Origin of the sequence: Kitasatospora sp. NPDC048540 (assembly GCF_040651175.1) — a bacterium.
GTDB lineage: Bacteria > Actinomycetota > Actinomycetes > Streptomycetales > Streptomycetaceae > Kitasatospora.
Genome location: NZ_JBEZIR010000020.1, coordinates 1 through 87,871 on the forward strand (window position 1 = coordinate 1; position 87,871 = coordinate 87,871).

The window sequence follows — 87,871 nt, forward strand, 5'->3', positions numbered from 1 at the left end:
ACCACACCCCTAACCCCACCCCCCGACGCCCACCGGCCCGACCCCCGCCCCCACGCCCTGGAAACCGTCCAGCTCCAACGCACCCCCCTCACCCACGTGCTACGGGCCAAGGCACTGCCCCCGGTCCTCGGCATCCTGCTCGTCCTGGCCGCCTGGCAACTCGCCGTCACCCTGGAACTCACCACCACCGACAAACTCCCCAGCCCCGGCGAGGTCTGGCAGTCACTGACCAAGCTCTGGTACGCGGGCACACTGTTCTCGATCATCTGGACCAGCCTCTGGCGCGGCCTGTCCGGCTTCCTCGCCGCCGTCGCCATCGGCACCCCGATCGGCCTGCTCGTCGCCCGCGTCAAACCGGTCCGCGCCGCACTCGGCCCGGTCCTCTCCGGCCTCCAGTCACTGCCCTCGGTCGCCTGGGTACCCGCCGCCGTCATCTGGCTCGGCATCAACAACTCGGCGATGTACGCCGTCATCCTGCTCGGCGCCGTCCCCTCCATCGCCAACGGCCTGATCTCCGGCATCGACCAGGTCCCACCGATCTACCTGAGGGCCGGCCGCACCCTCGGCGCCACCGGCCTCACCGGCGCCCGCCACATCCTGCTGCCCGCCGCCCTCCCCGGCTACCTCGCCGGCCTCAAACAGGGCTGGGCCTTCTCCTGGCGCTCCCTGATGGCCGCCGAACTCATCGCCGCCTCCCCCGACCTCGGCGTCGGCCTCGGCCGCTACCTGGAGAACCAACGCGAATTCTCCGACATGTCCGGCGTCCTGCTCGGCATCATCCTGATCCTGGTCGTCGGCGTCGCCATCGACCTACTGATCTTCACCCCCATCGAACGCCGCGTCCTGCGCAGCCGCGGCCTGCTCGTCACCACCCGCTGAGGTCCCCCCGATGATCCACGGCCGGCCGACCGCCCTCCCCCTCCCCCGCACCCGCCCCGCCCGCCCGGCGGCGGGCGGTCCCGTCATGGTCCTGATCGCCCACGGCAGCCGGGACCCGCGGCACGCCGCCACCGTCGACGGGCTGGTCGCCCTGGTGCGGGCGGCCCGCCCGTCGCTGGAGGTGGCCACCGCCTACCTGGACCACTGCGCGCCGCGGATCCCGCAGGTGACCGGCCGGCTCGACGGCCGGGCCGCGGTCGCCGTGCCACTGCTGCTCGGCCGGGCCTTCCACGCGAAGAGCGACATCCCGGCCGCGCTGCGGGCCGCCGGCGCGGACCTGCCCGTGGCCGACGTGCTGGGCCCGTCCCCGCTGCTGCTGGACGCCCTCGACCGGCGGCTCGCCGAGGCCGGGCCGGCCGTCGCCTCGGCCGCCGAACGGGCGCGGACCGGGGTGGTCCTGGCCGCGGCGGGCTCCTCGGACCCGGCCGCCAACGCGGCCACCCTCGCCGTCGCCGAGCTGTGGCGCCGCACCCGTGGCTGGGCGGCCGTCCGGACCGCCCACGCCTCGGCCGTGCCGCCGCACGTCCCGGACGCGGTCGCGGCCCTGCGGGCGACCCCCGGCGTCGAACGGGTCGCGGTCGCCCCGTACCTGCTGGCCCCCGGCCTGCTGCCGGACCGGATCACCGCCGCGGCGGCCGCCTGCGGCGCCGACCTCACCGCCGACGTCCTCGGCGCCGCCCCGGAGATCGCCACCCTCCTGCTGCACCGCTACGACCACGCCGCGGCCGCCGCCCGGACGCCGACGGCGCTCAGCGCCTGAGCACCCGGCGCACCCGGCGTACCTGGCACACCTGGCTCAGGACGCCCGGCGGTGCCGGTACTCGGCCACCGCCGCGGTGATCACGCTGAGCGGCACCACCGCCGCCTCGTCCGCGACGGCCGCCTCGATCCACTCCCGCACGGTCGCCGTGGGGCCGACCCCTCGCTCCGAGGCCCGCCGCGGGACCGTGTCCATCACCGGTGGGCCGCGCCGGGACAGAGGCAGACGCATTGCACCCATCCCGTCGAGCCACCGGTCCGGGTGACGGCGCACAGGAGCGGACGCAGGCGTACGGCAGCCGATCCGCGCCGCTCGGTTCAGCCCGTTGCGGCCCGGAAGCGCTGCTCCAGGTCCGCAACCGCGTCGCGCTCCGCGCGGCTGGTGGCGGTGGGGCGGCCCTCAAGGCGGGCCCGCTCGTTCGGGTAGCGCAGGGGCGGCTCGGCCCAGCGCCAGGCGTGCGCCGCGCAGCGCCGCTGGTCCGGGGTCCCCGCCTCGGCGGCGTGCAACAGGCTCTCCAGGACCCGCCGCCGGCCGGCCGCCGCGACCAGGGCGGCGGCGAGCCAACGCGGCGAGCTGGGGTCGTCCTCGAGCAGCAGCACCGCCAGCACCTGGTCGTAGTGGCGCACCGCCGCCGCGCGGTCGCCCTCCAGGGCCCGCCGGACGGTCTGCCGCTTGTGCCCGATCCGGTGGTACTGCGGGTAGTGCGGCTGCCGTTCGGCCAGCCTGGCCACCCGCTCGTCGGCTTCGTCCTGCCAGCTGAGGGCGAGCGCGTCCAGCAGGGTGTCGAGCCCGCGCTCCTGCCGGTCCAGCCGCTCCCCGAGATCCATCCGGCCAGCCTAGTGCCGCCGGGCGTACGGTGGTCGCGGACGGCCGCACCAGGGAGGTCGGGGCCAGGGATGCTGGGGCCAGGGATGTTGGGGGTCGGGGCGATGGGACGGGCGGCGCAGGGGCGCGGACCGGTGGCGGACGGACGGTACCGGCTGCGCAACGTCGGCAGCGGGCTGCTGCTGGAGGTGGCCGGCGGCAGCAACCGGCACGGCGCCAAGGTGCGGCACGCGCCGGACGACGGCACCGACGCCCAGGTGTGGCGGATCTCGGCGGTGCACCCGGGTTCGGGGCTGTGCCACCTGGAGAACGCGGTGAGCGGCAAGCGGCTGGACGTGACGGGGGCCAGGACCGACGACGGGGTGCCGCTGCAGCAGTGGTCGGCCAACGCGTTCGGCGCCCAGGAGTGGCTGTTCGAGCGGCACGTGGACGCCCCCGGCACGTTCACGGTGACCGCCTTCGTCAGCGGCAAGGTGATGGAGGCCGCCGAGGACGGTTCGGTGCGGCAGTGGGAGGACACCGACACGCCCGCCCAGTGGTGGCGCCTGGAGCCGGCCTGACGGCGGGCGGTGGCCGCCGGGCCGCGGGGCGGCTCACACCCGGCGGAGCGTGAACTCGTCGAGCAGGGTGCCCTGAACGGCCAGGTCGACCCGGCCGGAGAGCTGGTAGACCCGGCCGTCGGGTCCCGGGGTCAGCGCGGTGGGCGCGATGTCCGCGGACGGCCGCACGGAGGTCAGTCGCGCGGTGTGCCAGCCGTCGGACGAGCGGAGTTCGACCTCGGCGTCGTGCCCGGTGCCGCCGACGGCGTTGGTGACGCCGAGGACGGCGCCGTCGGGGCGGGCGAGCAGGCCGTCCAGACCGACCAGCCGCCCGTCGGCCCCGGCGACCCGGATCTGCTCGACGGCGGACGGCCGGGACAGCGGGATCCGCCACAGCGTCCCGCCCTGGTAGTGGCCCACCACCAGGGTGTCGCCCTCGCAGACGATGCCGTTCAGCCCGAAGGTCCCGGCGGGGCTCGCCAGCCGGTCGTCGCGGACCAGCACGGAGGCGCTGCCGTCGACGCCGACCCGGTAGACCACCGGCGCCATGGAGTCGGTGACGTACGCGGTGCCGTCGGGGCCGAAGGCGAGGTCGTTGGCGACGTGCGGCCCGCCGTCGGCGGCGACCGCGGCCAGGTCGACGTGGAACAGGCGGCGTCCGGTGGTCAGGTCGTACGCGCCGACCCAGGCCCGCCGGTAGGTGGTGCCGGGGGTGGAGCGCACCGAGCCGCCGGTGTCGGCGTCGGCCAGCAGGACGCGGCCGCGGGCGGCGTCGACGTGCAGGCCGACCACGGTCACCAGGTCGGGGTCGTCGACCAGGGTCCGGGTGGAGCCGTCCGGGGCGACGCTCTGGACGGTGCCGTGGCGCAGCGAGCCGACCAGGAAGCGGCCGTGCAGCGGGTCCCAGGTCGCGCCCTCGGGGACCAGGGTGTCGCCGTGCCCGGTCAGCAGCGCCGGGTAGCAGGGGTGGGCGCCGGCGGCGGCGGCCGGCAGGGCCGCACCGGCGAGCAGGGCGGCGGTGGCCGCGGCGACCAGTGCGGCCCGGATCGGACGGGTGCTCATCTGATGTCCCATCAGTGCGAGGATCTGACGAACCGGCGGTTCGTCCGCACTCAGCTTCCTCGCGGGCCGAGGTGCCCGGCAGTTCGTGGCGATACTGGTAGTCCGGCTACCAGGAACAGGTTGACCAGGGGGATGGTATGACCGGTACGGAGGTGCGCCGGGAGGCGCTGTCGGACTTTCTGCGGACCCGCCGGGCCCGCCTGACCCCGGCGGAGGTCGGGATGGCGCCCGGGGTGCGCCGCCGGACGCCGGGGTTGCGCCGGGAGGAGCTGGCGCTGCTCGCCGGGGTCGGGGTGACCTGGTACACCTGGCTGGAGCAGGGGCGGGACATCAACCCGTCGTCGGAGGTGCTGTCCAGCCTGGCGAGGACGCTGCGGCTGGACCCGGCGGAGACCGCGTACCTGTTCCGGTTGGCGGGCTGTCAGGCGCAGCCCCCGGCGGTGGAGCCGGCCGTGGAGCTGCCCGAGTCGCTGGTGCGGATGGTGCGGGCGCAGTCGCCGTTCCCGGCGTTCCTGGTGGACGCCGACTGGGCGGTGCGGGCCTGGAACCCGGAGGCGGAGGCGCTGTTCGAGTTCTCCCGGTGGTCGGCGGAGGACTGCAACCTGGCCTGGGTGGTGTTCGCCAGCCAGGTGCACCGGCGGCGGGCGGTGGACTGGGAGCGGCACGCCCGTCGGATGCTCGCGCAGTTGCGCACGGTGTACGCGGAGCGCGGCGGCGACGCCTCGCCGGGCGGGCGGCGGATCGCCGCGTTGCTGGAGCGGTTGCGGGCGTGCTTCCCGGAGGCCGGGCGGTGGCTGGACGAGCACCAGGTGGAGGAGCGGGCCGGGGTCGAGAAGGACCTGGAGCACGAGGTGCTCGGTCCGCTCCACTTCGACCAGGTGGTGCTGAGCGCGCCCGGCGAGCTGGAGCTGGTGGTGTTCTCGCCGCGGGAGGCGGGGACGGCGGCCCGGGTGCGGCTGCTGGCCCCGGCCGGGACGGAGCGGGCCGCCGCCCGTTGAGCCCGTGACGCCGCAGGGGCGCCGGACCGTCGGACGGTCGGGCGCCCCTGCGGGGGTGCTGCGGGGTGCTGCGGGTCAGTCCGACTTGCGGCGCTGGCGGCCGGTGCCGTAGTTGGAGCCGGACTTCGTGCCGGAACCGGGCTGGGCCCGGCCGGAGGACTTGCCGATGAAACCGGCGGCCTGGCGGCGGCCGCCCGGGGCCTCGGTGCGGCCCGCGGCGGTGGCGCCGAGGCGCTGCTTGGGGCGGGGGCGGCGCGGGTTGCCGTTCAGGTCGACGTCCTTGGGCAGCCCGGAGCGCTTGGACTGCGGACGGCGGCGGCCCTGGCCCTCCGCCTTGGCCGCCGCGCCGGCGGCGGCCGCGGCCTGGGCCGCCACCTGGGTGGGGGCCAGGATCGGCAGCACCGCGACGCCGCTGGGCGTGCGGGCGCCGGTGATCCGGTGGAGCTCGCCGTCGCCGGGGCGGACCTTGGTGACGGTCGGGCGGATGCCGGCGGTGGTCATCAGCCGGGAGACCTCGCGGCGCTGCTCGGGCAGCACCAGGGTGACCACGGTGCCGGACTCGCCGGCCCGGGCGGTGCGGCCGCCGCGGTGCAGGTAGTCCTTGTGGTCGATCGGCGGGTCGACGTTGACGACCAGGTCGAGGCCGTCGATGTGGATGCCGCGGGCCGCGACGTTGGTCGCGATCAGGGCGCTGACCTGGCCCTCCCGGAACTGGTCCAGGGTGCGGTTGCGCTGCGGCTGGGACTTGCCGCCGTGCAGCGCGGCGGCCTGCACGCCGGCGGCGCGCAGCTGCTTGGCGAGCCGGTCGGCGCCGTGCTTGGTGTGCACGAACATGATCACGCGGCCCTCGCGGGCGGCGATCCGGGCGGTCGCCTCGGCCTTGTCGGCCGGGTCGATCTGGATCACGTGGTGGTCCATGGTGGTGACCGCGCCGGCCGAGGGGTCCACCGAGTGGGTGACCGGGTCGCTCAGGAAGCGGGTCACCAGGCGGTCGACGTTGCGGTCGAGGGTGGCGGAGAAGAGCATCCGCTGCCCGCCGGGGGCGACCTGCTCCAGCAGCTTGGCGACCTGCGGCAGGAAGCCCATGTCGGCCATCTGGTCGGCCTCGTCGAGCACGGTGATCTTCACGTGGTCGAGCCGGACGTCGCCGCGGTTGATCAGGTCGTCCAGCCGGCCGGGGGTGGCGACCAGGACCTCGGTGCCACGGCGCACCTGGTTGGACTGGCGGGTGATCGACATGCCGCCGACCACGGTGGTGATCCGCAGGTTGAGGCCGATCGCGTACGGGCTGAGCGCCTCGGTGACCTGCTGGGCCAGCTCGCGGGTGGGCACCAGGACCAGGGCCAGCGGGTAGCGGGAGTCGGCGCGCTGTCCGGCGGTGCGGGCCAGCAGCGGCAGGCCGAAGGCCAGCGTCTTGCCGGAGCCGGTGCGGCCGCGGCCGAGCACGTCGCGCCCGGCGAGGGCGTCGGGCAGGGTGGCGGCCTGGATCGGGAAGGGTTCGGTGACGCCTTCCCGGCCGAGCGCGGTGAGCAGCGCCTTCGGCATCTCCAGTTCGGCGAAGCTCGCCGCCGGCGGGCGCGCCGGGGTGCCCTGGACGACGGTGAACTCCTCGGACGGGCGCGGGGTGGTGGCGCCGCGGGGCCGGGAGGCGCCGGCCGGGCGGCGCGGCGGGCGGCCGCCGCCGCCGGTACGGGTGCGCTGGGTGCGTGCGGGGTCGGTCATGGTGCTCCAAATCCTGCTCGGCCGACGGCCACGGCGGCTGCCGTGGCGGTAGGGCCCTGGTGGGCACCCCCGGCCGGAGGCTGGGGGAGGGTCGGCCGTCGGAGGAGTGGAGTGCGCCGCCCCGGCCGTTCGGCGGCATGGGCGAGGGCCCGCACCCTGCGGTACGGGCCCTCGCGCAGCACTGGTGAGTCGGCTGGAAGCCGTTCTCAGATGGTGCGGATGTTCTCGGCCTGCGGGCCCTTCTGGCCCTGCGTGACGTCGAACTCGACCTGCTGGCCCTCGATGAGCTCGCGGAAGCCGTTGGACTGGATGTTCGAGTAGTGGGCGAACACGTCAGCGCCGCCGCCGTCCTGCTCGATGAAGCCGTAGCCCTTTTCGCTGTTGAACCACTTCACGGTGCCGGTAGCCATAACCGTCTCCATTTTTCACTGGGGCGTCAGGGGCCCACACCTCGTGGACCCCGAGTAGCCGCGATCCCCATCCGGAGACAAAACACCGGACAAAACAAATGCGCCTGTTGGTTGGTACCAGCAGGCGCACACACACGTTCATGGGAACCAATACTGCAACTGCGTCGACTGTAGCACGCCCGATCCGTATGGTGATCGGAACGTTTCCCTGGTCACACCATGTTTGCCCGCCGCGGCGAGGGGGCACCCGGACGGGTTCCGGGTGCCCCCTGGTGCGGCGGGGTCGGGCTCAGCTCCGGCCGGCCGGCTCCAGTCGCCTGCCCTCGGCCCCGGCGTCCGGCGCCACGGCGGACGGCTCGGTCCGGCCCGGCCACCAGGCGGCGCGGCCCAGCAGCGCGGTGAGCGCCGGGGTGAAGAACATCGCCATCACGAAGGCCGACACCGCGATGCCGAAGGCCACTGAGAAGCCGATCTGGCTGAACAGCGAGTTGCCCGCCAGCAGCATGGTCGCGAAGGTCAGCGCGAGGATGCTGCCCGCCGCCGCGACGGTCGGGCCGCCGTGGCGCAGCGCCAGACCCGCCGCCTTGCGCGGGCTGTGGCCCTCGGCCGCCTCCTCCCGCAGCCGGGCGATCATCAGGATGTTGTAGTCGGTGCCGATCGCCACCACGAACAGGTAGATGAACATCGGCAGCATGAACATCAGGCCGGCCTCGCCCTGCATCTTCTGGAAGACCAGGCTGGTGGCGCCGACGGTGGCGCCGAAGCCGAGGCCGACGGCCGCCATCAGGTACCACGGGGCGACGATGCTGCGCAGCAGCAGCGCCAGGATCAGCATGATCAGCAGTGCGGCGACCGGGAAGACCAGCGAGTAGTCGCGGGCCATCGCGGTGTTGATGTCCTTGTACACCGAGGTGATGCCGCCGACCTTCGCCTCGCTGCCCTGCGGCGCGGAGCCGTGGGCGACCTTGCGCAGCCCGTCGATGGTGTCGATGGCCTGGTTGGTCGCGGGGGCGTCCTTGAGCATGACGGTGATGTCCGCGACGGTGCCGTCCGCGTTCAGGTGCGGCTGGGCGACCACCTGGGCCACCCCGGGCACCTTGCCGAGCTCGCCGATGTAGCCGGTCAGCGCGGCCGGGTCGAGCTTGGCGCCGGTCCTGCTCTCCACGTAGACGTGGCTGGGGTCGGCGGCGCCGGCCGAGAAGGCGGTCATCAGGGTGTCCTGGACGACCATCGACTCCTTGGTCTTCGGCATCGAGCCGGAGGCCAGGTCGAAGGTGCCCTTGTAGCCGAAGGCGGCGAAGGACAGCACCACCAGCATCGCGCCGGAGACCAGGGTGACCAGCAGCGGCTTGCGCTCGACGGTCCGGCCGATGGCGGCGAAGCGGGCGTTGGCGGGCTCCTTCTGCCAGGCCTTGGAGGGCCAGAACAGCACCTTCTCCGGGATCAGCGAGAGGATCGCCGGCACCAGGGTGACCGAGGCCAGGGCGGTGACGAAGACCGCGATGGCCAGCGAGGGGCCGAGTGCCTGGAACATGCCGAGGCTGGAGAGCAGCAGCACGCTGAACGCCACGATGACCGCGCCGGCCGCCGAGGCGATGGCCTCGCCGACCCGGCCGACCGCGTTGACCACGGCCTCCTTGCGGTCGTCACCGGCCCGCAGCCGTTCGCGGTAGCGGAACATCAGGAACAGGAAGTAGTCCGTTCCGACGCCGAACAGCACGATGATCAGGATGGCCGAGACCGAGCTGTCCGCCTTGAGGCCGAAGGCCTTGCTGGCGTCGGCGATCAGGCCGTTGGCGACCATCGAGAAGACGAAGATCGACAGGATCGGCAGCAGCGCGATGATCGGGCTGCGGAAGATGATGCCCAGCGTGAGCAGGATGATCACGATGGTGCCGACGCCGATCAGCATGTTGGCCAGCTTGGAGGAGTCCTGCTGGTCCAGGTTCTGGGCGGACTGGCCGCCCAGCTGCACCTTGAGGTTGCTGCCCTCGGCGAGCTTCTTGGCCCCCTCGCGCAGCTCCTTGGCGGAGTCGGCGGCCTCGGGCTTGTGCGCCGAGTTCTTCTCCATGCCGACCATGGACAGCGCGTAGCGGCCGTCCTTGGAGGTGGACTGGTCGCTGACCGGCAGGATCGTCTCGACCAGCTTGACGTGCTGGTCGGTGAGACCCTGCACGACCTTGGCCATGGCCGCCTTGTCGGCGTCGTCCAGCTTGCCGCCGTCGGTGCGCTCGAAGAGCACCATTGCGGCCGGGGTGAAGTTGGCGGGGAACGCCTTCTCCTGCACCTGCGAGGCCTGGATGGACTCGTAGTGCTTGGGCAGGAACGCGCTCTCGTCGGTCTGCGCGGTCAGTGCGGGGGCGGTGGCGATGATGGCCACGGCGGCGACCAGCCAGCCGATGATCACCCACCAGGCCCGCCTGACGACGAAGCGTCCTATTCGGTGGAACATGCTCGTGTGCCTCCTGGGCATGGTTCACCGCAGCCCTTGGGGGACGGGACACCGGGCGACGGCAGGACCGGGCAGGGAGCGGCAACGGCAGCCCTTAGCCGGTCGGCAGGTAAGTACGGTCAGCATCCTACGGGCATTTACTTGCCGCCCGGCAAGTGAGTTACCGCGGGAGGGGCCGGGGCCGCTCGGCCCCGAAACCACCCCTAGGGGTGGCCCTTGACCATCCTCACCTGCGCACACCGGGCGACACCTCGTGCTCCGGGTGGAGATCCCTCCCCCTCAGGGTGGAGCCGGGTCCGCCCGCGAGGAGGAGATCCCGGGGACGCAGGTAGGGGAAACCCCACCACGGGGGTGGGGGAAGGCCCAGGGACGGCTCCCCCGCAAGCCGGATGTCGCTCGAGGACGCCGGTTCCTAGCCTCGGTGGTGCAGCTTCCACAGCGCGCCGGACCACCGCCGGCGACCGCTCCCGGCGGCACCGCCGCCGCTCTCCCTGGGGGAAACACAGCAGTGAAACTCGGACTCGCCGCGACGATGGGCGCCTGGAGCGCCCGGCACAGAAAGACGGCCGTCTTCGGCTGGCTCTTGTTCGTGGTCCTCGCCGCCTACCTCGGCGGACTGCACGGCAGCACCAAGGTCGAGCAGTCGGAGTCGATGCCCGGCGAGGTGGCCCGCGCCGCCAAGATCCTGGACGACGCCGGGATCAAGCGTCCCGCCGGCGAGACCGTCCTGGTCCAGAGCGCCGCGCTGACCGCCGACGACCCGGCCTTCCGCGCCGTCGTCGACCAGGTCCGCTCCGCGGTCGACGGCACCGGCAGGGCCACCGACCTGCACAGCCCGTACGACAGCGGGGCGATCTCCGCCGACCGCCACTCGGCGCTGCTGCAGTTCACCGTCGCCGGGGACAACGACAAGGCGGTGGAGAACGTGCCCGCCCTGCTCGACGCCGTCGGCAAGGTGCAGGCCGCCCACCGGGACCTCACCGTCGAGGAGTTCGGCGAGGCCAGCTCCGGCAAGTGGTTCCAGGACCAGTTCACCAATGACTTCAGCCGCGCCGAGTGGACCGCCGTACCGCTCGCGCTCGGCATCCTGCTGATCGCCTTCGGCGCGCTGGTCGCCGCCGTGCTGCCGGTCGTCCTCGCGCTCACCGCGTTCATCGCGGCCGGCGGCCTGGTCGCGCTCAGCAGCGGCCTGCTGCACACCAGCGACGACGCCAGCTCGGTGATGCTGCTGGTCGGCCTCGCCGTCGGCGTCGACTACTGCCTGTTCTACCTGCGCCGGGAGCGTGAGGAACGGGCCGCCGGACGGGACGCCGCCACCGCCCTGCAGATCGCCGCCGCCACCTCCGGCCGGGCCGTCCTGGTCTCCGGCGTCACCGTGGTGGTCGCGATGGCCGGCATGTTCCTCACCGGGATCGCCGACTTCCAGGCCATGTCACTGGCCACCATCATCGTGGTGATCACCGCCGTGCTCGGCTCGCTGACCGTGCTGCCCGCCCTGCTCTCGATGCTCGGCGACCGGGTCGACAAGGGCCGGATCCCGCTGCTGCACCGGCTGCGCGGCGCCGACACCGGCAACGGCGGCCGGGTCTGGAACGCCCTGCTCACCCCCGTGCTGCGCCGCCCGCTCGCCGCCACCGTACTGGCCGGCGGCCTGCTGCTGGGCCTGGCCGCGCCGCTGCTCACCATGCACACCGCCAACCTGACCTTCCAGCAGCAACTGCCGAAGGGCAACGCGCTGGTCGCCACCTCCGCCCGGATCGAGGCCGCCTTCCCCGGCAGCCCCTCCCCCGCCACCGTGGTGGTCAAGGCCGGGGACATCGGCTCCCCCGAGATGACCCGGGCCCTCGCCGACTTCCAGAAGGCGGCGCTCGCCACCCCCGGCGTGCACGGCCCGATCCAGCTGACCGTCCACCGGGCGCAGAACGTCGCCACCCTCGACGTCCCGCTGCCCGGCAGCGGCAACGACGCCACCAGCACCGCCGCCCTGCGCGCGCTGCGCACCTCGGTGGTGCCGCAGACCCTGCTCAAGGTGCCGGGCACCGAGGCGCCGGTGACCGGCCAGACCGCGGGCTCGCACGACTTCAACCAGCAGATGTCCGACGCGATGATCCCGGTCTTCGGCTTCGTGGTGGCCTTCGCCTTCCTACTGATGCTCACCTCGTTCCGCTCGCTCGGCATCGCCGTCACCGCCGTGGTGCTCAACCTGCTCTCGGTCGGCGCGGCCTACGGCGTGCTGGCGCTGGTCTTCCAGCACGGCGTCGGCGCCTCGCTGCTGGGCACCGCCGGGGTCGGCGCGGTGGAGTCCTGGGTGCCGCTGTTCCTGTTCGTCATCCTGTTCGGCCTGAGCATGGACTACCACGTGTTCGTGGTCTCCCGGATCAAGGAGGCGCACGACCGCGGCCTGTCCACCGCGGCGGCCGTCTCGTACGGGATCCGGTCCACCGCCGGGGTGGTGACCAGCGCGGCCGTGATCATGGTGGGTGTGTTCGCGGTCTTCGGCACCCTGTCCATGCAGTCGATGAAGCAGATGGGCGTGGGCCTCGCGGTCGCCGTCCTGATCGACGCCACCGTGATCCGGGCCGTGCTGCTGCCCGCCGCGATGAGCCTGCTCGGCGAGCGCAACTGGTACCTGCCGCGCTGGCTGGCCTGGCTGCCCGACCTCTCGCACGGCGAGGGCCTGCCGCCGGCCGTCCCGGCCCCCGCCGGGCCGTCCGGCCGCCACGCCGCCGAACGGCAGCACGCCGGGATCTGACCCGCCCGCACCGGGGAACCGCATCCCGGGGTCCGGCCGGCCGCACCGGGGACGGCCGGCCGGACCCGCACCACCTCGCCGCACCGCACCACCCCCGCACGGGCCCCGCGCGTCGCGCGGGGCCCGGCGCCGTTCGTGCCCGACACGTGCGGCAGGATGGGGCGGCACCCGCCCGGACGGAGCCGCCCGATGACCACCCCCGCCGCCGCCTTCGACGAGGCCCGCGCCCGCACCCTGCTGGCCGCCGCCTGCGCCGAAGCCGACCTGCCCGACCCCTCCGACGCCGTCCTGCTGGCCCTCGGCGAGAACGCCGTCTTCGACCTGGGCAGCCCCGCCGTGGTGGCCAAGGTCGGCCGCGGCCCCGCGCTCGGCGCCCGGGCCGCCCAGGAACTGGCGGTCACCGGCTGGCTGGACGGCCGGGGCATCCCGGTGGTCCGCCCGTACCGGCCGGAGCCGGTGGCCGCGCAGGGCCACCCGGTCACCTTCTGGCACCGGCTGCCGCCCGCCACCGGCCCGGCCCGCCCGGTCGACCTGGCCCCGCTGCTGCTGGCCCTGCACCGGCTGCCCGCACCGCCCTTCGCGCTCCCGCCGCGCGACCTGCTGGCCCCGGTCGACCGCTGGCTGGCCGCCGCCGACGGGCACATCGACCCCGCCGACGCCCGCTTCCTGCGCGAACGCCGCATCCGGGCGGCCGAGGCCGTCGCCGGGCTGACACCCCGGCTGGAACCCGGCTTCATCCACGGCGACGCGCTGCCCCGCAACGTCCACCTCGGCCCCGACGGCCCGGTCCTGCTCGACCTGGAGTACGTCGCCGAGGACCTGCGCGAGCACGACCTGGTGGTGCTGGCGCTCAGCCAGGACCGGTACGGCGTCCCCGCCGAGGAGTACGCCGCGTTCACCGCCGCCTACGGCTGGGACGTCCGGGAGTGGCCCGGTTTCGCGGTCCTGCGCGGCGCCCGGGAGACCGCCAGCGCCGCCTGGGTGGCCCAGCAGGCCGCCGCCTCGCCCGCCGCGCTGGCCGAGTTCCGCCGCCGGGTCGACTCGCTGCGGGCCGGCGACACCACGGTCCGCTGGTACCCGTTCTGAGCGGTCGCCGGCGGCGGAACCGGGGCCGAACGCCGGGCGTCATACGCGGCAGAAACGGGCCGCCCCGAGGCGGCCGGTGAGACCTCAGGAGTCGTCACCTTGCTGCTCCCGCACCAGCTGTCACAGCACCGCCGTGCCGTCGGCGTGGCCGCCGCCGCCCTGCTGCTGCCCGCCCTGCTGGCCGGGTGCGCCGCCGATCCGGCCGCCCGGGCCGCCGGTACGCCCGCCGCCCCGCCCTCGGGCCCGTCCGCCTCACCGTCCGCCCCGCCGTCCGCGCTCCCGGTGCCGGCCCCGACCGGCACCGCCGCCACCCCGGGCACCGCGTCGAGCAGCGCGCCGGCGCCCGCCACCACCCGGCCCGCCACCCCGGCCGGGCCGGGCACCACCCGGCCCGCCGCACCCCGGCCCGGCACCCCGGCACCCGGCACCACCACGCCGTCCGCGGGCAGCCCCACGCCCTCCGCCCCGCAGGCGCCGCCGCCGGCGGGCGCCACCGCGCTGATCCGCTCCACCGCCTCCGGCGGCCGGACGGTGGCCCTCACCTTCGACGACGGCCCGGGGCCCGCCACCGGCCAGATCCTCGACCTGCTGGCCCGCTACCACGCCCACGCGACCTTCTGCCAGATCGGCCCCAACGCCACCGCCTACGCCGCGACGGTGCGCCGGATCCTCGCCGAGGGCCACCGGCTGTGCGACCACACCGTGCACCACCCCCAGCCGATGCACACCCTGGCGCACGACCGGCAGGTGTCCGAGATAACCGCCGCCAAGGACATGATCACCGCGGCCGCGGGGCCGGGCGCCGAGGTCGGCTGGTTCCGGGCCCCGGGCGGCGACTTCACCGCTGAGAACGAGCAGATCGCCGCCGCGGCCGGCATGCGCTCGCTCAGCTGGTCGGTCGACCCGCGCGACTGGGCCCGGCCGGGCGTGGCCGCCATCGTCGCCAACGTCCAGCGCACCCTGCGGCCCGGCGGCGTGGTGCTGCTGCACGACGGCGGCGGCGACCGCAGCCAGACCGTGGCGGCCCTCGCCCAACTACTGCCCTGGCTCACCGCGCAGGGCTACCGCTTCGACTTCCCCGCCTCCTGACACCCTCCGGCCGGCCGGACGTCCGGGGCGCCGCGGACCGCCGGGCCGGCCTCAGCGCAGCGGCCAGCGCTGGTCGACCACCGCCCCCGGCTCCTTGCCCTGCCGCAGCCAGGCCTGCAGCCCCTCGGCCCAGGCCCGGTACCAGTCGATCTGGCGGTCGTGCAGCTGCTCCGGGGTCAGCTCCCCGGCCTGCGCCGGGTACCGCTCGCCGATCGCAACCGCGACCCGGACCGCGGCCAGCGCGTCGCTGCCCGCCTGGTGCGCGTCGGCCAGCTCGACCCCGTACACCTCGCAGACCCGCTGCAGGGTCCGGGAACCCTTGCGGTACTTGTCGACGGTGCGGTCGATCACCAGCGCGTCCAGCACCGGGCCGACCCGGCCGCCGAGGCGCTCGGCCAGGCCCGGGAGGCCGTACCGGCGCAACTCCGCGTCGAGCAGCGAGAGGTCGAACGGGGCGTTGAAGAGCACCACCGGCCGGCCGGCCGACAGCCGCTCGCACAGGGCGCGGGCGATCTCCTCCACCCCTTCGGCGGCCGGGCGGCCCCGGCCGCGCGCGTCGGCGTCGGCGATGCCGTGGACGGCCGTCGCCTCGGCGGGTATCGGCACGCCGGGGTCGAGCAGCCAGCCGGTGGCGGCCTCGGTGCGGCCGCCCAGCGTGTCCACCAGGGCGGCGCTGACGATCCGGGAGTGCTCCGGATCCGTGCCCGTGGTCTCCAGGTCGAAGCCGGTCAGTGGCCCCTTCCACCAGCTCATCTGGCACGTCCTTCCGTCTGTGCTGCCGTGACGGGCTCCATCATGGCCTGCACCTGTGACAGCCCGGCCGCCGGGCCGCCGTTCGCGGACGGACGGCGGCCCGGCGGCCGGGACGGCGGGACGGCGGGACGGCGGCGGTCAGCCGGCCAGCAGGCCGCGCCCGAGCCAGTCCTCCTCGTCCCGGACGCCCGGCAGCGCGAAGAAGTAGCCGCCGCCGGTGGGCACGGTGAAGGCGGCCAGCGGCTCGCCGTCGAGCCGGGTCTGCACGGCTTCGAACTGGCGGGCCACGTCCTGCTGGTAGCAGCAGAACAGCAGCCCGAGGTCGAGTCCGCCGGTGGCGTCGGCGCCGCGGTCGTAGTTGTAGCCGCGGCGCAGGATCCGGCTGTCGGCGCTCTCCCGGTTGCGCGGGTTGGCCAGCCTGATGTGCGCGTCCGGCGGGACCGGCGAGCCCTGCGGGGTGGTGGCGAAGTCCGGCTGGTCGGTCTCGGCGGCGCCGCCGAGCGGGGCGCCGCTGTCCTTGTGACGGCCGATGACGGCCTCCTGGGCGGCGAGCGGTACGGCGTCCCAGGCCTCGGCGCGCATCCGGATCACCCGGATCACCTGGTAGCTGCCGCCGACCGCCCAGGCGGGCTCCCCGCTGCCCGGGCCGACCCAGACCAGCCGGTCCATCTCGCGGTCGGAGCCGGTGTCGGGGTTGGCGATGCCGTCCTTGAAGCCCATCAGGTTGCGCTGGGCGCCGTCCGGGCGGGAGGCGTTCTGGAAGCCGTCGATCCGCCAGCGCAGCTGCAGCCCGCCCGCGCTGTGCAGCAGCAGGTCGCGCAGCGCGTGCAGCACGGTGTCGCGGCTGTCCGCGCAGATCTGCAGCGAGAGGTCGCCGTGGGTGGCGCCGTCCTGCATCCGGTCGCCGGGGAAGGCCCGCATCGCGGTCAGCCGCACCGGCCGGGCGGCGGCCAGGCCGTACCGCTGGTCGAACAGCGAGGCGCCGACGCCGACCGTGACGGTGAGGCCGTCCGCCGGGACGAGTGGTCCGAGCATCCCGCTGTCCCCGGCCGGGTCGGGCGGCGGGCCGCCGGCCGTGAGGTAGCCGATCCGCCGGGTCAGGGTGCGCAGCAGCTGCTCGAGTGCGGCCCGGTCGGCGGCCTGGACGTTGCAGGCGACGAAGGTGGCGAAGGGCTGCGCCGGGGTGGTGACCCCGGCCTGGTGCGGCCCGAGGAAGGGGATCCGCCGGGCGGCCGGGGGCGGCTCGGCCGCGCCGGCGGTGGCCGCCGTGGCGGCGGTGACCGGCAGGGCGAGGGCGCCGGTGGCGAGGGCGGCGGTCCTCAGCAGGCTGCGGCGGTCCGGGCCGGCCTCGGCGGCGGGCTGACTGGTCATCGGGCGGGCTCCCTGGGTCACGGAGGTGCGGGCCGCGGCCGTCCAGGTCGGGGGGACGCGCCGCTCACCTGTTGGTATCCGTGGTGATCACCGGCGGCAACCCGCGCTGGGCCGCCTGGCGCAGGCCCGCAGCCGGGGCCGGTGCCGGTCGGCGCCCGCCCGAGGTCAGGAGACCGCCCTGGAGTCCGCCCAGACGCCCTCGAACTCCTCCCGGTATACCTCCAGCAGGCCCGGCTCGGTGCCGCCCGGCTCCTGCCCGGCCCCGCCGCGCAGCACCAGGGCCGGCGACTCGATGCCGCGGGCCCGGCGCAGGTAGGGCTGGACCACGCCGTAGTCGGTGGAGCGGCGGCGGCCGCCGGGCCCGGCCGTGCGCGGGCCCTCGACCAGGTACGCGGTGAAGCGGGGCATCTCGTCGAAGACCCGGATCTCGAACCCGCCCTGGTCGCGCAGCCGGGCCCGGACCCGGCGCACGTGCATGATGTTCATCTCGATCGAGCGGGACAGCTCGCCCCGGCCGATGCCGAGCTCGCGCTCGCGGCGGCGGACGGCGCTGGAGGCGGGGTTGAGGAACAGCAGCCGGACCCGGCAGCCGTCGGTGGCGAGCCGGACCAGCCGCTTGCCGGTGTAGTTCTGGCAGAGCATGCCGAGCCCGATGCCCACCGCGTCCAGCCGGCGGGCGCCGTCCAGCAGATCCTCGACCGGCAGTTCGCGCTGCAGGCCGACCCGGTCGGCGTGGACCGCGACCACGTCCGCGTAGCGCCCGGCGACCAGCTCCTCGACCACGTCGGCTGGCACCCCGCCGTGGCCGCCGTCGAGCAGCGCGAGCAGCCGGGCGGCGGCGCGCTCGGTCTGGTCGAGCACGGTCTGCGACAGGCTGCGGTTGCGGGAGACCACGTGCCGGGCGACCTCCAGCTCGTCCAGCGCCAGTTCGACCTCGCGGCGGTCCACCAGGTACGGCTCGAAGCAGGGCCAGTGCTGCACCATCAGCTCGCGCAGCTGGGGCAGGGTGAGGAAGACCAGCGGGTCGTCGTCGGCCGGGTCGAGCAGGTAGCCCTTGCGGCGGCTGACCTCGCGGACGGCGGCGGCCCGGTGCACCCACTCCTCGCCGGCCGGTCCGGCCGCGGCGGTGACCCAGTCCTCGCCGTGCGCGGGCGCGTACAGCGGGCGCAGCACCACGTCGACCAGGGCGCGCATCTTCTGCTCGACCAGGTTGAGCCAGACGTAGGCCCGGCCGGCCAGCCGGACCCGGCGGTAGGCGCTCTCCCACTCGCCGGCGGTCCAGGCCATCAGCGGGCCCTCGACCGGGCCGGCCTGGCCCGGGACGGTGGTGCGCGGGCCGCCGGAGGGCCGCATCACCAGGGTGGGCGCCTCGCTGCGCCGGGGGCCCTGCTCGGGCCCGCCCTGGCCGTCGGCGGGGAACCCCATGCGCCACCTCACCTCTCGGCCTTCCGCTCACCGGGGTGACGGGCCGTCCACTGACACGGTCTCAACCGTGGCGGCCCCGGTGGTGTCCTGGGCCGGCACGTGGTCCGGTGGGCGTGCCGGACGATCAAGGGTACTGCCCCGCTCACGCGGGGCGCAGCCCGTTGGCGGCACGACGATCCGATCAACAGACCGGTCACGCGAGTCGAAACACCGTCACTTTCGGCCAGCGGACACCCGTTCGGGCGAACAAGTGGTGAATGGGTTCGGTCTGCGGGCAGCCGTTGGGGAGTATGCGACATGTGCCGTGCGTCACGGTACGGACGGGTGGTACATGCCGCGGGGCTCCGCCGGGAACACCGGCTGTGGGCGCCAATGACCGTCCGCTACACGGAAGTTGAGGGAATATGCAGGTCTGGCCAGGGCAGCCGTACCCGCTCGGCGCCACCTACGACGGAGCCGGCACCAACTTCGCGGTGTTCTCCGAGAGCGCCGACCGGATCGAGCTGTGCCTGATCGCGGAGGACGGCTCGGAGACCGCCATCGAGCTGCGCGAGACGGACGCCTTCGTCCGGCACGCCTACCTGCCCGGCGTCCAGCCGGGCCAGCGGTACGGCTTCCGGGTGCACGGCCCGCACAACCCGGGCCTCGGCCAGCGGCACAACAGCGCCAAGCTGCTGCTGGACCCGTACGCCAAGGCGATGAGCGGGAACATCGACTGGGACGAGTCGGTGTACGGGTACCACTTCGGCGCCCCCGAGCGGCGCAACGACCTGGACTCCGCCCCGCACACCATGCACTCGGTGGTGATCAACCCGTACTTCGACTGGGGCACCGACCGGCCGCCGCGCACCGACTACCACCGCACCGTGCTCTACGAGGCCCACGTCAAGGGCCTGACCAAGCTGCACCCCGGCATCCCCGAGGAGATCCGCGGCAGTTACGCGGCGCTGGCCCACCCGGCGGTGATCGAGCACCTGGCCAAGCTGGGCGTCACCGCGATCGAGCTGATGCCGGTGCACCAGTTCGTCCGCGACCACCGGCTGCGCGACCTCGGCCTGTCCAACTACTGGGGCTACAACACCATCGGCTTCTTCGCCCCGCACTCCTCGTACTCCTCCACCGGGGACCGCGGGCAGCAGGTGCAGGAGTTCAAGTCGATGGTGAAGGCGCTGCACGCGGCCGGCATCGAGGTGATCCTCGACGTGGTCTACAACCACACCGCCGAGGGCAACCACCTGGGCCCGACGCTCTCCTTCCGCGGCCTGGACAACGTCTCGTACTACCGGCTCGCCAAGGACCAGCGGTTCTACGAGGACACCACCGGCACCGGCAACAGCCTGCTGATGCGCAGCCCGCACGTACTCCAGATGATCATGGATTCGCTGCGCTACTGGGTCACCGAGATGCACGTCGACGGCTTCCGCTTCGACCTCGCGGCCACCCTGGCACGGCAGTTCCACGAGGTCGACCGGCTGTCCTCGTTCTTCGACCTGGTCCAGCAGGACCCGGTGGTCTCCCAGGCCAAACTGATCGCCGAACCCTGGGACCTCGGCGAGGGCGGCTACCAGGTCGGCAACTTCCCGCCGCTGTGGACCGAGTGGAACGGCATGTACCGCGACACCGTCCGCGACCTGTGGCGCGGCGAGACCGCGACGCTGGCCGAGTTCGGCTCCCGGCTGACCGGCTCCTCCGACCTGTACCAGGACGACGGCCGCCGCCCGATCGCCTCCATCAACTTCGTCACCTGCCACGACGGCTTCACCCTGCGCGACCTGGTCTCGTACAACGACAAGCACAACGAGGCCAACCACGAGGACAGCCGGGACGGCGAGTCCTTCAACCGCTCCTGGAACTGCGGTGCCGAGGGCGACACCGAGGACCAGGCCGTGCTCGCGCTCAGAGCCCGCCAGCAGCGCAACTTCATCGCCACCCTGATGCTCTCCCAGGGCGTCCCGATGCTCTCGCACGGCGACGAGCTCGGCCGCACCCAGCAGGGCAACAACAACGCCTACTGCCAGGACAACGAGCTCACCTGGGTGCACTGGCCCGAGGGCCGCGGACCGCAGGCCGAGCTGCTGGAGTTCACCCAGGGCATGATCTGGCTGCGCCGCGACCACCCGGTGTTCCGCCGCCGCCGGTTCTTCCACGGCCGCCCGGTCTCCGGCACCCACGACGACCTGACCGACATCGCCTGGTTCACCCCCGCGGGCGAGGAGATGACCAAGCGGGACTGGTCCACCAGCTACGCCAAGTCGCTCACCGTCTTCCTCAACGGCAACGCCATCTCCGAGCCCGACCGGCGCGGCGGGAAGATCGTCGACGACTCCTTCCTGCTGCTCTTCAACGCCAGCTCCGAACAGCTGGAGTTCACCGTCCCGGCCGGCCACGGCGAGGCCTGGGTGGTGGTGGTCGACACCACCCTGCCGGTGCTGCCCGCCCCCGGCACCGGCACCCGGGTGAAAGCCGGCGACACCCTGTGGCTCGCCGACCGCTCCCTGCTGGTCCTCCAGCGGCCCGCCTGAGCCGCCCCACCACCGGCCCCGGCGCCCCCCGCCACCACCGCTGCACTGCGCCATTCGTACCAGGACGGAGGTAACCCGCCCGCCGCACGGGTAGGCATCACCGCATGACCTCAGCCGCCGCCCGACCGCCGACGGCCAGCTACCGGCTCCAGCTCCAGCCCGGCTTCACCCTGCACGACGCCGAGCGCGCGGTGCCCTACCTGGCCGCCCTCGGCGTCTCGCACCTGCACCTGTCGCCGCTGCTGGAAGCCGTCCCCGGCTCCACCCACGGCTACGACACCGTCGACCACACCCGGATCAGCGAGCAGCTCGGCGGCGAGCCGGCGCTGCGCGCGCTGGCCGCCGAGGCCCGCCGGCACGGCCTCGGCCTGATCGCCGACGTGGTCCCCAACCACATGGCGCTGCCCGTCCCCGAGCAGCTCAACCGCCCGCTGTGGGAGGTCCTGCGCGACGGCCCCGACTCGCCGTACGCGCCCTGGTTCGACATCGACTGGACCGCCCAGCCCGGCCCCGAGGACGCGCCCGGACGCGGCCGGCTGCTGCTGCCGCTGCTCGGCGACCGGCTCGGCGCAGTACTCGACCAGCTCACCGTCGACGGCGACGTGCTGCGCTACCACGACCACGCCTTCCCGCTGCGGCCCGGCACCGGGGCACTGCCGCTGGAGCGGCTGCTGGCCCGCCAGTGGTACCGGCTGGCCTGGTGGCGGCTGTCCTCCGAGGAGCTGAACTACCGGCGGTTCTTCACCGTCAACGAGCTGATCGCGGTCCGGGTCGAGGTCCCGGAGGTCTTCGAGGCCACCCACCGCACCCTGCTGCGGCTGCACGCCGAAGGGGTGCTGGACGGCTTCCGGATCGACCACCCCGACGGCCTCGCCGACCCGCGCGGCTACCTGCGGCAGCTCGCCGCGGCCACCGGCGGCGCGTACACCGTGGTGGAGAAGATCCTCACCGGTGAGGAGCGGCTGCCCGCCGACTGGCCGTGCGCCGGCACCACCGGGTACGACGCGCTGCGCCGGATCGACGGCGTGCTGACCGACCACGCGGGCGCCGAGCGGCTGGTCACCGCGTACCAGCGGGACGTCGCCGACCGGACCGGCGCCGCCGAGGCGGGCCGGCTGGCCCGCGCCGAGCTGACCGCCCCCGACGGCGAGCTGGCCGCCGAGGTGGAGCGCGCCGTCCGGCTCGCCGCACGGATCTGCGCCGCCGAACCGGCGCTCGCCGACCACGGCGCGGGCGAGCTGCGGCACGCGCTGCGGGCGCTGCTCACCGAGTACCCGGTGTACCGGCCGTACGTGGTGCCGGGCGAGAGCGCCCCGGCGGAGGCGGTCGCGGAGTTCGACACCGTCTTCGAGGCGCTGCGCGAGGCCGGCGAGGAGCCCGGGCCCACCGTCGCCCTGGTCCGCGACCTGGCGCTCGGGCGGCTCGGGCGCAGCCCCGCGAAGGACGAGTTCTGCGCCCGGTTCGGGCAGACCGCGTCGGCGGTGGCCGCCAAGGGCGTCGAGGACACCGCGTTCTACCGCTGGACCGCGCTGCTCGCCCTGAACGAGGTCGGCGGCGACCCCGGCCGACCGGGGGTGCGCCCGGCCGACTTCCACCGCTGGTGCGCCGAGCTGGAGCAGCACCGGCCGTCCGGCATGACGGCGCTGTCCACCCACGACACCAAGCGCAGCGCGGACGCCCGGGCCCGGCTGGCCGTGCTCACCGAGCTGCCCGAGCTGTGGGCGGCCGAGTGCGCGGCCTGGACCACGGCCGCGGGGCCGTGCCCGGACCGCCCCACGGCCTGGCTGCTCTGGCAGACCCTGGTCGCCGCCTGGCCGATCGGCCCCGAACGGCTGGTCAGCACCCTGCTGAAGTCGGCCCGCGAGGCCAAGGTGCACACCTCCTGGACGGCCCCCGACGAGCGGTTCGAACGGTGGCTGACCGAGTACGCCCGGGGCGTGCTCGGCAACATCGGGCTCTGCCCGCGGATCGACGGCCTGGTCCAGCTGCTGGCGCCGTTCGCCCGCAGCAACAGCCTCTCCGCGGCGCTGCTGCAGCTGGCCGCGCCCGGGGTGCCCGACCTCTACCAGGGCAGCGAGGAGCCGCTGTACACCCTGGTCGACCCGGACAACCGGGCGCCGGTGGACCTCGGCGCGCTCGCCGTCCGGCTGACCGACTCACCGGCCGACCGACCCGGCGACCTCGCCCGGGAGAAGCTGCACCTGACCACCACCGCACTGCACCTGCGCCGTACCCACCCGTTCGGCTCGTACCGCCCACTGGCCGCGACCGGCCCGGCCGCCGAGCACCTGCTCGCCTTCGGCCGCGGCGAGGACGTGCTGGCGCTGGCCACCCGGCTGCCGTACGGGCTGCACCGGCGCGGCGGCTGGGCGGACACCGCGCTGGCCCTGCCGCCGGGATCGTGGACCGACGAGCTGACCGGGCGCCACTTCCCGGGCGGCCCGGCGCGCGTCGCCGATCTGCTGGAACACCTCCCGGTCGCGCTGCTGACGCCGGGGCCGCGGCCGTGACGGGGGTGCGGCGGTACGAGGTGTGGGCGCCGGCCGCCGGCCGGGTCGAGGTGGAGGTGGCGGGTGCGGCGCACCCGCTGCAGCCGGACGGCGGGCGGCCCGGCTGGTGGCACGGCCAGGCGCCGGCCGGGGACTACGGCTTCCGCCTCGACGGCGGTCCGGCGCTGCCCGACCCGCGTTCGCCGCGCCAGCCGTACGGGCCCGACGGCCCCAGCCGGGCCGTCGACCACACCGCCTTCGCCTGGTCGGACACCGCGTGGTCGGGCCGGGCGCTGCCCGGGGCGGTGCTGTACGAGCTGCACGTGGGGACCTTCACCCCGGCGGGGACCTTCGACGCGGCCGCCGAGCGGCTCGGCCACCTGGTCGAGCTGGGGGTGGACCTGGTCGAGCTGATGCCGGTCTGCCCGTTCCCCGGCCGGTACGGGTGGGGCTACGACGGGGTGTCGCTGTGGGCGGTGCACGAGCCGTACGGCGGCCCGGACGGGCTGAAGCGGTTCGTCGACGCAGCGCACCGGCACGGGCTCGGCGTGGTGCTGGACGTGGTCCACAACCACCTCGGGCCGTCCGGCAACTACCTGCCCGCCTTCGGCCCGTACTTCACCGAGCGGCACCACACCCCGTGGGGCGCCGCCGTCAACCTGGACGCGCCGGGCTCCGACGAGGTCCGCGACTACCTGATCGGCAGCGCGCTGGCCTGGCTGCGGGACTACCGGATCGACGGGCTGCGGCTGGACGCCGTGCACGCCCTGGCGGACGACCGGGCGCTGCCGTTCCTGGAGGAACTCGCCGGCGAGGTCGACCGGTTGGCGGCGGCGACCGGCCGCCCGCTGTTCCTGGTCGGCGAGTCCGACCTGAACGACCCGCGGACCACCGGCCCGCGCCAGGCCGGCGGTCTCGGGCTGACCGCGCAGTGGAGCGACGACTTCCACCACGCCCTGCACACCCTGCTGACCGGCGAATCCCAGGGCTACTACGGCGACTTCGCCGAGGACCCGTACGCGGCCGTGGCCAAGACGCTGACCCGTGGGTTCTTCCACGACGGCACCCGGTCGACGTTCCGCGGGCGCCGGCACGGCCGCCCGTTCCCCACCGGGTACGGGCACCGACTGCTCGGCTACCTGCAGACCCACGACCAGGTCGGCAACCGGGCCACCGGGGACCGGCTGTCCGCCTCGCTGCCGCAGGGGCGTCTCGCGGCGGGGGCGGCGCTGGTGCTGACCTCGCCGTTCACGCCGATGCTCTTCATGGGCGAGGAGTGGGGCGCGGCCACCCCCTGGCAGTACTTCACCGACCACACCGACCCGGGGCTCGCCGAGGCCGTCCGGCAGGGCCGGCGGCGGGAGTTCGCGGAACACGGCTGGGCCGCGGAGGACGTCCCCGATCCGCAGGCCCGCTCCACCGTCCTCGGCTCCACCCTGGACTGGTCCGAGCCCGCTCTCCCCCGGCACGCCCGCCTCCTCGACTGGTACCGGCAGCTGATCCGGCTGCGGCGCGCCGCCCCCGAGCTGATGGACCCGGACCTCGCGGCGGTCCGGGTCGACCACGACCGCGCGGAAGGAGTGCTGGTGGTGCGGCGCGGCCCGTACCGCGTCGCCGTGCGGATCGGCGGCACCGGGACCACCGCCGTCCCCCTCGACGCCCCCTACGCACGGACCCTCGCCGCCTTCGGCGAGGCCCGGCCCGGCGGCGATGGAACACTGGTGCTCGGCCCCGACTCGACGGCGGTGATCCACGTCGGCTGAGGTACCCCCTCCCGGCGCGCCCCCACAGGGGCGCGGGGAACTGCGCGGAACGGGAACACCACCCACCTCACGACGGCAACGGCGGGAACGGCCCCGCCCGAAGCCCCGTGCCTCACGCCGTGCGGCCGTGGTCCAGGAAGTCGGTGATCCGCCGCCGCAGGCCCGCCGCGTCGAGGCCGTACGCGGCCAGGTGCTCGGGGATGGTGCCGTAGTGGCGGTGCTCCTCGCGGGGAACGCCGAGGGCGAGGACGCGGTGCGGGAGGTGGGCGAGCGCGTCGTGGGCCGCGTTGGCGGAGGTGCCCGCCAGGTAGGGCTCGACCAGGACCACGTCGGCGACGCCGCCGAGGGCGGCCCGCAGGCCCGCCGCGTCGAACGGCCGCACGGTGGCGGCGTACAGCACCGTGACGTCCAGCCCCTCGGTGGCCATCAGGACCGCGTCCAGCATCGGCCCGACCGCCAGCACGACCGGCCCGTTGCCCTGCCGGACCGTCAGGAAGCGCCCGGGCTCGACCGGCAGGGCGTACGCGTTGCTGTGCACGGACAGCCGCACGTACTGGAGGCTGTCGCCGGCCGCCGCGGCGTGCCGCAGCAGCGCCTCGGCCTCGTCCGGGTGGCCGGGGACGTGGACGTTCCAGCCGGGCAGGGTGTCGAGCAGGGCGACGTCCCCGGGTGCCATGTGGGTGCGCCCGCCGGCCGGCCAGTCGTACGATCCGGAGGCGCTCACCAGGACCGCGCCGACGCCCTGGTGGCCGAGGTCGAGCTTGACCTGTTCGAAGGGGCGCTCGACCAGGAAGCTGGCGAAGGTGTGCGCGACCGGCCGCAGGCCCGCCAGCGCCAGCCCGCCGGCCGCGCCGATCAGCAGCTGCTCGCGGATGCCGACGTTGATCACGCGGTGGGGGTGCCGGACCGCGGCGTCCGCGAAGCCGGCCGCGCTGATGTCCGCGAGCACCACGGCCAGCCGGGGGTCGGTGTCGAGCAGGCCGGCGGTGATGTCGATGAAGCGGTCTCGCATGGTCTCGACGGTGTCCATCTGGGTTCCTCTGCGGTGGTGGAGGGAGCGGTGGGACGGGAGCGGCGGGCGGGGCGGCTGGGCGGGCGGGGCGTTCAGGCGTTCTTGGGCTCGACGCGGGCGATCACCGCGTGCGGGCGGCCCGGGTGCGGGGCGGTGAACGCGCGGTACAGGGCTTCGTGGTCGCGCCCGTCGACGGTCTCGGCCGACCAGCCCTCGGCCTCGAACCGGGCGGCGATGCCGCCGCGCCAGCCGTGCGTGGCGGAGGCGTTGTCGATGACGACGGTGTGCAGCCGCTCCAGCCCGGCCGCACCGGCGTAGGCCACCGCCTCGTGGTTGCTGCCCTCGTCGAACTCGGCGTCGCCGAGCAGCACCCACACCGCCGGGTCGGTCAGCCCCCGGGCCCGCAGCCCGAGCGCGGTGCCGACGGCGAGCGGCAGCCCGTGGCCGAGCGAGCCGGAACCGATCTCGGCGCCCGGGACGAGCAGCCGGTCCGGGTGGTGGCCGAGCGGGGAGTCGTAGGTGCCGAAGCCGGTCAGCAGGTCGGCCGGCAGGAAGCCCTTGGCCGCCAGCACGGCGTAGTAGGCCATCGGGCCGTGGCCCTTGGAGAGCAGGAACCTGTCCCGGTCGGGGGCGTCGACGGTGTCCGGGGAGACCCGCAGGACCCGGTCGTAGAGCACCCACAGGACGTCGAGGGTGGAGGTGGCGGCCGCGCCGTGCTTCTCGGCGCCGGTCATCAGGGAGAGCAGGTCGGGCAGGTCGGCGAACCCGTAGGAGGCCGCGGACTGCCGCTCGGTGGTGGCTGCGGTGGTCATGGCAAGATCCTGCAACTTGAAGTGAGCTTCAGGTCAAGCGGCTATCCTCGGCAGCCATGGGACCCTCCCGGCACGACCTCCTGACCATCGGCCAGCTCGCCGACCGCAGCGGCCTGGCCGCCTCCGCGCTGCGCTACTACGAGCGGATGGGCCTGATCCACTCCGAGCGCACCACCGGCAACCAGCGCCGGTTCGCCCGCGCCACGCTGCGCCGGGTGGCGTTCGTCCGGGCCGCCCAGCAGGTCGGACTGTCACTGGAGGAGGTCAGGACGGCGCTGGACCGGCTGCCGGTCGACCGGGCCCCCAACCACGAGGAGTGGAACGGCGTCGCCCGGACCTGGCAGGGCCGGATCGACCAGCAGATCGCCGAACTGGAGCTGATGAAGCGCAAGCTGACCGGCTGCATCGGCTGCGGCTGCCTGTCACTGACCCGCTGCGCGCTCTACAACGCCCACGACCGGGCCGGCCTGGCCGGCAGCGGCGCGCGCTACCTGCGCACCGGGGACCCGGAGGCCGGCCCCGAGCCGCTGCCGGAGAACGGCTGACCGGCGGCCGGGCGGCGGCTCTCCGCGGATGCCGGCCGGACCCAGTTGCCCGTTGTGCCCCGGCAACCCCGCCGGTCCCGTCTATGCTGCCTGCGACAGCACGAGCGCAACGGGGGAAATCCGATGACCGACCATCAGGACGTCTCGCTGGACTGGATGTCGGGCGAGGACGAGGAGCCGCACGTGCCGGTCGACCTGCGTCCCGACGTGCCGCACCCGGCCCGGATGTACGACTACTACCTGGGCGGCAAGGACAACTTCCCGGCCGACCGGGAGGCCGCCGAGCAGGTCGTCTCGCTGGGCCCGCTGGTCCGGATCAGCGCCCGTGCCAACCGCGCCTTCCTGCAGCGCGCGGTGCGGCACCTCGCCGAGCAGGGCATCACCCAGTTCCTGGACATCGGCACCGGCATACCCACCGCGGGCAACACCCACGAGGTCGCCCAGGAGATCCTGCCGCAGGCCCGGGTCGCGTACGTGGACAACGACCCGATAGTGCTGGTCCACGGCCGGGCCCTGCTGGCCGGCTCGGCGGGCGGCAGCGTCAGCGTGGTCCAGGGCGACCTGCGCGACCCGAAGGCGATCCTGGCCGACCCGGCGGTCCGGGCGGTCATCGACTTCGACCGGCCGGTCGGCCTGCTGCTCTTCGCCGTCCTGCACTTCATCGACGACGCGGACGACCCGTACGGCATCGTGCGCACCCTGCTGGACGCCCTGCCGGCCGGCAGCCACCTCGCGCTCTCGCACGCCACTGGCGACTTCACCACCCCGGAGCAGGCCGCGAAGGGCCCGGCGGTCTACCGGGCCGCCACCGCCCAGCTCAGCATGCGCAGCCGGGAGCAGGTGGCACGGTTCTTCGAGGGACTGGAGCTCGCCGAGCCGGGCCTGGTCACGGCCCCGCAGTGGCGGCCCGACCAGGAGCCCGAGCCGACCGACCACGAGGTGGCGATCTGGGCGGCGGTCGGCCGCAAGGCGTAGTCCGCGGGAGCCGGGCGCGGGCCGGGCGCGGGCCGGGCGCGGGACCGGTGGACGGGGACCTGGGAGAATCGCGGGCATGTCCCACATCTCCCTCACCGCCCTGCTGGTCCGCGACTACGACGAGGCCATCGCGTTCTACGTCGGCTCCCTCGGCTTCGAGCTGCGCGAGGACACCCCGCGCGGCGCAGGCAAGCGCTGGGTGGTGGTCGCCCCGCGCGGCTCGCGCGAGTCCGGCCTGCTCCTCGCCCGGGCCGACGGCCCCGGGCAGGAGGCCCGGATCGGCGACCAGACCGGCGGCCGGGTCGGCCACTTCCTGATCACCGACGACTTCGAGGCCGACCACGGCCGGATGACCGCCGCCGGGGTCCGTTTCCTCGAGGAGCCGCGGTACGAGCCGTACGGCACGGTCGCGGTCTTCGAGGACCTGTACGGCAACCGCTGGGACCTGCTCCAGCCGAAGGACTGAGCCCCGAGGGCGCGCTTGCGAAGTCGCGTCGGACGGACCCGGCGGGACCTTGCAAAGGCGCCCCCGCGCCGCGGGCCGCACCTGCGATCCCCCCGGCCCGGGGGCGTGCCTCGTGCACCAGGTGGCTCCGCGGCCGGCGGAGCCGTCGGAGGCGGCCGGTAGGGTCCTGCGGACACCGCCGCACCCGCCGGAGGACAGCCGTGCCCGCGCTCCACGACTCCGGACCGGTCCCGCACAGTCCTGCACCGGCGCCGACCGTCAGGCGCTACGACCGACGCGGGCCGGCCACGGGCTCGGTCGCCGCGGCGGTGGCGGTGCGGCCGGATCGGCCCCACCGGGTCTCGGGGCGGGCCAGGAGGAGGGCGAAGCCGAGGGCGGCGGCGAGGAGGTGGCCGATGGCGGTGAAGTCCGGAAGCGGCTCGGACCAGTCGACGCCGCCGAGCGGCCAGGCGAGGACGAAGGCCGCCCACGGCAGCCGGGCCCAGCGCGGCAGGCCGGCGGTGCAGGCGGCCAGCACGGTCTGGGCGCCGTAGCTGATGCCGAAGTCGAGGGTGTTCCGGACGCTGTCGTCGTACCAGCCCTGCCGGAGCGCGAGGATGATGACCACGGCGGTGAGCAGCGTCGCGCCGATGTGGCCGGCCAGGAAGACCCCGAACGCGCGGAGCGCTCCCCAGCGCCGTTCCGCGCGGGCGAGGAAGCAGCAGACGCCGAGGCCCAGGGTGATGAAGGTGGCCGGGAACTCCAGCGAGGCGACGTCCGTCAGGGTGCCGTCGAAGAACAGCGTGCTGCCGATCAGGGCCTGGACCGGGTGGTCGGTGAGGTTGGTCAGGTTGGTGCTGATGTGGCGCAGGAGGGACGAGGCGCGGTCGGCCGGCAGCCCGTAGCTGACCCAGGCATGGGTGGCCAGCAGCATGCAGACGTACCCGAAGGTCACCGGTGAGCGCTTCGGGTAGGCCAGGACGGCGTGCAGCGGGCGGCGGGGTGCCACTGGATGGCTCCGATCTGGGCATCGGTCTCCGCGGGGGGAACCCGACTGCCCTTGGTGCGAGGGACGGTGACGGGGCGCCCGGTCCGGGGCCGACCGGCGTGGGGGCCGGGGCCGGGCTCGGGCTGCGGCGATGCCACCGGCCGGGTACCCGGCGTTCTCCCGGGGCCGGGAGTGCTCGCCCGTGATCTGATCATGGCATGTGACGGTCATACCTTGACCAAAACCGGCACCGATGTCACATCATCGTCAGAATTATGATCCTTGCACCCCGTCCGCCCCCGCCGCTCCCGCAGCCCCCGCCTCCGCCCCGGCCGCGTCGAGCAGTTCGGCGAGGCGGGCGGCCGGGCTCCCGGGTGCCAGCACCGGATGGACCAGTTCGGTGCGGTGCACCAGCCGTGGCGAGCGCAGTGGCACCCCCGACACCCCGGGCACGCCCCGCAGGACGGCGGCCGGGAGCAGCGCGAGGCCGTGGCCGGCGGCCACCAGGGCGAGCAGGCCGCGCAGTTCGCCGCCCTCGTACCGGGCGGCCGGGCGGAACCCGTCGGCGCCGACCGCCGTCCGCAGCCGGTCCAGTGGCACGGCGGTCTCCGGCGCGTCCAGCCACCGGGCGTCGGCGAGGCCGGACAGGGCGAGGTGCGTGCGGCCGGCCAGCGGGTGTCCGGCGGGCAGGGCCACGGCCAGCGGTTCCTCGGCGACGGCCCGGGTGAGCAGCGGGCCGACGTCCGGGTGGCCGAGCGGGTCGCTGGGGGCGGCCACGCCGTCCACCAGGCCGAGGTCGGCCGTTCCGGTGGCGACCTCGGCGGGTACGGCCGCGCGCGGCAGCTGGCGCAGGGTCAGGTCGAGCCGCGGGTGGGAGCCGCGGACCTCGGCCAGCGCCCGGGCCAGCCGGTCGGTGACGGCGCACGCCGACGCGGCGACCACCAGCCGGGCGGGCCGGGCCCCGGCCAGCCGCCGGATGTCCGCGCGGGCGGCGTCCAGCCGCAGCAGCAGTGGGGCCGCGTGTTCCAGCAGCCGCTCCCCCGCCTCGGTCGGCCGGACCGGGCGGCGCTCCAGCAGCACCGCTCCGAGGTCCGTCTCCAGGGCCGCCACCTGCTGGGAGACCGCGGACTGGGTGTACCCGAGTTCGCGGGCCGCGGCCGAGAAGGAGGCCAGCCGGACGACGACGGTGAAGGTGCGCAGGAAGACCGGGTCCATGAGCCCCATTGTGCGGGCCCGGACGGCGGCCGCCGGTCGGCATCGTCCATCAGTGGAGCTGATCGGGCGGTCACGGATGATCGTTGGCGCTGATGCCGCCCGGCGCCCCAGGATGGCCGTATGACCGAGCACACCACGACCGACCGCACCACGACCGAACAGGCCACCACCGAACCGGCCATCACCGGCCCCGCCACCGCCTACCGCACCCCGCGGCTCGCCCTGGTCGGCGACCGCTCCGCCGGTGTCCGTTCGCACGCCCGCATCCCCGGCCTGCTGGACGCCCTCGCCCGGCGCGACCAACTGCCGCTCGACGCCTACTGGATCCCCACCGAGGAGGCCGCCGAGCCGGACGCGGTGGCCGGCTTCGACGCCGTCTGGCTGGTGCCGGGCAGCCCGTACCGCAGTGAGGCGGGAGCGGTGGCGGCGGCCCGCACGGCGCGCGAGCGGGCCATCCCGTTCCTCGGCACCTGCGGGGGCTTCCAGCACGCGGTGCTGGAGTTCGCGCGGACGGTCTGCGGCCTGGCCGGGGCGGCGCACGCCGAGAACGATCCGGGCGCGGCGGACCCGCTGATCGAGCCGCTGGCCTGCTCCCTGGTCGGCCACGAGGGTGTGGTCACGCTCGACCCCGGCTCGCTGGCCGCCCGGCTGCTGGGGGCGCAGCGCACGGTCGAGCGCTACCACTGCTCGTACGGGCCGAGCGGCCCGAAGCTGGCGGCGCTCCAGGCGCACGGGATGCGGTTCAGCGGGCGGGACGAGGCGGGCGAGGTGCGGATCGCGGAGCTGCCCGGGCACCCGTTCTACCTGGCCACGCTCTTCCAGCCGGAGCTGGCGGGCGACGGCACGGCCGTGCACCCGCTGATCCGGGGGCTGGCCGCGGCGGCCGGGCGGCGGGCGGCGGCGCCTCAGCCCGCCTGACGCTCCTTCAGCCGCTGCCAGACCTCCTGCACCCGGGGGGCGAGGTCGGCCAGCGGGCCACTGTTGTCGATCACCAGGTCGGCGACGGCGAGCCGGGCCTCCCGGGTCGCCTGGGCGGCCATCCGGGCCCGGGCCTCGTCCTCGGCCATGCCGCGCAGCCGGACCAGCCGGTCCAGCCGGATGTCGTCCGGGACGTCGATCACCACGACCAGGTCGTAGAGCGGGGCGAGGCCGTTCTCGGCGAGCAGCGGCACGTCGTGCACCACCACGTCGCCCGGCCCGGCGGCGGCCTCCAGTTCGGCGGACCGGGCCCGTACCCGGGGGTGGACGATCGCGTTCAGTGCGGCCAGCCGGTCCGGGTCGGCGAACACGATCCGGCCCAGCGCGGGGCGGTCCAGCGAACCGTCGGCCAGCAGCACGCCGGTGCCGAACTCGGCCACCACGGCCCGCAGGCCGTCGGTGCCGGGGGCCACTGCCTCGCGGGCGATCAGGTCCGAGTCGACGATCACCGCGCCGAGCTCGGCGAGCTGTCGCGACACCTCGCTCTTGCCCGCACCGATCCCGCCCGTCAGTCCGATCCTCACCATGCCGACCAGGCTACCGCCGGCCCGCCCGGGGCCCGGCGGCGGCCCGGGCGGCAGCCCCGCCACGGCCCGGCGGCGAAGCCGGGACGAGGCGGCGGCGGTCCGCCGTCCGGCGGGTGCGGGATAACTCCGGCCGAACATCCGGCGGACATCGGGCGAACTCTGCGGCCGTCCACCCCGCAGTCCCGGGCCGGGGGCGTTCCGATGGCCCGTCAGTCCGGTTAGGGTGCCGGGCAGGCCCCCACACCTGTACGGACGGAGCACCTCCCCATGTCCAGCCTCTGGCCCACCGGCCCGCGCCGGGTCCTGGTCGTCGGCATCGACGGCGTCCGCCTCGACCTGCTGCCCGAGCTGCACACCCCGCACCTGGACGCGGTCGCGAAGGCCGGTTTCCTGGCGCCGGTGATGGTCGACGACGCGACCCCGACCATGTCGGGACCCTGCTGGGCGACCATCGTCACCGGGGTCGGCCCGGCCAAGCACGGGGTGCTCGGCAACCACCTCGGCGGGAACCGGCTCGACGTGTTCCCCGACTTCACCACCCGGCTGGCCGCCACCCACCGCCGCCGGACCTTCGCGGCCGGCGGCTGGGAGCCGCTGTTCCTGGCTCGCAGCGGCGGCCCGCTGTTCGCCGCGCCGGGCCGGCTGTCGTACATCGCGCCGCTCGAGGACACCCCAGCGGCCTGGGAGGTCGTCGACGAGCGGGTCACCGCGGAGGCCGAGTACGTGCTCGGGCGCAGTGACGACGACCCGCAGGCGTCCTTCGTCTACCTCGGCGCGGTCGACGAGACCGCGCACTTCACCGGCTGCGGCGCGGAGTACCGCCGCTCGGCCGAGGCCGCCGACCGCCGTCTGGGGCGGCTGCTGGCCGCCGTGGAGAGCCGCCCGGGGTATGCCGCCGAGGAGTGGACGGTCATCGTGGTGACCGACCACGGCCACGTCGACCAGGGCGGCCACGGCGGGCGCAGCGAGGTGGAACGGACCGCCTGGATCGCCGCCAGCGGCCCGGACATCACCCCCGGCGCACCGGTCCTGCCGCTGCACCACACCGATGTCGCGGCGCACGTCTACGCGGCGCTGGAGATCGTCCCGGATCCGCACTGGACGCTGGACGGGCGCCCGTTCACCGCGGCCCCGGAGCCGGTCACGGCCTGAGCCGTCCGCCCACCGTCCGCCGTCCGCCGCGACCGGCGGGCGGCACGCGGCAGGCGGCCGGTGCTCAGCGGTGGACCAGCAGGGCCGTGACGGCGCCCGCCGCGTCGCGGACGGGTGCCAGCCGGAAGCCGTCCAGGTCGACCAGCAGCGCCAGCGCCGGGCCGCCTGACGCCGCATCGGGCAGCAGCAGGTGGCCCTCGGCGAAGTCCCCCGGCTCGCCGTCGACGGGCGGGCGGTCGGCGGACAGGTGTCCGGCGAGGTGGTCGGCGCGGCTCCAGTGCTCGGTCGGGGTCTCGCGGCGCAGCGCGGCGAGCGCCCGGTCGACCAGTGCGGGCACCCCGGCCGGCGGGAGTCCGTGGAGCAGCAGCAGGCCCGAGTCGGTGGACACGGGGTCGCCGGTGTCGTCCACCTCGACGGGTGCGGTGGCTCCGAAGTGCAGCAGGGCGGCGAGCACTTCGGGCCGCTCGACGTCCTCGTCGACCACCAGGTAGACGGGGTGCGGGCCGGGTCCGACCCCGGGGGCGTACGCGCTGCCGCCGAGCGGGTCCTCGATCACGCACTCCCCCGTCGGCGACAGGTCCAGCAGTCCGGCGCGGCGCAGCCGCCACGGCCCGGGCGGTTCGGCGCCCGCGTCCAGGGCGGGCAGCGCGGCGAGGAGTTCCGGCAGGTAGTCCATGCCCTGAGGGACGAAGCCGCCGGTCCGCCCGGTTCCCCCGGCGGGGGTGCCGGGCGGACCGGCCGGCCGGGTCAGCCGGGCAGGTCGACGCCCTCGCCGACGCCGAGCTGGGTGAGCTCCGCGCCGGTGCCCGGGCCGCTCTCGCCGAGCAGCCGGCCGTGGACCATCCGGCCGACGTCGCTGAGGACGGCCTCGTGGATCGCCAGCGCCCGCGACGGCCCCGCCTCCCGGACGTAGTCGATCAGCTCGGAGACCTTGGTCCAGGGACCCGCGATCGGCAGCAGCAGGGTCTCCACGGGGTGCGGCGGCAGGGTGAGCGCGTCACCGGGATGGAAGAGGCTGCCGCCGAGCAGGAAGCCGATGTTGCCGACCCGGGGGATGTCGGGGTGGATCTCCGCGTGCCACTCGCCGTGCACGCTCACCTCCAGCCCGTCGATCTCGAAGGCGTCGCCCTCGCCGACCACCGTGACGTGGGCGCCGATCCCCTCCAGCCGCCCGGCCACCGCCCGGTTGGTGAAGATCCGCAGACCCGGGTCGGCCGCGACGGCGGCCCGCAGCCGGTCCTCCGCGAAGTGGTCGAAGTGCTCGTGGGTGATCAGGACGGCGTCGGCGCCGCGCACCGCGTCGTCCTCGGTGAACATGCCGGGGTCGATCACGACGGTGGAGCCGCCGCGCTCGATCCGGACACAGGCATGGCCAAGCTTCGTCAGTCGCATGAGGAAAACAGTACAGCAAGGCTGTGCAGTTTTGCTGTACGCCGAGGCGCTAGGCTGATCACATGGATGACGTCGACCCCCTGGAACTCGCCGCCGAGCTCCGACTCGCCCTCGGCACCCTGGTCCGCGGCCTGCGGGTCGGCGACGAGCTGCCGCAGAACCAGGCGGCGGTACTCGGCTGGCTGGTCCGCGAAGGCCCCCGCACCACCAGCGAGCTGGCCGACCTGCAGCGGGTGCGCCACCAGTCGATGGCCCGCACCGTCGCCCTGCTGACCGAGGCGGGCCTGGTCGAGCAGCAGCCGCACGCCAGCGACGGCCGCAAGGTGCTGATCGCCGCCACCGCGCGCGGCACCGGCGCCCTGCACGCCCAGCGGGCCCGCCGCGAGGGCGCGATAGCGACCGCCATCGCCGAACGGCTCAGCCCGCCGGAGCAGCAGGTGCTGCGCGAGGCCGTCACGCTGCTGCGCCGGCTGGCCTGACCCGAGCGGGTGCGGGCCGGGACATCCGCTACGCCGAACGGGCGAGTGCCGCATGCCCGGGGCGCGGCTCGGGCGTTGTGCTGGGCAGCAGTCCACCCAGAGAGGCAGTCCCCGCCATGAGCAGCACCGCCATGAGCAGCACCACCCGCTCCGCCCTGATCCTCGCCGCCGCGCTGATCGGCCTGCTGGCCGCCGGCACCGGCTCGGCCTCCGCCTGCGGGGTGCTGGACGCGGCCACCGCGCTGACCCCGAGCTACGGCAACGCCTGCGTCAACCGCTGAGCCCGCGCCCCGACAGCCCCCACCCCCGGCAGCCTCCGCCCCCGGCAGCCTCCGCCCCGGCCCGGGCCCCCGGCCCTCAGTCGGCGGCCGGGGCGAGCGGCCGGACGCCGGGCAGCCGGGGTGCCGGCAGCCGGCCCGGCAGGGCGAGCGGGGGCAGCTTGATGTGCTCGCTGAGTCCGATCACCCGGTGCAGGCTGCGCAGCGGGGCCGGGGCCCACCAGTTGAGCTTGCCGAACAGCGACATGGTGGCCGGGACCAGCAGGCAGCGGACCAGTGTCGCGTCCACCGCGACGGCCACCGCCAGGGCGATGCCCATCTGTTTGACCATGAGCATCTGCCCGGCCGCGAACCCGGCGAAGACGATCACCATCAGCAGCGCCGCGGAGGTGATGATCCGGCCGCTGCGCTGGAGCCCGAGCTGGACGGCCTTGGTGGAGTCGTACCCCTGGTCGTGCAGTTCCTTGATCCGTGCGAGCAGGAAGACCTCGTAGTCCATCGAGAGGCCGAAGGCGAAGGCGAAGACCAGGACCGGGATGAAGGTCTCCAGTCCGCCGGTCGGGGTGAAGCCGAGCAACCCGCTGAAGTAGCCGTGCTGGAAGACGAGGGTGAGCGCGCCGAGCGAGGCGCCCAGCGAGAGCACGTTCATCAGCAGCGCCTTGACCGGCATCACCACCGAGCCGGTCATCATGAACAGCAGGATCAGCGTGCCCGCCGCGACGAGGCCGAGCGCCCACGGGCCGCGGCTGGAGATCTCGTGCTGGAAGTCGACCACCGAGGCGGCGTCACCGGTGACGTAGGTGGTCAGCCCGCCGCGGTTCTCCCGCAGCTCGTCGACCGCCTTCTTCGCCTCGGCGCCCTGCGGATCGCCCTTGACCAGGACGTCCACCGTGCTGAGCCCGTCGCCGACCGGGGCCACGGCCCGGACGCCGCTCACCCCCGGCAACTGGGCGACCACCCGGTCGGCGTACGCCTGGGCCTTGGCCTGGTCCGCCTCGACCACCACGGTGACCGGGGCGGGCGTCTGCTGCGGGAAGCGCTGGTCGACGGTCTGTGCCACCTGCCGGGCGGCGAAGGACTTCGGCAGGACGTCGGCGCCGGAGTTGCGCCACTGCGAGCCGAGGAACGGCGCGCCGGCGGCCAGCAGCAGCGCGACGCAGGCGAGCATCACGGGCACCGGACGCTTCTGCACCACCCGGACCACCCGGGAGAAGAATCCCTCGTCCGGCACCGGGGCGCTCGGAGTCTTGATCCGGCGCCCGACGACGCCGAGGAGCGCGGGGATCAGGGTGAGCGCCGCCGTGACGGCGATCACCACCACCGAGACGCCGGCCGCGGCGACCGCCCGGAAGACCGGGCTGGTGAAGACGAAGAGGCCGGACAGCGCGACGGCCACCGTCAGCCCGGAGAAGGCGACGGTCCGCCCGGCAGTGGCTGAGGTGCGTTCGACGGCCTGGGCGATGGTGGCGCCGTTGCCGCGTTCCTCGCGGAAGCGGTTGACCATCAGCAGGGCGTAGTCGATCGACAGGCCGAGGCCGAGCACGGTGGCGATCGGCAGCACGCTGGTGTCGATGTCCATGATCTGGCTGAAGCCGAACATCGCCAGCAGGGCGCCGCCCACCGAGGCGATGGCGCCGATCCCGGGCAGTCCGGCCGCCGCCAGGCCGCCGAAGACCAGCACCATCACCAGCAGCGTCAACGGAAGCGTGACGATCTCACCGAAACGGGTGTCCTTCTCGGTCTGGTCCTTGACCTCCTGCTGGAGCACCAGGTCGCCGCCGACGGTGACGTGCGCACCCGGGGCCTCGATGCCGGCCAGCCGGTGCGTCACGGCGTCCAGCTGCGCGGACGTGGAGGAGTCGGCCATCCGGACGGAGACCAGACTGGCGTTCCCGTCGGCGGAGGTCAGCGCGGTCCCGGCACCGTAGGTGTCGGCCACCGACGCCACCCCGGGGAGGGCCGAGATCTCGGCCGTGGCCGCCGTCACGGCGCCCCGGACCGCCTGGTCGGTGACGGACGCGCCGTCCACCACGGCCGTGACGGTGCCCTTGACGGGATCGGCCGCCTCGACGACCGCCGTGCCCCGCGCCGACTCGGAGCCGCCGGCCCCGGTCGAGGCGACGGTGCCTTCGAAGACCCGGCCGCCGATCAGCACACCGAGGGCGAGGACCACCACCCAGAATCCGAGGACCCAGCGTCGGTGGCGGTAACAGGCCCGGCCGAGGGCCGCGAGCCGCCCACCGACCTTGACGTCGGCGGGCGCGTGCGGTGCAGCGGTGTGCGAGTGGCGCATGTGCAAGGAGGCCTTTCGGACAGTTGTCCCAAAGGTATGCGCATCGCCCGAGTGGGCCTAGAGCAGGACCATGAGCCTCATATCACACTTTCCTACACATAAAGACCACATAAGCAAAAAAGGAACCCCCGCCCGGTATCCCGGGCGGGGGTTCCTCAGTGGCGGACCGTCAGTGACGGACCGTCAGTGACGGGCCGTCAGCGATCAGCTCTGGCCGCCGGCCAGCTTCTCGCGGAGCGCGGCGAGCGCCTCGTCCGAAGCGAGAGCGCCGGAGCCCTCGTCGCTGCTGGAGGAGTACGAGCCACCACCGGAGACCGGGGCCTCCTCGCCGGCCTCGGCGGCAGCGGCGGCGTCGGCCTCACGGCTCTTGATGACCTGGGCCTGGTGCTGCTCGAAGCGGGCCTGCGCCTCGGCGTACTGGCGCTCCCACTCCTCACGCTGCTTCTCGAAGCCGGCCAGCCAGTCGTTCGCCTCGGGGTCGAAGCCCTCCGGGTAGATGTAGTTGCCCGCGTCGTCGTACGAGGCAGCCATGCCGTACAGGGTCGGGTCGAACTCGACCGACGCCGGGTCGGCACCGAGGGACTCGTTGGCCTGCTTCAGCGAGAGGCTGATGCGGCGGCGCTCGAGGTCGATGTCGATGACCTTGACGAAGATCTCGTCGCCGACCTGGACGACCTGCTCCGGGATCTCCACGTGGCGCTCGGCCAGCTCGGAGATGTGGACCAGACCCTCGATGCCCTCGTCCACGCGGACGAACGCACCGAACGGAACCAGCTTGGTGACCTTACCCGGGACGACCTGGCCGATCTGGTGGGTCCGGGCGAACTGCTGCCACGGGTCCTCCTGGGTCGCCTTCAGCGACAGGGAGACGCGCTCGCGGTCCATGTCCACGTCGAGAACCTCGACGGTGACCTCCTGGCCGACCTCGACAACCTCGGACGGGTGGTCGATGTGCTTCCAGGACAGCTCGGAGACGTGCACCAGGCCGTCGACGCCACCCAGGTCCACGAAGGCACCGAAGTTGACGATCGAGGAGACGACGCCGGAGCGCACCTGGCCCTTCTGCAGGGTGGTGAGGAAGGTCTGGCGGACCTCGCTCTGGGTCTGCTCCAGCCAGGCACGGCGGGACAGGACCACGTTGTTGCGGTTCTTGTCCAGCTCGATGATCTTGGCCTCGAGCTCCTTGCCGACGTACGGCTGGAGGTCGCGGACGCGGCGCATCTCGACCAGCGAGGCCGGGAGGAAGCCACGGAGGCCGATGTCGAGGATGAGACCACCCTTGACGACCTCGATGACGGTACCGGTGACGATGCCGTCCTCTTCCTTGATCTTCTCGATCGTGCCCCAGGCACGCTCGTACTGAGCGCGCTTCTTGGACAGGATCAGACGACCCTCCTTGTCCTCCTTCTGGAGAACCAGGGCCTCGATGTTGTCGCCAACGGAGACAACCTCGTGGGGGTCCACGTCGTGCTTGATCGAGAGCTCGCGAGACGGGATGACACCCTCGGTCTTGTAACCGATGTCGAGGAGCACCTCGTCACGGTCGACCTTCACGATGACGCCCTCAACGATGTCGCCATCGTTGAAGTACTTGATGGTCTCGTCAATGGCGGCGAGGAAGGCCTCGGCGTCGCCGATGTCGTTGACCGCAACCTGCGGGGTGGTGCTGACAGAGGTGTCGGTGGGGCTCGTCATTAGGAAAAGGGCTCCGGTACGGACATGAAGTCGTAGGTAATGCCACGCGGGGGGCCCGTGTCGCTCCCACCGAAAGCCGGACAGCCAAGAACACGGCGCACCGTCCTGGAGAACCAAGGGGTGTCCGTCTTGCGACCGTGGGGTCTTCGACAGATGCGAGCGCGACCTGCTCCGTCCGAGGCGCGCAGGCCCGCAGCGCAACTTGTAGCATACGGGGACAGCCGGGCACGGTCAACGCCGGAGAAGGCGAGACCGGTAGAGGCCGGGATCGATCAGGCCATATCCTCCGAATGCGCAGCTCACACCAGAGGTGTGAGGCAGGCAGCCGAAGGGGCCCACCCCGGATGCCACTGCCCGATGCCGGCCCTTGCGAGGCCGGTCGCGGCAGCAGCGCTTCCGCACCCCATACCCTACGCGACGGGCACTACCACCTTGGCCACCACCCCCGACCTCCAGCCCGACGACCTCGACGACCTGCCGCCCGCGGACCTGGACGACGAGGACGACGGCGACGCCGTCCGCCGCACCGCGGGCCTGGCCGAGAGCAGCCACGCCAGCCGGCACTGGTGGGACCGCAACGCGGACGAGTACCAGGACGAGCACGGGGAGTTCCTCGGCGACGACCGCTTCGTCTGGTGCCCGGAGGGCCTGGACGAGGCCGAGGCCCGGCTGCTCGGCCCGGCCGGCTCGCTGAAGGGCCTGGCCGCCCTGGAGATCGGCGCGGGCGCGGCGCAGTGCTCGCGCTGGCTGGCCGCCCAGGGCGCCCGCCCGGTCGCGCTGGACATCTCCTTCCGGCAGCTGCAGCACGCCCGCCGGATCGACCTCGGCCGCGGCGGCGACCCCGTCCACGTGGTGCAGGCCGACGCGGCGGTGCTGCCGTTCGCCGACGGCTCCTTCGACCTGGCCTGCTCCGCGTACGGGGCGGTGCCGTTCAGCGCCGACACCGCCGCGCTGATGCGCGAGGTCCACCGGGTGCTGCGGCCCGGCGCGCGCTGGGTGTTCTCGGTGACCCACCCGATCCGCTGGGCCTTCCCCGACGAGCCCGGCCCCGAGGGGCTGACGGCCACCGCCTCCTACTTCGACCGCACCCCGTACGTGGAGCAGGACGAGCAGGGCCGGGCGACCTACGTGGAGCACCACCGCACGCTCGGCGACCGGGTGCGCGAGCTGACCGGCGCCGGTTTCCGCCTGCTGGACCTGGTCGAGCCGGAGTGGCCGGACGGGCACGAGCAGGAGTGGGGCGGCTGGAGCCCGCTGCGCGGCCGGCTGATCCCCGGCACCGCGGTCTTCGTGGCCGAACGGGGCTGAGCGGGGGTGCGTCTGCCGGGGGTGGAACTGCCCGTCCGCACCGCCGTACCGGCGCTGCACCGGGCGCTGGCCGAGCGCGGGGTCGCGGTGCTGGCCGCACCGCCGGGCACCGGGAAGACCACGCTGGTGCCGCTGGCGCTGGCGGGACTCGTACCGGGCCTGGACGGGCCGCCGCGCCGGGTGCTGGTCGCCGAGCCGCGGCGGCTGGCGGTCCGGGCCGCGGCCCGGCGGATGGCCTGGCTGCTCGGCTCCGCGGTCGGCGAGGCCGTCGGGCTGACCGTGCGCGGCGAGCGGACGGCCGGGCCGGCCACCGTGGTCGAGGTGGTCACCACCGGGGTGCTGCTCCAACGCCTGCAGCGCGACCCCGAACTGCCCGGCGTCGACGTGGTGGTGCTCGACGAGTGCCACGAGCGGCACCTGGACGCCGACACCGCGCTCGCCTTCCTGCTGGACGTGCGGGCGGCGCTGCGGCCCGAGCTGCAGGTGGTGTGCGCCTCGGCGACCTCCGACACCGCGGCCTGGGCCGACCTGCTCGGCGGCGAGGACGGCCCCGCGCCGGTGGTCGAGGCGCACGGCGTCGCGTACCCGGTCGAGGTGGTGTGGGCGCCGCCGCCGCGGGCCGTACGGCCGCCGCAGGGCACCCGGGTGGACCCGGCGCTGCTGGAGCACGTCGCGGCGACGGTCCGGCGGGCGCTCGCCGAACGCGACGGCGACGTGCTGTGCTTCCTGCCCGGCGTCGGCGAGATCGCCCGGGTCGCCGGGCACCTCGGCGACCTGCCGGTGGAGGTGCTGCAGCTGCACGGGCAGGCCCCGCAGCCGGTGCAGGACGCCGCGCTGACCGCCGGCGGGCGGCGCCGGGTGGTGCTCGCCACCTCGGTCGCCGAGTCCTCGCTGACCGTGCCGGGCGTGCGGGTGGTGGTCGACTCCGGGCTGGCCCGCGAGCCGCGTACCGACCACGCCCGGGGACTGGCCGGCCTGGTCACCGTACGGGCGTCGCTGGCCGCCGGACGGCAGCGGGCCGGGCGGGCCGGGCGGCAGGCCCCGGGGACGGTGTACCGCTGCTGGGCGGAGGCCGCCGACGCGCTCGCGCCGCGTTTCCCCGCGCCCGAGATCGCGCTCGCCGACCTCACCTCCTTCGCCCTGCAGGCCGCCTGCTGGGGCGATCCGGACGCGGCCTCGCTGGCGCTGCCGGACCCGCCGCCCGGCGGCGCGATGGCCGCCGCCCGCCGGACCCTGGCCGCACTGGGCGCGGTCGACGCGGACGGCCGGGCCACCGCGAAAGGACGCCGGATCGCCCGCACCGGGCTGCACCCGCGGCTCGCCCGGGCGCTGCTGGACGGCGCCGCCGCGGTCGGCGCCCGGCGCGCCGCCGAACTGGTCGCACTGCTCTCCGAGGAGCCCCCGAGGGCGCTCGGCGACGACCTGGCGGAGGTCTGGCGCTCGGTGCGCGGCGGCGGTGACGGCTACCCCCGCCGCTGGCGGGAGGAGGTCCGGCGGCTGCAGCGCGCGGTCGACGCGCCGGTGACCGCACTGCCCGACCGGGCGGCGGCCGGGCTGGTGGTCGCACTCGCCCACCCCGAACGGATCGCCCGGGCCCGTGGGACGGACGGCCCGTACCTGATGGCCTCCGGCACCGCGGCCGAACTCCCGCCCGGCGCACGGCTGTCGGGCACGCGGTGGCTGGTGGTGGCGGACGCGGACCGCCCGGCCGGCGCGCCGTCGGCCCGGATCCGGCGGGCCGTGGCGCTCGACGAGGACACCGCCCTGCAGGCCGGCGCGACCCTGCTGAGCCGGCGCCAGGAAGTGGAATGGTCGACCCGGGACGGCGAACTGACGAGCCGCCAGGTGGTGGCGCTGGGTGCGATCGAGCTGGCCGCCGAGCCGCTCAAGTCACCCGATCCGGTGCTGGTGCGGGCCGCCCTGCTGGCGGGCCTGGCCCGGGAGGGGGTGGGGGCGCTGCTCGGCTGGCCGCCGGCCGCGGCCGCGCTGCGCGAGCGGCTGGCCTTCCTGCACCGGGCGCTGGGCGAGCCCTGGCCGGACGTGTCGGACCGGGCGCTGCTGGAGGCGGCCGAGCGGTGGCTGGAGCCCGAACTCTCCCGTGCCCGGCGCCGGTCGGACCTGGCCCGGATCGACACCGCGGCCGCGCTGCAGCGGCTGCTGCCGTGGGCGGGCGGCGAGGCGGGGCGGCTGGACGAGCTGGCACCGGAGCGGATCACGGTACCGACCGGCTCCCGGATCCGGGTCGACTACTCCGGCGACCGGCCGGTGCTGGCGGTCAAGCTGCAGGAGCTGTTCGGCTGGCAGGCCGCCCCGGCGCTGGCCGGCGGGCGGGTACCGCTGACGGTCCACCTGCTCTCCCCCGCCGGGCGCCCGGCGGCCGTCACCGGCGATCTGGCCGGGTTCTGGCGCGAGGGCTACAAGGCGGTCCGGGCCGAACTCCGCGGCCGCTACCCGCGCCATCCGTGGCCCGAGGACCCGGCATCCGCCGAGCCGACCCGGCGGGCCAACCCGCGGAAGTGAGCCCGCCGTTGCCGACGGCCGCCCGGCCCTGCGGTACGGGCGGCCCTACGGTGCGGGCGGGACGGTGTACGGCTTGGGCGAGGCGGCCGGGTCGGGCGGCGGGGTGAGGGTCCGCACCGGGTCGCAGGTCATCACGGTGCCGGCCGCGTCGCGCTGGCAGTTCGGGTCGACCGGCGCCGGGTGGTGGTCGCAGTGGCAGTTGTCGGTACCCGGGGTGATCTCGCTGCGGGGCTTCGTGGTGGCGCGCCGGGTGGGCGCGGCGCTCTTGGCGGCCGTGGTGGCCTGCACGGTGGCCGCCGGGGTGCTGAGGGCCGGGGCGGGGTCGGTGGCCGGCGGTGCGGTGGGCTCGGCGCCGGGCGGGGGTGAGGGAGCGGGTGACGGCGACAGCGACGCGGCCGGCGAGGGTGCGGCGGACAGGTTGGGCACCGCCGCGGGGGTGCGCGCGGGCGCCGGGCCGGACCCGGTGAGCGCCCAGACGGCCAGTCCGGCCGCGCCCACGATCCCGACCGCGGCCAGGGCCGCCGGCCGTACCCGCCCGCGCCGCACCGGCGCCGGCTGCCCGGCGTCGTCCTGGTCCATGGCCGCTCCCCCCTCCGGCCGATATGATCATCGGCCCGCGTTGCGCGGGATCCTAGTCGAGGTCCGGAGGTGCCCGGCGCCGGGGCCGGAGGCGCGGTTCAGCGGCCGGTTCAGCGGGCGGTGAAGGGGAGCGGGTGGTGGCGCAGGAAGCGCGCGCCCTGCCGGAGGTAGCCGCGCGGGTTGGTGTCCAGGTGGGCCGCCCAGCCGGGCCGCGCCTCACCGCGCAGGTGGGCGTAGCAGGCCAGCGCGTAGCCGTACGCCTCCTGGGGCAGGTAGCCGAGCCGGTGGCGGCTGATCCGGTCGCCGTCGACGGTCCGGGTGAAGGCGGCGTTGGCGTTGAAGACCCCGAAGCCGAAGAAGACGGTGAGCAGGTCGGTCAGCGGCTCGCCGTCGGGGCGGTCGGGGTCGGTCCGCCGCTCGGCGATCAGCCGGACGTGCCCCAGCTCGTGGGCGATGGTGGCGACCAGCGAGAGCGGACGCGCGGCCTGCTCCTGGCCGACGGCCACCACCGGGCGCCCGCGCTCGATCCGGAAGTGGCCGGCCGCCCCGCTGGAGCTGACCGTCAGCCCCAGTTCGGCGGCCATCCGGTCGGCCTGCGGGTCGTACTCCTCGATCTCGATCGACAGCCCGTCCGGGTCCACGCCGAAGTCCCCGCACAGCCGGACCACCAGCGCGCGGATCTGCTCCGGTGAGCCGTCGAACGGGCCGGGGAAGTGCTCGGCCGTCGGCAGGACCGGCGGCCGCAGCAGCACCTCGGGCCCGAACTCGGCCAGCAGCCAGGCCAGCGACTCCTCGATCCAGGCCCGCTCCTCGGGCCCGACCGGGCATCTGGTGGCACCGAACATCCGCGACTCCCCCCGTCGGCCGGGCGGCGCCCGCCACCCGGCCCGACGGTAGCGCGGCTCAGTGCGCGGCCGCCTCCCAGTTCGCACCGACGCCGACCGAGACGTCCAGCGGGGCGCGCAGCGGGTACGCGCCGGCCATCTGCTCGCGGACCAGCGCCTCGACCTGCTCGCGCTCGCCGGGGGCCAGTTCCAGCACGATCTCGTCGTGGACCTGAAGCAGCATCCGGGAGGCCAGGCCGGCCCTGGTGAGCTCCTCGTCGACCCGCAGCATGGCGAGCTTGACGATGTCGGCCGCCGAACCCTGGATCGGGGCGTTCAGCGCCATCCGCTCGGCCATCTCGCGGCGCTGGCGGTTGTCGCTGGTGAGGTCCGGCAGGTAGCGGCGGCGGCCGAGCAGGGTCTCGGTGTAGCCGACCGCGCGGGCCTCCTCGACCACCCGGTGCAGGTACTCGCGCACCCCGCCGAAGCGCAGGAAGTAGGTGTCCATCAGGCCCTGGGCCTCGGCCGGCTTGATGCCGAGCTGCTGCGAGAGCCCGTACGCGGACAGGCCGTAAGCGAGGCCGTAGGACATCGCCTTGATCTTGCGGCGCATCTCGGCGTCGACCGCCTCCGGGGCGACCTCGAACACCTGCGAGGCGACCGTGGTGTGCAGGTCCTCGCCGCTCTCGAAGGCCTCGATCAGCGCCGCGTCCTCCGAGAGGTGCGCCATGATCCGCAGCTCGATCTGCGAGTAGTCGGCGGTGAGCAGCGCCTCGTACCCCTCACCGACCACGAAGGCGCGGCGGATGGCCCGGCCCTCCTCGGTGCGGACCGGGATGTTCTGCAGGTTCGGGTCCTGCGAGGAGAGCCGGCCGGTGGCGGCGACCATCTGGTTGAAGGTGGTGTGGATCCGGCCCTGCGGCGAGACGGTCTTGAGCAGGCCCTCGACGGTGGTGCGCAGCTTGGCCTGGTCGCGGTGGCGCAGCAGGATGACCGGCAGTTCGTTGGTGGTCTGGCCGGCCAGCCAGGTCAGTGCGTCGGCGTCGGTGGTGTAACCGGTCTTGATCTTCTTGGTCTTGGGCAGCGCCAGCTCGCCGAACAGGATCTCCTGGAGCTGCTTGGGCGAGCCGAGGTTGAACGGGTGGCCGGCGGCGGCGTGCGCCTCCTCGACGCAGCGCTGGATCTCGGTGGCGAACTGCGCCTCCAGGCCGGTGAGCCACTCCCGGTCGGCGGCGATGCCGTAGCGCTCCATCCGGGCCAGCAGGGCGGCGATCGGCAGCTCCATGTCGTGGAACAGCTCGACCGCGCCGACCTCGGCCAGCCTGGTCTCGAACAGCGCGGCCAGGTCGAGGATCGCCCGGGCCTGCACCATCAGGGCCTGGGCGGCGGCGGTGCCGTCCTCCTCCTCGGCGTCGAAGGAGAGCTGCCCGCTCTCCACGGCCGCGGCGGGGGCCAGCGAGCGGGCCAGGTACTCCTCGGCCAGCACGTCGAGGGTGAAGGTGCGCCGGCCGGGCTTCTCCAGGTACGCGGCGAGGGCGGTGTCGGCGGTGACGCCGGCGACCTGCCAGCCCTGCTCGGCGAAGGCGCGCAGCACGTGCTTGGCGATGTGCAGGGCCTTGGGGCGGGAGGCGTCGGCGAGCCAGGCGGTGAAGGCGCGGTCGTCGGCCTCGCCGAGCTGCGCCGGGTCGAACCAGGCGGCGGTGTCGCCGGCGGCCAGCGCGATCTCCTGGACCTCGCCGGAGCCGAGCGCCCACCGGTAGACGGCGGCGAGGGCGACCAGGCCCTTGCCGTGCTGGTCGAGCCAGCCGGCCAGGGCGCCGGGCTCGGTGAGCAGTTCGCCGTCGACGTCGAGGCCGGGCGGGGCCTCGGCGGCGGCCTCGGGCTCGGCGCCGGCCGGGTCGATGCCCTGGATCCGGTCGCGGAAGTTGGGGTTGCGGAACTCCAGGCTCTCCATGAGCCGTCCGACGGCCTCCTTGTCGAAGGGCTCGCGGCCGAGGTCGGTGACGCCGAGCGGCAGTTCGACGTCGCGGACCAGCTCGGTCAGGACGCGGTTGCGCTTGACCGAGTCGAGGTGCTCGCGGAGCTTCTCGCCGATCTTGCCCTTGACCTCGTCGGCCCGCTCGACCAGCTGCTCGAAGGAGCCGAACTGGTTGACCCACTTCGCGGCGGTCTTCTCGCCGACGCCGGGGATGCCGGGCAGGTTGTCCGACGGGTCGCCGCGCAGCGCGGCGAGGTCCGGGTACTGGGCGGGGGTGACGCCGTACTTCTCGGCGACCTTCTCCGGGGTGTAGCGGGTGAGCTCGGAGACGCCCTTGGTCGGGTAGAGCACGGTGGTGCGGTCGGTGACTAGCTGGAGCGAGTCGCGGTCGCCGGTGACGATCAGGACCTCGAAGCCCTCGGCCTCGGCGGCGGTGACCAGGGTGGCGATCACGTCGTCGGCCTCGAAGCCCTCGACGGACAGCCGCCGGATGCTCATCGCGTCCAGCAGTTCGTGGATCAGGCCGATCTGGCTGCGGAACTCGTCCGGGGTCTTGGCGCGGTTGGCCTTGTAGTCCGGGAACTCCTCGGAGCGGAAGGTCTGCCGGGAGACGTCGAAGGCGACCGCGAGGTGGGTGGGCCGCTCGTCCCGCACGGTGTTGGCGAGCATCGAGGCGAAGCCGTAGACGGCGTTGGTCGGCTGGCCGGTGGTGGTGTTGAAGTTCTCCACCGGCAGGGCGTAGTACGCCCGGTACGCCATCGAATGCCCGTCGAGCAGCATCAGCCGGGGCCGGCCCCCCGCACCCTCGCCCGCGCCCTTGCCTGCACTCTGCGTAGCCACGTCCACGTCCGTCCTGCCGGTTCCACTGCCAGCAACAGATCCTATGGCCCGGCGCCGACATCGGACGTGAGGACGCCGGGCACCGCACCGGGGCCGCCCGCCGGCGCCGGTCGTACGATCACTGACAGCACCACCCCGTGACCCTCATCCAGCGGCAGGAGCGCCATGACCGACGAGGCCCCCGTTCTCAACGTGCCCCAGGACGTGCTCGACCACTTCGCCAAGCTCGGTGTCACCGCGCAGACGTTCTCCGGCGGGCACCTGGGCGACAAGCTCGGCATCAAGGTGGTGGAGGCGTCGCCGGACCGGGTGGTGGGGACCATGCCGGTGGAGGGCAACCAGCAGCCGTACGGGCTGCTGCACGGCGGTGCGTCGGCGGCGCTGGCCGAGACGCTCGGCTCGATCGGGGCGATGCTGCACGCCGGTCCGGGCCGGTACGCGGTGGGCGTCGACCTGAACGCCACCCACCACCGTTCGGCCACCTCGGGCCTGGTGACGGCGGTGGCGACCGCGGTCTTCAAGGGGCGCACCGCCGCCACGTACGAGATCGCGGTCACCGACGACACCGGCCGGCGGATCACCAGTTGCCGTCTGACCTGCATGCTCCGCGATCTCTGAGCGGCCACCGCCGCCCCCTCGTTCGAACGCCGGTTTGGTGCTCGCCCCACCGGGGCAGGCCATGGCCAGACGAGGGGGCGGTGGCATGTCCGGGACACGGCAGGGGCGCGGCGGCGAGCCGCCGGACCGGCACGGTTCCCTCGGCCCGGTCGAGCCCGCCGAGGGCACCCGGGCGCCTGCCGCCCGACCGTCCGACCCGCCCCGCACCCGGCGCCCGACGAAGCGTCAGATCTACGCGGTGGCTGCCCTGTTGCTCGCGGCGGCCACGCTCGTCACGGTCCGGCACGCCGCCGGCCCAAACACCGCCGCCCTGCCCGAGCAGGCGGCCAACTCACCGCCGCCGTACCCCGCGCAGATCGCGCACTTCCACTACGCCGGCGTCCGCTCGGCGGCCACCGGGCCGGGCGCGGAGTTCGTCCTGCTGCTGACCGTCGAGGACGAGGGCCCCGGGCCGGTCGACCTGCTGGCCCTGCGCCAGGGCTACCGGGGCCTGTCCGCCGAGCCGTTGGGCCCCGTGCCGCGGCGGATCGAGGCGGGCGCGGTGGCCCGGCTGGAGGTGCGCTTCCTGGTGACCGACTGTGCCGCGGCCCCGCCGGACGCCGGGATGCCCTTTCTGGATGTAACGCTGCGTAACACGCGTGCAATCCAGACCGCGAGTCAGATCCTCGGGGACGGCTACCCGGGAGATCTCTCGCGAAACCTCCATATCGCCTGTCCGGATTCCGATATCCGGACGCGAGTGCCCGTTCCGCCCTCCCCGAACACTACTGTCCGATAACCGGACATTCCTTGGGTGAGCAGGGAATCCAGCGGTACAGCCTTCCACAGGACGAGACGCGATCCGCTATCCGGAGCCCGGAAAGGGCCATCGGCTCAGCATGTGAGATTTTCGGCAGGGGTACTGATAACAACAGAATCACAGGTTGACCGGACCTCTGCCCGAGCCGCCGAACCCGTTCTAGAGTCACGGCCAGTCACCGCGCCAACCGATTGGGCCTGGCCCAGCGCGCGACGTGGCCGGCCGCCGACTTGGGCGCCGCGCCTTCCTGATCCAGAAGGGAACCCTCGTGCGTAAGAGTTCACTGCTTGTCGTGAGCATTGCCGTCACCGGAGCTCTCACCCTCTCCGCCTGCGGCTCGCGCGGTGAGAAGAAGGCCGGCGACGACGCCGCCGCCGGCACCGTCGTCACCATCGGCGTCGACGCGCCGCTGACCGGCCCGCTCTCCGCCCTCGGCCTCGGCATCCAGCACTCCGTCGAGCTCGCGGCCAAGGTCGCCAACGACAACAAGGAAGTTCCGGGCGTCACCTTCAAGGTCAAGGCCCTCGACGACAAGAAGTCGCCGCAGGAAGGCCAGCAGAACGCCACCGCCCTGGTCGCCGACAAGAGCGTCCTCGGCGTGGTCGGCCCGCTGAACTCCGGCGTCGCCCAGTCCATGCAGCAGGTCTTCGAGGCCGCCAGCCTGGCCGAGGTCTCCCCGGCGAACACCAACCCGGCGCTGACCCAGGGCGAGAAGTTCGACACCGAGAAGAAGCGCCAGTTCAAGAGCTACTTCCGGACCGCCACCACCGACGCGATCCAGGGCCCCTTCGCCGCTCAGTACGCCTACAACGACCTGAGCAAGAAGAAGGCCTACCTGATCGACGACAAGAAGACCTACGGCGTCGGCCTGGTCGCCGCCTTCCAGAAGGAGTTCACCAAGCTCGGCGGTACGGTCGCGGGCAGCGACCACATCGACGAGAACAACCTGGACTTCTCCGCCGTCGTCACCAAGGCCAAGGCCGCCGGCGCCGACATCATCTACTACGGCGGCGAGTACCCGCAGTCCGGCCCGCTCACCGACCAGCTCAAGAAGGCCGGCGTCACCGTCCCGGTCATGGGCGGCGACGGCATGTACGACCCCGAGTACATCAACAAGGCCAACAAGAACGCCGACGGCGACCTCGCCACCTCGGTCGGCGCCCCGGTCGAGTCCCTGGACTCCGCCAAGAAGTTCGTCGCCGACTACGCGGCCGCCAAGTACGCCGACCCGTACGCCGCCTACGGCGGTTACTCCTACGACGCCGCCTGGGCCATCGTCCAGGGCGTCAAGGCCGTGGTCGCCGCCAACAGCGGCAAGGTGCCGGACGGCGCCCGCGCCAAGGTCGTCGACGCGCTCTCCAAGGTCAGCTTCGACGGCGTGACCGGCAAGGTCGCCTTCGACGAGTACGGCGACGCCGTCAACAAGCAGCTGACCGTCTACGTCGTGAAGAACGGCGCCTGGACCGTCGCCAAGTCCGGCACCTACTCCGGCTGATCCACCGCCGCGCCGCCCTGGCGGCGCGGCACCCCGGAGGACCGGCGGCGGACCGGCCCACCGGGCGCACCACGGCACCACCGCGGTAACGGCACCACACCACGAACCACCAGGCGGGGGGCGCTGCGAACCAGCGCCCCCCGCTGTACATCCCATGTACGCCACCCGGTTCGAGCCGACCCCCACACCGAACCCACCCAACCGAATCCCCTCGGAGGCCCAGCGGTGCACCAACTGCCGCAGCAGCTGGCCAACGGCCTGATCCTCGGCGCCCTTTACGGGTTGATCGCGATCGGCTACACAATGGTCTACGGCATTGTCCAGCTCATCAACTTCGCCCACGGCGAGATCTTCATGACAGGTGGGTTCGGAGCCCTCACCACCTACCTCGTCCTCCCGTCCGGCACCAGTCTGTGGCTGGCCCTGCCCCTGATGCTGCTCGGCGGAGTCCTCGTCGCCGTGCTCATCGCCGTCGCCGCCGAACGCTTCGCCTACCGGCCGCTGCGCGGAGCACCCAAGCTGGCCCCCCTGATCACCGCGATCGGCCTGTCCATCGCGCTGCAGCAGGTCGTCGAGCAGTTCTACCCCGGCGCCAAGTCCGGCCGCAGCTTCCCGCAACTCCCCGGCGGCCCGTACGTCTTCGGCCCGGTCACCCTGCAGCCCGCCGACTTCTACCTCTTCATAGCCGCCCCGCTGTGCATGGGTGCCCTCGCCGCCTTCGTCGGCAAGACCCGCACCGGCCGCGGCATGCAGGCCACCGCGCAGGACCCCGACACCGCCAAGCTGATGGGCATCAACACCGACCGCATCATCGTGATCGCGTTCGCCCTCGGCGCCGCGTTCGCCGCCGTCGCCTCCATCGGATGGGGCCTGCGCTACGGCCAGGTCGCCCCCACCATGGGCTTCCTCGCCGGCCTCAAGGCCTTCACCGCGGCCGTCCTCGGCGGCATCGGCAACATCTACGGCGCGATGCTCGGCGGACTCGTCCTCGGCGTCGCCGAGGCCATGGCCACCGCGTACATCCAGGAGATCCCCGGCATGCACCAGCTCGGCGGCGGCTCCTGGGCCAACGTCTGGGCCTTCGTGCTGCTCATCGTCGTCCTCCTCGTGAGACCACAGGGTCTACTCGGGGAACGCGTCGCGGACCGGGCCTGAGGAAGCGGGAGACCACACCATGAGCACCACCACGCGCAGTGCCATCCCGATGCCCCCCGCGGCCGCCAAGGCCCTGGTCGCCGCAGGCGGCCTGGCCACCGCCGCCAGCACCTTCGTCCACTGGACCTGGACCTCCGAGTTCCCCGGCGACCTCACCGTCGACGGGTACCCCGGCGGCCTCCAGATCCTCACCCTGGTCGCAGGCCTGCTCACCGCGCTGTTCGCCCTCCCGCTCTACCACGTCAAGGGCACCCGCTGGCTCAGCCCGGCCGGCCCCGAGGCCGCCGCACTGGTTCTCGCCGCAGGCGCCTTCGCCACCACCTGGTTCACCCTGATCGCCATCAGCTACGAGCTCGGCGGCGTCGCCAACCTCGAACCGGGCGGCTACCTGGCCGGCCTCGCCTCGCTGCTCCCGCTGCTCGGCGCCCTCGGCCTGCCCCGGGAGGCCACCGCCGAGCGCTGGCAGTCGACCGGCAACCCGGCCGCCGCACTGCGCTTCGCGGTCAGCAAGCTGGTGGGCACCCGCCCCGACCAGCGCCCCACCGCCCCGCTCAACCGCTGGGTCGAGGTCCTCATCATCATCGCGGCGGCCGCCATCGGCCTGACCGTCTTCACCTACGGCATCACCACCGAGTACGGCGAGCTGTTCATCGGCTTCCTGATCCTGGCCGCCTTCGGTGCCTGGGCCCTGATGCGCGGCGGCCTGATCGCCCAGCTCACCGCGATCAACGCACGCCACCGCGGCACCACCACGGCCGCCGCGTTCGCCGCCGCCGCCGCGTTCCCCTTCACCCAGAGCGACGACCACTTCGCCAGCGTCGGCGTCAACATCCTGATCTTCGCCACCGTCGCCCTCGGCCTCAACGTCGTCGTCGGCCTGGCCGGTCTGCTCGACCTCGGCTACGTCGCCTTCCTCGGCGTCGGCGCCTACGCCGCCGCCCTGGTCTCCGGCTCCAGCTCCTCCCCGGTCGGCGTCCACTTCCCGTTCTGGGCCGCCGCCCTGACCGGCATGGCCGCCGCCCTGGTCTTCGGCGTCGTCATCGGCGCCCCCACCCTGCGGCTGCGCGGCGACTACCTCGCCATCGTCACCCTCGGCTTCGGAGAGATCTTCCGGATCGCCGTCAACAGCCTCGACGGCATCTCCGGCCCCAAGGTCACCAACGGCCCCAACGGCATCCGCAACATCCCGGACCTCGACATCCTCGGGTTCAACTTCGGGGCGGAGCACAGCTTCGGCTCCTTCACCCTCGGCCGCTTCGCCAACTACTTCCTGCTGATGCTGCTGGTCACCGCGTTCGTCGTGGTCATCTTCAGCCGCGCCAACGACTCCCGGATCGGCCGCGCCTGGGTCGCCATCCGCGAGGACGAGACCGCCGCCCAGGCCATGGGCATCAACGGCTTCAAGCTCAAGCTGCTCGCCTTCGCCCTCGGCGCCGCCCTCGCCGGCCTCGCCGGCACCGTGATGGCCCACGTCAGCTACAGCGTCGTCCCCGACCCCTACCAGTTCGCCGGACCCGTCCCGCCCAACAGCGCCTTCCTGGTCGCCGCCGTCGTCCTCGGCGGCATGGGCACCATCAGCGGACCGCTGCTCGGCGCCACCCTGCTCTACCTGATCCCCGAGAAGCTGGTCTTCCTCAAGAACTACCAGCTGCTCGTCTTCGGCATCGCCCTCGTCCTGCTGATGCGGGTGCGCCCCGAAGGCCTGATCGCCAACCGCCGCGCCCAGCTCGAGTTCCACGAGGACGCCGCCGACGCCGAGCCGCCGGTGACCGACGAACCCGTACTCACCAAGGCAGGGGCGTGACCCGCACCATGACCACCAGCACCGTCCCCGCCCAGCGGCCCGCCGACCAGGCACCCGGCACCCCGATCCTCGAAGCCACCGGCGTCATCATGCGGTTCGGCGGCCTCACCGCCGTCAACAACGTCGACCTCACCGTCAACAGCGGCGAGATCGTCGGCCTGATCGGCCCCAACGGCGCCGGCAAGACCACCTTCTTCAACTGCCTCACCGGCCTGTACGTCCCCACCGAGGGCACCGTCCGGTACAAGGGCACCGTCCTGCCGCCCAAGCCGCACCTGGTCACCCAGGCCGGCATCGCCCGGACCTTCCAGAACATCCGGCTGTTCGCCAACATGACCGTCCTGGAGAACGTCCTGGTCGGCCGGCACACCCGCACCAAGGAAGGCCTCTTCTCCGCCATCCTGCGCGGCCCCGGCTACCGCAGGGCCGAGGCCGAGAGCCGCGAGCGCGCCATGGAACTCCTCGCGTTCTGCGGCCTCGACCACAAGGCCGAGCACCTCGCCCGCAACCTGCCCTACGGCGAGCAGCGCAAGCTGGAGATCGCCCGCGCCCTCGCCAGCGACCCCGGCCTGCTCCTCCTCGACGAGCCCACCGCCGGCATGAACCCGCAGGAGACCCGGGCCGCCGAGGAACTGGTCTTCGCCATCCGCGACAAGGGCATCGCGATCCTGGTCATCGAGCACGACATGCGGTTCATCTTCAACCTGTGCGACCGCACCGCCGTCCTGGTCCAGGGCCAGAAGATCGTCGAAGGTGACCGCGAGACCGTCCAGAACGACGAGCGCGTCATCACCGCCTACCTCGGCGCCCCGCTGGAGGGCGCCACCGAGGCCGCCGCGGCCACCGAGGCCCCGGCGGCAAGCACGGACCCCAGCACGGAGGACGACCAGTGACCGCGCTCCTTGAGGTCGAGGACCTCCGCGTCTCCTACGGCAAGATCGAAGCCGTCAAGGGCATCAGCTTCACCGTCAACCAGGGCGAGGTCACCACCCTCATCGGCACCAACGGCGCCGGCAAGACCACCACCCTGCGCACCCTGTCCGGTCTGCTCCGGCCGACCGCCGGGAAGATCACCTTCGACGGCGCCCCGCTCACCCAGGTGCCCGCCCACAAGATCGTGGCACTCGGCATGGCCCACTCCCCCGAGGGCCGCCACATCTTCCCCCGGATGACCATCGAGGAGAACCTCCTCCTCGGCGCGTTCCTGCGCAAGGACACCCCGGGCATCACCGAGGACGTGGAGCGCGCCTACACGCTCTTCCCGATCCTCGGCGAACGCCGCAAGCAGGCCGCCGGCACCCTGTCCGGCGGCGAGCAGCAGATGCTCGCCATGGGACGCGCCCTGATGTCCCGTCCGAAGCTCCTGATGCTGGACGAGCCCTCGATGGGCCTGTCCCCGCTGATGATGCAGAAGATCATGGCGACCATCGTCGAACTCAAGGCCGCCGGCACCACCATCCTGCTCGTCGAGCAGAACGCCCAGGCCGCCCTCTCCCTCTCCGACCAGGGCTACGTCATGGAGACCGGCCGCATCGTGCTCACCGGCACCGGCGCCGACCTGCTCCACGACGAGTCGGTGCGCAAGGCGTACCTCGGCGAGGACTGAGCAGCACCGCACCACCGCACCACCAGCACAGCACTGCGCCCCGCCGGGTACCGCCCGACGGGGCGCAGTGCTGTGGCTCTCCGCAGAATGCCGCGGGTCAGGCCTCGGACTCGGCCTTCTTGCGGTCCTGGGCGTCGCCCTCCTCGATCACGGCCTGCGCCACCGCGGCCATGGTCATCCGGCGGTCCATCGAGGTCTTCTGGATCCAGCGGAACGCGGCCGGCTCGGTCAGCCCGAACTTGGTCTGCAGCACGCTCTTCGCCCGGTCCACCAGCTTGCGGGTCTCCAACCGCTGGGTGAGATCCGCGATCTCCTCCTCCAGCGTCCGCATCTCGGTGTACCGGGACACCGCCATCTCGATCGCCGGCACCAGGTCGCTCTTGGAGAACGGCTTCACGATGTACGCCATCGCACCGGCGTCCCGGGCCCGGTCCACCAGCTCGCGCTGCGAGAACGCGGTCAGCATCAGCACCGGCGCCAGGTGCGCCTCGTGGATCTGCTCGGCCGCCGAGAGGCCGTCCAGGACGGGCATCTTCACGTCCAGGATCGCCAGGTCCGGCTTGAGCTCCTCGACCAGCCGCACCGCGGTCGCACCGTCACCCGCCTCACCGACGACGGTGTAACCCTCCTCCTCCAGCATCTCCTTCAGGTCGAGGCGGATCAGCGCCTCGTCCTCGGCGATGACAATTCGGGTGATCTGGGGCAGGTCGGTCTCAAGCGGCTGGGGCTGCTCGTCGGCGGTGCTCACGGGGCTCCTCGTTCCGGCGGGGTGCTGCATGCACGAGCCTACCTAGCTGCGCCTGGTCACGCGCACAGGGTATCCTTCTGACGCTCAACCTCGCCGGGTTGGTGGAATGGCATACACGGATGTCTCAAACACATCTGCCTGAAAGGGCTTGCGGGTTCGAATCCCGCACCCGGCACCGCTTTTCGCCTTCGAATCCAATTCCGCAGGCGGACGACCGAACTCCATCACCTTGAGTGATATCCGGCCCCTCCGCATCTCCCGGACGGTTCGCCGTTCGATCCCGATGGTGGACACCCGTCCGTGGGGACTGTCCGCGGTCTGATCCACTCCGACGGGTGCCGGATCACCAACTGGGCGACCCGCACCGTCGAAGGCGTGGTCCGGCGCCACGAGTACCCGCGGTACTCCTTCACCAACACCTCGGCCGATATCCGGGGCATCTTCACCCGCACCCTCGACTCGCTCGGGGTCGAGTGGAAGGCCTCGCTCCCCCGCCCACGCGGCCAGGTCAACGTCTCGGTCGCCCGGCGGGCGTCGGTGGCGTTGCTGGACGCGCACGTCGGGCCCAAGCGGCGACGGCGCGGCCCTCCCCCACGGAGGGCCGCGCCGCCGGGCGGCGGGGTGTCAGTTGACCGGGCCGCTGTCCTTGACGCCGGTGGCCGGGAAGGTGGCGGTGGCGGGGGCCGCGGTGTTGTCGGGGTCGGTGACGGAGAGGGTGTAGTCGCCGTCGGTGGCGCCCTGGAAGACGAACCAGGCGACCTGGTCCTGGCGGGTGGGGCGGTCGGGGTAGATGGCCTCGATGGGGGCGACGGTGGGGCCGACCTCCTGGCCGTTCGGGAGCTTGAGGCGCAGGGTGGCGCCGTCGACGGCCATTCCGGCCGGGCCGACCTTGCCGTTCAGATCGAAGACGACCTTCAGGGCGCGCTGGCCGAGGGTGAGGGCGCCGTCGCCGCTGCCGCCGCCGACGTCCGCGCGCAGTTCGGCGGACTTGAGCGTGAGCCCGAGGCGGCCGGAGGTGATGGTGGCCGCGGTGGGGAGTTTGAGCTCGACGGGGGCGAGGGTGACGGCGGGGCGGCCACCCTTGCCGAGCGGGACGGCGGCCTGGGCCTGGCCGGACTCGCCGAGGACGAGTGAGGCGCCGTCGTAGCCGAAGGTGCCGGTGCCGGTGAAGGTGATGGGCAGCGGGTTGGTGGCGCCGGGGGTGGGCGGGGCGGCGGTGCCGACGTCGCCGCGGACGGGGGTGCCGTTGAGGTCGAGGGCGATGTCGGGCCAGTAGTGGACCGGGCTGGTCCGGAAGGTGTTGGTGACGGTGGTGGTGAGGACGACCTTGTAGCCGCTGCCGTCGGGGTCGGGGGTGTAGGCGGCGGTCTTGATGTCGAAGCGCAGTCCGCCCCAGTAGGCGGTCCGGTCGATGGTGACGGTGCCGGCGGTGGCCTTCCCGGCCGGGCTCGCGGTGGTGGCGGCGCCCGGGGCGGCGGTGGTGGCGGTCGGGGCGGCGGGCGCGGCGTCGGAGCTGCCGGTGGGGTCGCAGGCGGTGGCGAGGCCTGCGGCGAGGAGGGCTGCGGCGAGGGCGAGGGTGGTGGATCTGCGCGGTCTGCTGCTGCTCATGGCGGGTTGTCCCCTTGTGGGCGGCCCTGCTGCCGGGCCGGTCGAGGGGAACGTACCCGGGTGGACGGGGTGTGCGGGGCGCTGTGACCGGATGGGGACGGTTCCGGTGCCCGCCCGCCGTGATCGGTGCGGGAACGTGAAGCCGGCCGGCGGTGGGCGTCCGGACGCACGGCGGCGCCGCCCCTTCCCGAAGGGGCGGCGCCGGTGGGGTGTTGCGGGGTGCGGGACGGTCAGTTGTGGAGTTCGCCGACGTGGTGGACGCGGACCAGGTTGGTGGAGCCGGCCAGGCCGGGGGGCGAGCCGGCGGTGATGATGACGATGTCGCCGCGCTGGCAGCGGCCGAGGCTGAGCAGCTGCGCGTCGACCTGGGCGACCATCTCGTCGGTGGTGGGGACGAAGGGGCCGAGGAAGGTCTCCACGCCCCAGGTGAGGGCGAGTTGGCTGCGCACGGGCGGCTCGTAGGTGAAGGCGAGCACGGGGATGGGCGAGCGGTAGCGGGTGAGGCGGCGGGCGGTGTCGCCGCTCTGGGTGAAGGCGATCAGGTACTTGGCGTCGAGGAAGTCGCCGATCTCGGCGGCCGCGCGGGCGACGGCTCCGCCCTGGGTGCGGGGCTTGTTGTGTTCGGTGAGCGGGGGGAGGCCGGCGGCGAGGATGTCGGCCTCGGCGGCTTCGATGATGCGGCTCATGGTCTTGACGGTCTCGACCGGGTACTTGCCGACGGAGGTCTCGCCGGAGAGCATCACGGCGTCGGTGCCGTCGAGGACGGCGTTGGCGACGTCGGAGGCCTCGGCGCGGGTGGGCCGGGAGGCGTTGATCATCGAGTCGAGCATCTGGGTGGCGACGATGACCGGCTTGGCGTTGCGCTTGGCCAGCTTGACGGCGCGCTTCTGGACGATCGGGACCTGTTCCAGGGGGAGTTCGACGCCCAGGTCGCCGCGGGCGACCATGATGCCGTCGAAGGCGTCGACGATGGCTTCGAGGTTGTCGACGGCCTGCGGCTTCTCGATCTTGGCGATGACGGGGAGGGTGCGGCCCTCCTCGGCCATGATCCGGTGCACCTCGTCGATGTCCTTGGCGGTGCGGACGAAGGAGAGGGCGATCAGGTCGGCGCCGGTGTTGAGGGCCCACCGCAGGTCGGCGACGTCTTTGTCGCTGAGTGCGGGGACGGAGACGGCGACGCCGGGGAGGTTGAGTCCCTTGTGGTCGGAGATGAGGCCGCCCTCGATGACGATGCAGTGCACGCGGGGGCCGTCGACGTGGGTGACTTCGAGGCAGACACGGCCGTCGTCGATGAGGATGCGTTCGCCGCGGGAGACGTCGGCGGCGAGGCCGGGGTAGGTGGTTCCGCAGCGGTCGCGGTCGCCCTGGACGTCTTCGACGGTGATCGTGAACTCGTCGCCGCGTTCAAGAAGTACCGGTCCGTCGGCGAAGGTGCCCAGCCGGATCTTCGGGCCCTGGAGATCGACGAGGATGCCGACGCTGCGGCCGGCCTCGTCGGAGGCCTTGCGGACCCGGCGGTAGCGTTCCTCGTGCTCCAGTTGGGTGCCGTGGCTGAGGTTGAATCGGGCGATGTCCATTCCGGCGTCGACCAGGGCTTTGATCTGGTCGAACGTGTCGGCGGCCGGCCCGAGGGTACAGACGATTTTTGCTCGGCGCATGTCTCTAGAGCGTAGGCATTACCGGTGCGTAACAACGAAGTTCCGCCGGGCCGCGCGGTGGCAGTTGCAGAAAGTTTTGATTAACAAACTGACACATCGTGACTTGCCGTGCGGAGAGTTGGAGTTCTCTCCGATGGACGGACCGCCGCGAGCTGCGCGGACACCCCGGCGGGCGGTCTTCGGGAGCCTCCGGGGGGCCTCCGGTCGGTGGCGGGGGTGAGGCCGGCCGCGGCCGGTTGACGCACCGGGGCCGGGCCCCGGTGACCCGGCGCGGTCGGCGCGTCACGCCGGGGTCGCCAAGATCTCACCTGCTGGAAACGTCCGGGGGCTGGCCCCCGCACGTTCGGACGGGCAGACTTCTACGCGCGTCACGACCTGGTCCCGCCAGTGCACCTGACGGTCCGTCCGCCCCACGTTGGAGTCGTTCATGCCCCTGAACCGCCGTGATTTCGTGACCCGCTCCGCCGCCACCGCGGCCGGCGCCGCCCTGGTCGGCGCCGTCCCGGTGGCCGCCGCCACACCGGCCGCCGCCAAGGGCGCCGACGAGGTGGCCGGGCGGGCGCCGGCCAAGGAGACCTTCACCGTGATGGGCACCACCGACCTGCACGGCCACGTGCTCAACTGGGAGTACTTCACCGACTCCGAGTACGACGACAAGGCGCACAACGACGTCGGCCTGGCCAAGATCTCCACCCTGGTGAAGCAGGTCCGCGAGGAGAAGGGCTGCCACCGCACCCTGCTGATCGACGCGGGCGACACCATCCAGGGCACCCAGCTGTCGTACTACTACGCCCGGGTCGAGCCGATCACCGGCAAGCGCCCGCCGAAGCACCCGATGGCCGCCGCGATGAACGCGATCGGCTACGACGCGGCCGCGCTCGGCAACCACGAGTTCAACTACGGCATCCCGCTGCTGCGCGCCTACGAGAAGCAGCTGGACTTCCCGCTGCTCGGCGCCAACGCGCAGGACGCGAAGAGCGAGCGCCCGGCCTTCGCCCCGTACGTGATCAAGGAGCTGCACCTCGGCCACGGGCGGCCGCTGCGGGTGGGCATCCTCGGGCTGACCAACCCGGGCATCGCCATCTGGGACAAGGCCAACGTCTCGGGGCAGCTGGTCTTCCCCGGCATCGTCGAGATGGCGCAGAAGTACGTGCCGCGGCTGCGCGCGGCGGGCGCCGACGTCGTGGTGGTGGCCTCGCACTCGGGCATGGACGAGGTCTCCTCCTACGGCGACCAGCTGCCCTGGCCGGAGAACGCCTCGGTGCAACTGGCCGAGACCGTGCCGGGGGTCGACGCAGTGCTGGTGGGTCACGCGCACAAGGAGATCCCGCAGCGGCTGGTGGTCAACAAGACCACCGGGAAGACCGTGGTGCTCTCCGAGCCGCTGTGCTGGGGCGAGCGGCTGACCTGCTTCGACTTCGAGGTGGAGTACCGGCGCGGTGCGTGGTCGGTCACCGCCGTCACCTCCCGGGTGCTGAACTCCAACACGGTGGCCGAGGACCCGGCGATCGTGAAGCTGATCGGCGCCCAGCACAAGAAGGTGGTCGGCTACGTCAACCAGGTGATCGGCACCAGCAAGACCGAACTGTCCATCGCCGAGGCCCGGTTCAAGGACGTCCCGATCATCGACCTGATCGGCCGGGTGCAGGCCGACGCCGTCAGGACCGCCCTGGCCGGCACCTCGTACGCGGCGCTGCCGGTGCTGGCCCAGGCCGCGCCGTTCAACCGCACCGCGCTGATCCCGGCCGGCGAGGTGAAGCTGCGGGACGCCGCCGGGCTGTACATCTACGAGAACACCCTGGAGGCCCGGCTGCTCACCGGCGCCCAGATCAAGGACTACCTGGAGTACTCCGCCCGGTACTTCGCACAGCTGGCACCGAGCGACCCGGTCAACCTGGACACCCTGACCAACCAGCTCAACATCCCGGACTACAACTACGACTCGGTCTACGGGGTGTCCTACGACATCGACCTGACCCAGCCGGTCGGCTCGCGGATCACCGGCCTGTCGTACGAGGGCAAGCCGGTCGAGCCGGCCGCCCAGTTCGTCCTCGCGGTCAACAACTACCGGGCCAACGGCGGCGGCAACTTCCCGCACGTCGCGGCCGCCACCAAGGTCTGGTCGAACTCCGACGAGATCCGCAACACGATGATCGCCTGGGTGAAGGCCAAGGGCGTGATCGACCCCACCGAGATCAGCGGTGGCACCTGGCGCCTGGTCCGTGCGGGCGTGCCGCTGTTCTAGACCGGACGGCACAGCGGGGGCCCGGCGGACACCACGTCCGCCGGGCCCCCGTTCGGTGGTCCGGGCGGCCCGGTCAGTCCAGCAGGCCGGACAGGGTGACGTAGAGGACCACCCGTTCCTCGGTGGCCCGGACGCCGACGCACAGCTTGCGCCGGTCCAGAAGCAGGCCGTTGGGCCGGCAGGTCTCCTTCGGCCGGCCGAGGGCGCGGGCGGTCTCGGCCGGGGACAGTCCCGTGGTGCTGCCCACGACGACCAGCCGGAAGCAGTTCCCGGTGCCGCAGCCGGTCTGCTGCGAGAGCTCGACCAGGCCGGGCGGCAGCTGCGGGACGTCCCGGGCGGACGGCGGCCCGGACGGCTCGGCGGTCGTGAGCACGTACAGCAGCGAGCCGAGGAGCGTGACGGCGAGCTGGGCGGCGAGCAGCCCGGTGGCGGCTCGCCGGCGGCGGATCCAGCGGTCTCGGCCGGGGCCCTCCTGCTGCCGTTCGAGCAGCACACCCCCGACGATCAGCACCACCGCCACCAGCGCGTACAGCAGGTGGGCGTCGGCCCGGCCGACCGGGGTCCAGCCGTGCTGCACGGCGAGGAGTGCGCCCGCGGCGGCGGCCAGGGCGACGGCGACCACCGGCCCGGTCTGCCGGGTCCTGGCCAGCAGCCACCAGGCGGCCGGCGGGACGGCGGCGAAGAGCAGGCCCAGTGCGCTCCACATGGCGGGCGACCCCCGGGGACGGATGGCGGTGGTACGGACGGATGACAGCGGTACGGGGGTGGGACGCCGGGCGGTGGCCGTCCGGTTGCACCGGTGTGGCCGCCGGGGCAGCGGGCACCGGTCGTCAGGCGGGCTCCGGTCGTCAGGCGGGCTCCGGGGTGCCGGTGCCGAGGCGTTCGAGGAGCAGCAGCGCCGGGACGGCGGCCAGGCTGAGGCCGCCGAGCAGTGCCCACGGCCAGGCGGGTCCCTGGGCGAGCAGCAGGGTGAGCAGGAACGGGGCGGCGGTCTGTCCGGCCGTCCAGGAGAGCTGGTAGACGGCGAGGTAGCGGCCGCGCAGGCGGGGGTCGGCGAGGCGGACGGAGAGTTCCTCGGAGAAGGGGCCCGCGACGGTCTCGGCGAGGTTGTAGATCAGCATGGCGAGGTGGGCCCCGGCCAGTGCGGCCCAGCCGGGCGCGGCGGCGAGCAGCGCGAACAGGGCGAAGGCGAGGGCGTTGAGCAGTGAGCCGGCGATCAGGACGCGGGTGGCGCGGCGGTGGCCGAGGCGGCGGGTGACGGCGGTCTGGGTGAGCACGATCTGGGCGCTGTTGAGGACCAGCAGCCAGCCGGCCAGCCAGGCCTGCTGGTGGAGTCCTTCGGTGAGGTAGAGGGCGAGCAGCAGGCTGAGGACGAGGGAGGCGAAGACGAAGCTGAGGTTGATCGCGACGAGCAGCAGGTAGCGGCGGTCGCGCAGGACGGTGCGGTAGCTGCCCTCGTGGCCGGTGCGGGTGGTGACGGGGGTGTTGAGGGGCCGCCAGGTGGCGAGCAGGGTGGCGGCGAGGGCGAAGCTGGCGGCGTTGAGCAGGACGGTGGCGCGCAGGCCGGTGGTGCCGCCGGTGGCGAGCAGCAGGGCGCCGAGAGCGCCGCCGACGGCGAGGCCGCCGTTGCGCAGGGCGCCGACCAGGGCGAACCAGCGGGGGCGGTCGCCGGGTTCGGCGGCGAGGACGACCAGGCCGGTGCTGGCGGTCCAGTAGGCGGCGGTGCCGGCCTGGGCGAGCAGGACGACGGTGATGATCTGCCAGGTCTGGTGGGCGGCGAGGAAGCCGGTGTGGGCGAGGGCGGAGAGCAGGTTGGCGGCGGCGGCGACCCGGCGGGCGCCGTAGCGGTCGATGACCGGGCCGGTCAGCAGGGCGACGGGCAGGGCGAGCAGCCGGGCGAGGCTGATGGCGGCGCCGATGGCGGGCAGGCCGAGGGTGGTGGTGCGGGCGAAGTAGACGACGGTGAAGGCGAGCAGGAGTCCGCTGCCGAGGCTGTCGACGAGGTGGGCGCCGAGGAGGTTACGCTGCCGTGCGGCCTTGGGCCGGCGGGTGCGGGGCGGGGTGTCGAGGGTCGCGCTGGTCATGCTGTCGATCGTCGGGCGCCGGGCGGGCGGGGCCCAGAGATTTCGTTCTGGTGGAATCCTCGGTGGAGTCCTGGGAGGGGTGGATGCTGACGCTGGAGTTCTCGGCGCAGGACGTGGCGCTGACCCGGTTCGCGTCCTCGCCGCTGTGGGAGGTGGTGAACAGCGTGCAGGTGTTGAAGGAGCCGGGCGCGCACGCGGTGCACCTGCCGTGGGTGCGGCAGGCCCGGGAGGCGCTGGCGGGGGTGGGGTTCGGGCTGCTGGAGCAGTTGGTGCCGGTGCCGACGGTGTACACGCCGGATTTCCTGACGCCGGTGCCGGTGGGTCTCGCCCCGACGTTGGAGGAGGAGTTGGCGCACCTGGTGGCGACGGAGCCGGCGCAGGTGCGGGTGGACCTGGGGCGGATCGAGGGCCGGTTGCCGCCGCTGGTGGCGGGGTTGCGGGCGGATCCGGTGGCGGGGCTGGCGCGGCTGGCCGGGGAGGTGCGGGCGTACTGGGCTGCGGCGTTGGAGCCGCACTGGCCGCGGATCGTCCGGCTGGTGGAGGGTGAGGTGCTGCGGCGGGCGCGGCAGATGTCGGTGGGCGGGCCGGCGGCGCTGTTCGAGGATCTGCATCCGCGGGTGTCGTGGGCGTCGGGGACGTTGCGGGTGGCGCACCGGTGGTTCGCGGCGGAGCGGGTGCTGGAGGGGGGCCGGGGGCTGGTGCTGGTGCCGTCGGTGTTCGCCTGGCCGGGGGTGTATTCGCAGTCGAATCCGCCGTTGCAGCCGGGTCTGGTGTACGCGCCGCGCGGGGTGGCGACGCTGTGGGAGCGGCCGGTGGCGGTCCCGGGTGGTCTGGCGGCGGTGCTGGGGCGGGCGCGGGCGCTGCTGCTGGCGGAGTTGGCGGCGCCGGTGTCGACGTCGGAGCTGGCGGAGCGTACGGGTCTGTCGGCGCCGAACGTGTCGCACCATCTGACGGCGCTGCGCGGGGCGGGTCTGGTGGCGCGCCACCGGACCGGGCGGACGGTGCTGTACCTGCGGACGGCGGTCGCGGAGTCGCTGGTGGCGGCGGGCGGGTAGGGGCGCCGGGGCGGCCCGGTTTCGGGCCGCCCCGGTGAGCCGGTAGCGCCTAGAAGGGGAAGCGGCTGCGCTCGTGCTGGATGGAGATCCACTTGAGGGTGGTGAAGGCCTCCACGGTGGCGTCGCCGTTGAGGCGGCCGACGCCGGAGCTCTTCTCGCCGCCGAAGGGGACGATCGGCTCGTCGTGGATGGTGCCGTCGTTGATGTGGATCATGCCGGTCTCGATCCGCTGGGCGAGCTTGACGCCGCGCTCGACGCTGCCGGTGTGGACGGCGCCGCTGAGGCCGAACGGGGTGTCGTTGGCGATCCGGACGGCCTCGTCCTCGCCGTCGAAGGGGAGCACGACCACGACCGGGCCGAAGAGTTCCTGGTGCAGGATGGGCGCGTCGGCGGGGACGTCGGTGAGGACGACGGGGTCCATCAGGGTGCCGACGGTGGCGCCGCGCAGCAGGACGGTGGCGCCCTGGCCGACGGCGTGGTCGACCTGGGCGGTGACCGAGTCGGCCTGGGCGGAGTTGATCAGCGGACCGATCTGGGTGGCCGGGTCGAGCGGGTCGCCGACCTTGAGGGTGGCGATCTTGGCAACGAACTTGGCGGTGAACTCCTCGGCGACGCTGCGGTCGACCAGCACCCGGTTGGCGGCCATGCAGACCTGGCCCTGGTGGGCGAAGCGGCTGAACACGGCGGCGTCGACGGCGTAGTCGAGGTCGGCGTCGTCGAGCACGATCAGGGCGCTGTTGCCGCCGAGTTCGAGGACGGTGCGCTTGAAGTGGCCGGCGGCGACCTGGGCGACGTGGCGGCCGACCTTGTCGGAGCCGGTGAAGGCGATCACCTTGGGCACCGGGTGCTCGAGGAAGGCGTCGCCTATCTCGGCGATGTCGGTGAGCAGGACGTTGAGCAGGCCCGCGGGGAGCCCGGCCTCCTCGAAGATCTTGGCGATCAGGGTGCCGCCGGTGATCGGGGCGTCCTGGTGCGGCTTGAGGACGACGCCGTTGCCGAGGGCGAGCGCCGGGGCGACGGCCTTGAGGGAGAGGAAGAGCGGGAAGTTGAACGGGCTGATCACGCCAACCACGCCGACCGGCAGCCGGTAGAGGCGGTTCTCCTTGCCGTCCACCGGGGAGGGCAGGATCCGGCCTTCGGCGCGCAGCGAGAGCTGCATGGCCTCGCGCAGCATGTCGCGGCAGAGGGAGAGTTCGAAGCCGGCCTTGAGCCGGGTGCCGCCGAGTTCGGCGATGATCGTCTCGGTGATCTCCTGCTCGCGGTCCTCCATGATCCGCAGGGCGCGTTCGAAGACCAGCCGCCGGGTGTAGGGGTTGAGCTTCCCCCAGTCCTTCTGGACCCGTTCGGCGGCGCGGTAGGCCTGGTCGACCTCCTCGACGGTGGCGACCGTGATGGCGGCCAGCTTCTCGCCGGTGTACGGGTTGAGGTCGACGATGTCCCAGGAGCCGCTGCCGGCTCGCCACTGGCCGTCGATGTACTGCAGCGACAGTTCCTCGATGTAGGACATCCGCTCCCCTTCACTGGGCACCCGGGGATCCCGGGTCCAACTGACGAGACATCATCGTACTGATGTGTCAGTCGTCTTGGGGGTCAGTCCTCCTGGAGGATGGTGTGCAGCAGGGCCGCCGTCCGCTCCGGGGTGAGGCTCTCGGCGCGCAGCCGCTCCAGCGCCGCGGCGTACTCGGCGACCTCGGCGGGGCGGTCCAGGTAGAGGGCGCCGGTGAACTGTTCCAGGTAGACCAGGTCCGGCAGGTCCCGCTCGGGGAAGCTCAGTACGGTGAACGAGCCGCTCTCGGCGGCCAGCCCGCCGCCGCCGAGCGGCATCACCTGGAGGGTGAGGTGGGGGTGGGCGGCGAGTTCGACCAGGCGGTGCAGCTGCCGGCGCATCACCTCGGGTCCGCCGCAGGGGCGGCGCAGGGCGGCCTCGTCCACGATGATCAGCAGTTCGGCGGCGGGCCGGGTCTCCAGCAGCCGCTGGCGGCGCAGCCGCACGGCGACCCGCCGGTCGATCTCGGCGGCGGGGGTGGCCGGGTTGCCGAGCCGGATGACGGCGCGGGCGTACTCCTCGGTCTGCAGCAGGCCGGGGACGAACTGGAGTTCGTAGCTGCCGATGGTGCAGGCGGCCTCCTCGAGCCCGAGGTAGGCCTGGAACCAGCCGGGTACCGCGTCGCCGTAGGACTGCCACCAGGCGGGGGCGTTGGCCTCCTGGAGCAGTCCGAGGACGGCGGCGCGGCTGTCGTCCTCGTGGACGCCGTAGAGGGTGAGCAGGTCGGCGACGTCGCGGGCCTTGAAGCCGACCCGGCCGAGCTCCATCCGGCTGATCTTCGACTCGGAGGCGCGGATCGAGTAGCCGGCCTGTTCCCGGGTGACGCCGCTGGCCTCGCGGAGCCTGCGCAGCCGGGAGCCGAGCACCATGCGCCGTGCGGTCGTCCCGCTGCCCGCCTGCTGGCCGCTCATCCCGGACCACCTCCACCGGTCGAACCCGCGTTCTTCACCTGCGGCATCCTTTCACCTGGGAGCGCCACAGGACCAGGAATGGACGAAAAATCAACTTCTTGACCGCGAGCGGCCTGCGGGCAGCGGAACGGCGCGGGCAGCAGAACGGCGCCTGCCCCATACCTGGTCGGGGAATGGGCAGGCGCCGCATACCGGCCCGGCGGCTCTGACGGGTCACGGGTACTGCAGCCGGGCCCGAGGGGGCACCCGGCGGATCGGGTTGAGGGTAGGGGTGCCGTCAGACCGTCAGCGGACGGTCGGTCGGGCGGATCGGAGCGGGAAGCGGGGTCTTGCCACCCAGGAACCTGTCCACCGCGGCAGCGGCGGAGCGGCCCTCGGCGATGGCCCAGACGATCAGGGACTGGCCGCGGCCGGCGTCACCGCACACGTAGACACCGTTCACATTGGTCCCGAACTTCCCGTCCCGGGCAATGTTACCCCGGGCGTCGAGCTCGACGCCCAGCTGCTCGACCAGGCCGTTCTTGACGTCGGTGCCGGTGAAGCCCATGGCCAGGGTGACCAGCTGGGCGGGGAGCACCCGCTCGCTGCCCGGCACCGGCTCGAACCGGCCGTCCTTGAACTCCACCTCGACCAGGTGCAGCTCCTGGACGTTGCCGTCCTCGTCGCCGGTGAAGTGGGTGGTGTTGACGGAGTAGATCCGCTCGCCGCCCTCCTCGTGCGCGGAGGTGACCTTGTAGGTCATCGGCATGGTCGGCCAGGGCTGGTGGCCGGGCCGCTCCTCGGCGGGACGCGGCATGATCTCCAGCTGGGTGACCGAGGCCGCGCCCTGGCGGTGGGCGGTGCCGACGCAGTCCGCGCCGGTGTCGCCGCCGCCGATGACGACCACGTGCTTGCCCTTGGCGCTGATCGGCGGCTCGACGAAGTCGCCCTCCTGCACCTTGTTGGCCAGCGGCAGGTACTCCATCGCCTGGTGGATGCCCTTGAACTCCCGGCCGGGCACCGGCAGATCGCGGGCGGTGGTGGCGCCGGCCGCCAGCACCACGGCGTCGAAGCGCTCGCGCAGCTGCTGGCCGGTGATGTCCTCGCCCACGTGCACGCCGGTACGGAACCGGGTGCCCTCCGCGCGCATCTGCTCGATGCGGCGGTTGATGTGGCGCTTCTCCATCTTGAACTCGGGGATGCCGTAGCGCAGCAGGCCGCCGATGCGGTCGGCGCGCTCGTACACCACCACGGTGTGCCCGGCCCGGGTGAGCTGCTGGGCGGCGGCGAGGCCGGCCGGACCGGAGCCAACGACGGCGACCGTCTTGCCGGACAGCCGCTCCGGGACCTGGGCGGCCACGCCGCCGCGGTCCCAGGCCTTGTCGATGATGGTGACCTCGACGTTCTTGATGGTCACCGCGTCCTGGTTGATCCCCAGCACGCAGGCCGACTCGCAGGGAGCCGGGCACAGGCGGCCGGTGAACTCCGGGAAGTTGTTGGTCGCGTGCAGCCGCTCGATCGCGCCGGTCCAGTCGTCCCGGTAGGCGAGGTCGTTCCACTCGGGGATGAGGTTCCCGAGCGGGCAGCCGTTGTGGCAGAACGGGATGCCGCAGTCCATGCAGCGGCCGGCCTGCTCGGTGATGATCGGCAGCAGGCTGCGCTCGACGTAGACCTCGTTCCAGTCCCGCAGGCGCACGTCCACCGGACGGCGCTCGGCCAGCTGCTTGGGCGTGGTCAGGAAGCCCTTGGGGTCAGCCATGTGCCGCCTCCATCATCTTGCGAGTGGTCTCGGACTCGGAGAGTCCGTCGCGCTCAGCGGCGTCCTTGGCGGCGAGCACTGCCTTGTAGTCGGTCGGCATGATCTTGGAGAAGCGGCTGACGCCGCCGCCCCAGTCGGCCAGGAGCTCGGCGGCGACGGTGGAGCCGGTCTCCTCGTAGTGCTGCTGCACGGTCTCGCGCAGCCACTCCCGGTCGTCGGCGGTGGGGGCCTCGATGCCCACCATGCCCTCGTTGACGTTGGCCGGGCGCAGGTCCAGGACGTAGGCGATACCGCCGGACATGCCCGCTGCCAGGTTACGTCCGGTCTCGCCCAGGACCACGACCCTGCCGCCGGTCATGTACTCCAGGCCGTGGTCGCCCACGCCCTCGACCACCAGGGTGGCCCCGGAGTTGCGGACGGCGAACCGCTCGCCGGCCTTGCCGCGCAGGTGGATCCGGCCGCTGGTGGCGCCGTAGCCGATGGTGTTGCCGGCGATCACGTGGCTCTGCGCGTCGGCGCCGATGGCCGCCGCCTCGCGGGCCGGGCGGACGATCAGCACGCCGCCGGACAGGCCCTTGCCGACGTAGTCGTTGGCGTCGCCCTCGAGGCGCAGCGTGATGCCGCGCGGCACGAAGGCGCCGAAGGACTGGCCGGCCGAGCCGGTGAAGGTGACGTCGATGGTGCCCTCGGGCAGGCCCTCGCCGCGGTACCGCTTGGTCACCTCGTGGCCGAGCATGGTGCCGACCGTGCGGTTGACGTTGCGGATCGGCAGCTGGATGCGGACGGCGTCGCCGCGCACCAGGGCGTCCTCGGCCAGCTCGATCAGCTGGTTGTCGAGCGCCTTGTCGAGCGCGTGGTCCTGCACGGTGGTGTTGTGCAGGGCCGCGCCCTCGGGGAGCTCGGGCACGTGGAACAGCGGCGCCAGGTCGAGGCCGGCGGCCTTCCAGTGGGTGATCGCGTCGGCGGCGTCGATGTGCTCGGCGTGGCCGACCGCCTCCTCGATCGAGCGGAAGCCCAGCTCGGCGAGGATCTCGCGGACCTCCTCCGCGATGAACTCGAAGAAGTTCACCACGAACTCGGGCTTGCCGGAGAAGCGCTCGCGCAGCACCGGGTTCTGGGTGGCGACGCCGACCGGGCAGGTGTCCAGGTGGCAGACGCGCATCATGATGCAGCCGGAGACCACCAGCGGGGCGGTCGCGAAGCCGAACTCCTCGGCGCCGAGCAGCGCGGCGATCACCACGTCCCGGCCGGTCTTCAGCTGGCCGTCGGTCTGCACCACGATCCGGTCGCGCAGCCCGTTCAGCAGCAGGGTCTGCTGGGTCTCGGCGAGGCCGAGCTCCCAGGGGCCGCCCGCGTGCTTGAGCGAGGTGAGCGGGGAGGCGCCGGTGCCGCCGTCGTGGCCGGAGACCAGCACCACGTCCGCGTGCGCCTTGGAGACGCCCGCCGCGACCGTGCCGACGCCGACCTCGGAGACCAGCTTCACGTGGATGCGGGCCGCCGGGTTGGCGTTCTTCAGGTCGTGGATCAGCTGGGCGAGATCCTCGATGGAGTAGATGTCGTGGTGCGGCGGCGGGGAGATCAGACCGACGCCCGGGGTCGAGTGCCGGGTCCTGGCGACCCACGGGTAGACCTTGTGGCCGGGCAGCTGGCCGCCCTCACCGGGCTTGGCGCCCTGCGCCATCTTGATCTGGATGTCGTCCGCGTTGACCAGGTACTCGGAGGTGACGCCGAACCGGCCGGAGGCGACCTGCTTGATCGCCGAGCGGCGCTCCGGGTCGTACAGGCGCTCCGGGTCCTCGCCGCCCTCACCGGTGTTGGACTTGCCGCCGAGCCGGTTCATCGCGATGGCCAGCGTCTCGTGCGCCTCCATCGAGATGGAGCCGTAGGACATCGCGCCGGTGGAGAACCGCTTGACGATCTCGGAGACCGGCTCGACCTCGTCGATCGCGATCGGCGCCCGGCCCTTGCCGTCCAGCTTGAACAGGCCGCGCAGCGTCATCAGCCGCTCGGACTGCTCGTTCACCCGCTCGGTGTACTGCTTGAAGATGTCGTAGCGGCGCGAGCGGGTGGAGTGCTGCAGCCGGAAGACCGTGTCCGGGTCGAACAGGTGCGGCTCGCCCTCACGGCGCCACTGGTACTCGCCGCCGATCTCCAGCGCGCGGTGCGCGGCCGGGATGCCGGAGGCCGGGTACGCCTTGGCGTGCCGGGCGGCGACCTCCTTGGCGAGCTCGTCCAGGCCGATGCCGCCGAGCTTGGTGGTGGTGCCGGAGAAGTAGCCGTCGACCAGCTCCTGGGACAGGCCGATCGCCTCGAAGACCTGAGCGCCGCGGTAGGAGGCCACGGTGGAGATGCCCATCTTGGACATCACCTTCAGCACGCCCTTGCCGAGCGCCTTGATCAGGTTCTTGATGGCCTTGGCCGGCTCGACGCCCTCGATGAAGACGCCCTGCGCGACCAGGTCCTCGACCGACTCCATCGCCAGGTAGGGGTTGACCGCGCCGGCGCCGTAGCCGACCAGCAGCGCCACGTGGTGCACCTCGCGGACGTCACCGGCCTCGACGATCAGCGACACCTGGGTGCGCTGCTTGGTGCGGATCAGGTGGTGGTGGACCGCGGAGGTGAGCAGCAGCGAGGGGATCGGCGCGTGCTCGGCGTCCGAATGGCGGTCGGAGAGGACCACGATGCGGGCGCCGTCGGCGATCGCCGCGTCGGCCTCGGCCGCGATCTCCAGCAGGCGGGCGGCCAGGCCGGCGCCGCCACTGGAGACCTTGTACAGGCCCGACAGGGTGACGGCCTTGAGGCCGGGCTGGTCGCCGTCCACGTTGATGTGGATCAGCTTGGCCAGCTCGTCGTTGTCGATCACCGGGAAGGTGATGCCGACCGAGCGGCAGTGCGAGGGCTTGGCGTCCAGCAGGTTGCCCTCGGGGCCGAGGTTGCTCAGCAGCGAGGTGACGAGCTCCTCGCGGATGGCGTCCAGCGGCGGGTTGGTGACCTGCGCGAACAGCTGCACGAAGTAGTCGAAGAGCAGCCGCGGCTTCTCGGACAGCGCCGCGATCGGCGAGTCGGTGCCCATCGAGCCGAGCGCCTCGCCACCGGTGCGCGCCATCGGCGCGAGGATGACCCGCAGCTCCTCCTCGGTGTACCCGAAGGTCTGCTGACGGCGGGTGACCGAGGCGTGGGTGTGGTGGATGTGCTCCCGCTCGGGGAGCTTGGCCAGCTGGATCTGCCCGCCGGCCACCCACTCCTCGTACGGGTGCTCGGCGGCGAGCCCGGCCTTGAGCTCCTCGTCCTCGACGATGCGGTGCTCGGCGGTGTCGATCAGGAACATCTTGCCGGGCTGCAGCCGGCCCTTCTTGACGATCGTCTCCTGGTCCAGGTCGAGCACGCCGACCTCGGAGGAGAGCACCACCAGGCCGTCCTCGGTGACCCAGTACCGGGCCGGGCGCAGGCCGTTGCGGTCCAGCACGGCACCGATCCGGGTGCCGTCGGTGAAGGTGACGCAGGCCGGTCCGTCCCAGGGCTCCATCAGGTTGGAGTGGTACTGGTAGAACGCGCGGCGGGCCGGTTCCATGGTGGCGTGGTTCTCCCACGCCTCCGGGATCATCATCAGCACCGCGTGCGGCAGCGACCGGCCGCCGAGGTGGAGCAGCTCCAGGACCTCGTCGAAGGAGGCCGAGTCGGAGTGGTCCGGGGTGCAGATCGGGAAGATCCGGCTGAGGTCGCCGTCGATCAGGTCGGTGGCGAGCTGGGACTCCCGGGCGGTCATCCAGTTCCGGTTGCCCTTGACCGTGTTGATCTCGCCGTTGTGCGCGACGAAGCGGTACGGGTGGGCCAGCGGCCAGCTCGGGAAGGTGTTGGTGGAGAAGCGCGAGTGCACCAGGCCGAGCGCGGAGGCGTAGAGCCGGTCCGACAGGTCGGGGAAGAAGGGCTCCAGCTGGCCGGTGGTCAGCATGCCCTTGTAGACGATGGTCCGGGCGGAGAGCGAGGGGAAGTACACCCCGGCCTCGCGCTCGGCGCGCTTGCGGACCACGAAGGCGACCCGGTCCAGCGCGATGCCGGACTTCTCGCCGTGGCTGACGAACAGCTGCCGGAAGCGCGGCATCACCGAGCGGGCGGTGGCTCCGAGCAGGTCGGGGGTGACGGGGACGTCGCGCCAGCCGAGCACGGTGGCGCCCTCGGCGGCGGCGATCTCCTCGATCTGCGCGACGGCGAGGTCGGCGGCGACCTCCTCCTGCGGGAGGAAGGCGATGCCGACGGCGTAGGAGCCGGCGGCCGGCAGCTCGAAGCCGACCTTGGAGCGCAGGAAGGCGTCCGGGATCTGGGTCAGGATTCCGGCGCCGTCGCCGGAGTCCGGCTCGGAGCCGGTCGCACCGCGGTGCTCCAGGTTGCGCAGCACGGTCAGCGCCTGCTCGACGACGGTGTGGTCGGCGATGCCGGTCAGCGTGGCGACGAAGCCGACGCCGCAGGCGTCACGCTCGTTGCGAGGGTCGTACAGGCCCTGAGCTACAGGTCGCGCATCCGGAACGAGCGCGTAGGGCCGGGCGGCGGCCTGCTGGGGCTCGTTGGCGGAGTGCGTGGATGCAGACAGCATCGGCTCTCCCGTCGTCGTCATTGGCAAGAAGCTGAGCAATAGGGACGACGTTGGCCCTGATGCGATTTCGTGCAGGTTACATGATGCCGGATATCCCGAGAAGTGGAATATTGCGTCCACATCGCGGACATAATCCGCAGGTCAGGCGCCGTTTCCGGGGGGCGGCCCGGGGCTGGGGAGTCAGGCTCCGGTGCGCGCGTTGCCACCAGTGTGCCCGGCGCGCCCCGGAGCGAAACAGGGCCGAAATGCGCCGGCCACACGGCCGCTCCACGCCCGCCTGCGAATCCATCCCGCCAGGTGGTCGGCGGGATGGGATTCCTCGGGCGGCTACGCCTGCGGCCGAGACTAGGCCAGGCGAAAGCCGGTACCCATGTGCGGAACATCACGCATCATCCGGCATACCCATGCAACCTCATGTGTCATCGCACAGCCGCGGACGGGCGGCATCACCCCAGGTGGCCGCCGATCAGGTGGCCCAGCAGGAAGGTCACCCCGGCGGCGGCGCCGCCCAGGACCAACTGGCGCAGTCCGCTGAACCACCAGCTGCGGGCGGTCACCCGGGCGACCACCGCGCCGCACAGGAACAGCCCGACCGCCGCGACGGCCAGGGCCGGCCACAGCGCGTGGGCGCCCAGCAGGTACGGCAGCAGCGGCAGCAGCGCGCCCACCGCGAAGCAGGCGAACGAGGAGGCGGCGGCCACCACCGGCGACGGCAGGTCCTCCGGGTCGATGCCGAGCTCCTCGCGGGCGTGCACGGCGAGGGTCCGCTCCGGGTCCACCGACAGCTGCCGCGCGACCTCGAGGGCCAGCTCCGGCTCCACCCCCTTGGCCACGTACAGCTGGGCGAGTTCGGCCAGCTCGCCCTTGGGGTTGCGGCGCAGCTCCAGGCGCTCGGCCTCGATCTCGGCCTCGACCAGCTCCCGCTGGGAGGCGACCGAGGTGTACTCCCCCGCCGCCATCGAGCAGGCGCCGGCCGCGAGCCCGGCCAGCCCGGTGATGATCACGGCACTGCGGCCCACGTCACCGCCGACCACCCCGGTCATCAGGGCCAGGTTGGAGACCAGCCCGTCCATCGCGCCGAACACGGCGGGTCGCAGCCAGCCGCCGTTGACGTCGCGGTGGTGACCCTCCTGGGGTATCCGCGGGTGTCCCTCGACGGCGGGTTCGGTGACGGTCACGCTCATGCTGTCCTCGGCCTTCTGGCGAGCTTCCCTCCCCCGGCAACCGCAGCCGGGTACGCCGAAGCGCCGTGAGCCGGGCTGCCCGCAGGGCTCTCGTGACTCGACGTTAGCCATCTGACCTGCAAGTTTCCAGCAAAGTAAGGCTGTCCGAACACGCCTTCGGCCGCCTGCGCCACGGTGGGTGCAGACGGCCGGGAGAGGTGGAACGGCTGGTCAGGAGGGGTGGTCGGAGCTCTTCCCGGGCTTGTGCGCGGCGTCCGCGGGGGTGTCCCCGGGCGTTCCGGCGGGCCCGTCGGAGTCCTCGGACCCGGCGGGCGCCGGCTCGGGGGCCGCCCCGGCGCTCTCGGCCTCGGCCCGGGCGGCCGGGTCGATGGAGTCCGGTGCCTCGCGGCCCGGGCGCTTCTTGCCGACGATCACCAGGTAGGCGACGGCCCCGGCGAAGACCAGGATCGAGGTCCAGTCGTTCAGCCGCAGGCCCAGGATGTGGTGGGCCTCGTCGATCCGCAGGTACTCGATCCAGAAGCGGCCCACCGTGTAGGCGGCGACGTACAGCGCGAAGGCCCGGCCGTGGCCGAGGGTGAACCGGCGGTCGGCCCAGATCACCAGCAGGGCGACGCCCACACACCACAGCGACTCGTAGAGGAAGGTCGGGTGGTAGGTGCCGGTGACGACGGTGCCGTCCGGCAGCGTCTTGTCGATCTCCAGGCCCCACGGCAGCGTGGTCGGCTTGCCGTACAGCTCCTGGTTGAACCAGTTGCCCCAGCGGCCGCAGGCCTGGGCCAGCGCGATGCCGGGAGCGATGGCGTCGGCGTACGCGGGCAGCGGCACGCCCCGGCGGCGGCAGCCGATCCAGGCGCCGACCGCGCCGAGCGCGATGGCGCCCCAGATCCCGAGGCCGCCCTCCCAGATCTTGAAGGCGTTCCACGGGTTCTTGCCGTCGCCGAAGTACAGCTGGTTGTCGGTGATCACGTGGTAGAGCCGGCCGCCGACCAGGCCGAACGGCACCGCCCAGACCGCGATGTCGCCGACGGTGTGCTTGCCGCCACCGCGGGCGACCCAGCGCTTGCTGCCGAGCCACACGGCCACGACGACACCGATGATGATGCAGAACGCGTAGGCGCGCAGCGGGACCGGTCCCAGGTACAGGACGCCCCGCGACGGGCTCGGAATGTAAGCGATATCCATGACAGGGTCGACGCTACCGTGTCGCACCCGCCACTCCGGCACCGCTGCCGGTCACAGCTTGGCCAAACAGCGGGCCGCCGCACCCGGGGCACCGGGTGCGGCGGCGGACGGCGCGGCGGCGGACGGCCCGGCGGTCAGGGCGAGGGCGGGGTGTTGCTCTCGGCCGCGGTGCTGGTCGGTGCGGGGCTCTGGCCGCCCGAGCCGGTGGTGCCGAGCGTCTTGCCCTGGTTGGCCTGGTCGACCCACTTCACCAGGTTCTCCGGGCTGATCTGCTCGTCACCCTTCTTCGGGTAGACCGGGGTGCCGTTGAGCAGGACGGTCGGGGTGGACTTGTAGCTGGACTTGTCGAAGTCCTGCTGCACCGCGGACACCCAGCCGCCGTACTTGTTGTCGTTGACGCAGGCCTCGAAGGTCGGCGTGTCCAGGCCGGGGACCTGCTTGGAGAGCTCGATCAGGGTGGCCTTGTCACCGAAGGCGTCGCTGGTCTCGTCCGGCTGGTTGCGGTACAGCACGTCGTGGTAGTCCCGGAAGTGACCGGCGTCCTGGGCGCAGGCCAGCGCGTTGGCGCCGTACTTGGAGCCGCTGCCGCCGAGCGAGCGGTCGATGAAGGACACCACGTGGTAGTTGACGTACAGCTTGCCCTGGTCCTCGAGCTGGTCGATGGTGGGCGAGAACTGGCGCTCGAAGGAGCCGCAGGCCGGGCAGCGCGGGTCCTCGTACACGGTGAGCACCGAGGGCGCGTCGGCCGGGCCGGCCGGGACCACCAGGCTCTTGTCGCCGATCGCGCCGGCGGGGGCGGCGACCGGGGTCTCCGGCTTGGAGCGCTGGTTCTGCACCACCACGCCGATCACCACGGCGACGGCGATCACGGCCAGGACCGCACCGCCCACCACCAGTTTCTTCTTGCGCCTGTCGCGCGCCTCCTCGGCGGCGCGCGCCTCGATCATCCGGTCGCGGGCGTTCCGCTTGCCTTCGCGGTTCTTCTCACTCATGGGTGCTGTGTCCATGTTCCAAAGGGGGGATCGATCGGTCACCGGGGGTGGGGGAGGGCGCGGGGCCTAGGCGGCGAGCCAGGCGTCGGCCGAGAGCTTCGTCCGCGGCCGGTAGATCAGCCACGCGGCCAGCAGCAGGAAGCCGGAGTCCCGCAGGATCTCCTGGAGGTACTCGGTCTTCGAGGCGTCCACCGTGCCGCCGCCGCCGAAGCAGCCGCAGTCGATGGAGATGCCGCGCGCCCAGGCGGAGGCGATCCCGCTGATGAAGGCGAGCAGCAGCAGGGCGGAGATCACGGCGACGATCCGGGTGCCGAGACCGATCAGCAGCAGCAGCGCGAGGGCCAGCTCCAGGAAGGGCAGGCCGTAGCCGATCGGCTTGACCAGCGATTCGGGGAGGACCTCGTAGGCCCGGACGGCCTGGGCCGCCTCGGCCGGGTCGGAGATCTTCGCCAGCCCGGCCCAGCCCCAGACCACGGCGAGGGCGAGCCGGACCACCAGGCCGAACCACTCGGCCGCCGGGCCGTCCACCGCCCGGCGCAGGCGCCCGGCCGCGCTCGGCCCGGCGATCTGCTGACTGGCCATCACGGGCCCCCTCCTACGATCGCACCCGCCACCCGGCGGGCACGGCGTCCTGCCTGATGAACCGTAGGGGAAAAGGGGGAGTTCCTCCAGTTTCACGAATTAAGCCGAATGAGGGAGGTTAGGCGGTCATATGTCCGATTCGACTTAAGGCTTTCGGGTGGCGCAGCGGCTCTGCCGGGTGAGTTCCTCCAGCGGCCGCCGACCGCCCGGGAGGGAGCGGTCGGCCCGCACCTCGGCGGCCAGCCGGGCCGCCTCCCCGCACAGGTACGCGTCCTGCCTGGCCCGCTCCTCGCCGCTGCGGGCGAGCGCGTGTCCCACCGCCGCGTCCACCCCCACGCAGGCGCTCAGCGCCAGGGCGGCGGCAGCGGCGCGGAGCAGCACGGAGCGCTGGAGACAGGGCACGGGCGGTCCTTCCGCGGGGACTGGATCGTTCGGGCACTGCACGAACCGTGGAGGCCGGCAGGCACCGTGGACACGTCCCTCCGCTCAACGCCGGTCAACCCCGGCCGATGCGTGTCGGCTCCGCTGTTCACCCGTTCGGCTTGCCGGGGCGTCAGCGGGCCGGCGGCGCGAGCCGGTCGGCGAGCCCCGCGGCGTCCGCGAGGAACCAGACCTGGCGGCCCCCGTTGCACTCGCGGACGAAGTCGGCCAGCGCGGTGCCGGTGGCGGTGTGCCGCGAGACGTCCCCGAGCACGGCGAACCCCAGACGGTAGGTGGCGAACTTCTGGACGATCCGGCCGGCCAGCCCGGTGCGCAGCCAGAAGAAGTCGTCGGGCAGCCGCCCGGCCGGGACGGCCACCCAGTGGGCGCCCAGCCCGAACGCTTCACCGATCAGGTCGAGGGCGTCCTGCTCACCCGCCAGCGGCGGTCCGTCGGGCGCGCACAGCAGGACGGGCGTGCCGTGCAGCTCTTGCAGGGTCTCGGGCATCGGGTCGGTCCTCTTCTCGGTCGGGGCCGGGCACACCGGTCCGGGCGGTCAGGGCGGTCCTTGGTGGCCCTTGGCGGTCCTTGGCAGTCCTTGGCGGTCCGTCAGTCCGGCTGGTCCGTCAGCAGGGCGACCAGGCGCAGGAGTTCGGCGGTGTCCGCCACCCCTCCGATCACGATGATCTTCGCCTCGGCGCGTTCCGCATCGTGGACGGTCTCGACCCGCACCGGCTCGCCGCCCGCCGGTCGGCCGCCGAGCGAGGCGGTGAGCAGCATGCTCAGCCGCTGCACGGCCGCCACGTCGATCGCCTCGATCCGCAGGACGGCGGTCACCTCGCTGCGGCGGGCGGGCCGCCCGGGCTCCGGCGCGGGGAGCGGCCGGCCGGTGAAGGCCTCCAGGTCCTCCCGCGCGATCCGGTACTGCTTGCCGATCCGGACCGCCTGGAGCCGGCCGTCGCGGACGTAGCCCCGCACGGTCCGCACATGCAGGCCCAGCAGGCCGGCCACCTGTTCCACCGAGTAGAGCTGCTGCGGCATCGGGCCACCCTTCGGACTGTTCCATCACTCCCAAAACTACCATCGGGTCGGGGACGGATAGGGAAGTTCTAGGAGCATCCCGGAAAACGAGAACGGCCCGGTGGTCCGCGCGCGGGGCACGGACCGCCGGGCCGTCGAGGCCGTACGGGTGGTACGGGTGGTACGGGTGGTGCTGGAGCTACGGGTGCTACCGGTCAGCCGCGGCGGACGCCCGCCGCCAGGTCGGCGGCCAGCGCACGGACCGCCGTCAGGCCGGCCTGCTCGTCGCCGTCCGCGTCCAGCAGCCGCTGGACGAAGGCCGAGCCGACGATCACGCCGTCGGCGAAGCGGGCCACCTCGGCCGCCTGGTCGGCGGTCGAGACCCCGAGGCCGACGCAGACCGGCAGCTCGGTGGCGGCCCGGGTCCGGGCGACCAGGTCCTCGGCGAGGTTGCCGACCTGCGCCCGGGTGCCGGTCACGCCCATCACCGCGGCGGCGTACACGAACCCGGAGCCGGCCGCGGTGACCTCGCCCAGCCGCTGGTCCTTGCTGCTGGGCGCGACCACGAAGACGGTGTCCAGACCCAGCTCACCGGCCGCCTTGCGCCACTCGTCGGACTCCTCGACCGGCAGGTCGGGCAGGATGCAGCCCGCTCCCCCGGCCGCCGCCAGGTCGGCGGCGAACCGGGCCACGCCGTAGCGGTCGACCGGGTTCCAGTAGGTCATCACCAGCACCGGGGTGTCGGTGCGCGCGGCCACCTCGGCGACGGTGCGCAGCACGTCCTTGATCTTCACGCCGGCCCGCAGCGCGATGTCGTCGGCGGTCTGGATGGTCGGGCCGTCCAGCACCGGGTCGGAGTGCGGCAGGCCGACCTCGACGATGTCGCAGCCGCCCTCGACCAGTGCGTGGATCGCCTTGATGCCGCCGTCCACGGTCGGGAAGCCGGCCGGCAGGTAGCCGATCAGGGCGGCCCGGCCCTCGGCCTTGACGGCGGCGAGGGTGGTGCTCAGCTTGGTCTGCGTCATGGTCACTTGCCCCCGTCGGCGGCGTTGTCGTCGTAGAGGCCGAAGTACTTCGCGGCGGTGTGCATGTCCTTGTCGCCGCGGCCGGAGAGGTTGACCAGGATGGTCGCCTCGGGGCCGAGTTCGCGGCCGAGCACCAGCGCGCCGGCCAGGGCGTGGGCGCTCTCGATGGCCGGGATGATGCCCTCGGTGCGGGACAGCAGGCGCAGCGCCTGCATCGCCTCGTCGTCGGTGACCGGACGGTACTCGGCCCGGCCGGTGTCCTTCAGCCAGGCGTGCTCCGGGCCGACGCCGGGGTAGTCCAGGCCCGCCGAGATGGAGTGGCTCTCGATGGTCTGGCCGTCCTCGTCCTGCAGGACGTAGGTGCGCGAGCCGTGCAGGACGCCCGGGTCGCCCTTGGTCAGGGTGGCCGCGTGCTTCGGGGTCTCGGCGCCCTCGCCGGCCGCCTCGCAGCCGATCAGGCGCACCCCGGCGTCCGGGATGAACTCGTGGAAGATGCCCATCGCGTTGGAGCCGCCGCCGACGCAGGCGACGACCGCGTCGGGGAGCCGGCCGGTGCGCTCCAGCACCTGCTCGCGGGCCTCGATGCCGATCACCCGGTGGAAGTCGCGGACCATCATGGGGAACGGGTGCGGGCCCGCGACGGTGCCGAACAGGTAGTGGGTGGAGTCGACGTTGGCGACCCAGTCCCGGAACGCCTCGTTGATGGCGTCCTTGAGGGTGCGGCTGCCGGACTTCACGGCGATGACCTCGGCGCCGAGCATCCGCATCCGGGCCACGTTGAGCGCCTGCCGCTCGGTGTCGACCTCGCCCATGTAGATGGTGCAGTCGAAGCCGAACAGCGCGCAGGCGGTGGCGGTGGCCACGCCGTGCTGCCCGGCGCCGGTCTCGGCGATGATCCGGGTCTTGCCCATCCGGCGGGTCAGCAGGGCCTGGCCCAGCACATTGTTGATCTTGTGCGAGCCGGTGTGGTTGAGGTCCTCGCGCTTGAGCAGGACACGGGCGCCGCCCGCCTCGGCGGAGAAGCGGCGCACGTCGGTCAGCGGGCTGGGCCGCCCGGTGTAGTCCTTGAGCAGCGCCTCGAGCTCGGCGGCGAAGGCCGGGTCGGCCTTGGCCTTCTCGTACTCGTCGGCGACCTGCTCGACCGCGGCGACCAGGGCCTCGGGGATGAAACGCCCGCCGTAGGCGCCGAAGTAGCCGCGGGCGTCCGGGACCTGGGTACCCGGCTGGTAATTCTCGGACATGCGAAGTCCTTGAGGTGCGTGGTGAACGGGATGGCGTGCGGTGACGTCGATCGGCGACCCGAGGGTCAGCCGTGCGTCCTGCGCCATCGGCGACCGGGCACCTGTCCGGGCTCGCAGCCGATCACGTACCGCACCCGTCGGCCCAGCACCCGGCGTGCGGGCGCGCGGCAGCCGCGCGGGCGGCAGCCGGGGGCGAGACGGGAGGCGAGTGACATGGTGTGCGGGTCAGCCCCGCCCGTTGTTGCGCAGCGCCGGGTGGGCGCCGGCCGCGACCAGGTCGGCCACGGCCGCCTTCGGGTCCTTGCCGGTCACCAGGGACTCGCCGACCAGGACCGCGTCCGCGCCGAGGTTGGCGTAGGAGATCAGGTCGTGCGGGCCGCGCACGCCGGACTCGGCCACCTTCACGATGTGCGCCGGGATGGCGTCCACCACGTTGCCGAAGGTGTTCCGGTCGACCTCGAGGGTCTTGAGGTTGCGGGCGTTGACGCCGATGATCCGTGCGCCGGCGTCGACCGCACGGGCGATCTCCTCCTCGTCGTGCACCTCGACCAGCGGGGTGAGGCCGATCGACTCGGCCCGCTCGATGAGCGAGACCAGGGCCGGCTGCTCGAGCGCGGCGACGATCAGCAGCGCCAGGTCGGCGCCGTGTGCACGGGCCTCCCAGAGCTGGTAGGCGGTGACGATGAAGTCCTTGCGCAGGACCGGGGTGTCGACCGCGGCGCGCACGGCGTCGAGGTCGGCGAGCGAGCCGCCGAAGCGGCGCTGCTCGGTCAGCACGCTGATCGCGGCGGCACCGCCGGCGGCGTAGTCCTTGGCCAGGGCGGCCGGGTCGGCGATGGCCGCCAGCGCGCCCTTCGACGGGCTGGAGCGCTTGACCTCGCAGATCACCCGGACCCCGTCGCCCTTCAGGGCGGCGACGCCGTCCTTGGCGTCGGGTGCCTTGGCCGCGAGCTCCTTGAGCTCGTCCAGGGAGACCCGGGCCTGTCGCTCGGCGAGGTCCTCGCGGACCCCGTCGATGATCTCGTCGAGCACACTCACGCGAGCGCCCCCATCATTTTCTGCTGGCTCTGAGCCGACAGGGTGGGCCCTGCCGGGTCTTGCAGTCGGTCTGACCTCGGGGGGCGGGCCACCTGGGACCGGTGAAGATCCTGTGCCGGTCCACCCTCGTCGGTCCTTCGATGGTATCGGGCGCGGGGGGCGCGAGGTGCATCGGACCAGCTCGCGTCTCGCGGAGCGGACCCCGTTCGTACCGGCGCGCACCCCCGGCGTGCACGCCCATGACGTGCGCCGGTCCCGCACTACGGCCGCCTGCTACTGCGCCCCGATGCCGGGCGGCTCAGAGCGGCAGCGGCGCCAGTCCGGCCCCGATCGGGAGGTTGCGCACCACGGTGAAGACCGCCAGCAGCAGCACCAGCAGCACGGCCTGCCGGGCCCCGAAGGAGAACCGGGGGGCGGGCGCGCCGGTCAGCGCGGCCCAGGCCCAGCGCAGCCAGAACACCGCCAGCACCACGGCCAGCACCATCACCAGCAGGTTGTCGTGACCGGCCGCATTGAGATCGCCCCTGGTCAGCGCGTGGACGCAGCGCAGGCCGCCGCAGCCGGGGCACCACCAGCCGGTGGCCCGCAGCACCGGGCAGACCGGGTAGTGGCCGGGGGCGTTGGGGTCGACCGCGGCGACGTACGCGGTCGGCAGGCCGACCGTCACGAGGGCGGCCAGCGGGCGGCCGAGCCTGCGGAGCGGGGATGCCTGCGGGGCCGGGGCGGCGGGAACGTTCACGGAAGCGATTGTGCCGCCCGTGCGGGCCGCCCGGGCAGAGGCCGGACGGCGGGCGTGGCGGGCCCGCCGTCCTTCGAACTCCCGTGCCGGTCAGGCGGACCGGCGGTGCGGGTCGGCCGTGCGGTGGGGCCGGGTCAGGCGGCCGCGACCGGGGTCCGCTCGACGGCCGGCTCGGCCGGAGCGAAGTGCGGGCTGGGCTGCTTGCCCATGCCCGCCATCGACATGGCCTTGCCGACCACGCCGGCGGCCACGACGACCACGAGACCGGCCCAGAAGAGCAGGACGTTGGGGATGATCATCGCGACACCGCTGATGGTGAAGCCGATGAAGGCGATGGTCACGCCGGTCCAGGCGGCGGGAGTGTGGCCGTGCGCTGCTGCCGACATCTGCTGGTGCTCCTTGAGTCCTCGGGTCCCGGCCGGGCCGCCGCGTGGCGCTCGACGGGTTGACGGGTTCCATTGTGCCGGGCCTTGACGGCGAGCCCCAAAGGGGGGCCCGATAGCCCTCGTCACACTCGCCGGGCGTTTCAGCCGGTCGGGTCCTCGCCGCGGTCCAGCGCCTTCCACAGGTCGGCCGGGGAGCCCGCGGCCCGGGGCGCGGCCGCGCCCTTGCGGACGGGCGCCTCGTAGCGCGCGCCCATGGCGGGCCAGGACCGGCCCGAGCGGACGGTCAGCAGGCCCGCCAGCGCCAGCAGCAGCGCGCCGGCCAGCGCGACCCACGGCCAGCCGGAGTGGGTTATCTGCTGGGCCTGCGCATCGGCCAGCGCCAGCTTGCGGGCGGCCTCGGTGTGCAGCCCGGCCGTGTCGGTGGCCCCGAGCACGGCGCCCGCCGCCGCCCCGAGCCCGGCCAGCACGGTCAGCACGCCGACGGCCGTACGGGCCCGGCCGCGCACCGCGAACACCGCCACCGCGGCGGCCAGCGCCACCAGCGTCAGCCCCCCGGGCAGCCCGGTCAGCGTGGCGCCGGTCGCGCTCACCGCCAGCCGGCCGCCGTCCAGCCCGGTCACCGTCCCCTCCGCCCAGATCCGCCCGACGGCGGTGAGCACCAGGACGGCGCCGAGCGCGGTCAGCAGCAGCATCAGGGACAGGCTGCGGCGGTCGGTCGGGCGCGGAGCGGTCTGTTCGGTCACCCGTCCACTATCCCCGACCCGGACACCGTGCCCCTCAGGCGGGGTCCCGCGGGAAGCCGTCGGTCCGGATCACGACCGCCCGGCCTTCGAGCGGGACCGTCAGGTCCTCGCCGAACGGCACCCGCCCGGTCTCGCGGTACACCCCCGACCGCTGCGGGGCCGAGTGCACCGTGCAGACGCCCTCCCGCGGGTCGATCACCGCATGGACCGGGATGCCGCACTGGGCGTACAGCCGCAGCTTCTTGACGAAGTCGCTCTCACCGACCCGACACCCCTGTATGTCCTCTGATGTCCTCACGACACGGGCGCGCGAAGGGTGTTGGCGGTGGCGACCGCGCGCAGGACGGCGGCCGCCTTGTTGCGGCACTCGGCGTCCTCGCTCGCCGGGTCGGAATCGGCGACCACGCCCGCGCCGGCCTGGACGAAGGCCGTGCCGCCGCGGATCAGGGCGGTGCGGATGGCGATCGCGGTGTCGGAGTCACCGGCGAAGTCCAGGTAGCCGACGCAGCCGCCGTACAGGCCGCGGCGGGTGGGCTCCAGCTCCTCGATGATCTGCATCGCCCGCGGCTTGGGCGCCCCGGAGAGGGTGCCCGCGGGGAAGCAGGCGGTGAGCACGTCGAAGGCGGTCCGCCCGGCGGCGACCTTGCCGGTGACGGTGGAGACGATGTGCATCACGTGGCTGTAGCGCTCGATCGCCATGAAGTCGACCACCTCGACGCTGCCCGGCTCGCAGACCCGCCCGAGGTCGTTGCGCCCGAGGTCGACCAGCATCAGGTGCTCGGCCCGCTCCTTGGGGTCGGCGAGCAGCTCGGCGGCCAGCTCGGCGTCCTCGTGCGGGGTGGCGCCGCGGTGCCGGGTGCCGGCGATCGGGTGCACCATCGCCTCGCCGTCGGTGACCTTGACCAGCGCCTCCGGGCTGGAGCCGACCACGTCGAAGCCGCCCTCCGCGGTGCCGTCCGGACCCGGGAAGCGGAACAGGTACATGTACGGGCTGGGGTTGGTGGTGCGCAGCACCCGGTAGACGTCCAGGGCGCTGGCCGGGCAGGGGGCCTCGAACCGCTGCGAGGGGACCACCTGGAACGCCTCGCCGGCCCGGATCCGCTCCTTCACCTCCTCCACCGCCTTGCGGTACGGCTCGCCGCCGAACGGAGAGTGGGCGTCGGCGGCGGTCGGGGTGAAGGTGGCGAGGCCCGGGTCGACCGGCTTGCGCAGGTCGGCCTCCATCGCGTCGAGCCGGGCGAGGGCGTCCGCGTGGGCCTCGTCGACGCCGGAGGCGAGGTCGTTGTGGTTGACCGCGTTGGCGATCAGCACCACGCTGCCGTCGACGTGGTCGAGCACGGCCAGGTCGGTGGCGAGCAGCATGGTCAGCTCGGGCAGCCCCAGGTCGTCCGGGGTCAGGTCGGGGAGCTTCTCCAGGCGGCGGACGATGTCGTAGCCGAGGTAGCCGACCAGGCCGCCGGTGAGCGGCGGCAGGCCGTCGTCGGCGGGCCGGGGGGTGTGCAGGGCGGCCAGCGCGGCGCGCAGCACCTCCAGCGGGTCGCCGGTGGTGGGGATGCCGACGGGCGGTGTGCCGAGCCAGCGGGCGTCGCCGTCGGGGCCGACGGTCAGGGTGGCGGCGCTGCGCACGCCGACGAAGGAGTACCGGGACCAGCTGCGGCCCTGCTCGGCGGACTCCAGCAGGAAGGTGCCGGGCCGTTCGGCGGCGAGGCTGCGGTACACGCCGATCGGGGTGAGGCCGTCCGCGAGGAGCCGGCGGGTGACGGGGATGACCCGGGTGTCTGCGGCGAGCTTGCGGAAGGCCTCAAGGTCCATGGGGTGCGGCACCGTTCGAAGTTGGGGCGGGCGGGACTGGGAGAAGGTTACCGAGCGGGCAGCAGCACGTCGGCGTCGAAGCAGGTCCGCTCGCCGGTGTGGCAGGCGGCGCCGACCTGGTCGACCTTGACCAGCAGGGTGTCGCCGTCGCAGTCCAGGGCGACGCTCTTGACGTGCTGGAGGTGGCCGGAGGTGTCGCCCTTGACCCAGTACTCGCTGCGGCTGCGGCTCCAGTAGGTGCAGCGGCCGGTGGTGAGGGTGCGGTGCAGTGCCTCGTCGTCCATCCAACCGAGCATCAGCACCTCACCGGTGTCGTACTGCTGGGCGACGGCGGGAAGCAGGCCGTCCTCGGTCCGCTTGAGGCGGGCCGCGACGGCCGGGTCGAGGGCGGTGGTGCCGGGGGCGGCGGGCGTGGTGGACATACCACCATTGTGGCAGCCGGGGTACGGCGGCCGGGTCCGGTGGTGCCGCGGCGGCGGGTCAGGGGCTCTCGCAGCCGTCCGGCCACACCACCTGGACGAACAGGCCGGCCCGCCGGGCGGCCTCGATCACCCGGGCAGCCTCGCCGTCCGGTCGGCCGTCCCAGACCGCGATCAACTCGTCGACCATGCCGACCAGGGCGCGGCCGGTGTCGTCGCCGAGCCCGCCGAACCCGACCGGGGCCAGCCGGTGCACCGCGGCGGCCCGGCCGAGCAGCCGCTGCCAGGCGGGCTCGGCGGGGGCGGCGGAGGCCGGGACGATCGCCTCGATCCTGCCGCCGTGGTCCAGCACCGCCCGGGCGAACCAGCTCTCCGGCCCGGGCGCCAGGCATCCGACCCCGACCAGCTCGTAGGCGCCGTAGGCGGTCACCAGGCGCCAGAGTTCGCCGCGGATGAGCATCTCGGAGATCTCCGAGAGTCCTTCGTGTCCGATGATTCCGACGCGCATCAACAGGGTCCCTTGATCCGGGTCGTGCCGGCTTCAGCTTAGTGCCGCGTCAGACAGCCGTTGCGCGCCGAGGAGCGGCCCCACCGGGGTGCGGCGGCCCGGCCGTCCGTCAGGGGCGGCCGCGGAGGGCACCGTTGGCACACGATCCCCGGCGGGCGCCGGGGGCGCTGCGGTAGTTTTGGCCACCGACCGAGGCGAACGCCAGTGCGGTGGACGCCGTCAGCGAGCCGGCCGCGACGGCGGTCGGACACCGGACCGAGGAGACCTTCGGGTGAGCACCTACCAGCAGTCCCCCGGGGCGGCACCCGGCCGGGACGGCGCCGGCGTACCGGCCGGCCACCCGGCACTGCAGCAGACCGCCGCCCCGCACCTGCACCCCGGGGAGGCCCTGGCCGGGGTGTTCCCGGTACGCCTCGACCCGCTGCTGCCGCTCTACTTCTCCCGGGAGATCGCCACCCACGAGATCGCCTGGGCCCCGGCCCGGGTCGCGGTGCGCGCGCTGCGCCGGTTCTGGCGCGGCCTGTGGACGTACTTCCTGCCGCGGTGGCTGGTGGAGATCTTCATCCCGGACCTGATGTACCGCCGTCCGTACGGGCTGCGCCTGGAGCGCCGGCTGTACCGGGCGCTGCGGCGGCCGCTGCACGGCGGTTCCTGGAGCGGCGGCCGGGAGAGCCTGGCCGGGCGGCTGTGGACGGCGGTGCGGACCACGCCGGGCGAGAAGTTCCGGGCCGACCACGACCTGTTCACGCTGGTCCTGACCGACCGGCGGCTGCTGGTGCTGAGCCGCAAGTGGACCTTCGAGCGGCACGAGGCGTACCAGGCCGTGCCGCTGTTCGAACTGCCCGTCGGCAGCTTCGCGCTGCGCGGGAAGGTCCCCGGTTCGTGGTTCACCTTCCGGGCCGACCTGGCCTTCTCGGACGGCTCGTGGATCGCGCTCGACCTGGACCGGGAGGACAACGCCCAGCAGTTCACCGCGACCATGGCCCGGTACTCGGCCTGGTCCTGAGCGACGGCCGGCCGACCCGGACCGCGGGGCGACGCCCAGCATGGCCATCGGGTGCTCCTGGAGCGCGCGGCGCGCCTCGTCGAAGTCCATCTCGGCCAGGGTGGCGTAGTAGGGACCGCCG

Annotated in this window: 76 protein-coding genes and 1 tRNA gene; 30 read left to right on the plus strand and 47 right to left on the minus strand. The window is 73.4% G+C overall.

The features are described from left to right. The first annotated feature begins 57 nt into the window (after positions 1-57). The gene (locus tag AB0D08_RS10905) at positions 58-879 is read left to right on the plus strand and encodes an ABC transporter permease (protein WP_359887829.1); all 822 of its coding nucleotides are present in this window, start codon (positions 58-60) and stop codon (positions 877-879) included. An 85-nt stretch (positions 880-964) separates the two neighbouring features. Then, on the plus strand, positions 965-1,699 hold the full coding sequence (locus AB0D08_RS10910) for a CbiX/SirB N-terminal domain-containing protein (protein ID WP_359887831.1): 735 nt from the start codon (positions 965-967) through the stop codon (positions 1,697-1,699). 36 nt (positions 1,700-1,735) lie between these two features. Here AB0D08_RS10910 and AB0D08_RS10915 read toward each other — a convergent pair whose 3' ends face one another. After that, positions 1,736-1,930, minus strand: coding sequence for a hypothetical protein (locus AB0D08_RS10915; protein ID WP_359887741.1), 195 nt, complete (start codon positions 1,928-1,930; stop codon positions 1,736-1,738). 86 nt (positions 1,931-2,016) lie between these two features. Then, entirely contained in the window at positions 2,017-2,526 is a 510-nt protein-coding gene (locus tag AB0D08_RS10920) for a hypothetical protein (protein WP_359887744.1), read from the minus strand. 102 nt (positions 2,527-2,628) lie between these two features. Between AB0D08_RS10920 and AB0D08_RS10925 the strand changes: the two genes are divergently transcribed. Beyond that, positions 2,629-3,084, plus strand: coding sequence for an RICIN domain-containing protein (locus tag AB0D08_RS10925; RefSeq protein ID WP_033822671.1), 456 nt, complete (start codon positions 2,629-2,631; stop codon positions 3,082-3,084). Between the two features lie 33 nt (positions 3,085-3,117). On the opposite strand, the gene AB0D08_RS10930 is transcribed toward AB0D08_RS10925, so the two are convergent. Continuing rightward, positions 3,118-4,137 (minus strand): hypothetical protein, encoded by a 1,020-nt coding sequence (locus AB0D08_RS10930; protein ID WP_359887747.1) that lies wholly within the window; start codon positions 4,135-4,137, stop codon positions 3,118-3,120. 125 nt (positions 4,138-4,262) lie between these two features. Between AB0D08_RS10930 and AB0D08_RS10935 the strand changes: the two genes are divergently transcribed. Further along, complete coding sequence (locus AB0D08_RS10935) at positions 4,263-5,123, plus strand: helix-turn-helix transcriptional regulator (protein WP_033822672.1); 861 nt, start codon at positions 4,263-4,265, stop codon at positions 5,121-5,123. 75 nt (positions 5,124-5,198) lie between these two features. Here AB0D08_RS10935 and AB0D08_RS10940 read toward each other — a convergent pair whose 3' ends face one another. The 3 genes from AB0D08_RS10940 to AB0D08_RS10950 all read right to left on the minus strand — a co-directional run bounded on the left by AB0D08_RS10940 (position 5,199) and on the right by AB0D08_RS10950 (position 9,707). Continuing rightward, a complete protein-coding gene (locus AB0D08_RS10940; protein WP_359887750.1) occupies positions 5,199-6,845 on the minus strand; it encodes a DEAD/DEAH box helicase in 1,647 nt (548 codons plus the stop codon). A 206-nt stretch (positions 6,846-7,051) separates the two neighbouring features. After that, entirely contained in the window at positions 7,052-7,255 is a 204-nt protein-coding gene (locus AB0D08_RS10945; RefSeq protein WP_033817632.1) for a cold-shock protein, read from the minus strand. Positions 7,256-7,544: 289 nt separating this feature from the next. Then, positions 7,545-9,707: an MMPL family transporter gene (locus AB0D08_RS10950; protein ID WP_359887752.1), complete on the minus strand. Its 2,163-nt coding sequence runs from the start codon at positions 9,705-9,707 to the stop codon at positions 7,545-7,547. A 532-nt stretch (positions 9,708-10,239) separates the two neighbouring features. Here AB0D08_RS10950 and AB0D08_RS10955 point away from each other — a divergent pair. From AB0D08_RS10955 to AB0D08_RS10965, 3 genes are all read left to right on the plus strand, one after another. Next, positions 10,240-12,459, plus strand: a complete 2,220-nt coding sequence (locus tag AB0D08_RS10955) for an MMPL family transporter (RefSeq protein ID WP_359887833.1) — start codon at positions 10,240-10,242, stop codon at positions 12,457-12,459. A 189-nt stretch (positions 12,460-12,648) separates the two neighbouring features. After that, positions 12,649-13,545 (plus strand): aminoglycoside phosphotransferase family protein, encoded by an 897-nt coding sequence (locus tag AB0D08_RS10960; protein WP_359887755.1) that lies wholly within the window; start codon positions 12,649-12,651, stop codon positions 13,543-13,545. 99 nt (positions 13,546-13,644) lie between these two features. Beyond that, positions 13,645-14,634 carry a polysaccharide deacetylase family protein gene (locus AB0D08_RS10965; RefSeq protein WP_359887758.1) on the plus strand — a complete coding sequence of 330 codons (990 nt, stop codon included), beginning with the start codon at positions 13,645-13,647 and terminating at the stop codon, positions 14,632-14,634. A 51-nt stretch (positions 14,635-14,685) separates the two neighbouring features. Here AB0D08_RS10965 and AB0D08_RS10970 read toward each other — a convergent pair whose 3' ends face one another. The 3 genes from AB0D08_RS10970 to AB0D08_RS10980 all read right to left on the minus strand — a co-directional run bounded on the left by AB0D08_RS10970 (position 14,686) and on the right by AB0D08_RS10980 (position 18,045). Then, positions 14,686-15,387, minus strand: coding sequence for an exonuclease domain-containing protein (locus AB0D08_RS10970; protein ID WP_033819114.1), 702 nt, complete (start codon positions 15,385-15,387; stop codon positions 14,686-14,688). Between the two features lie 138 nt (positions 15,388-15,525). After that, entirely contained in the window at positions 15,526-16,758 is a 1,233-nt protein-coding gene (gene efeB / locus AB0D08_RS10975; protein WP_359887762.1) for an iron uptake transporter deferrochelatase/peroxidase subunit, read from the minus strand. Positions 16,759-16,923: 165 nt separating this feature from the next. After that, entirely contained in the window at positions 16,924-18,045 is a 1,122-nt protein-coding gene (locus tag AB0D08_RS10980; protein WP_233288961.1) for an SAV2148 family HEPN domain-containing protein, read from the minus strand. Positions 18,046-18,587: 542 nt separating this feature from the next. Here AB0D08_RS10980 and glgX point away from each other — a divergent pair. The 3 genes from glgX to treZ all read left to right on the plus strand — a co-directional run bounded on the left by glgX (position 18,588) and on the right by treZ (position 24,957). Then, positions 18,588-20,705 carry a glycogen debranching protein GlgX gene (glgX, locus tag AB0D08_RS10985; protein ID WP_033819117.1) on the plus strand — a complete coding sequence of 706 codons (2,118 nt, stop codon included), beginning with the start codon at positions 18,588-18,590 and terminating at the stop codon, positions 20,703-20,705. A gap of 104 nt (positions 20,706-20,809) precedes the next feature. After that, entirely contained in the window at positions 20,810-23,215 is a 2,406-nt protein-coding gene (gene treY, locus AB0D08_RS10990; RefSeq protein WP_359887765.1) for a malto-oligosyltrehalose synthase, read from the plus strand. A gap of 5 nt (positions 23,216-23,220) precedes the next feature. Continuing rightward, complete coding sequence (gene treZ, locus AB0D08_RS10995) at positions 23,221-24,957, plus strand: malto-oligosyltrehalose trehalohydrolase (protein WP_033819119.1); 1,737 nt, start codon at positions 23,221-23,223, stop codon at positions 24,955-24,957. Positions 24,958-25,069: 112 nt separating this feature from the next. Here treZ and AB0D08_RS11000 read toward each other — a convergent pair whose 3' ends face one another. Both AB0D08_RS11000 and AB0D08_RS11005 read right to left on the minus strand, forming a co-directional pair. Next, entirely contained in the window at positions 25,070-25,987 is a 918-nt protein-coding gene (locus AB0D08_RS11000; RefSeq protein ID WP_033819120.1) for a transketolase, read from the minus strand. Between the two features lie 74 nt (positions 25,988-26,061). After that, positions 26,062-26,781 carry a transketolase gene (locus tag AB0D08_RS11005; RefSeq protein WP_033819121.1) on the minus strand — a complete coding sequence of 240 codons (720 nt, stop codon included), beginning with the start codon at positions 26,779-26,781 and terminating at the stop codon, positions 26,062-26,064. A gap of 56 nt (positions 26,782-26,837) precedes the next feature. On the opposite strand from AB0D08_RS11005, the gene soxR reads away from it, so the two are divergent. From soxR to AB0D08_RS11020, 3 genes are all read left to right on the plus strand, one after another. Beyond that, entirely contained in the window at positions 26,838-27,326 is a 489-nt protein-coding gene (gene soxR / locus AB0D08_RS11010; protein ID WP_033819122.1) for a redox-sensitive transcriptional activator SoxR, read from the plus strand. 123 nt (positions 27,327-27,449) lie between these two features. Then, positions 27,450-28,301: an SAM-dependent methyltransferase gene (locus tag AB0D08_RS11015; RefSeq protein ID WP_082526335.1), complete on the plus strand. Its 852-nt coding sequence runs from the start codon at positions 27,450-27,452 to the stop codon at positions 28,299-28,301. Positions 28,302-28,377: 76 nt separating this feature from the next. Continuing rightward, positions 28,378-28,767: a VOC family protein gene (locus AB0D08_RS11020; RefSeq protein ID WP_359887769.1), complete on the plus strand. Its 390-nt coding sequence runs from the start codon at positions 28,378-28,380 to the stop codon at positions 28,765-28,767. 265 nt (positions 28,768-29,032) lie between these two features. Here the strand turns inward: AB0D08_RS11020 and AB0D08_RS11025 are convergent, their stop codons facing one another. Further along, positions 29,033-29,755: a rhomboid-like protein gene (locus AB0D08_RS11025; RefSeq protein ID WP_051811995.1), complete on the minus strand. Its 723-nt coding sequence runs from the start codon at positions 29,753-29,755 to the stop codon at positions 29,033-29,035. 252 nt (positions 29,756-30,007) lie between these two features. Further along, positions 30,008-30,949 carry a LysR family transcriptional regulator gene (locus AB0D08_RS11030; protein ID WP_033819133.1) on the minus strand — a complete coding sequence of 314 codons (942 nt, stop codon included), beginning with the start codon at positions 30,947-30,949 and terminating at the stop codon, positions 30,008-30,010. A gap of 120 nt (positions 30,950-31,069) precedes the next feature. On the opposite strand from AB0D08_RS11030, the gene AB0D08_RS11035 reads away from it, so the two are divergent. After that, positions 31,070-31,867: a hypothetical protein gene (locus AB0D08_RS11035; RefSeq protein WP_082526336.1), complete on the plus strand. Its 798-nt coding sequence runs from the start codon at positions 31,070-31,072 to the stop codon at positions 31,865-31,867. Here the strand turns inward: AB0D08_RS11035 and coaE are convergent. Then, positions 31,855-32,454, minus strand: a complete 600-nt coding sequence (gene coaE, locus AB0D08_RS11040) for a dephospho-CoA kinase (RefSeq protein ID WP_033819135.1) — start codon at positions 32,452-32,454, stop codon at positions 31,855-31,857. The two genes, AB0D08_RS11035 and coaE, sit on opposite strands and share 13 nt — an antisense overlap. Positions 32,455-32,721: 267 nt before the next feature. On the opposite strand from coaE, the gene AB0D08_RS11045 reads away from it, so the two are divergent. Continuing rightward, on the plus strand, positions 32,722-33,606 hold the full coding sequence (locus AB0D08_RS11045) for an alkaline phosphatase family protein (protein WP_359887773.1): 885 nt from the start codon (positions 32,722-32,724) through the stop codon (positions 33,604-33,606). Positions 33,607-33,670: 64 nt separating this feature from the next. Here AB0D08_RS11045 and AB0D08_RS11050 read toward each other — a convergent pair whose 3' ends face one another. Both AB0D08_RS11050 and AB0D08_RS11055 read right to left on the minus strand, forming a co-directional pair. Next, positions 33,671-34,282, minus strand: coding sequence for a hypothetical protein (locus AB0D08_RS11050; RefSeq protein ID WP_033819125.1), 612 nt, complete (start codon positions 34,280-34,282; stop codon positions 33,671-33,673). Between the two features lie 71 nt (positions 34,283-34,353). Further along, positions 34,354-34,998 carry an MBL fold metallo-hydrolase gene (locus AB0D08_RS11055; protein WP_033819126.1) on the minus strand — a complete coding sequence of 215 codons (645 nt, stop codon included), beginning with the start codon at positions 34,996-34,998 and terminating at the stop codon, positions 34,354-34,356. A 62-nt stretch (positions 34,999-35,060) separates the two neighbouring features. On the opposite strand from AB0D08_RS11055, the gene AB0D08_RS11060 reads away from it, so the two are divergent. Continuing rightward, on the plus strand, positions 35,061-35,477 hold the full coding sequence (locus AB0D08_RS11060; RefSeq protein WP_033819127.1) for a MarR family transcriptional regulator: 417 nt from the start codon (positions 35,061-35,063) through the stop codon (positions 35,475-35,477). A 116-nt stretch (positions 35,478-35,593) separates the two neighbouring features. Continuing rightward, positions 35,594-35,758, plus strand: a complete 165-nt coding sequence (locus AB0D08_RS11065; protein ID WP_158515458.1) for a hypothetical protein — start codon at positions 35,594-35,596, stop codon at positions 35,756-35,758. A 76-nt stretch (positions 35,759-35,834) separates the two neighbouring features. Here the strand turns inward: AB0D08_RS11065 and AB0D08_RS11070 are convergent, their stop codons facing one another. Both AB0D08_RS11070 and rpsA read right to left on the minus strand, forming a co-directional pair. Beyond that, entirely contained in the window at positions 35,835-38,048 is a 2,214-nt protein-coding gene (locus AB0D08_RS11070) for an MMPL family transporter (RefSeq protein ID WP_359887778.1), read from the minus strand. Positions 38,049-38,252: 204 nt separating this feature from the next. After that, positions 38,253-39,743, minus strand: a complete 1,491-nt coding sequence (gene rpsA, locus AB0D08_RS11075; protein ID WP_033819128.1) for a 30S ribosomal protein S1 — start codon at positions 39,741-39,743, stop codon at positions 38,253-38,255. Positions 39,744-40,100: 357 nt separating this feature from the next. Here rpsA and AB0D08_RS11080 point away from each other — a divergent pair, with 357 nt between their 5' ends. After that, a complete protein-coding gene (locus AB0D08_RS11080; RefSeq protein WP_082526337.1) occupies positions 40,101-41,051 on the plus strand; it encodes a class I SAM-dependent methyltransferase in 951 nt (316 codons plus the stop codon). 21 nt (positions 41,052-41,072) lie between these two features. Then, positions 41,073-43,571: an ATP-dependent helicase HrpB gene (gene hrpB / locus AB0D08_RS11085; protein WP_359887781.1), complete on the plus strand. Its 2,499-nt coding sequence runs from the start codon at positions 41,073-41,075 to the stop codon at positions 43,569-43,571. A 45-nt stretch (positions 43,572-43,616) separates the two neighbouring features. Here hrpB and AB0D08_RS11090 read toward each other — a convergent pair whose 3' ends face one another. From AB0D08_RS11090 to polA, 3 genes are all read right to left on the minus strand, one after another. Continuing rightward, positions 43,617-44,150, minus strand: coding sequence for a hypothetical protein (locus AB0D08_RS11090; RefSeq protein WP_359887784.1), 534 nt, complete (start codon positions 44,148-44,150; stop codon positions 43,617-43,619). A 110-nt stretch (positions 44,151-44,260) separates the two neighbouring features. After that, positions 44,261-44,995 (minus strand): hypothetical protein, encoded by a 735-nt coding sequence (locus AB0D08_RS11095; RefSeq protein WP_359887786.1) that lies wholly within the window; start codon positions 44,993-44,995, stop codon positions 44,261-44,263. Between the two features lie 58 nt (positions 44,996-45,053). Beyond that, on the minus strand, positions 45,054-47,732 hold the full coding sequence (gene polA, locus AB0D08_RS11100; RefSeq protein WP_033820206.1) for a DNA polymerase I: 2,679 nt from the start codon (positions 47,730-47,732) through the stop codon (positions 45,054-45,056). 225 nt (positions 47,733-47,957) lie between these two features. Between polA and AB0D08_RS11105 the strand changes: the two genes are divergently transcribed. The 7 genes from AB0D08_RS11105 (at position 47,958) to AB0D08_RS11135 (ending at position 55,269) form a co-directional block, all read left to right on the plus strand. Further along, positions 47,958-48,410, plus strand: coding sequence for a hotdog fold thioesterase (locus tag AB0D08_RS11105; protein ID WP_033820207.1), 453 nt, complete (start codon positions 47,958-47,960; stop codon positions 48,408-48,410). An 85-nt stretch (positions 48,411-48,495) separates the two neighbouring features. Beyond that, positions 48,496-49,188, plus strand: a complete 693-nt coding sequence (locus tag AB0D08_RS11110; RefSeq protein ID WP_359887789.1) for a Tat pathway signal sequence domain protein — start codon at positions 48,496-48,498, stop codon at positions 49,186-49,188. Between the two features lie 289 nt (positions 49,189-49,477). After that, positions 49,478-50,704, plus strand: a complete 1,227-nt coding sequence (locus AB0D08_RS11115; RefSeq protein ID WP_033820208.1) for a branched-chain amino acid ABC transporter substrate-binding protein — start codon at positions 49,478-49,480, stop codon at positions 50,702-50,704. A 225-nt stretch (positions 50,705-50,929) separates the two neighbouring features. Beyond that, a complete protein-coding gene (locus AB0D08_RS11120; RefSeq protein WP_033820209.1) occupies positions 50,930-51,859 on the plus strand; it encodes a branched-chain amino acid ABC transporter permease in 930 nt (309 codons plus the stop codon). A gap of 19 nt (positions 51,860-51,878) precedes the next feature. Further along, complete coding sequence (locus AB0D08_RS11125; RefSeq protein ID WP_359887792.1) at positions 51,879-53,663, plus strand: branched-chain amino acid ABC transporter permease; 1,785 nt, start codon at positions 51,879-51,881, stop codon at positions 53,661-53,663. A gap of 8 nt (positions 53,664-53,671) precedes the next feature. Beyond that, positions 53,672-54,556, plus strand: a complete 885-nt coding sequence (locus tag AB0D08_RS11130) for an ABC transporter ATP-binding protein (RefSeq protein ID WP_033820236.1) — start codon at positions 53,672-53,674, stop codon at positions 54,554-54,556. Then, positions 54,553-55,269: an ABC transporter ATP-binding protein gene (locus AB0D08_RS11135; protein ID WP_033820211.1), complete on the plus strand. Its 717-nt coding sequence runs from the start codon at positions 54,553-54,555 to the stop codon at positions 55,267-55,269. Before AB0D08_RS11130 ends, AB0D08_RS11135 begins: the two co-directional genes overlap by 4 nt. A 97-nt stretch (positions 55,270-55,366) precedes the next feature. On the opposite strand, the gene AB0D08_RS11140 is transcribed toward AB0D08_RS11135, so the two are convergent. After that, positions 55,367-56,017, minus strand: a complete 651-nt coding sequence (locus AB0D08_RS11140; RefSeq protein WP_359887794.1) for a response regulator — start codon at positions 56,015-56,017, stop codon at positions 55,367-55,369. 92 nt (positions 56,018-56,109) lie between these two features. On the opposite strand from AB0D08_RS11140, the gene AB0D08_RS11145 reads away from it, so the two are divergent. Continuing rightward, positions 56,110-56,192, plus strand: a tRNA-Leu gene (locus AB0D08_RS11145). A gap of 449 nt (positions 56,193-56,641) precedes the next feature. Here AB0D08_RS11145 and AB0D08_RS11150 read toward each other — a convergent pair. Together AB0D08_RS11150 and pyk are read right to left on the minus strand one after the other, a co-directional pair. Further along, on the minus strand, positions 56,642-57,625 hold the full coding sequence (locus AB0D08_RS11150; RefSeq protein ID WP_359887797.1) for a hypothetical protein: 984 nt from the start codon (positions 57,623-57,625) through the stop codon (positions 56,642-56,644). 230 nt (positions 57,626-57,855) lie between these two features. Continuing rightward, positions 57,856-59,283, minus strand: coding sequence for a pyruvate kinase (gene pyk, locus AB0D08_RS11155; RefSeq protein WP_033820214.1), 1,428 nt, complete (start codon positions 59,281-59,283; stop codon positions 57,856-57,858). Between the two features lie 427 nt (positions 59,284-59,710). Here pyk and AB0D08_RS11160 point away from each other — a divergent pair, with 427 nt between their 5' ends. After that, positions 59,711-61,528, plus strand: coding sequence for a 5'-nucleotidase C-terminal domain-containing protein (locus tag AB0D08_RS11160; RefSeq protein WP_033820215.1), 1,818 nt, complete (start codon positions 59,711-59,713; stop codon positions 61,526-61,528). A gap of 73 nt (positions 61,529-61,601) precedes the next feature. On the opposite strand, the gene AB0D08_RS11165 is transcribed toward AB0D08_RS11160, so the two are convergent. Continuing rightward, positions 61,602-62,234 carry an MFS transporter gene (locus AB0D08_RS11165; RefSeq protein WP_359887801.1) on the minus strand — a complete coding sequence of 211 codons (633 nt, stop codon included), beginning with the start codon at positions 62,232-62,234 and terminating at the stop codon, positions 61,602-61,604. Between the two features lie 142 nt (positions 62,235-62,376). Beyond that, a complete protein-coding gene (locus AB0D08_RS11170) occupies positions 62,377-63,612 on the minus strand; it encodes an MFS transporter (RefSeq protein WP_051812286.1) in 1,236 nt (411 codons plus the stop codon). A gap of 62 nt (positions 63,613-63,674) precedes the next feature. Between AB0D08_RS11170 and AB0D08_RS11175 the strand changes: the two genes are divergently transcribed. Then, positions 63,675-64,667 carry an ArsR family transcriptional regulator gene (locus tag AB0D08_RS11175; RefSeq protein ID WP_359887805.1) on the plus strand — a complete coding sequence of 331 codons (993 nt, stop codon included), beginning with the start codon at positions 63,675-63,677 and terminating at the stop codon, positions 64,665-64,667. A 49-nt stretch (positions 64,668-64,716) separates the two neighbouring features. On the opposite strand, the gene AB0D08_RS11180 is transcribed toward AB0D08_RS11175, so the two are convergent. The 21 genes from AB0D08_RS11180 to AB0D08_RS11280 form a co-directional block, all read right to left on the minus strand. Continuing rightward, positions 64,717-66,174, minus strand: coding sequence for an aldehyde dehydrogenase family protein (locus AB0D08_RS11180; protein ID WP_033820217.1), 1,458 nt, complete (start codon positions 66,172-66,174; stop codon positions 64,717-64,719). An 83-nt stretch (positions 66,175-66,257) separates the two neighbouring features. After that, positions 66,258-67,124 carry a helix-turn-helix transcriptional regulator gene (locus AB0D08_RS11185; protein WP_033820218.1) on the minus strand — a complete coding sequence of 289 codons (867 nt, stop codon included), beginning with the start codon at positions 67,122-67,124 and terminating at the stop codon, positions 66,258-66,260. Positions 67,125-67,401: 277 nt separating this feature from the next. Beyond that, positions 67,402-68,862 carry a glutamate synthase subunit beta gene (locus AB0D08_RS11190; protein ID WP_033820219.1) on the minus strand — a complete coding sequence of 487 codons (1,461 nt, stop codon included), beginning with the start codon at positions 68,860-68,862 and terminating at the stop codon, positions 67,402-67,404. Next, a complete protein-coding gene (gltB, locus tag AB0D08_RS11195) occupies positions 68,855-73,453 on the minus strand; it encodes a glutamate synthase large subunit (RefSeq protein ID WP_359887808.1) in 4,599 nt (1,532 codons plus the stop codon). The genes AB0D08_RS11190 and gltB overlap by 8 nt, the downstream gene beginning before the upstream one ends. Positions 73,454-73,899: 446 nt before the next feature. After that, a complete protein-coding gene (locus AB0D08_RS11200) occupies positions 73,900-74,637 on the minus strand; it encodes a VIT1/CCC1 transporter family protein (RefSeq protein WP_359887809.1) in 738 nt (245 codons plus the stop codon). Positions 74,638-74,847: 210 nt separating this feature from the next. Further along, a complete protein-coding gene (gene lgt / locus AB0D08_RS11205; RefSeq protein WP_359887811.1) occupies positions 74,848-75,819 on the minus strand; it encodes a prolipoprotein diacylglyceryl transferase in 972 nt (323 codons plus the stop codon). Positions 75,820-75,953: 134 nt separating this feature from the next. Next, positions 75,954-76,811 (minus strand): thioredoxin domain-containing protein, encoded by an 858-nt coding sequence (locus AB0D08_RS11210; RefSeq protein ID WP_359887813.1) that lies wholly within the window; start codon positions 76,809-76,811, stop codon positions 75,954-75,956. A gap of 66 nt (positions 76,812-76,877) precedes the next feature. Then, positions 76,878-77,393, minus strand: coding sequence for a MauE/DoxX family redox-associated membrane protein (locus AB0D08_RS11215; RefSeq protein ID WP_359887815.1), 516 nt, complete (start codon positions 77,391-77,393; stop codon positions 76,878-76,880). Between the two features lie 144 nt (positions 77,394-77,537). Then, on the minus strand, positions 77,538-77,795 hold the full coding sequence (locus AB0D08_RS11220; RefSeq protein ID WP_149038109.1) for a hypothetical protein: 258 nt from the start codon (positions 77,793-77,795) through the stop codon (positions 77,538-77,540). Positions 77,796-77,946: 151 nt separating this feature from the next. Beyond that, complete coding sequence (locus AB0D08_RS11225) at positions 77,947-78,321, minus strand: DUF4180 domain-containing protein (protein WP_359887816.1); 375 nt, start codon at positions 78,319-78,321, stop codon at positions 77,947-77,949. A gap of 101 nt (positions 78,322-78,422) precedes the next feature. Further along, the gene (locus AB0D08_RS11230) at positions 78,423-78,854 is read right to left on the minus strand and encodes a helix-turn-helix domain-containing protein (RefSeq protein WP_359887817.1); all 432 of its coding nucleotides are present in this window, start codon (positions 78,852-78,854) and stop codon (positions 78,423-78,425) included. A gap of 194 nt (positions 78,855-79,048) precedes the next feature. After that, the gene (gene trpA / locus AB0D08_RS11235; RefSeq protein WP_359887819.1) at positions 79,049-79,858 is read right to left on the minus strand and encodes a tryptophan synthase subunit alpha; all 810 of its coding nucleotides are present in this window, start codon (positions 79,856-79,858) and stop codon (positions 79,049-79,051) included. 2 nt (positions 79,859-79,860) lie between these two features. Then, on the minus strand, positions 79,861-81,099 hold the full coding sequence (gene trpB, locus AB0D08_RS11240) for a tryptophan synthase subunit beta (protein WP_033820227.1): 1,239 nt from the start codon (positions 81,097-81,099) through the stop codon (positions 79,861-79,863). Positions 81,100-81,324: 225 nt separating this feature from the next. After that, positions 81,325-82,137, minus strand: a complete 813-nt coding sequence (gene trpC, locus AB0D08_RS11245; RefSeq protein ID WP_033820228.1) for an indole-3-glycerol phosphate synthase TrpC — start codon at positions 82,135-82,137, stop codon at positions 81,325-81,327. 298 nt (positions 82,138-82,435) lie between these two features. Beyond that, positions 82,436-82,876, minus strand: a complete 441-nt coding sequence (locus AB0D08_RS11250) for a DUF2752 domain-containing protein (RefSeq protein ID WP_033820229.1) — start codon at positions 82,874-82,876, stop codon at positions 82,436-82,438. Between the two features lie 134 nt (positions 82,877-83,010). Beyond that, positions 83,011-83,262 (minus strand): HGxxPAAW family protein, encoded by a 252-nt coding sequence (locus tag AB0D08_RS11255; RefSeq protein WP_033820230.1) that lies wholly within the window; start codon positions 83,260-83,262, stop codon positions 83,011-83,013. Positions 83,263-83,402: 140 nt separating this feature from the next. Then, positions 83,403-84,005, minus strand: coding sequence for a TIGR02234 family membrane protein (locus tag AB0D08_RS11260; protein WP_033820231.1), 603 nt, complete (start codon positions 84,003-84,005; stop codon positions 83,403-83,405). Positions 84,006-84,039: 34 nt separating this feature from the next. Further along, entirely contained in the window at positions 84,040-84,303 is a 264-nt protein-coding gene (locus AB0D08_RS11265) for a hypothetical protein (RefSeq protein ID WP_359887822.1), read from the minus strand. Then, complete coding sequence (locus AB0D08_RS11270; protein WP_033820232.1) at positions 84,300-85,817, minus strand: anthranilate synthase component I; 1,518 nt, start codon at positions 85,815-85,817, stop codon at positions 84,300-84,302. Before AB0D08_RS11270 ends, AB0D08_RS11265 begins: the two co-directional genes overlap by 4 nt. A 47-nt stretch (positions 85,818-85,864) precedes the next feature. Continuing rightward, a complete protein-coding gene (gene hisI, locus AB0D08_RS11275; RefSeq protein ID WP_033820233.1) occupies positions 85,865-86,239 on the minus strand; it encodes a phosphoribosyl-AMP cyclohydrolase in 375 nt (124 codons plus the stop codon). Positions 86,240-86,297: 58 nt separating this feature from the next. After that, positions 86,298-86,744, minus strand: a complete 447-nt coding sequence (locus AB0D08_RS11280) for a hypothetical protein (protein ID WP_359887825.1) — start codon at positions 86,742-86,744, stop codon at positions 86,298-86,300. A 271-nt stretch (positions 86,745-87,015) separates the two neighbouring features. Here AB0D08_RS11280 and AB0D08_RS11285 point away from each other — a divergent pair, with 271 nt between their 5' ends. Then, positions 87,016-87,750, plus strand: coding sequence for a hypothetical protein (locus AB0D08_RS11285; RefSeq protein ID WP_359887827.1), 735 nt, complete (start codon positions 87,016-87,018; stop codon positions 87,748-87,750). Positions 87,751-87,871 lie beyond the last annotated feature (121 nt).

Excerpts from the sequence above, each read along its gene's own strand:
- AB0D08_RS11215 (WP_359887815.1), bottom strand. The coding sequence starts at position 77,393 with ATGGCCAGTCAGCAGATCGCCGGGCCGAGCGCGGCCGGGCGCCTGCGC.
- AB0D08_RS11080 (WP_082526337.1), top strand. The coding sequence starts at position 40,101 with ATGCCGGCCCTTGCGAGGCCGGTCGCGGCAGCAGCGCTTCCGCACCCC.
- rpsA (WP_033819128.1), bottom strand. The coding sequence starts at position 39,743 with ATGACGAGCCCCACCGACACCTCTGTCAGCACCACCCCGCAGGTTGCG.
- AB0D08_RS11005 (WP_033819121.1), bottom strand. The coding sequence starts at position 26,781 with ATGACCACCGCAGCCACCACCGAGCGGCAGTCCGCGGCCTCCTACGGG.
- AB0D08_RS10940 (WP_359887750.1), bottom strand. The coding sequence starts at position 6,845 with ATGACCGACCCCGCACGCACCCAGCGCACCCGTACCGGCGGCGGCGGC.
- AB0D08_RS11200 (WP_359887809.1), bottom strand. The coding sequence starts at position 74,637 with ATGAGCGTGACCGTCACCGAACCCGCCGTCGAGGGACACCCGCGGATA.
- AB0D08_RS11170 (WP_051812286.1), bottom strand. The coding sequence starts at position 63,612 with ATGACCAGCGCGACCCTCGACACCCCGCCCCGCACCCGCCGGCCCAAG.
- soxR (WP_033819122.1), top strand. The coding sequence starts at position 26,838 with ATGGGACCCTCCCGGCACGACCTCCTGACCATCGGCCAGCTCGCCGAC.
- AB0D08_RS11125 (WP_359887792.1), top strand. The coding sequence starts at position 51,879 with ATGAGCACCACCACGCGCAGTGCCATCCCGATGCCCCCCGCGGCCGCC.
- AB0D08_RS10935 (WP_033822672.1), top strand. The coding sequence starts at position 4,263 with ATGACCGGTACGGAGGTGCGCCGGGAGGCGCTGTCGGACTTTCTGCGG.
- AB0D08_RS11150 (WP_359887797.1), bottom strand. The coding sequence starts at position 57,625 with ATGAGCAGCAGCAGACCGCGCAGATCCACCACCCTCGCCCTCGCCGCA.
- AB0D08_RS10910 (WP_359887831.1), top strand. The coding sequence starts at position 965 with ATGGTCCTGATCGCCCACGGCAGCCGGGACCCGCGGCACGCCGCCACC.
- gltB (WP_359887808.1), bottom strand. The coding sequence starts at position 73,453 with ATGCTGTCTGCATCCACGCACTCCGCCAACGAGCCCCAGCAGGCCGCC.
- AB0D08_RS10960 (WP_359887755.1), top strand. The coding sequence starts at position 12,649 with ATGACCACCCCCGCCGCCGCCTTCGACGAGGCCCGCGCCCGCACCCTG.
- AB0D08_RS11020 (WP_359887769.1), top strand. The coding sequence starts at position 28,378 with ATGTCCCACATCTCCCTCACCGCCCTGCTGGTCCGCGACTACGACGAG.
- glgX (WP_033819117.1), top strand. The coding sequence starts at position 18,588 with ATGCAGGTCTGGCCAGGGCAGCCGTACCCGCTCGGCGCCACCTACGAC.
- AB0D08_RS10925 (WP_033822671.1), top strand. The coding sequence starts at position 2,629 with ATGGGACGGGCGGCGCAGGGGCGCGGACCGGTGGCGGACGGACGGTAC.
- AB0D08_RS11045 (WP_359887773.1), top strand. The coding sequence starts at position 32,722 with ATGTCCAGCCTCTGGCCCACCGGCCCGCGCCGGGTCCTGGTCGTCGGC.
- AB0D08_RS11255 (WP_033820230.1), bottom strand. The coding sequence starts at position 83,262 with ATGTCGGCAGCAGCGCACGGCCACACTCCCGCCGCCTGGACCGGCGTG.
- hisI (WP_033820233.1), bottom strand. The coding sequence starts at position 86,239 with ATGTCCACCACGCCCGCCGCCCCCGGCACCACCGCCCTCGACCCGGCC.
- AB0D08_RS11050 (WP_033819125.1), bottom strand. The coding sequence starts at position 34,282 with ATGGACTACCTGCCGGAACTCCTCGCCGCGCTGCCCGCCCTGGACGCG.
- AB0D08_RS11130 (WP_033820236.1), top strand. The coding sequence starts at position 53,672 with ATGACCACCAGCACCGTCCCCGCCCAGCGGCCCGCCGACCAGGCACCC.
- AB0D08_RS11165 (WP_359887801.1), bottom strand. The coding sequence starts at position 62,234 with ATGTGGAGCGCACTGGGCCTGCTCTTCGCCGCCGTCCCGCCGGCCGCC.
- AB0D08_RS11055 (WP_033819126.1), bottom strand. The coding sequence starts at position 34,998 with ATGCGACTGACGAAGCTTGGCCATGCCTGTGTCCGGATCGAGCGCGGC.
- AB0D08_RS11270 (WP_033820232.1), bottom strand. The coding sequence starts at position 85,817 with ATGGACCTTGAGGCCTTCCGCAAGCTCGCCGCAGACACCCGGGTCATC.
- AB0D08_RS11185 (WP_033820218.1), bottom strand. The coding sequence starts at position 67,124 with ATGAGCGGCCAGCAGGCGGGCAGCGGGACGACCGCACGGCGCATGGTG.
- AB0D08_RS11090 (WP_359887784.1), bottom strand. The coding sequence starts at position 44,150 with ATGGACCAGGACGACGCCGGGCAGCCGGCGCCGGTGCGGCGCGGGCGG.
- AB0D08_RS10950 (WP_359887752.1), bottom strand. The coding sequence starts at position 9,707 with ATGTTCCACCGAATAGGACGCTTCGTCGTCAGGCGGGCCTGGTGGGTG.
- AB0D08_RS11070 (WP_359887778.1), bottom strand. The coding sequence starts at position 38,048 with ATGCGCCACTCGCACACCGCTGCACCGCACGCGCCCGCCGACGTCAAG.
- AB0D08_RS10945 (WP_033817632.1), bottom strand. The coding sequence starts at position 7,255 with ATGGCTACCGGCACCGTGAAGTGGTTCAACAGCGAAAAGGGCTACGGC.
- AB0D08_RS10920 (WP_359887744.1), bottom strand. The coding sequence starts at position 2,526 with ATGGATCTCGGGGAGCGGCTGGACCGGCAGGAGCGCGGGCTCGACACC.
- coaE (WP_033819135.1), bottom strand. The coding sequence starts at position 32,454 with ATGGTGAGGATCGGACTGACGGGCGGGATCGGTGCGGGCAAGAGCGAG.
- pyk (WP_033820214.1), bottom strand. The coding sequence starts at position 59,283 with ATGCGCCGAGCAAAAATCGTCTGTACCCTCGGGCCGGCCGCCGACACG.
- AB0D08_RS11000 (WP_033819120.1), bottom strand. The coding sequence starts at position 25,987 with ATGGACACCGTCGAGACCATGCGAGACCGCTTCATCGACATCACCGCC.
- trpB (WP_033820227.1), bottom strand. The coding sequence starts at position 81,099 with ATGTCCGAGAATTACCAGCCGGGTACCCAGGTCCCGGACGCCCGCGGC.
- AB0D08_RS11180 (WP_033820217.1), bottom strand. The coding sequence starts at position 66,174 with ATGTCCTACATCGAGGAACTGTCGCTGCAGTACATCGACGGCCAGTGG.
- AB0D08_RS11160 (WP_033820215.1), top strand. The coding sequence starts at position 59,711 with ATGCCCCTGAACCGCCGTGATTTCGTGACCCGCTCCGCCGCCACCGCG.
- AB0D08_RS11095 (WP_359887786.1), bottom strand. The coding sequence starts at position 44,995 with ATGTTCGGTGCCACCAGATGCCCGGTCGGGCCCGAGGAGCGGGCCTGG.
- AB0D08_RS10915 (WP_359887741.1), bottom strand. The coding sequence starts at position 1,930 with ATGCGTCTGCCTCTGTCCCGGCGCGGCCCACCGGTGATGGACACGGTC.
- AB0D08_RS10970 (WP_033819114.1), bottom strand. The coding sequence starts at position 15,387 with ATGAGCTGGTGGAAGGGGCCACTGACCGGCTTCGACCTGGAGACCACG.
- AB0D08_RS11105 (WP_033820207.1), top strand. The coding sequence starts at position 47,958 with ATGACCGACGAGGCCCCCGTTCTCAACGTGCCCCAGGACGTGCTCGAC.
- AB0D08_RS11230 (WP_359887817.1), bottom strand. The coding sequence starts at position 78,854 with ATGCCGCAGCAGCTCTACTCGGTGGAACAGGTGGCCGGCCTGCTGGGC.
- AB0D08_RS11060 (WP_033819127.1), top strand. The coding sequence starts at position 35,061 with ATGGATGACGTCGACCCCCTGGAACTCGCCGCCGAGCTCCGACTCGCC.
- AB0D08_RS10955 (WP_359887833.1), top strand. The coding sequence starts at position 10,240 with ATGGGCGCCTGGAGCGCCCGGCACAGAAAGACGGCCGTCTTCGGCTGG.
- AB0D08_RS11225 (WP_359887816.1), bottom strand. The coding sequence starts at position 78,321 with ATGCCCGAGACCCTGCAAGAGCTGCACGGCACGCCCGTCCTGCTGTGC.
- AB0D08_RS10980 (WP_233288961.1), bottom strand. The coding sequence starts at position 18,045 with ATGGCCTGGACCGCCGGCGAGTGGGAGAGCGCCTACCGCCGGGTCCGG.
- polA (WP_033820206.1), bottom strand. The coding sequence starts at position 47,732 with ATGCTGCTCGACGGGCATTCGATGGCGTACCGGGCGTACTACGCCCTG.
- AB0D08_RS11110 (WP_359887789.1), top strand. The coding sequence starts at position 48,496 with ATGTCCGGGACACGGCAGGGGCGCGGCGGCGAGCCGCCGGACCGGCAC.
- AB0D08_RS11190 (WP_033820219.1), bottom strand. The coding sequence starts at position 68,862 with ATGGCTGACCCCAAGGGCTTCCTGACCACGCCCAAGCAGCTGGCCGAG.
- AB0D08_RS11015 (WP_082526335.1), top strand. The coding sequence starts at position 27,450 with ATGACCGACCATCAGGACGTCTCGCTGGACTGGATGTCGGGCGAGGAC.
- AB0D08_RS11035 (WP_082526336.1), top strand. The coding sequence starts at position 31,070 with ATGACCGAGCACACCACGACCGACCGCACCACGACCGAACAGGCCACC.
- AB0D08_RS10930 (WP_359887747.1), bottom strand. The coding sequence starts at position 4,137 with ATGGGACATCAGATGAGCACCCGTCCGATCCGGGCCGCACTGGTCGCC.
- AB0D08_RS11065 (WP_158515458.1), top strand. The coding sequence starts at position 35,594 with ATGAGCAGCACCGCCATGAGCAGCACCACCCGCTCCGCCCTGATCCTC.
- AB0D08_RS11030 (WP_033819133.1), bottom strand. The coding sequence starts at position 30,949 with ATGGACCCGGTCTTCCTGCGCACCTTCACCGTCGTCGTCCGGCTGGCC.
- lgt (WP_359887811.1), bottom strand. The coding sequence starts at position 75,819 with ATGGATATCGCTTACATTCCGAGCCCGTCGCGGGGCGTCCTGTACCTG.
- treY (WP_359887765.1), top strand. The coding sequence starts at position 20,810 with ATGACCTCAGCCGCCGCCCGACCGCCGACGGCCAGCTACCGGCTCCAG.
- efeB (WP_359887762.1), bottom strand. The coding sequence starts at position 16,758 with ATGACCAGTCAGCCCGCCGCCGAGGCCGGCCCGGACCGCCGCAGCCTG.
- AB0D08_RS11210 (WP_359887813.1), bottom strand. The coding sequence starts at position 76,811 with ATGAGTGAGAAGAACCGCGAAGGCAAGCGGAACGCCCGCGACCGGATG.
- trpA (WP_359887819.1), bottom strand. The coding sequence starts at position 79,858 with ATGACGCAGACCAAGCTGAGCACCACCCTCGCCGCCGTCAAGGCCGAG.
- AB0D08_RS11280 (WP_359887825.1), bottom strand. The coding sequence starts at position 86,744 with ATGCGCGTCGGAATCATCGGACACGAAGGACTCTCGGAGATCTCCGAG.